Genomic DNA, 115,343 nt, shown 5'->3' on the forward strand with positions numbered 1-115,343 from the left:
TGCTTCTTCCTGCATGTGGAAGAGGTCCATTTCGCGACCAAGGCGACGATGATCACGCTTTTCGGCTTCTTCAAGCATGTGCAGGTAGGCATCAAGGTCCTCCTGCGTTTCCCAGCAGGTGCCATAGATACGCTGCAGCATCTCGTTATCCGAGTTGCCACGCCAATAGGCACCGGCAACCTTCATCAGTTTGAAGGCTTTGCCGATCTTGCCGGTCGACGGGGCGTGCGGGCCACGGCACAGGTCAATGAAATTGCCCTGGCGATAGCAGGTGATGGTTTCGGTTTCCGGAAGATCGCGGATGATCTCGGCCTTATAGTCTTCACCCTTGTCGAGGAAGAATTTGATCGCTTCGTTACGATCCCAGACTTCGCGTTCGATTTTCTCGTTCCGCTCGACGATCTTGTGCATCTGCTTTTCGATCTTGATCAGATCGTCCGGCGTAAAGGGCGTCTTGCGTGCAAAGTCGTAGTAGAAACCGTTTTCGATGGACGGGCCGATCGTGACCTGCGTGTCCGGATAGAGTTCCTGAACCGCTTCGGCCATGACATGGGCGCAGTCATGCCGGATCAGCGGCAGAACTTCCTTGTGCCCCTTGGTCACGATTTCGATGGCGGCATCAGTATCGATTTCGCGCGACAGGTCGCGCAATTCGCCGTTAACGATGATGGCAAAGGATTTCTTTGCCAGCGAGGGACTGATGCTTTTGGCAACATCGAAACCCGATACAGGGCCGTCAAATTCGCGTACGGCGCCGTCCGGAAGGGTGAGGGCAATCATGTCTGGCTCAACTCTGCTTTATCTGCGGGCATAAATGTCATGTGCGCATTTTTCAAACCCGCATGTTTACGCGGGCTTTAGGCACAAGAAAAGGAATTTCAGGATGAGGTCAAGTTCGCTCTTTGAAAAAAGCGACCGGGGAAACAACACAAAAAGCCGCGTTGCCCGAAAGACATGCGGTGATTGTGCATTCCATCAATTTATTGTCGGCCATGCCGTGCATTGATGCTATCCCGTTAATTGAAAAGCCAATATAGCATCAAAAGAGAGCAGGGCAAGCCGTAACCCGGTTAAGATTTCACAGCAGTTCCTTGTTCTTGTAGTTTGAAAAAACACCAGATTGAAACGGCGCCGCCACGCCAGAGCCTGATGAAGGTACGTCCCATATGTCCAGTCCCGAAGTGCGCCGAAATGTTCTGTTTTTAAGTTTATGTGTTGCCCTGTCGGCCAGCGCGATGTCACTGCTGTTTACGGTTGCAGCCGTAATCGGTTATTCGCTGGCGCCAGATAAATCACTTTCTACGTTACCGGTTGCATTCACCATGATTGCAATGATGGCGACGACCGCTCCGTCGGCATTGATTATGAGCAGGTTCGGTCGCCGTGTCGGGTTCTGGATCGGATCTGGTATCGGCATGGTAGGTGCCGTGGCAGGCATGGGGACGGTCTATTGGGGGAATTTCTGGTTGCTGTGTGTAGCTTGCGCCTGCATCGGGTCTGCCAATGCCATCGCCATGCAATATCGTTTCGCCGCAGCCGAGGCCGCCCCGCCAGAATTCCGTTCTCGTGCGATTTCACTAACCATGCTGGGCGGGCTTGCTGCTGCCTTCGTCGGACCAAACCTGGCAAGCTTTGCACGCAACTGGTTTGATACGGTGCCATTTCTCGGAACTTTCCTGGCACTGATCGGGATTCAATTTCTGCTGGTTCTGGCGATCAGCCAGTTGCGCCTTCCTGATATGCGCGGCACCAAGCATGATGAACCGCCGCGTCCGCTCAGAGTGGTGATAGGGCAACCTGCCGTGATCGTTGCAATGATTGCCGGGGCACTTGGCTATGCGGTCATGAGCTTTGTCATGACGGCAACACCACTTGCGATCCTTGATTGCAATTACGAGTTCGGCGATGCCGCCTTCATCATTCAGTGGCATGTGGTGGGTATGTATGCGCCAGGTTTCTTTACCGGCAACCTGATCCGCCGGTTTGGTGCCCTTGGCATCATTCAGGTGGGGGCGGTGCTGAATCTGATCTGTCTCGCATTCGGTTTGGCAGGGGAGGATTTGATCGACAATTTCTGGCCGTCTCTTGTGTTGCTTGGGGTTGGATGGAATTTTATGTTCGTTGGCGCGACCACCTTCCTGACCGAAAACTATCGTCCGGCGGAGCAGGCCCGCGTACAGGCGATCAATGAATTTGTGGTGTTTGGTACTGTTGCCATTGCATCATTGTCAGCTGGCTCGATATATGCTGGGGCGGGATGGTCAACCTTGCTGTATTCGGCGGCCTTGCCGGTTGGGTTGGTGATGTTGGTGCTTGCCGGATACGCGTTGCGCCGCCGTTGTCAACCAGCTTGAAAAATGCAAAAAGGCCACTTGATGCGGCCTTTTTCGTGTCAGTGATGCCCGGCAAGAATATCAAGTGCGTGGGACCGAAATTCCCGATTGTATAAAACCAGCGTAACCCATGCGGCGCCGATGATGAACGCGACCGGATGATAGAACCACGCAAGTGCTGACAGCGCGAAGAAATAGGCGCGAATGCCGCGATTGAAATTGTGCGCTGACATCATGCTCATGCGTGATGCCCGGGCGGCTGCCCGGGCCGCATCCGGTGCGCTTGGGTCCGGGGCGGCACCGATCAGGATCGAACAATAGTTCGACAGACGGAATGCCCATGTGAACTTGAAGAACGCATAGATAAAGATCAGAATCAGCAGCACGACCTTGCATTCCCAGACTGCTGCCGTTGTTTCGACGGCAAAGGGCAGGGCGGATACCGTTTGGATTGCTTTTTCGGTGTAGCCAAGAAGTGCGATCAAACCAATCAGGACCAGAATGGTGGTCGATGAAAAGAAACTGATGCCGGTGATCAGGTTACCCGCGATGGAGGTATCAACCATGCGCAGATTGCGTTGAAGCATCTGTTCCATCCAGCGATGCCGATTGCGCGCCATATGTGCCGAAATCGAATTACGCCGTCGCGAACTCGCATCGGCAAAGATGGTATAGCCCACCCACCAGAGTAATGCCCAACTAACAGCGGCAATGTCGAGTAACGTAAATTCGGGCATAATGTGATCCGTCTTTAAATTCGTTTCGACCGTAAAACACGGCGGCCTGTAACTTCATCCTACTGAGGATACATGTTTCTTCGCAATTGGGTTTAATGTTTCCTGTATTCATTCCGATCTGTGATCCATGCATGTCTGATCCCTATTGACCCGGTGCGGGTTGTGTTTTTCACCGATACAGAGTATGAGCGGCGCAAATTTTCACTGGAGAGCGACATGAGCGACCTCGAAAACGATCTTGGCGAAGACATCGACTTCGAAGAATTCGAAGCGCACACCGAACAGCTTCTGGCCGAAGGCCGTAACAAGGACGATCTGTTCGAATTTATCGGTTTCATGAACATCAATGAAGTCGGCACGCACATGATCGCGGCCGAGATGGTTCTGGACGAAGATGCCATCGACCAGATGAGCAAGACGCTTCGCAAGCTTGATGTTGATCTGGGCCCGCTTGGTGAATTGACCGGTGGTCTTAAAGGCGGCGAAGACGTCAAACGTGCGCTTGCGGCTCTGTTCCTTGAATTGGTAGAGCTGTGCGAACTTGATGAAGACGATGAAGATGCCGGGGATCTTTCCGAAGAAGCGCTGGTGCTTTTGAATTTCGTTAAACGCTTTAATCCGCAGATGCGTCGCCTGACGGTGGCACTGACCGATACCGATGATGACGATGTCGCGTGCGAGTACGAAGTCACCAACTGGTAAGTCTTGGGACTTGCCCTTATGACAAAATATCATGTAGGCAAAGGCAGGGTGTTTTCATCCTGCCTTTTTCTTTGCCGGAGCCACCATTGTGACCACAGCCATTCTTGATGACGCGTCTGCACGTTTTCAGTCTTATCTTGATCGTTACGCAAAGGGGCAGGAACCGGTGGCGGATGCACCGCGACTTCGCCAATGGATCATTGATCATCAGGTTGATTTCGCGTCGGTCTTGGATTGCGATCTGAAAAGCTGTGCTAAAATCGTTTATGACTTTTCAAGCAATGGCGATGTGGTGATTGGTGGTACCAGCGATCCGGCGCGCCAGACCGAAATCATGTGGCAGCAGATGGCGGATGCCAACGCGCCGGTAGGTGTCGGTCGTTATCGCGAAGACCGGATATGTTATCAATCCGATCAATTCAAAAATGATGGCGAGGCGCGCAGCCAGCATCTTGGCATTGATCTTTTCGCCCCGGCGGGTACGCCCGTTTATGTGCCACTTGATGGCGTCGTCCACAGCTTTGCCGATAACAATCTGCATCTTGATTATGGGCCGACCATCATCCTTGAACACAATCCGGAACCGGATGTGACTTTCTATACATTGTATGGTCACCTCAGCCGTGAATCGCTTGAAGGTCTTTATATCGGACAGCCCGTGGAAAAAGACCATCTGCTGTGTGCCTTTGGCGATTTCCCGATTAATGGCGACTGGATTCCGCATCTTCATTTTCAGATTATTTTCGATATGCTGGGTAAAAAGGGAGATTATTTTGGGGCGGCAAAGCCATCGGAATGGGAAATCTGGGAAAGCATCTGTCCAAATGCCAATCTGATCCTTCAAATGCCTGAAAATGTGACGGCAAAGCGGGGGGACCAGTAATGCAGCCACGGCTTAAGGCTGGCATCTGGGTTCGCGGGCAGATTGCGATCTGCCAATCAAAGCTGATTACGGCGATGGTGGTGCACATGGGCAATGAAGATGCCGGTGCGGTGCTGCTGAAGCTCAATCGTTTTGCGGCCGGATGCTATGTCTTTTCGCGGGTGACGACACTTGATGGCGATATGGGCTGGATGCAGGTGACCGGTGGTGCGGATGGTGGACGCGAGACCGAGTTCGCCTGCGACGAATACTGGCGCAAACAGGTGAAATTTGATCGCGATGTCTGGGTGCTGGAGATCGAGGATCACAAGGGCGAATACGAGCTTGATGCGCCACTGGTCGATTTTTGATGGATGAGATTTCCGAAGTGCTAAATCAAGAAGGGCCCGCAAGATGTTGCGAGCCCTTTGGTGTTTTGGCGAGCGCCAATCAGGCGGTGCGCTGCAGCAGGTGGTAACCGAAATCGGTTTCCACCACGTCGGACGTGGTGCCGACTTCCATGTTGAAAGCAGCGGCATCGAATTCCGGAACCATCATGCCACGTCCAAAGAAGCCAAGGTCGCCACCCTGCTGACCGGACGGACAGTCAGAGTTTGCTTTGGCGACTTCACCGAAGTCAGCACCATTGGCGATCTGGTCTTTGAGCGCGTTGATTTCGGTAAGCGCTTCTTCTTTGGTGCGGGTTGCACTGGAGCGTGCCGAACCAGCATACATCAGAAGAATGTGCGACGCGCGAACTTGTTCACTCATAACTCGTCCTTTCTTCCACAGGTGGGTTGCACCCTGCGGATTTTCTGCAAGATTAGAAATCTATGGGGAATGCAAAGGGTCCAAACCGATGCACAAGCGTATATACGCGTGTACATGGGCTTGGGCCCTAGACTTTCTCCATGCCTTGTGGCTTGTTACGATAAAATGATCAGAGATGAAAGAGAAGAGGCGTCTTAATGCTTGCTGTCGTTTCTCCGGCAAAGAAACTTGATTTCGAAACGGATGCACCTGAAATGGCCGTTTCAGAACCGCAATTTCTCGACGATACTGAAGAACTTATTGAAGTTGCGCGTAAAAAAAGCCGCAGCGATTTGATGAAGCTGATGGGGATCAGTGAAAATCTTGCTGATCTGAATTATCAGCGCTTTGCGCATTTTTCACGGCCTTTTGATCGCACAAACGCCAAGCCGGCAATTTACGCGTTCCGTGGTGATACCTATGTCGGTCTTGATGCCGACACGATGGATCAAAAAGATATCGACTGGGCCGAAAACCATTTCCGGATGCTTTCGGGCCTTTATGGTCTTTTGAAACCGCGTGATTTGATGCAGCCCTATCGTCTTGAAATGGGAACCCGACTTTCGAACCCACGTGGCAAGGATCTTTATGCATTCTGGGGTGATAAGATTGCCAGACAGATCAATACTATTACCGCGGATCACAAGAACCGCAGCCTGATCAATCTGGCATCGCATGAATACTTCAAGTCGGTGAAAGAAGATGTGCTTGACGGTCCGGTGATCACGCCGGTCTTCAAGGAAGTCAAAGCCGGTGTTGGCAAGGTCATTGGTTTCTCGGCCAAACGTGCACGTGGCATGATGGCGCGTTACATGATCGACAATCGTCTGGAAAAGCCCGAGGACCTTAAATCGTTCGATATGGACGGTTATCGCTATCAAAAAGATCAGTCGAATGATAACGAGTGGATATTTACACGCGAACATAACTGATAACAGAAGTGGTGCGATCGTATGACCGACGACCATCTTGAGCAGCTTGAAGATGACAACCATCTGCCGGAAGCTCATCCGTTTTCCGGATATCTGCGGACTTTCTTCCGTGGACCGGGGCGTTCACGCAGCCTGACGCGCGAAGAGGCATTTGAAGCCTTTTCAATGATCCTGCGTGACGAGGTGGAACCGATCCAACTGGGCGCGTTTCTTTTGATGCTGCGTTATCGTGCCGAAACGCCCGAAGAACTGGCAGGCATGATCGAAGCCGTTCGCAAGGCCGCGCGGCTTGAGCTGGACGATGAAAGCCTGATTCCGGAAAAATGTCATCCGATGCTGGATTGGCCATCCTATGCGGCAGGGCGTTCGCGCGGTTTGCCGTGGTTCGTGCTGTCGGCGATGTTGCTGTCGCGGAATGGTATTCCGGTTCTGATGCATGGCTATAATTCGCACCTGACCAACGGTGTGAGCACCGAGGTTGCGGTCAAGACGCTAAAATTGCCCTTGGCGATGTCGGCCGACGAAGCACGTTCCGATATTGCGTCGAAGGGCTTTGCCTATTTGCCGCTGCGCCACATCCATCCGAAATTGCAGGAGCTGATTGGTCTGCGGCCTTTATTGGGGTTGCGCAGTCCGGTCAATACCCTGCTGCGTCTGCTTAATCCGTTGCAGGCGCGTGCGGCGTTTCTTGGCGTATTCCATCCGGCGTTTCTTGATGTTCACCGGGAAACGGGAAAGCTTCTGGAATTACCGCGTATTGGCGTCATCAAGGGCGGCGGCGGTGAGGCGGAACGCACACCGTTCAAGCATGTCGATCTTCGTATGCTTGACAATGGCGAGCTTAGCGACGTTCGCTGGCCGGCACTTCTGGCGCGGACTGAAAAGGACGATGAAGACAACAGCCCGGTGACCTTGCAGCATTTTATGGCCGTATGGCGCGGCGAGGTCGAAGACAGTGCCGCGATTGCGCGCATCAAAGGCAGTGCGGCAATGGGGGCGTTCCTTGCAGGCAAGGCCGACTACATGGACGAAGCCGAAGCACTGGTTGATGGCTGGTGGGAAAAACGTGACCGCAAGATCGGTTAAAAATCGCAGTTATGAGTGACTGCGAAATCAAATCACGGGATGGTGAGACGAGCCATCCCCTTTTGTTATTTTCAGAATGAAGAGTTTGGTTCTTTCAGGAACGCAATTTCATCTGGCGTTGATGTCCGCCCCAGAATGTCATTACGGTGCGGATAGCGACCGAAACGATCAATGATCCGTTTGTGTTTGATTTCGTAGCCATGATTGTTTTCAAGGCCCGGCTGGTTAAACAAATCCAGTGCGATTTCGTGAATGGCTTCTGATTCCGAATGCATGTAGGGCATATACAGGAAGGATTTTTCGGCGGGCTTGGTCAGTTTGGTATCAAAGCCATGTGCAATGGCTTCCTGTGCCAGAGCGAGTGCCATAGGGTCGGAGGCAAAGGATTCCGGTTTGTCGCGATAGATGTTGCGAGAAAATTGATCCAGAATAATGATTTCAGCCAGTCGGCCATGTGCGGTTTTGCGCCAGCCATACAATTCCCCGGCTGCCGCGGCGGCATGAAAATCAGCAAATCGTTCTGCGATATAACGGTCAATTGCAGTGTCTTTTTCAAACCATTGTTTAGGCTCAAGTTCCTTGAACCAGAACACAAGAATGGATTCAGGTTTCATGGGGCGTTTCCCGTTCTTTTAAGATTGCTGAAGCATAGGCGAGCTCGCAAATGCCAGCAAGTCAGGCTTTGGATATAACGCCATCCTGAAGGCGAACGGAACGTGTTGCGACATGATCAAGAAATAGATGATCATGGGAAATGATCACCATCGCCTGTGGTAAAGAGCGCAAAATTGCGATCAGACGTTGCTCGACATCGGCATCAAGCCCGTTGGTTGGCTCGTCAAGCAGAAGGATTTCGGGCGACATCGCCAGAACTGTTGCAAGTGCAACCAGTCGCTTTTCACCACCGGAAAGCTGATAAGTGATCCGGGTTTCAAATCCGCCCAGTCCAAGATCAGCTAGCGTTTGCATAGCTATTTTTCGCGCATCATAGCGCGATTGACCAAGGTTAAGCGGGCCAAACATCACGTCTTCAAGAACGGTCGGGCAGAAAAGCTGATCATCGGAATCTTGAAACAGCAACCCAACCCGGCCGCGAACGGCGCGAAATTCTGATTCTGTTTCGCATCTTGACCCAAGAATGGCTATCTCGCCATTCTCTGCTGTGACTAAACCCATCAGACAATGCAACAGGCTGCTTTTTCCAGCGCCATTCGCCCCCATCAGGGCCAATCTTTCACCGGTCCGCAGGTACAGGTCCACACCATTCAAGACCTTGCGCCCGGTGGGGAAGGTGAAATGCAGGTTTTTGACTGTGATCAGATCAGCGGCGGACATGCGACCTCCAACCCGATCAGGGCAGCGGTGAAAAGGATGAGGGCACTGGCAAACAGATAATCCTGAGGACTGAACCGGGGCAGGGAGCCGAAATGCATATGACCGTGATAGGCACGACATTTCATCGCCCAAAGAATGCGTTCTGAACGATCATGGCTGCGCACCAACAGCATCCCAAGTAAATATCCAAAACTGCGCCAGCTATGACGATTGTTACGCGCGACAAAGGCGCGTGCCCGCATGGCAACATGCAGGCGCAGATATTCCCGCCGCAAAAGATCGATATAGCGAATGGTAAACATGAAAAGCGTCACCAGCTTTGCCGGAACGTATATCCCCTGCAAACCCCGCCCCAGAAGGATTGCATCCATTCCGCCCATCAGTGCAATCAGAACAAGTATCGCAGCATTTGCCTTAAGCGCGATCAGCACGGCCTGGAACAGTCCCTGATAGCTGGCGTCAAAACTCCAAAGGGTGAATATCACATCACCGGGCACGGTAAAGGGCAACATGATCAGCATCACAAGGATGAAGCCATCCATGGTCAAAACCATTTTAAGTGTTCTGGACCAGTTGGGTTTGGCAAAACCGGTAATGATCGCAGCGACCAGAACCAGCATTGCCAATGGTTGCCAGCTTGAAAAACTGACGGCTGTTACGATCAGTGCGAGAGCTGCCAGCAAACGACAGCGTGGATCAATCCGTGACAGAACTGAATTGGATCGTGACGGTACAAGGACATTTGTCGCCCCGATCATGGTTTTTCATTCTGCTGATCGGGCCGTGATTTTCCGGCCCTGAACCATGCAAAGGCCCCGAATATTCCGACGATGACACCAATCCCACCCAGAAGATCGGAGAATCGGACTTTGTCCTCATAGGCAACCAGTTGTTCGCGCAAGGGCCGAACATGACGGGATACAGCCGCATCAATCAGGTTGTCCAACTCGTCCCGCGAAAGGGTGACCGTTGTGTTGGAACTATCCGTGGCAATGATTGTCGATGGGGGATGTGTTTTTTCGTTTTGAGACGAGGATGCTGTGTCAATCTGGCTGACCTGAACATCGATACCTTCATTTCCTGAGGGCAATTGACTGGAAAGCTCATCACCATTGATTTCGAAGCTGGCGATATGGCCATCACCGGAATTGGCTTCGATGACATAATCCTGTTTGTGGCTGACGCGAAGTTTGAATTCACCCTGATCATCGGTCTTTCCGGCAAAAATAACGCGACCTGTATCATCGAGAAGCTGGATTTTCGCATCATGTGGCCGGGCACCGCCCCCGAAATAGGCATAGCCGTCGATGACGTCGCCGTTTCCCATCGCAAAAACATGCAGGCTGTGTGCCTGGGCATTGACGGATATGAACAGCGTGCCGATCAGAACAGAAAATACGCATAAAACGGGAAATCGCGGCATCGATCAGGCCGCATTTCGAAGCGAGCCGACGGGGGCCAACATGACCGGACGGACTTTTTTGACAAGATGCACGGCTGCTGCGGTCAGGATACCTTCAACCACCATGACCGGTATGTGGCTCATGACCACAAGCTTTGCGGTTGGAACAAATTCCTGCCCGCTGGCTGCAAGTGACAGGCCAACCATTATGCTTGAAAGGGCAATGGCACCGGACCCGGCGACAAAACCTGCCAGCAAGATCGATTTACCTTCGGCACGTGTCAGAAACGGTGAAACCAGCCACCACATCAAAACCGCAGGCAGGGCGATGTTGATTGTATTTACACCCAGAACGGTGATGCCGCCGAAACCAAAGAAAACCGCCTGCAATAACAGTCCGATGAATATTGCCGGGAAAACAGCCCAGCCCAGCATCAACCCTGCCAAGCCATTGACGATAAGATGTGCGCTGCTTGGCCCGACAGGAACATGGATCAGGGAAGCAACAAAGAAAACCGCACTCATCATCGCCACACGGGGCATCGCATCAATATCGATTTTACGAAGTCCGTAACCGATACCTGCAACCGCAAAAACGGCGCCGGCTACAACGACTTCACTCGATAGGGCTCCATCGACGATGTGCATGGTCAAATCCCTGTTAAGTGCATTTGCAATCCTGACGTCTACAGGACTGGCCTGCAAACGGATCAATTTACGTGTGCATTTTGTTCTGGTGGGGCAGGCAGGTCATAAATCCTACCTGAAAATCGTAGCGATTTCGCAGTCGCGAAGTCAAGCGGGTTTCATATTTTTTACAAATAAGTATGACAGGCTTGGCGTGTTGCTCGAAAGTCAGTCCATTGGGTCGGTTTTAACCCAGATAACACCGCCGCGTTCGACTGGGACCTGATCATCCGATCCTGGGGCCGTCATCGTGCCATCTTCGACCAAGGCGGCAAACGCCCACCAACCATCATGGGGCATGGCATAGTTGAAAACACCATTGCCATCGGCTTTGATGACCTGCGTTGAAAAACTTTCGTTTGGTAGTGTGATGCTGCCGTCATTGGCATATTCAACCTCGACCTCGGCAAACGGTACCGGTTCGCCGTTATGACGGACAATCCCGCTGAATACATTACCTGTCCAGATGCCATAGGGGCGGGTCAGGGGCTCTATCTCGACCGGGAAGCCAACCATCTGGTCCCATTCTTCACCGGCACCAAACGCATCAATGATCGTTTTGGTGTACTGGATGATGTATTTACCCTCGGACGGTTCGAAATAGGGAATCGGTTCGACATAAAGCGCGTATCCGCCGGGACGATCAATATGGACAGTGGCGTCGAAGGCTGCTTTGCCATCGACCGTCTTTGCCACCAGACTGTCGCCAAGATCGGTTTTATTGCCGTTGGTCTGAATGCCAAACCGAACCGGCCGTGCCATTTCCATTGCCGGGCCATTGGTCATTGGATGGGTAAAGGTCAGGTCGACCTCGATATCGCGACCGGTTTCCTGAGTGACCACGTTGGTTGACGGGATCATCTTCTGGAAGTGGGCCTGTGCAGCATGCTGGGCACCGATCAGCAACCCAAATGAAAAGCCCGCGGTCACGATAAACCGGAAAGGAATCGACATCTTTCTGTCCTGTGAAACTGGAATGATGCCGTACCCTATGGCGACCGATTTGCCGGGTCAATCCATTGAAACAAGATGTTTCATAAAATATTTTAAAACGTATGATTCTCTGGGATTTATCGAAACCGGCGATGAAAGCCGGTTTCGATATGGTCATATGGTCTTGTTAACTGGATGCCTTTATCAGGGGATTGTCATCAATGTCGGTTTCTGATGCCAGTCGCGCATGCTTCTGGCGTTGTTTCTGTCGCCAGGTGTCGAGGAACAGCAGGATTGGTGCAGCAATATAGATTGACGATGTCGTGGCAATCGCAACGCCGAACACCATCGGAACGGCAAAACTTTCAACGGCAGACCCGCCCCAGATCGCCATTGGCACCATCGCAAAAAGGGTTGTCAGAGATGTGAAAAGGCACCGGGCAAGCGACTGGTTGATCGACATGTCGATGATTTCGCGCATCGGCATTTTTCGATAAAGCCGCAGGTTTTCGCGCATCCGGTCATAAACCACAACCTTATCATTGACCGAATAGCCGATCAGGGTGAGCAGGGCGGCAATGGCCGTCAGATTGAAGTCGAGCCCCATAATCGCGAAAAAGCCGATGGTCTTGGTCACATCAAGGATCAATGTCACAATCGCGCCAACGGCAAATGGCCATTCAAACCGCCACCAGATATAGCACAGCATCGCGAGGCTTGCGAAGATGACAGCGCTGACACCAGATTGGGCCAATTCACCGCTGACTTTGGGACCAACGACTTCTGTGCGTTCAAAATCTGCTGCCGGATCAATTGATTGTACGGCTTTCTTAACTGTCTCGACGGCTGCTGTCTGTGCCTGTTCGCCGCCCGGCTGACGTTCAACCCGGATCAGGATATGGCCATCCTTGCCGATATCCTGAAGGCTGACATCGCCAAGCCCCAATGTCGAAAGTTCCTGTCGCAAGGCTCCAAGGTCAAGCGGGCTGTTACCGTTATTCCCACTGCTACTGGCAACTTCAACCTGAATGCCGCCCTTGAAATCAACCCCGTAATCAAGACCGGGTTTGAAGAACAATCCGATTGAAATAGCAGACAGCAAAAGCGACATTCCGATGCCGAGAAAACGTGCCCGCATGAAAGAAATGCTGGTTTTTTCGGGCATGAAACGCCAAAGCGGTTCAATGACGAGCTTTTTCATACGGGTGCGCCAGACGATTTCGGTCATGATAACTCGAACCACGGCAACCGCGGTAAACATCGAAATCACGATGCCAAGACCCATGGTGATGGCAAAGCCACGCACCGGGCCGGACCCGAACTCAAACAAAAGGGCGGTTGCGATAAGGGTTGTTATGTTGGAATCAACAATCGTGGCATAAGCACGCTTGAACCCGGAATCGAGCGCCATGAACGCCGAAAGGCCCCTTTTGGTTTCTTCCCTGATACGTTCGTTGATCAGAACGTTGGCATCAACTGCAAGCCCGATCCCCAAAATAATCCCGGCAATACCGGGCAGGGTCAGTGTTGCTCCCATCAAGCTCAGTGCGCCGAATGTCAGCATGACGTTAAGGCCAAGTGCCAGATTGGCGATCGTGCCCCATCGCCCATACAGGAAAAACATCAATCCGGTGACCAGTCCCAACCCGATCAGGCCGGTATAAAGGCCCATCTCGATGGCATCTGCACCAAGGTCGGGGCCGACGGTTCGTTCTTCGATCACGGTCATTGGTGCGGGCAGGGACCCGGCACGAAGAAGTGCAGAAAGTGTTACCGTTTCACCAACCGTAAAGCTGCCGCTGATCTGGCCCGAACCACCGGTTATCGCTTCCCGGATGACTGGTGCACTAAGGACTTCGTTGTCCAGAACAATGGCAAAGGGTTTTCCAACATTGGCGCGTGTGATATCGGCGAACTTTGCCGCACCGGCCGTATCAAACCGGAAATTGACAACTGGTTGATGGCTTTGCGGATCAAATCCGGCATGGGCATCTGTCAGATGGTCGCCCGAAAGGGCCGGAGTACGACGCAAGTGATAGCTTTGCCCGTCCTTGTCCTGCAAAGTTAGTACACTGCTGTCGCGTTTATCGGTCCTGCTGCGATCCGCGAGCATATAGAAGCCAAGCTTTGCGGTGCTACCCAGAAGTTTTCGAACCTGTGACGGGTCCTGAATGCCGGGCAACTGAACCAGAACACGATCACTGCCAATCCGCTGGATCGTTGGTTCCGATACGCCTATCTGGTCAATGCGGCTTCGAATGATCTCAAGGCTTTGCTGGGCGCTGGCGTCGACCCGGTTGCGAATGCCCTGTTCGCTAAGTGTGATATGGATGCTGTTATCGGATGGCGCGGTAATGACAAATTCTGCCGTTGATCCATGCCGTGGTGTTTCAACCTGCGCATTGGCAAGGTATTCTAGGGCATCAAGGGCACCGTCGTGGTCCTTGGTATCAGACAGGCTTACAATCACCTGATCATTACTGATCTGAATGCTGTTGGTGTCGATATTGGCCTTGCGAAGGGCGTTTGTGACATCATCGCGCGTTATTTCAAGGCGTTCGGCGATCATTGCCGCAGTATCGATTTCAAGCACAAGGTGCGATCCGCCGCGCAGATCAAGGCCAAGGGCAACCTGGCGTCTTGGTAAAAATGAGGGCCAGTCTGCAAGCTGAGCCGGGGTGAAAAGGTTTGGCAGGGCTGTCAGGAAACCTGTCAGAAGGACAAGGCTGTAGACAACCACGCGCCATCTTGATGTACGCATGAAAAATAAACTCCGCACAGCAGTCAGACCGGGCCAACCTGATACCCGGTTATGCTGTCATCTGATATTTCTGGAAACACGGCGCATATCGTGCCGCGATTATGAGTAGGAGAAATCAGACCCGAAAGGGCGGAGCGCGCGGGGAAAATGGAAGAATTTCAGCGCCATGAGTGGCGATTGCACTTGCCACAAAGATGCATTTTGCCCGTTGGGGAGCTGTATGCTGTGTGACCGACGGTACAACAACGGCATCATCGGGGAAGGTTGGCTTATGGTCTGGTAAATCGTCCGGGGTTTGGCGGGGACCGGCAATGGCACGATCCGGTGCCACCGGAAGGACTGCCTGCGACGGGCCGCTATCATGATTGACGGTATTAAACGGATAGGGGAAAGTCGGTCCGTCGGAAATTGGCGTGTCAGTAACGGATGTGCCGCCACCAAACAGGATAAGCGCGCAAGCAATCAGGCAAAATGCAGCATGGCGCAACAAACCCGGTAGGGATTGACTACGATCACGATGATCTATTGCCTTTGCGGCTTGGCTCGGTGGTTGGTTCATATTGGTCCGGCAGCGGTGAAACAGCGACAGATATGGCGTGACGTCTGATAAAACACAAGCCCGGCAATAAAATCTAATCGGGCATCGGGGTAACAAGGGGAACATGAAATGCTCAGGATGGTTTATGTCACGCCGGATGGCGGGCGTCATTGGGTCGATTCTACCTGGCGCGAAACCTCAACACTTCATAATGCGGTGGCCAATTGTGCACCTGGTGATTTGATCCGTTTGATGCCGGGAAACTATTTCCTGCCGGAACCGGTTGATATCCCGATAAGCGGCCTTGAAGATCAGCCGATCATCATTCGCGGTGAATATGGTGCCATTCTTGACGGTCGCCGTCCGCCCGATCCCGAAGTTTCGGCAATCGATCCCGGATGCGCCAAATACGCGGCGTTTCGCATCATCGGAAAGCGCCATATTCGTCTTGATAATATCCGTATCGAACGAGCATGGCCGAGTGCCGTCTATATCCGCGACAGCAATGACCTGATATTCAAAAACCTTCAAATCCGCGGCGGAACATATGCTTTTTATGCGACGGGCGAGCACACATCACGCATCATCATCGAAAATTGCGACTGGATTCAGGATGATGTGATCTGGCGGTACCTTGACTGGTCGATGATCCATGACGGCGAAATCACTCCGGGCAAGGAAGCACCATATCGATACCTGAACGGTGCATTTTTTGGGGCGGATGACATTGCGGGCGATATCGTAATCCGTGGAAACGATGTGCGCCACTGCTATAACGCCGTTCGAATGGATGTATCCGCGACCAATCTGCAAAAGCCGATCGGCAGCTTTAACCGCAATGTCCGCATCATTGATAACCGATTCAGTTTCGTGCGCGACAATCCGATTGAACCCGAAGCAACTGCCGTGGGCTGGTGGGTGGCATATAACCAGTTCTATAACTGTCATAAGCTTTTCTCGCAGGATAATCTGGCTGGCGGGTACTGGTATTATTTCGGCAATCGCGGCTGGTTTGATAGCCGCCCGGGGCCGGAGGGTGATGAAAACAACGGTGGTGCCGTTTTCAAATTCGGCAAGTCAAGCCATGCGCAGCCAAGTATGCCTTTTGAATGCTTCCACAACAGCTTCTTCCTGCGTCAGAAATACGTCAAAAAGGGCGCAACCAGGATGTGGCAAAATCGGCGTAATGCCATTGGGTATGCCAATCCGGCGACTTTGCCCATCAACCTGATGCCGCTTGATCAGACATTGTTTGGTCCTACTGACGAACTTGATCTTGGCAGGGATGAAGATCGCGGTGTGCAGTTTTCCGGTGATGTGTGCAATCACGCGACTTATCCCGCAATATTTGATGCTTGGCCCGGTGTGCTGAGCAATCCACGGCCGGCAGCAGGGCCGATATTCAAGGCGGGTATTTGTGGTGACCTGGAACTGGTGCCCGAATATGCCGAGGGTTTCCGTCATCCGCTTGAAGTCCCAATGCCCGATGGCACCTTCTGGAAATCCGATCCCCAAAGCTGGCCGGGGGCATTGACCGGCAAAAAGCTATTCAACGGTCCGGACTATGTGCCGGTTGATTTGGCATTTATTCGTACCAAGACGAACGAAAGTAACTCGAATGCAGGGGACTAGGGGATTGGCGACGTTGTCGTAATCTTGGGAATGGCCTGAAGCGAAGTGACGTAAGCGTAAATATATTGACTTGTAAGTCCCAATGTTGCGATGTTGCACCATTGCATTCATTCAATAAGAAAAACCATGAACGATAAGCTGTACAGCATTACCGAGCTTGCCGAAGAGTTCGACATCACGCCGCGCGCTATCCGATTTTATGAAACCAAATGCCTGCTATCACCCCAGCGGGCAGGTGCGACGCGTGTATATAACTATCGTGATCGCGCGCGCCTTATGCTGGTGCTGCGTGGCAAACGTCTTGGTTTTTCGCTTGAAGACATCAAGGAATATATTGATCTTTATGACGCTGAACGGTCGGGTGCAGATCAACTGGCGCATCTGATGCTGGTCGGGCGTCGTCGCATTTCCGAACTGGAACAACAGCTTGAAGACGTTCAGACAACCTTGGGCGAACTTCGCAAGATCGAAAGCGAGGCCGCCGACGCTTTGCGCGAAAAGGGGATTGATCCAGAAAAGGCATTGGCACACATCAAATCCAAACTGACGCCTGAAACCGCGTAATTTTTGGATGTCGTCTGATGGCAAAATAAAAACCCGGCCAATTCAATGTGACCGGGCTTTTTTCATGATTTATCAACCCGATATCAGGCGACGTCGCGTTGCAAGGGCAGGGTGACTTCAAACACTTCCTCATCGGCAAGATATTTGCGCGAGAAGCCCAGTTTTTCGCAAAGCGTCAGCATACGGCGGTTATCTGGTAGAACCTGCCCGATAAAGGTTTCTGTCCCTTTCTGGCGGCAGAATTCGATCATCTTTTCCATTAATATGCGGCCAAGCCCGCGCCCTTTGATGTCTGAGCGAACCATAATCGCATATTCGGCATGCTCGTTGTTCGGATCGATTACGACCTGAACAATGCCATGGATATCGCCTGCTTCTGGCCCCTCTGGCACGATGGCAAGGAATGCCATATCCCTATCGTAATCAAGTTGTGTCTGGCGGGCCATTTCCGAATGTGGCAATTCACGGACTGAGCCAAAGAACCGGAAATGAATGTCTTCCGGTGTCAGTTTCGACATGAATTCATAGTGCTTCGGCTCGTCTTCCGGCTTGATCGGACGCAGAAGGTATTTTGTCCCGTCTTCAAGGATCAGTTCCTGTTTCAGGTGGCGCGGATAGGGATGAATTGCCAGACGTTGATCATCGCTAACCACTTTTGGTGTCACCTTGATCCGTGCGTCCAGTGCTATCACCCCGGTCTGATCAATCAGAAGCGGGTTCATGTCGAGTTCAAGCACCTCGCCAAGATGCACAACCAACTGTGACAGCCGCACCAGCGTGACGTAAAGCTGTTCCAGGTTGACCGGCGGCACATCGCGATAACCGCGCAGCAGATTATAGATACGCGTTCCTTCCACAAGCTCGCGCGCCAGCTTCATATTCAGCGGTGGTAGCGCCATGGCCCGGTCGCGGACTACTTCAACTTCGACCCCGCCATGACCAAACAGGATCACCGGGCCAAAAATCGGATCGGTGGTCATGCCAACGATCAATTCACGTGCACCGGCACGTTTGATCATTTCCTGAACGGTAAAGCCTCGTACCCGCGCATTTGGGAATTTCTGTTTGACGGTCCGCAGCATCTTGTTGCCGGCAGCTCGGAGCTCTTCGTCACTGTCGATATTCAGAACCACACCGCCAACGTCGGACTTGTGGCTGATATCATCCGAGAGAATCTTGAGCGCGACCGGATAACCGATGGCATTCGCCGTTTCGATGGCGTCATCAACCGATTCTGCGGCTACGGTTTTGACCGTATTGATGCCATAGCATTCCAGAACGGCTTTTGCCTCTGGCTCGGTCAACATATCGCGCCCCGAATGAATGGCTGTGTGGATTATCTGGCGCGCCTTGTCGGTTTCCGGCGTGAAATCCTGCGGAACTGATGGCGGCGTTTCCATCAGGACTTCCTGCAATTTGCGGTAATTCACCATATGCTGGAAGGCGGCAACGGCATTTTCCGGGGTACGATATGTCGGGATCCCAGCGGCATAAAACAGATTGCGTGCCTTGGCGACGGTTGCCTCGCCAACCCAGTTGGTCAGGATGTTTTTGCGACTGTCCTTGATCGCATCAATCACGCCTTGGGCAACTTCCACCGGATCGGTGATAGCGGTTGGGGCATGCATGACCAGAAGGCTGTCGATATTGGGATCTTTCAGGACTGCATCAATCGACTTTGCATATCGTTCGCCCGGGGCATCGCCGATAATGTCGATCGGGTTTGCATGTGACCAGGTCGATGGCAAGACACCGTTAAGGGCCTCGATCGTGCTGTCTTCAAGCTTGGCAAGATGGCCTTGGCGTTCAATCAGGGCATCAACGGCCAAAACGCCAATACCGCCCCCATTGGTGATAATGCCAAGTTTGTCGCCCCGGAACGGGCGCATACGTGACAAGGTTTCTGCGGCGGAGAACATTTCCGAAACTGTATAAACGCGCAGAACGCCCGCACGTTTGATGGCGGCATCAAACACGTCATCGGCTCCGGCCAGCGCGCCGGTATGCGATGCGGCTGCGGCTGCACCCTCGGCAAAGCGGCCCGATTTGATGCAAAGGATCGGCTTGTTGCGCGATGCGGCGCGTGCTGCGGAAATGAAACCGCGGCGTTCCTGAATAGATTCGATATAAAGCATGATCGCACGCGTATTCGGATCCGACCCCAGATAATCGATCACGTCGCCGAAATCGACATCGTCGCATTCGCCTAACGATATAAAGTGCGAAAAACCGATGCCGCGTGCCGCCGCCCAGTCGAGAACAGCGGTGCAAAGCGCGCCCGACTGCGACACAAAAGCGATTTTGCCACTGCCGATGCTTTGATGACTGAAACTGGCATTGAGTCCGATACCCGGCACCATCAGGCCAAGACAGTTTGGGCCCAGCAGGCGCATTTTATGGCTTGCGGCAATTTCAAGCATCGCCTGTTTCACGCTGCGGTCATCGTCATATTGTTCGGCACCAAGACCCGCGGTCAGCACAATGGCTGCCATGCAGCCTTTGGCGGCAAGGCATTCCATGGTTGGCACAACGGCTTTGGGAGGAACGCAAATAACGGCAAGTTCGGGAACAACCGGCAGGTTCTCAACATCAGGGTAGGCCAGAACACCACCAATTGACTGGCTGTGCGGATTAACCGGCATGATCGGTCCGTCAAAACCGCCTGCCAGCAGATTGCGCATGATCACCTGTCCAACGGAATGGGACCGATTGGATGCGCCGATGACTGCGACCGATTTTGGTTTGAAAAGATGGTCCAGATTGATCGTGCTCATGACCGAATTCCCGCTTTTTCCATGGGGCACGCGATGACGCGGCCGGTGGCAATTGAATGGCCATCATATTTGTTCCGGCCACCTGTCAAAATCCGCTTTCGCAGATGCGAGATCATATTTCGTCAAAGAGTATATTGTTTTGCTGTGGATCAATAAAGCATTGTGGACATAACGGTTTCGCACAACCGTCATATGCCATCCAAACATCTGCTGATCGGCAAGTTTATTTAATCGGCTTTAATTAATGCAGATGCCCATTATGACTTTCGTCATCGAAACGCTCGGACTGTTCAATCCATTCCTCGACTTCGCCGGCACTTTGCATGGCCAGCGCTATTTCCAGATCATTTTGAACATGGGCGAGACTGTCAAACATCGGGCACCAGCCAAACGCCTGGATACGTTCATCGGTCGTAGAGGAAATTGTAAACAGATCACCATCTATCCGGTGCACAAGGCCATGAATGACATCATCTTCGCAGACAATCATCCAGCCCTCAGTCGCACCGGAAAGCGTGCCAAATTTCACTTGTTTCAATTCGATTTTGGCTGTTTTCATGGTCGATAGGTCCAGTTTTGGGGCGGATAAAGCAATATCAAAAGAAAAAGGGACCGAACAAATTGTTCGGTCCCAGACTGCTGACAAAGTCCTCGCCATTGGCGGGGACTTTTGATTCAATGGGGAATGCTTAAGAAACCCAGCCCACATCAAACCGAACTTGAGATGGTGACACTCGACAGTTTGGTCCCCAGCGATCATTTGCTTCGTAAGATCGATGCCGTGATCGATTTCAGTTTTATCCATGCGCGCGTGGCCGATTTGTACTGCGCGAACAATGGCCGTCCCGCCCTTGATCCGGTGATAATGTTTAAGGCGCTGTTCATTGGCTATCTGTTTGGCGTGCGCTCGGAGCGCCAGCTTGTGCGCGAGATTGAGGTCAATGTCGCCTATCGCTGGTTTTTGCAACTCAAGCTGACCGACAAGGTCTTTGATGCCTCGACCCTGTCGCAGAACCGGCGGCGTCGATATCATGATGCCAGTGTTGCGCAGGATATTTTTGACGAGATCGTCGAGCAGGCGATCAGGCACGGGCTGGTGGATGGTAAGGTTCTCTATACCGACAGCACGCATTTGAAGGCCGATGCCAACAAGAACAAATGGGACCGCGAAGTGGTTGCCAAATCGCGCGCGGCCTATTGGGATGATCTGGATCTGGCGATTGAGGAAGACCGGACGGCTCATGCGAAAAAGCCGCTCAAAGCCAAAGAACGCCAGCCGGTTGAGAAAGAAACCAAGATCAGCCGAACCGATCCCGACAGCGGATATATGGTGCGCGACGGCAAGCCCAAGGGCTTTTTCTATCTCGATCACCGCACGGTCGATGGCAAGCTTGGGATCATTACCGACAGTTACGCCACCCCAGCCAATCTGCATGACAGCATTCCCTATCTCGACCGTCTTGACCGACAAAGGCAGCGTTTTGACCTTGATGTTATCGCCGTCGGACTGGATGCGGGCTATGCGACCGCCGCGATTGCCAAAGGCCTTGAAGATCGTGACATCCTTGGCGTGACGGGCTATCGCCGCCCGAACCTTCGGGAAGGCTACATCCCCAAACGCAAATACGTTTATGACCCTGAACGTGATGCTTATCGCTGCCCCGAAGGTCAGCTTCTGTCTTATGCGACAACCGACCGAAATGGATACCGCCATTATCACAGCGACCCGGAAAAATGCCGCACCTGTCCTGTGCTGGCTTCCTGTACCGCCAATGCCCACCAGCGAAAAACTGTCACGCGCCATGTCTGGCAAGACGCCAGAGACCGGGCTGACGCCTATCGTCTGACAGAGTGGGGCAAGCGGGTTTACAAGCGCCGAAAAGAGACGGTCGAACGCTCTTTTGCAGATGCCAAACAGCTTCACGGTCATCGATATGCAAGGTTCCGGGGACTGATCAATGTCAAATGCCAATGTCTGCTGGCCGCCGCCGCCCAAAATATCAAGAAAATAGCCCTGGCTTTGGGCCCCAAGGGGCAAATCGCCGAGGGATAATCCCCTCGGCACACTCAAGCCAGCTTTCAAACACCTCTAAAAGAAAAACCCCGCCAAAATATGACGGGGTTTGTCAGCAGTCTGGGACCGAACAAATTGTTCGGTCCCTTTTTAATTGGCTCCGGCAGCAGGACTCGAACCTGCGACCCAATGATTAACAGTCATTTGCTCTACCAACTGAGCTATGCCGGATCAGGGTTGGCACTCCGTTTGAAGCGCGTGGCAGGGGTATAATAAAACAGCTTTGATCCCGCAAGACCTTTTTGAGAAAAAATGATCCGAAATCCATCTTTTTTCACGGTATCGTATCGCCCGTCGCCTTCCGGTTAATTGAACACCTGTTTCCTGTGCCTGTAAATGCTTAGGGGACCGGATGCCCCTGTGCCGCGATCAGAATTTCAAACCAGTCCTGCCGATCAAATTGAACGCTGCAGGATGTTGTTGCATCAATAATGCGGTGTGTCTTCATGGTGCCAAGGACCGGCACCGGCTGACAGGGCAGGCGCAACAACCATGCAATTGCAACTTCGGTGATGCTGGGCAGGTTATATTTGTCACGCATTCGTTCTAGAACGGGGCGCAAGCGGTCGGCTGTCACATCATTTTGCGCGTTGAACAGTCGTGCGCCACCAAGTGGTGACCAGATCATCGGATGGATCCGCTTTTGCTGCATCTGATCAAACGTGCCATCAAAGATCGGGGCAAGTTCCAGAACCGAACATTCCACCTGATTGGTTGCGAGCGGTGCATCAAGTCGGCTTTGTAACAGATTGAATTGTGACGGCGTAAAGTTTGAAACACCGAAATGACGAACCTTGCCGGATTGGCGGAGTGTGTTGAATGCATCCGCAACCTCGTCAGCGATCATCAGTGGATCGGGACGGTGGATCAAAAGCATGTCGATACTGTCGGTTGTCAGGTTACGAAGCGAATTTTCAACCGATGCCAGAATATGCGCCTTGCTGGTGTTGTAATGATTGATCCGGTTGTCGGGCTGCGCATCCTTGACCAGTGCGACATCGCACTTGGTCACGATTTCCATTCTCTTGCGCAGTTCTGGTGCTTTTGCCAGCGCCTCGCCAAAATAGGTTTCGCATCCGTAGCCTCCATAAATGTCGGCATGATCAAAAGTGGTAATCCCAGCATCAAGGCAGGCGTGGATCAATGCCAGAATATCACCGACATTTTTGATGTCCGTGCTGTCGCGCAATCGCCATGCGCCCCACGCCAATTGCGAGAAACTCAAATCCTTGGCCATGTGACGGCGCGAAGCAGGGGATGACATATATTGATCCTAATCGAAGTTCAGGGCGGATGATGCGCTATTGGTAGCAATTTGCAGGGCAGGGCACAAAAGCAAAAACCCCCGGAACAGAGTTCCAGGGGTTTGTGGCTCCGGCAGCAGGACTCGAACCTGCGACCCAATGATTAACAGTCATTTGCTCTACCAACTGAGCTATGCCGGATTAGTGGAGGCGCGAGCCGGAATCGAACCGGCGTGCAAGGATTTGCAGTCCTCTGCGTAACCACTCCGCCATCGCGCCTTCGCGTTGGCTGGCCGGTGTATAGCCCTATCGAATACAGGCCGTCAAGCACCCAATTTTAGATTTTTAAACAGAAAACAATCTGAAGATCGCCAACAAACAATTTGTGCGCGGATAAATCCATTCTGGATATGTTTTCAATATGTTTTCGCGAATAATTGCCGCTCTGCCGTTGATCCGTTGTTGTCAGTTGCCCATGTGCTGACTATAAACAGGGCAACATCTGTGACGTGGTTTTGGGGACAAAGACCGGTTGCAGGCTTTTTCTCGCGAGAATTTTCAGGTCAGATAAACATGGATTACCAAATCGCGCGCCATAACATGGTGGAAAATCAGGTTCGGACCAACAAGGTTACCGATCCCTTGGTCATCGCTGCGATGGAGGAGGTTCCACGCGAGCTGTTCCTGCCGGAAGGCAAGCGTGGCATTGCCTATGTCGATGAAGATATTCCTGTCGGAAATGGCCGATATGCGATGGAGCCGATGGTAATCGCACGCATGATGCAGTCTGCCGAGATTGCACGTAGCGACGTCGCGCTGGTGATTGGCGCAGGCTATGGCTATACGGGTGCAGTTCTTTCGCGCGTTGCCGAAACCGTAGTTGCGGTTGAAAGCGATAAGGAAATGGCATCCATCGCTGAAAAGACATTCCAGTCGCACAGCTATGACAATGTCATCGTGGTGGAAGGCGATCTTGCCGAGGGTTATGCCAAGCAGTCGCCGTATAATGTGATCGTCTTTGACGGTGCGGTTGCCGAAGTTCCTGCCAACATTCTTGATCAGCTTTCCGAGGGTGGTCGTTTGCTGGTTGTCGTTCGGGCACCTGGCAAGGTTGGTGTTGCGCGTCTTTACGAACGTGAAAACGCGGTCGTTGGGCATCGTGATCTGTTCGATGCCAACATTCCCTATCTTCCCGGGTTCGAACCGGCAGAAAGTTTCGTGTTCTGATATGATTTTGTTTTGCCCGGGGAAAACTCCGGGCAAAATTTTATGTAAACCGGTTCGGCAACCCGATCAGGAAAATAGAGCAGGTAAGCAGGTAAATGGTGCGCGATCTTCGATGCAGCGAACTGGCATCAAGTCTTGAAGGAAACAATCCCCTCGTACTTGTTGATGTGCGCGAAGATTGGGAATTGGAGATTTGCGCAATCGCGGGCGCGATCCATATACCTTTGGGCGAATTGGCGGACCGGGCAGGGGAACTTGCCCCCGAAAAACCGGTTGCACTTCTTTGCCATCATGGCGTTCGCAGTCGCCATGCCGCAATGCTGCTTGAGGATCGCGGATTTAAAGATGTTTTTAATGTTGCTGGCGGTATAGATGTCTGGGCGTTGGAAATCGACCCGGATATGACACGTTACGATTGATAATTTGATGGCGAAAAGGTCGGCATTTTTATTTTTTCTCAAACAAATGCCTCTTTTGTTGGAAAATATTCGTTCCGTCGTTACCATATGCGAAACTGCGCCGGGGTCGGGACTTGGTGTAGGATCTTACAAGGGTAGATAAATGTTAAAACGGTTCTTGCTGACCTGCAGTATTCTGGCCACTGGTGGCATCGTTGCCAATGGGGCCTCTGCAGAGAGCCTTGAAGAAGCTTTGATCAAGGCATATCAAAGCAACCCGACGCTGGAATCCGGTCGTGCGTCGCTTCGTGCCACGGATGAACAGGTTTCGCAGGCGCTGTCAAACTGGCGCCCGAACGTTTCGCTTTCGGGCGAAGCTGGTTTCCGGGACTTGGATACCGACCTAAATGGTACCGAAACGGACAATAGCCTGACGCCTTATACTGTCGGTGCAGAAGTTGTTCAGCCGCTCTATCGTGGTGGTCGTACCGTTGCTGAAACTGATCGGGCGGAAGCGCGTATCCGTGCGGCACGTGCGGCCCTGCGTTCTTCAGAACAGGATGTGCTGCTGCAGGTTGCAACGGCCTATTTCAACGTTTTGCGTGATACGGCAGTTGTCGAACTTAATCAGAATAACGTCCGCGTGCTTGAACGTCAGCTTGAAGCAACGCGTGACCGCTTCTCGGTTGGTGAAGTGACACGTACCGACGTCTCACAGGCCGAAGCCCGTCTTGCCGGTTCCAAGGCAGACCTGATCTCAGCCCAGGGTAACCTTGCCAATACCCGTGCCCAGTACGAGCGTCTGGTGGGTAACAAGCCTGATAATCTTGAAATTCCGAATCCGCTGTCGGGGCTTCCGACCAGTGTTACGGATGTTCTGGCGATTGCCCAGGAACAGCATCCTGATGTGGTTCAGGCCCAGTATACCGAAGATGCGGCAAAGTCTGACATCCGGCTGAGCGAAGGGTCGCTTTATCCGGAAGTCAATCTGAGTGCCGGTGTGCAGCGCGCTTACGAAGCCTCGCAGGAGGATCTGACCTCGGACAGTGCAGAAATACTCGCACAGGTCACCGTTCCGCTTTATCAGAAAGGTGCGGTTTATTCATCTGTTCGTGCGGCCAAGCAAACAGCCGGTCAGGCCCGGGTTCAGGTTGATGAGGCCCGTCGCGCCGTGATTGAAAATGCAACCAGTTCCTGGGAAACCCTCGTGACGGCACGTGCGAGCATCGAATCCCAGCAGGCGCAGGTATCATCTGCCGAGGTCGCTCTTGATGGAGTGCAGCGCGAAGCTTCTGTTGGTTCGCGTACCGTCCTTGACGTTCTAGATCAGGAACAGGAACTGCTTCAGGCACGTGTGAACCTTGTTGGTTCGCGCCGTGACGCAGCGGTTGCCGAATTCCAGGTCAAGGCGGCGATGGGAGCCTTGAATGCGCAGGTTCTCGGCCTTCCGGTCGAAATTTATGACACTGAATCCAACTATAACAAAGTCAAGGATCAGTGGTGGGGAACGGATTGACCTGATTGCTGACAGGGCCTTTGGGCCCTGTCAGACCTTGGGGAAGGGTCGGTTCGGTAATGAAATCTAGTGCGGAAGATAAAAAATGAGTGACGGGCAACAAGAACCTTCAATGGAGGACATCCTCCAGTCCATCCGCAAGATTCTTGCTGATGAAGGGGATGATGACAAGAAACAGGCCGCTCCTGAACCAGAACCGATGCCGGAACCAGAACCCGAACCGGAAATTGAAGAAGAGATCGACGAGCTCGAACTTGATGAAGAGCCCGAAGAACTTGAATTCGATGAAGAACCGGAAGAGCTTGAGCTTGACGAGCCCGAAGAAGAGCTCGAACTCGACGATATGCTCGATTTCGATGAAACCCCGGAAGAAGACGAATTCGAAGAACCTGAACCCGATCTGATGGATGACTTCGACGAACCGGAACCCGAACCGGCAATGCCGACGGTCTACGAGGACGACGAAGATGACGAGCCGCTGATTTCCCGTGTTACCGAAAACACGGCAACCGGAACCATCTCGGATTTGGCGCAAGCCGTTGCAAAGAAACGTGCCGTCGCCCTTGGCCTTAACGCTGGTCATATCACGCTTGAAGACCTTGTGCGCGATATGCTGCGTCCGTTGCTTAAGGAATGGCTTGACGAAAACCTTCCCTATATGATCGAACGCCTTGTGAAAAAGGAAATCGAGCGGATTGTGAACCGCGCCGAAGACCTGTAGGCGAGCCGAAATATGATTTACAGCGGCGCGCCAACGGTGCGCCGCTTTTTCTTTGTACAGTGATAAAACCCGCAGCGGATCAAAAGACCATGTTGGAGAAGACATATAGCCCGGCCGACGTTGAAGGCAGACTTTACGATAAATGGGAAAAATCGGGGGCGTTTGCCGCCGATCCGGCATCAGGTGCAAATCCCTATGTCATCATGATGCCGCCGCCCAACGTAACCGGCAGCCTCCATATGGGGCATGCACTGACCTTTACGCTTCAGGATATTCTGGTGCGCTATAACCGGATGTCGGGCAAGGATACGCTGTGGCAGCCCGGTACCGACCATGCCGGTATCGCGACACAGATGGTCGTTGAACGCCAGCTTGGCGAACAAAACGTGACGCGTCATGACCTTGGCCGCGAAAAGTTCATCGAAAAAGTCTGGGAATGGAAAGAAAAATCCGGCGGCACTATCACCAATCAGCTTCGCCGTCTGGGCGCATCACCAGATTGGCCACGTGAACGCTTTACCATGGACGATGGTCTGTCGGCTGCTGTTCGCAAGGTATTCGTTACCCTGCACAAACAGGGACTTATTTACCGTGACAAGCGTCTGGTCAACTGGGACCCGAAACTTCTGACCGCGATTTCCGATCTTGAAGTCGTTCAGAAAGAAGTCAAAGGCCATTACTGGCACTTCAAATACCCGATCGAGGGCAAGGAAGGCGAGTTCATCACCGTTGCGACCACGCGTCCGGAAACCATGTTGGGCGATACCGGTGTTGCGGTTCATCCTGATGATGAACGTTACAAGGATCTGATTGGTCAGTATTGCATTCTGCCAATCGTGGGACGCCGAATCAAAATCGTTGCTGATGAATATGCCGATCCTGAAAAGGGATCGGGTGCCGTTAAAATCACCCCAGCGCATGATTTCAACGACTTTGAAGTCGGCAAACGCAATGATCTCGAAAAAATCAACATCATGGATGATCATGCGCGCATCAATGATGACGCGCCGGAAGAATATCGTGGTCTGGATCGGTTCAAGGCACGCGAACTGATCGTTGGCAAAATGGAAGAACTCGGTCTGCTTGAAAAGATCGAAGACACCGTTCACATGGTGCCTTACGGCGACCGTTCAAACGTCGTGATCGAGCCGTACCTGACCGATCAGTGGTTTGTGAATGCCGAAGTTCTGGCCAAACCGGCGACCGAGGCAGTTGAAGACGGTCGTATCAAATTTGTGCCCAAGAACTGGGAAAACACCTATTTTGAATGGATGCGCAATATCCAGCCATGGTGCATATCGCGTCAGCTTTGGTGGGGACATCGCATTCCGGCATGGTTTGGTCCGGACGGTGAAATCTTTGTCGAGGAAACCGAAGAAAAAGCCTTGGCGGCGGCCAAGGCGCATTTCGGCAAGGATGTTGAACTTACCCAGGAAACCGACGTTCTTGATACGTGGTTCTCATCGGCATTATGGCCATTCTCGACCCTTGGCTGGCCGGATAAAACCCCGGAACTGAACAAATACTATCCGGGTGATGTGCTGGTTACCGGTTTTGACATCATCTTCTTCTGGGTTGCCCGCATGATCATGATGGGCATGCATTTCATGGACGGTAAAGTTCCGTTCAAGGATGTCTATATCCATGCGCTGGTCCGTGATGAACATGGTCAGAAGATGTCGAAATCCAAGGGCAACGTGATTGATCCGCTGGAACTGATTGACGAATATGGCTGTGACGCGCTGCGTCTGACCCTGACGGCACTGGCTGCTCAGGGCCGCGATATCAAGCTTGCAGCGTCCCGCGTTGAAGGGTATCGGAACTTCGCGACCAAGCTTTGGAATGCGGCACGTTTCGCTGAAATGAACGAATGCAAACCGGTCGACGGGTTCAATCCTGCCAATGTCAGTTCGACACTGGCACGCTGGATTGTCGGTAAGACCGCCGAGGCGGCAAAAACCGTTTCATCGGGCATCGAAAGCTATCGTTTCAATGATGCCGCGAACGGTGCTTATCAGTTTGTCTGGGGCACTTTCTGCGACTGGTATCTGGAACTGGCAAAACCGGTCCTTATGGGCCAGGACGAAGACGCCAAAGCCGAAATCCGGGCTGTGACTGCATGGGTTCTGGATCAGATTCTTCTGATCCTGCACCCGATCATGCCCTATATCACCGAAGAACTTTGGGAAAAGTCGGCTGATAATCGTGCGACGCTTCTGATGTCGCAGGCTTATCCGAAATTCGACGATGCACTGATTGACCGTGCCGCCGAAGATGAAATCGATCTTGCCATCCGCCTGATCGGTAATATTCGTGGTGTTCGTTCCGAAATGAACGTACCGCCTGCGGCTGAGGTTCCGATCTATCTGGTCGATGCATCCGATGCAATGAAGGCAGCCGTGTCCGCGCAGGAAGCCCAGGTTAAACGTCTGGCACGTGTGGCTGTGGTTGAATTCAAAGGGCAGGGCGATGTTGAAGCCATCGCCAAAGGGGCCATTCAGACCGTCGTTGACGGTGTAACCGTCTTCGTTTCGGTTGCCGATTTCATCAATGTCGTGGCCGAAAAGTCGCGCCTTGAGAAGGAAATCGACGGCAAAACCAAATATATCAAGGGTCAGGAAGGCAAATTGTCGAACGAAAGTTTCGTCAGCCGTGCGCCTGAACATATTGTCGCGACCGAAAAAGCCAAGCTTGAAGAAGCGCGCGATACCCTTGCCAAACTTCAGGAAGCTCACGCCCGCATCGCGGCGATGTAATTCCGGTTGTTGTGATCACGTCAAAGGGCCAGTCCATCGGATTGGCCCTTTTGCGTTTCATTCACTCTGATCTTTGACGAATTTTGAAATTCATCCTCGCCAGAGTTATAGAATCGCATAAATTGGCGACCAACCGTTATCTCGCGATCTGACGCAACTTTATCCCGATGATGGGCCGAACCGTAAAATGCTGATTGAAGAATGCCCTTATATCGAACCGCTTGATGCCTACGGTGCCTTTGCCGGGTTCGCAGACAGTCATTTTCTTGATTCCGGTGACCGGGACCGCTTTGCTTATGTTGTTGCATCGCCGTTGCATAAACTGACTGCCAAGAACGGGCAGGTGAAGCTTGACGGTTTTCCCGTTCCCGGTGATCCGTTCGGGGTTCTTGCCGATCTGATGGCACGCTATCGCGTGGAAGCCGGTCCGGATTTACCCCCGTTTCAGGGCGGGGCTGTCGGTTATTTCGGTTATGAGCTTGCCCAACAGCTCGAAACGCTCCCCCAAGCTCCGCAGGACTGGCTCAACATGCCCGACATAGCGGTTGGCATCTATGACCTTGTCATCGCATTCGATCAGCTTGATCGCCGCATGTGGCTTATTTCGACGGGGATTCCCGAAACATCGCCGACTGCACGGAAAAAACGTGCGGCTGATCGCATCGGGATTATTCGTAAGTACCTTCGGCTTGCACGGCCAATGCTTGAAACGCCCGAAATTCCTCATACGCCAGATATCATGCCGTGGCAGTCGAATTTTGATCGTGTCGGCTACGAAGGTGCCGTGCAGACCGTCGTTGATTACATCCATGCCGGGGATATTTTTCAGGCTAACCTGTCGCAAAGTTTCCGGGCCGAATATGCTTATGATGTCATTCCCAAACGGTTTGACCTTTATCGCCGCCTCAGCCTTGCCAGTCCGGCACCATTCGGGGCTTTCCTGAATTTTGGCGATGTGGCAGTCCTGTCCAATTCGCCCGAGCGGTTTCTGAAGGTCGCGGATGGGCAGGTGGAAACCAGACCGATCAAGGGCACACGCAGGCGCGGGGCCATGCCTGTCGAGGATGTCGAACTCGCACAGGAATTGATGTTATCTGCGAAAGATCGCGCAGAAAATATTATGATTGTTGATCTTCTGCGTAACGATTTATCGAAAGTATGCAAGCCGCATAGCGTAAAGACGCCGCAGATTTGTACGCTTGAGAGTTATGCAAATGTCCATCATTTGGTTTCGACTGTGACCGGGGAATTGCAGGATGGCAAGTCTGCTGTCGATTTGCTAGCAGCCTGTTTCCCGGGCGGTTCGATTACAGGCGCACCAAAAATCCGCGCAATGGAAATCATTACCGAACTTGAAGGATCGACGCGTGGTGCGTATTGCGGAGCAATCGGCTTTATCGGCTTTAATGGCAGCATGGATACCAATATTGCGATCCGAAGCATTTGTGTAAATGGCGGTCGCATGGCGTTCAATGTAGGTGGTGGAATCGTCGCCGATAGCATTCCCGCTGCTGAATATGATGAGACGCTGGTCAAGGCCGCCAAGATATTCGAAGCATTGGGGATCCGGCCCTATGCGGTGTAAGATGGTTGACCTTATGCATTATCATCAACGCACTCATGGACGGATCGGGTTGAAATGATCCTGCTGATCGACAATTACGATTCCTTTGTTTTCAATCTGGCGCGCTATTTCGTGGAGCTTGGACAGAAGGTTGATGTCGTGCGCAATGATCGGATCGATGTTGATGAAGTACGTCGGTTGAATCCCGATGCCATCGTCTTTTCCCCCGGACCATGCGGCCCGGATGAAGCGGGAAACAGTATCGACCTGATTACCAAATTATCCGGCGATTACCCGATGCTGGGGGTCTGCCTGGGGCATCAGTCGATTGCACGGGCATTTGGTGGCGTCGTAAAGCGCGCAAACCGGCCGGTACATGGCATGACATCGGCAATTGATCACAATGGTTCGGCACTGTTTAACGGTATCAAATCTCCGCTGACGGTAACGCGCTATCACTCGCTGGTTGTTGATCTTCCGCTGGATGGCACTTTGGTTCAGACCGCGACGGGACCGGACGGCGAAATCATGGCTTTTGCCCATCGGGATCTGCCGATCTTTGGTGTCCAATTCCATCCCGAAGCCGTCTTGACCGAGCAGGGACATGATTTGTTGTGTAACTTTCTGGCCATTGCCGGTGCGACCGTTCCGCGAAAGGCTGCGTCGTGATGAAAGTCTGGCTTAATGGCAATATTATTGATCAGACGGATGCGCATATTGCCGTCACGGATCGGGGATTGCTGTTGGGAGATGGTTTTTTTGAAACCATGCGGGCCCATAAAGGCAGGGTTGCCTGGCTTGATCGGCATCTTGATCGTCTGACCAGCCATGCCGAATTAATCGGGCTTGATCCGATATTATTGCCAAATGCCCAAACAGTTGCCGAAGCTATCGCATCGCTTTGTATGGAACTCGGTGGGAATGAAGCGGTTATCCGCCTGACCGTTACGCGTGGTAGCGGCCCGCGCGGGTTGTTACCACCCCAGGATTGCCATCCCACGGTTCTGATAACGGCGGCTCCCTTTGCCAAAGCGGCAAAGGATGAGGGATTGATCCTTGCGACGTCAAAACGGGTTCGGCGCAATCCGTGGTCGATTGCAGGCAAGGTCAAAAGCCTTAACTATCTCGACAATATAGCGGCGCGACAGGAAGTCGCCGCTTGTGGCGCGGAAGAGGCACTCGTTCTTTCTGTTGATGGTTCTGTCGCGGAAACAACAATCGCCAACCTGTTCGGGATTCGTGACAACACGTTTTATACTGCACCTGCCAATTGCGGAATTCTTGCCGGGTTGGCACGGAAATTCGTCATTGATTGGTGTCGAGATCAGGCGGTTGCCGTCCACGAGGAGTCTATCGATCTGAAAGACCTGCTGTCAATGGATTTGGTTTTTGTCTGTAACGCATTGCAGGGAATAAGGTTTGTTCGCTCGATTGATGGCGTTGCTTTTGACTTTGATCAGGCGAAACACGATCACGCTATGCAATTGGTGAGTGATTTTGAAAAATCACTATGCCTTGGTATAGATGTTTAACTAAAATTAACTTCAATCGGGCATTTTCGTTTCCCACGCCTTTTGACGGGAATGCACATGACCGCGTCTTCAACAAAATCGGAACTGACCTTAGCAAGGTTCGTTGAAAACCTGCGCAAACACGGGGCCAATGGCAAGCGGTCGATTGTTGCAATTTTGAATATCCCCGTATCCTTGCGCCTTGAACCGCAGGATTATCAGGATATTTCGCGTGATGCATTTCATCATCTGCCTGAAAAGACCCAAGAATATCGTCTTGAAAACGGTATGGTCGCTTTTATTCGTCCATCCAAATCGTTTGGTGAAACCGATACGTTTTTGACCAGTGTGACCGAAACGCTCAAGGACGTTATCCATCGACAGGGTTTGGGCGACATCCCGCAAAAGCTTTGGAACGAATTTTCCTGGCCAGAAGACCGCAAGGCAATGTTTGGTTTGTTGGGGCTTCCTGAAGAAAACCATTTTCCAAACGAAAGCCTGCAACGCTTTGATATGGCCGAAATGCTGCGTTCTGCCATCACTGATGAAGCGGTTTTCGATTCCTGTCGCCGTCAGGCTATTCTGGAATTTCACGACAGCCGTCGCGAAATCCTTGGCCATGAACTTTATTGTTCGCTGGATTATCTGCGTCAGCACCATCTTGCCAGTTTCCTTCTGGAAGGCCCGGGCGAGGTTGAAATCCTGTCGCGCGTGCTTGATGAGAAGGTGATGGATGTCACCAAAAGTCTGGCCCCTCAAATGCTGCCGGATACCTTGCATCTGAATATGATGGTGCAAACGGTATTCAGTGATCGCTTTGCCGAGTTTCTGGGCTCGGAAGACAGTCGTTTTGCTGAAAATCTGGCGATTGAAATCTCGCTTGAAAATGCGATTTCAGATTGGTGGGAATTCGAAGATGCCTGCAATCTGCTGCATTCTGCTGGCGTGCGTGTGGGGCTTGATCGTATCACCTTGCCATCGCTTGAATTCCTGTCGCCTCAAAAGATCAATGTCGATTTCGTCAAGGTGATCTGGGATCAGAACATTATCGGCTCCAAACGGGCTGACGCGACAGACAGGCTTCGCGAATTTGCTTCTGTTTTTGCCGACCGCAACCTGATTCTGACCCGGTGTGACAGTCGCACGGCACTGCGCATGGGCCGAAGCCTTGGTGTGGATGCGTTTCAGGGAAGCTACATCGACGCGCTTTTGGGTAAATACCTGCATACGGAATGTAAATCGCGTAATACCACTTCGGATCGTAAATGTGCTGTATGTCAGTGGGCACCGCGCGAATTACGCAAAAATGGTTGCGAATTTCATTTCAGGGCTGGAAAAATTCTGGCCGAGATTTGACCTTGTCGCCCTACTACCCGGCAACACAGTGTTTCCACTGACACCCTGTATAGGGGGTTTGACAACAATCTTTCCATTTTCTAAAGTGAAGACGTCTGATCAAGGTGGTCAGGCATGTCGTTGAAACACGGCGCTTATTCTCAGGGCAGGGTGAAATTCCTGACCGGCGGTAATCCTGATTTCAGGGAAGCCCGCGAGCGCCTGCCAAAGCAATTTGGCAGGGTCAGCAGATCCGGTGAGATTCCGGAGCCGACGGTAACAGTCCGGATGGGAGAGGATAAAGCGTGGCGGATAACGGGGGAACCTGTTGTCGTCAGCCTATGACTGGCGTGCGGCTTTGCCGTGCGTGCAGACCTTTCTTTTGATGCCTTGATTCGTAAGCTCCTTAAACGGAGAACCGTTATGAATCAGAGTGTTCATCAGGAACCGGAACTTTCGATCTTTGGCGATCCGATTGCACGTATGGAACGTGCACTTTCGGATTTGCGCAATGGCAAGGGGGTTCTGGTTGTCGATGATGAAGATCGCGAAAATGAAGGCGATCTTATTTTTTCCGCAGAAAATCTGACCAATGAACAGATGGCGATGCTGATCCGAGATTGTAGCGGCATTGTCTGCCTGTGTCTGACCGATGAAATGGCAACTGCACTTGATTTACCGCCGATGGTTGCCAACAACACGTCGAGCATGGGAACCGGTTTTACCGTTTCCATCGAAGCAAAGGTTGGCGTGACCACCGGTGTTTCCGCTGCTGATCGCGTGACCACGGTCAAAACCGCAATTGCCGATGGAGCAAAGCCGGATGACCTTGCCCGTCCGGGGCACGTCTTCCCGCTACGTGCGCGTGCAGGGGGTGTTCTGGAACGTCGCGGTCATACCGAAGGAACGGTTGATCTGATGCGTCTGGTGGGCTTTAAACCGGCAGGTGTTCTTTGCGAAGTCACCAATCCGGACGGCACAATGGCGCGTTTACCGGAACTGATTGCCTACGCACAGCAGCACGACATTGTTGTGATCAGCATCGAAGATATCGTTGCCTATCGCGGCGTTTTACAGCTTGCCGCGGAATAGATATGTCAGACAGGGGCCGTCTGGGGGTGAGAGTTTAATCTGACTTTGCGCTTCTTGGGCCCTTGGCGAGCGAGTAGCACGACAAATTTGCGCACTTGGCAAGGCTTGCTTCATGCTTTGCCCAAGCTGAAAGGCAGCAGAGTTTTTCTGCTGCCTTTTGCGTTCGATGACTTTGTCTTGCCGGGCCGCGAACGATCCTTGATCAGTCGTCGATCATGCACCAGACCGGGGTGTGATCCGATGCCTTTTCCTTGGCGCGCGGGTCGCGATCAATATCCGATGCGCTGAGCCGGTCGGCTGCGGCCGGAGTCAACAGCAGGTGATCGATGCGAAGCCCGTTATCCTTGTTCCACGCCCCCGCACGGTAATCCCACCAGCTATATTGGTGGCCCTGCGGATTGAAGGTCCGGAATGCGTCGGTGTAGCCCATATTCATCATGGTTCGCAGTTTTTTGCGTTCCACGGTCGAACATAGAACGGTTTCGTGCAGCTTGATCGGGTCGTAAACATCCGAGTCATCCGGCGCGATGTTGTAGTCACCGCCCATAACGGCGGCGTCGCCGCTTTCACGGATTTTCTCGAAACGCTTGATCAGGCGGTCTAGGAAGTTCAGCTTATATTCGAATTTCTCCGATCCGACCTCGCTTCCCATCGGGACGTAGATCGATGCCACACGAATCGGACGATTTCCCGATATAGTGGCTTCGATATAGCGTGCCTGTTCGTCGTTGTTATTGCCCGGCAGGCCGCGTTCGACATCTTCAATCGGGAATTTTGACAGGATCGCCACCCCATTATAGGTCTTCTGGCCGTGCAGGGCGATGTTATAGCCAAGATCCTCGATTTCCATAGCCGGGAAGCCGTCATCGACAGTTTTGGTTTCCTGAAGCAGGACAACATCGGGCTTTGCGTCGCCAAGCCATTCAAGGATATTGGGCAGGCGAGCCTTTATCGAGTTGACGTTCCAGGTGGCGATTTTCATGCGGGCCTCGATGTTCAGGATGAATTTTGCGGCTTTCTGCACAGACATAACAGCATTATGTCCAAACAAAAACGGGGTCCGTGAAACACGAACCCCGCTTTATAAATCGTTTTTCCGATGCGGATCAAACCGAGAAACTGGATCCGCAACCGCACGATGATGTTGCGTTTGGATTATTCACACGAAACGCTGCACCAACCAGTTCGCGGACAAAATCGATTTCCGCACCACCGAGAAGATCGAGCGATACGTCATCAATCACCATTTTCGCGCCGTGATTTTCGAAAATGTGGTCTTCATCGGTCTTGTCGGAATCAAGCGAAAATTCATACTGAAAACCGCTACACCCGCCACCGGAAACCTGAAGACGCAACATCAGGCCCGACTTGCCATCGCTGGCAATCAGTTCCTGAATACGTTTTGCGGCACTTTCGGTCATCTGGACCTGCCGGGCAGTTTCCGTCATTCGACACTCCTTGATTGTGCTATCCCGAAATATTCCAGTTACTGGATATTCACGGGCAACCCAACGGGTATATTGACGATCATGGTGGCAACTTTAACACAGCCTGATCGCGTTCCTTAAGGGTCTATTTAGCGTGCATGGCAGAAATGTCAAAACCTGAGAGCAGGGCAACCAAGCGGTTGCTTGCGTTTTGATACGAAATGTCCCAAAACAGCCACATCAAAATGGTTGTGATGGACCATGAACGAAATTTGCAAAGACCAAAAGTGATGAATGTTTTCAGCCTGTTGAAAAGCGACATCGAGAACCAGATTCTCGCCCTTGAAAAAGACGGCGTTCTGCCCGCTGGCAGCGATACCGCACGTATCACGGTCGAACCGCCGCGCGATGCCGCGCATGGCGATGCCGCGACCAATGCCGCGATGCTGCTTTCCAAGGCTGCGGGGATGAAGCCACGTGATCTGGCAGAAAAACTTGCCGAAAAACTCGGCATGCTAGATCATATCGAACAGGTCGAGATCGCCGGGCCCGGTTTCATCAATCTGCGAATGGCCGATGATTTCTGGTTGTCGCAGATCACCGAAGTGCTTGAAAACGGCAAGACCTATGGCAACAGCAATCTGGGTGCAAACACCAAGATGAATGTCGAATATGTCTCGGCCAATCCGACCGGCCCGATGCATGTCGGCCATTGCCGCGGGGCGGTTGTCGGTGATGTTCTGGCAAATCTGCTGGCCAAGGCCGGTTACGACGTGACCAAGGAATATTACATCAACGATGCCGGTGCGCAGGTCGATGTTCTGGCGCGATCCCTGCATCTGCGTTACCGCGAAGCACTTGGTGAAACCATCGATGAAATTCCGGCTGGTCTTTATCCGGGCGATTATCTGGTGGCACCGGGCAAAAAGCTTGCGGCGCGTGACGGCAACAAATGGGTCGAAGCCCCCGAGGAAAATTGGCTGGAAGAGTTCCGAGGTTTTGCCATTGTCGAGATGATGGCATTGATCAAGGAAGACCTGAGTCTTCTGGGCGTTGATCACGACGTCTTTACGTCTGAAGCCGGACTTGTTGCCGCAGGCAAGGTGCAGGCCGCGTTCGAGCATCTGGAGAAAAAGGGCGACATTTATGTCGGCGTTCTGGAACCGCCAAAAGGCAAAACGCCCGATGATTGGGAACCGCGCCCGCAGACGCTGTTCCGGGCGACTGAATTTGGTGATGATGTTGACCGCCCTCTGAAAAAGTCGGATGGCAGTTGGACCTATTTTGCGTCCGATATTGCCTATCACTTTGACAAATACGAACGTGGTTTCAACCACATGATCGATATTTTCGGTGCTGATCATGGCGGGTACGTCAAACGTATGAAAGCCGCGACCAAGGCGATTACGGGCGGCGAGGGCGACCTTGATGTCAAGCTTTGCCAATTGGTCAGCCTATTTGACAATGGTGAGCCGGTTAAAATGTCCAAACGTGCCGGAACGTTCGTGACCCTGCGTGATGTGGTTGAACGCGTTGGTAAGGATGTCGTGCGGTTCATCATGTTGACGCGCAAGAACGACGCGACGCTTGATTTTGATTTTGCCAAAGTAACCGAACAGTCCAAAGACAACCCGGTATTTTACGTTCAATACGCCCATGCCCGCGTTAATTCGGTATTTCGTCAGGCGCGCGAAGCGTTCCCTAATCAGGATTTCTCGGATGCTGCACTGGTCGGGGCCGATCTATCGGCTTTGGTGTCGGAAGATGAAAAGATGCTGGTGCGTCGGATGGCTGAATGGCCGCGTATTGTTGAACAGGCCGCCGTTGCACATGAGCCACATCGTATCGCATTCTTCCTGAGCGAAATTGCTGCCGAATTCCACGCCTTGTGGAACAAGGGGCGTGACAATACCGCATTGCGTTTCATCGTTGCCGATGATCTGGCGGTGACGCAGGCGCGCCTTGCCATGATCCGTGCTGCCGCATTGGTTATTGCGTCCGGTCTTGATGTCCTGGGCGTTGCCCCGGTCGAGGAGATGTAATCACGATGAACGAAGAACAGGGTTTCGGCCTTAGAGCGGAGCAGCGTTATCAAGGGGCTGGCAAAAAAGCCCCAGGCGGCGGCTTGGCGAAAGGGGCGGGAACCATCGTTCTTGGTCTTGTGATTATTGGTGGTGGTCTGGGCGGGGCCGGTTACTGGTTATATAATCAGGGGCAGCCAGCACAGGAAGAAGGCAAATTGCCAATCCTTTTGCCAGATCCACTGCCGATCAAGTTGCGACCGGATGATCCCGGCGGAATGGAAGTTCCCCACCGGGATACAACGATTTATGAACAGCTTGATAGTAACCAGCCCGAGGATCAGGTGGTTCTTCAGGAACTGCCTGATATGCCAAAGGTGCCCGATGTCATACCATCCCCCGATAATACGGGAGAACCAGCGGTGATCGAACAGACACCGGAGGCCGAGATTGTCGCAAATGCAGCGCAGATCGGTTCGGGCAAAGATGTAAATGCGTCTGCGATAACTCCAGCTGAAACAGCAATTGTCGCACCAAGCGATGCAGAAAAAGCAATCGCTGTTGCCAAGGCCAAGGAACAGGCCATAGCACCGGCTGCCACCAGCGCCAGCGGCATATCGGAGAAAGACTTCCGCATTCAGTTGGCGTCAGTTCGCGATACGTCGGGGGCCGAAGCGGAATGGAAAAGATTGTCTTATAAAAACAAGGACTTGCTTGGCAGTCTTCAGATGTATCTGAAACGTGCAGACCTTGGTGACAAGGGTGTGTTCTATCGTTTGCAAGCCGGTCCTTTGCCGGACGCTGCTGCGGCTGAAACGCTTTGTCGCAACTTGAAACAACGCAATGTGGGGTGTCTGATTGTCCGGCCTTGAGGTAAGAAAACCGCGTGCCTGTATTCTTGGTGTTGAAGGTACAGAACTAAGCAATTGGGAGAAGGGCTTCTTTCGTGAAGCTGATCCCTATGGCTTTATCCTGTTTGCCCGTAATGTCACGGATCTGAAGCAGGTCAAGGCGTTGAACAATCAACTGCGCGAAGTTGTCGGCAATATCAATGTGCCGATTTTTGTCGATCAGGAAGGTGGGCGCGTCATGCGCCTCAAGCCGCCGCACTGGCGCAAAATCCCTGCGGCTGGTGTGTTTGGTCAATTGTTTGAAACAGCACCTGAAAATGCCCGCGAAGCCGCATATATTAGTGCGCGCCTGATGGCGGCGGATTTGCGTGATGCCGGGTTTAACATCACCTGTGCGCCGGTGCTTGATATCCGCTTCCCTGGTATGAGCGACGTGGTTGGCGACCGTTCCTATGGTTCGACGGTGGAGCAGATTGTGCCGTTGGCAAGTGCGGTTGCCGCCGGGTTGCTGGACGGCGGGATCGCACCGGTCATCAAACATATTCCGGGTCACGGGCGTGCATCGGTCGACAGTCACAAGGATTTGCCGATCGTGACCGCGTCGCGCGAAGAACTGAGTCGCCTTGATTTCGAACCGTTCCGTCAGATGAAGGATGTGGTTGCAGCGATGTCGGCCCATTTGCTGTTTACCGCGATTGATGATCAACGCCCGGGAACCGTATCGGCCAAAGTCATTTCCGAAATTGTCCGCGGTGATATCGGGTTTGAAAACCTTCTGATCAGTGATGATCTATCAATGGAAGCGCTTGGTGGATCGATTGCTAGCCGGACTCACGAATGCCTTGCCGCCGGGTGCGACATTGCCCTTCATTGCAATGGCAAGCGCACGGAAATGGAGGAAGTCGTATCCATGGCCCCGAAACTTGCCGGTGAGGCGCTGACACGTTCGCAATTGCTGAGCAATCAGATCGCAGGTTTTAATATTACACAGCCACCCTCGGCGCAGATTGCCGATTGGCAGGCCCGACTGGCTGAATTGCTATCACCGGTCTGGTCGGCTGGCGAGCAGGCGTAAGGGAAGCTGAATAGGTGAACGACATTATCGAGATTATCATTTCCGCGTCTACGTGGGTGTTGCCGGTATTGCTGGCGGTGACTTTGCACGAAGCCGCGCACGGCTTTGCAGCCAAGCTGTTCGGGGATGATACAGCGCAACGCGCCGGGCGGCTTAGCCTGAACCCGATCCGCCATATTGATCCGGTGGGGACTATTCTGATTCCCGGTTTGCTGTTGCTGACTGGTGCGCCGTTCCTGTTTGGTTATGCCAAGCCGGTCCCGGTCGCGTTCCATCGTTTGCATCCGCAACGTCTTGGTGTAATCGGGGTGGCGGTTGCCGGGCCCGCAACCAACGTCGCATTGGCAATTGCATCAATTCTATTACTGGTCGGGTTGCCGTCATTTTCGCCGGCGGTCAATGACTGGCTGGCAACGACGTTACAGCAGTCGATCTGGCTGAACTGCATTCTGGCGGTGTTTAACATGCTGCCAATCCCGCCATTGGATGGAGGGCGGGTTCTGACAGCGATATCGCCAATGCCAATTGCGCGGGTCTTGGCGCGCATGGAAAAAACCGGCATGATCCTTCTGATTGCGCTGATCTTCCTGTTGCCCTACGTCACGGGGCTTCTTGGCGTTAATCTACCGATATTCCAATGGCTGGTGATTGAGCCTGCATCTGCACTTGTTGATTTTCTGGCCGGTATTTTCGCCTGATATGAGGCGGACGGTCCGGGGGGATTATGGCCAAACAGTTCGAACTCGATATTCCGGACGAGGTATTTGACAAGGCACCCGTTGATGATGGGCCAAGTCTTGCTGAACGCCTTATGCTGGATCTGGACGGGTTTGAAGGGCCGCTTGACCTTTTGCTGGAGCTGGCACGCGACCAGAAAGTCGACATAATCAGGATTTCGATCCTGGAGCTTGCCGAGCAGTATCTGACTTTCATTAATACCGCGCGTGAATTGCGACTGGAACTGGCGGCCGATTATCTGGTGATGGCGGCGTGGCTGGCTTATCTGAAATCTCGGTTGTTGCTGCCAAAGCAGGAGTCCGATGAGGAAGAGCTCAGTGCAGAGGAAATGGCAGAGCTTCTGGCCTTCCAGCTGAAGCGGCTGGAAGCGATGAAAGCGGCCGGTGAGAAACTGCTGGAGCGGCCCAACCTCGGGCGTGATTTCTTTGGCCGGGGTGATCCGGAGGAAGTCCGGGTCACGACGGCGTCGGTTTATGATGCGTCGCTTTATGACCTGTTGAAAGCCTATGCACAGATCATGCTGACATCTGAATCCAAGACATTAGAGATTGAGGCATTCGATCTTTATGCGATGGACGATGCAATCCGGAGGTTGCGCGATCTATTCGGGCGTCGGGTTGTACCGACATGGACAAAGCTTCTGGAATTCATGCCACATGGTCTTGGCACGCCTTTGAAGGCACGGTCGGCACTGGCTGCGCACTTTGTTGCCAGCCTTGAAATGTGCCGCGATGGCGAATTGGAAATCTCGCAAGAGCAGGTGTTTGGCCCGATCATGCTGAGGTCACCGCAAAAAAGACGCGATCCTGAATTGAACATCACATCCGGGGATTACAGCGATATGGACAAGCTAAGAGCCAAATCCGGGGCAGGGATGGATAATAATGGTGACTGAGACAGTAACCGACCCGCAGTTTGAAATCGATGGTATCGAACACGGTCCTCAAATCGACTTTCAGCATCTTCGAATTGTTGAAGCTGTGCTGTTTGCCTCTGCGGAACCGGTCAGTGAACGGGTTCTTGCCGCGCGTTTGCCCGAAGGTTCAGATGTTTCCCTTTTGCTTAAAGAACTGCAGGCAAACTATTCAGAGCGTGGGATAAATCTGAATCGTGTCGGTGAAAAATGGGCGTTTCGCACTGCGGCTGATTTGGCAGGTGATCTTCATATCGAGGTCGAAAAAGCAAAGAAAATGACGCGTGCAACGCTCGAAACGCTGGCGATCATTGCCTATCACGAGCCGGTTACACGTTCCGAAATTGAAGAAATGCGTGGTGTGGCCCTGTCCAAGGGGACGCTTGATATTCTGCTGGAAGCGAAATGGATCCGTCCGAAGGGGCGCAAACGTGTGCCGGGCCGTCCGGTTCTTTGGGCGACGACGGATGATTTTCTGGATCATTTCGGACTTGAACATCGTGACGATCTGCCGGGACTTGCCGATTTGAAAGCCGCTGGATTGCTTGATAGCCGTCCTGGCATGGGCCGATACGGTGCCAGTTCCGACGAGGAAGCATTGCCCGATCTGGTTGATGATGGCGAAGTTACCGATGCTGTTGTCGAAGAAGCTCTTACGACCCGCAATCTGGCCGATCTTGATGAAACCATCTACAACGATAATCCCAATCTGGAAGAAGAATACGACGCGGAGAACCGTTAAATCGGGCCCATTCACATCTTTTATCGTGCTTCTTTGATCCAGCTTCTTGCATGCGCTGTTGGGTAGGATTAAATCTGGGAAAGATTTTGCAACTTAATTGCAGGGTTTCCCGGCAAAAGAATAAAGAGAGATCTGATGCCCGACGGCTTGAGAATGTCCAATGTCAGTCATGATTTCGGCAGTACCAAGGTTCTCAAAGACATAAGCTTTGACGTTGCGCCCGGCGAACTGGTTTGTCTTTTGGGGCCCTCGGGATGTGGCAAGACTACTGCATTGCGTATTGCCGCAGGGCTTGAAAAGCTTCAGCAAGGCAGCGTTTCCATTAATGATCAGCTTGTAGCCCGGCCCGGGGAATATCTTGAACCCGAAAAACGCGGTGTCGGTATGGTGTTTCAGGATTACGCCCTGTTTCCGCATCTGAGCGTTGCCAAGAATATCGGGTTCGGTCTGCGTTCATCAAATGAGATTGAACGCAAGGAAGCTGTCGAACGTGCGCTTCGGCAGGTCGGTATGGCAGATTATTACAATGCCTATCCCCACGAATTATCCGGCGGGCAGCAACAGCGGATTGCACTTGCCCGAGCTCTGGCGCCAACACCGCGCGTGATGCTGCTGGACGAGCCGTTTTCGGGGCTTGATGTCGCACGCCGGGCCGAACTTCGTGATACAACGCTGCATGTTTTGAAAAATGCCGGGATCGCAACCATCATGGTGACGCATGATCCGGAAGAAGCGATGTATATGGCGGATCGGATTATCATCATGAATGAAGGGCAGGTGATGCAGGATGGCACCCCCGAAGACCTTTATTTCAATCCGCAAAATCGTTTTGTTGCATCTTTCTTTGGCGAGGTTAACCGTTTCCCCGGAACAGTGCAGGGCGGGATTGTGACGACGCCGCTTGGTGATGTGGCGCAGGGTGATCTTGATGACGGAACACCGGTTGAAGTTCTGGTGCGCCCGGAAGGATTGCAGATTGCCGATGCCATGAATGGACATGATATTCTGGCGCGGGTCGATGCTGTGCGGTCACTTGGTGAAATCAGTCTGATGCATTTATCGCTTCATGCGGGCGGGCATGTCCATGCGCGCGTGCCACGCAGACTTTCGTCAGTAAATCAGGGGTCGGTCGCTATTACGCTTGATCCTGACATGACCTTTGTGTTTCCTATGAATTAGGCCGATTTCAACGCGAAACAGGTCCGATGAGACTAAGAAACAAACATACAGGTTCGTAGCGGTGCACGGTATATTCACAATCGTTGCATTGCACAGTGGGGGGCTTTCTGCCATTATCCGGGCATTCTCGCCGGCTGGCAGATTGGATCTTTGGAGATAGAAGTTATGGGTATTGGCGTTTGGCAAATCGTTCTGATTCTGGCGATTGTCCTGATAATCTTTGGTGCCGGCAAACTGCCGAAAGTCATGGGTGACATGGGTAAAGGGATCAAGAGCTTCAAAGCAGGTATAAACGAAAAAGACGAAGACAGTGCTGCTTCGGCCAAAACCATCGAAAACAACACGTCTGCTTCGGTTTCTGCTGAAAGCAAAGACAAGGATTCCGTGAAATCCTGATCGTCTGTCGGATTTCCTTCAGATAGGCGTGTTCCATGTTTGATATCGGCTGGACCGAAATGGCACTTGTGGCCGTCGTCGCGTTGTTCGTCGTCGGCCCCAAGGACTTGCCCCATGTGCTTTACAAGCTTGCCGGGTACTGGAAAAAAGTGCGCGGTATGGCGCGTGAATTTCAGGGCGGTATCGATAATCTGATTCGTGAAGCCGAACTTGATGATCTGCGCAAGCAGGTCACCGATGCACGTTCGAGCACATCAGACTTCATCGAAAACAAGATTGCCGAGCCGAAAACCAAGCCAAAACAGGCAAAACCGGCAAAACCGGCAGATAAAACTGCCGAAAGCGAAACCGACAACAAATCGGAAACCAAAACCACAGCACCGAAGACCGATGCCGCGGCATCTGCAAAACCTGCTGCTGCGGATAAGAAGACTGATCATCCGGAGAGCCAGGCGTGAACATGCAGTCGGATGACAAGCAGATGCCGATCATGGAGCATCTGATCGAGCTTCGGAACCGTCTGACATGGGCGGTTCTGGCACTCTTTGTCACTTTCGGTATTTGTTATTATTTCGTCGAAGATATTTACGGGTTCCTCGTAAAGCCCCTTGCTGACGTTATGGGGCCGGACCGGCGCATGATCTATACCGCATTGACCGAGGTGTTCTTCACCTATGTGAAGGTCTCGTTCTTTGCGGCCTGTTTTGTTTCCGCACCGGTCTTTCTTGGCCAGCTATGGGCCTTTGTCGCGCCGGGACTATACAAGAATGAACGTTCGGCATTCATGCCGTTCCTGTTTGCGACGCCGATCCTGTTTCTTGCGGGCGGGGCACTGGTTTACTACCTGATCATGCCGCTGGCGTGGAAATTCTTCCTCAGTTTCGAAAGTGCAGGCGGGGCATCGGGACTTGCCATTCAGCTTGAAGCCAAGGTCGGCGAATATCTTGCGCTGGTGATGAAGCTTATTTTTGCGTTTGGCCTGAGTTTCCAACTACCGGTATTGCTGACACTGATGGCGCGCGCTGGCATCGTAACCGCATCTTCGCTTGCCAAGCGGCGCAAATATGCGGTTGTGATCGCCTTTGTGTTTGCCGCAGTGCTGACGCCGCCGGATCTGATTTCGCAGGTTGGCCTGGCGATCCCCATCATCATTCTTTATGAAATTTCGATCCTGATGGCGCGGATGTCGGAACGTAAACGTGCCCAGCGTGAAGCGGAAGAAGATGCCGAGCTTGAAGGTGACGATGAGGATACCGATCACAATAAAGACGACGTCGATACCCAGGGGGCGGCTGCGGCAGCTGCTGATTACGGGGACGATGATGGCAAAGCAGATGACAAGACCGATTTCAAAGCGCTTGCCGGTTCTGCGCCAAAATCTGATGCGCCTTCGTCATTCCGATCTTTGGGATCCGCGAAAGGCGACGATGACGAGGATGATTTCAATAGCGCGCGCTGATTGAATTGTCCGGTTCTCGAATGACCGATCTGACGGGGTGGACCAAGCGTCCACCCCATCGTATAAAAGCCCGAATAATTGCCCGCATAGCTGAATAACAAGGTGCCGTTTCATGCACGACATTAAATGGATTCGTGACAATCCCGAGGCCTTTGACGCGGCGATGACCGCGCGCAAGGTCGAAATGACCGCCCAGCGTCTGATCGATATCGATGCAGACCGTCGTCGCCTGATGACTGAACATCAGGAAATGCTGGCGCGCCGCAAATCCATTTCCGGTGAAATTGGCAAATTGCGCCAGAGTGGCGGCGATGCTGACGAACTGATGGCCGAGATGGGTAAACTCAAAGACCGGATCAAGGATGCCGAAGACGGGCAGGCCGGTTTAAACGAGCAGCTTGATCTTTTGCTGTCGTCGCTTCCGAACGTTATCGATGCGGAAGTTCCGGCAGGCGAAAGCGAAGAAGACAATGTTGAAGTTCGCAAATGGGGAACTCCCGGCGAATTTGACTTCAAGCCGCTTGAACATTTCGAGATCGGCGACAAGCTTGGCATGATGGATTTCGAAACCGCGGCTAAACTTTCGGGTTCGCGTTTTGTTGTTCTGCGTGGTGGCCTGGCAAAGCTTGAACGGGCATTGGGCCAGTTCATGCTGGACCTGCATGTAAACGAGCATTGTTATGAAGAAACCATCACGCCGATGCTGGTACGCGATGATGCGATGTTTGGCACTGGTCAGTTGCCGAAGTTTGCCGAAGATTCGTTCAGAACCACCAATGACATGTGGCTGATCCCGACGTCGGAAGTGACGCTTACCAATCAGGTCGCGGGCGAGATTATCGACGAAGCCGCATTGCCGCTGCGCTATACCGCATTGACCCAGTGTTTCCGTTCGGAAGCCGGTTCGGCCGGGCGTGATACGCGCGGCATGATCCGCCAGCATCAGTTTTCAAAGGTTGAAATGGTGTCGGTTGTGGCCGCCGAAAAATCGAACGAGGAACTTGATCGAAAAACCCGCTGCGCAGAGACCGTTCTTGAACGTCTCGGTCTTCCCTACCGGACGGTGGTTCTGTGTTCAGGCGATATCGGTTTTGCCGCGCGCAAAACATTTGATATTGAAGTCTGGCTTCCGGGGCAGGGTAAATATCGTGAAATTTCATCCTGTTCTAACACCGGTGATTTCCAGGCACGGCGCATGAATGCGCGGTATCGTGCCGCTGGCGACAAGAAAACCAGTTTTGTTCATACCCTGAATGGGTCGGGGCTTGCTGTTGGGCGTTGCCTGATTGCGGTGATGGAAAACTATCAGCAGGCAGATGGTTCAATTCGTGTGCCGGATGCATTGAAGCCCTATATGGGCGGTGTCGAGGTGATTTCACCGCGCGGATAGGGGGCGATATGGTCGATCTGAAAAATGCCCGCATCCTGATCAGCAACGATGACGGGATTGATGCGCCGGGGATTCGGCTTTTGGAAAAGCTTGCCTGTTCCCTTTCCGATGATGTCTGGGTTGTCGCACCGACGACAGAGCAAAGCGGGGCCGGGCATTCGCTTACCCTGCGCCATCCGTTGCGGATACGCAAACGTGACGAGCGACATTTTTCTGTCGACGGAACGCCAACCGATTGTGTTCTGCTGGCTCTTCAGCAAATCATGCGTGACAGTCCGCCCGATATTGTTCTTTCGGGGATCAACCGGGGTGGCAACCTTGGCGAGGATGTGACCTATTCCGGTACGGTTGCGGCCGCGATGGAAGCAACGTTGCTGAATGTGCCTGCAATTGCCTTTTCCCAGTTTTTTTCCGGCAATCTGATCGACTGGTCGGTTGCGGAAAAGCACCTTTTACCGGTTGCGGAAACCCTTATTCACACGACTTGGCCACGTGGCGTTCTGATTAACGTCAATTTCCCGGAAGCCGAACGTGACGGCGGTGCCCGGATCGAAGTTTCCCGGCAGGGGCAGCGCAAGATTGGCGATCATATTGCCGAACGCCTTGATCCGCGCGGAGAGCCTTATTATTGGATCGGTGCGATCAAGTCGGAATTGCCCAAGGATGAAAATGCGGACTTGCGGGTCATTGAGAGGGGCGATATTTCGGTAACTCCGATCAGTCTCGATTTCACGCATTACGAGACGCACGCAAAACTGACGAAGGCATTTCCGTGAACGAGCCTGTCATTGCCCGAGAAGCTGAAATCGAACATCTGCTTGCGATCCTGCGCAATGACGGGATCCATGACGAGGACGTTTTACGTGCGCTGACCAGCATCCCGCGCGAAATTTTCGTCGCCGAGCCGTTTGTTAGCCGGGCATGGGAAAATGTCGCCCTTCCGATCAGCAAGGGCCAGACGATTTCACAGCCCTATATCGTCGCCCTGATGACGCAGGCGCTTGAGCTGAATGACCGGATGAAGGTGCTTGAGGTCGGTACCGGGTCGGGCTATCAGGCCGCTATCCTCGCCAAGCTGGCACGCCGGGTTTACACGCTTGAACGGCACAAGCCGCTTCTGCGTGAGGCGGAAGACAAATTCCGCGAATTGGGGTTGCATACGATTTCGACCCTGCATGGTGATGGCGGGCTTGGCTGGAAGGCGCAGGCACCGTTTGATCGTATTATCGTGACTGCGGCAGCACAAGATGTACCGCCGGTGCTGGTCGATCAGTTGGCGATTGGCGGGATCATGGTCGTGCCGGTGGGCGAGGTATCCCACACGCAACTGCTTTTGCGGGTTTTGCGGACCCCCACCGGGATTGATGTAACCGAACTGATGCCGGTACGTTTCGTTCCGATGTTGCCGGGTACCGAAGAATTCTGAGCCGATTGCTGCATCTGATTACGGATTGTTAACGGCTGATCGCAGACAATGTTTTCTATGATGGAAAATAGTGTCAAACAGGCAGTTCGAAGAATACGGACGCTGGCGCTTGTCTGTGGGACAACCGCAGCGCTTGGCGGCTGTTTGCTTAATTCCGTCCCTGTGCCAGTAGTTTACGGCGAAGGTGCGACTTACAGCCCCTATAGCATGCCAAATCTCAAAAATGGTGAGCGGGTTATTACGGTCGAACCGGGTGATACTGTTTCGGGGCTTGCCAACCGGTATCGCAGCGATTTTGGCCGTTTTACCGAGCGAAACAAATTGGCGAAGCCTTATGTGATCTATCCGGGACAGCGGCTTGTGCTGCCGCCTTGGGATCCGTCTTATGACAGTAACAGCCAGACTGCAATTGCAAGCCGGTCATCATCGACGACACCAAGTTCAACAAGCTCCGCGCCGCGTAAGACCGTCACCATCGGCGGCAAGCGCGAAGTTGTCAGTGTGCCGCTTGGTACATCTGAAACGGCGGCCGTACCCGAACGCTCGTCAACGGTTCAAACCGCGCGTATTAGTCCGAATAACGGCGGCAGCATCCCGACGCCTGGCCTGAAGCCACAGGATTTCGCCGCGCGCGCCGAACAGCGTTACGCATCTGCCAATAGCTGGAATAACGATACCCGCCAGATGCCCGAAGCAACACCGGTTGCGGGGCAAGGCAGTGCAGTTCGTAAGAATGTCGTTATTGCCGAACCCGACAATCGCAAGGGCTTTGTCTGGCCGGTTCGCGGTGACATTGTTCTTAAATACGGTGCCAGCACGGGCGGTCTTTACAATGACGGAATCAACATCAAGGCTGCGCGTGGTACGCCGATCCTTGCTGCGGATAATGGCGTTGTGACCTATGTCGGGAATGAGTTGCGCGGCTTTGGCAATCTGATCCTGATCAAGCATGCTGATGATTATGTGACAGCCTATGCCCATACGGAAAATCCGATGGTGGCACGCGGCGACGTTGTCGAGCGCGGTCAGAAGATTTCAAGTGTCGGCAGCACGGGTGCCGTTAACCAGCCGCAACTTCATTTTGAAATTCGTCGTGGACGAAAATCCACGGACCCGATGAAATACCTGCCACAGATGATGGTATCGCGATAAACAAAACGCCCGGACCTTGATGTTCCGGGCGTTTTGTTTATACGCTGCTGTCCTGGGCAGTCAGCCAAGCTTTTTCCCCATTTCGCCGGCTAATTCCTGAATGAATTGCCATGCAACGCGGCCTGAACGACTGCCACGTGTGACCGTCCATTCCTTGGCTCGGGCACGTAGGTCTTCAATCGGAACATCAAGCCCGAATTCCTTGGCGTACCCTTCGATGATTTCGAAATAGACATCCTGTGAAATGTTGTGGAAGCCAAGCCACAGGCCGAAGCGGTCGGATAGGGATACCTTTTCCTCGACGGCCTCGGACGGATTGATCGCGGTTGATCGTTCGTTTTCGATCATATCGCGCGCCATCAAATGACGACGGTTCGATGTCGCATAGAAAATCACATTGTTGGGGCGGCCTTCGATGCCGCCTTCAAGCACAGCCTTAAGCGACTTGTAGGATTCATCCTGCAAATCGAATGAGAGGTCATCACAGAACAGAACCGTCTTGCGACCGCTTTCTTCGAGAATATGCAGAAGATGGGGCAGGGTCGGGATGTCTTCGCGATGGATTTCGACCAATGCTAATGCGCCAGCCTTTTCCGTGTTGATTTTGGCGTGCATCGCCTTGACGATCGAACTTTTGCCGGTGCCACGTGCGCCCCAAAGCAACGCATTGTTGGCCGGAAGTCCATTGGCGAACCGTTTGGTATTGTTATAAAGAATCGTCTTTTGCTGTTCGATTCCCTGCAAAAGATCGATATCAATCCGGTTCACATTGCGCACCGGTTGCAGATAACCGCTTTCGGCCTGCCAGACAAAGGCATCAGCCGCGGCAAGGTCATTGGTTTTATGCGCAGGTGGGGCCATGCGTTCCAGCGCTTCGGCAATGCGTTCAAGGGTGGGCAGCAATTGATTGAAATCGTTGGTCATTAAAGCCTCTTGGATGTTTCTTTTTATCGTGGTGGCGACAGATATGCTCAAAACGCTATCACAAGGCGATCTGGCAATAACAGTGCCATATGATTTAGCGCGCTTTTGGTGACGTGAACAGAACCACAGAATACGGGATTTAACCGATAAAAATCCTGTTCTTTCTTGCGTTGACGGGACACACCGTTATATTCCGGCAGTTGATTTGTTTTGTTGTATGGGATTAGGAGTTCCTAATGTTGATTTCGCCGGCTTTCGCGCAGGGCGCAGGTGGCGCAGGTGGTGCAGATATGCTTACCAGCTTCCTGCCGCTGATCCTGATTTTTGTTGTTTTTTATTTCCTGCTTATCCGTCCGCAGCAGAAAAAACAGAAAGAGCATAAAGCGATGCTCGCTGCTGTTCGTCGTGGTGACAAAATCGTTACCGCCGGTGGTCTGATCGGTACCGTTGCCAAGGTTATTGGTGACGATGAACTTTCGGTCGAGATTGCTGAAGGGGTCAAAGTCAAGGTTGCACGCGGCATGGTTTCGACAGTTCTGTCGAAAACCGAGCCAGCCAAAGGCGACGACAAAGACGAAGACGAAAAAGAAGCTGAAGAGACCAAAAAAGACTGATCTCTTTGATGACTTGCAAGGCGGGGCAAAATGCTCCGCCTTCTTGTTTACAGCCGGTGGCCTGCGGGGTGTAACTCTCCCGATGTTCGATAGAACCAGACCAAGGTTTTCCAGACAAATCTGGTTAAAGGACACATGCTTTATTTTACGAAATGGAAAGCAGCACTGGTTTTGCTGGTGTGCGCTTTGGGCGTTATATACGCTGCACCGAATTTCCTGCCCAAGGGCACGTTGGCGACTGAAGCCAGCTATCTTCCGGGTAAACAGATCAGCCTTGGTCTTGATCTGCGCGGCGGATCGCACATGCTGCTTGAGGTAGACATTAACAGCGTGATCCGCGAGCGTTATGAAGCGCTTGGCGATACGATCCGTTCGACACTGCGCGAGGAACGCATTCGTTACCGTCCGCGCGATGCCGGATTGGACGGTGCGGAAGTCACCATCGTCAATGCCGACGAGGTCGAAAAAGCCCGCGATCTGATCCGTGATGTCGAACCTAATACCGTCATGAGTGGTGACGGCAACAACATTATCGTTTCCTACACCGAACAGGCCCGCAAAGAGCTTGTTGATCGCGCGATCAGCCAGTCACTTGAAGTGGTGCGCCGTCGTGTTGACGAACTGGGAACGACCGAACCGTCGATCCAGCGCCAAGGTGAAGACCGTATTGTTGTTCAGGTACCTGGACTTGATGACCCGTCGCGTTTGCGCGCGATTCTTGGCCGTACCGCGAAAATGAACTTCCACCTCGTGAACGAGGAAAAAACGGCTTCCCAGGCGCGTGCCACCGGCATGCCGCCGGGAACCATTATCCTGCCATCGGCTGATGCCGGTGACCGTGCGGCCGGTATCAACGAATATCTGATTGACCGTCGTGTGGTTGTTTCGGGTGATAACCTTATCGATTCCCAACCCACCTTTAACGATGGTCGCCCCGTTGTTTCATTCCGCTTTGACGCGGCAGGTGGTGCGCGGTTTGGCGACATGACGTCGAAAAATGCCGGTCGTCGTCTGGCTATCGTTCTGGATGGCGAAGTGATTTCAGCCCCGCGGATCAATGAACCGATCCTTGGTGGTAACGGTATCATTACCGGCCAGTTCAGTGTTCAGGAGGCCAACGATCTTTCGTTGCTGTTGCGTGCCGGTGCATTACCCGCACCAATGCAGATCCTTGAAGAACGTTCAGTCGGCCCCGGGCTAGGACAGGATTCTGTCGAGGCCGGTGAAATTGCAGCCGTTCTTGGTCTTGTCTTCGTTATTGCCTTTATGGTGATCAGTTATGGGCGGTTCGGGATTTATGCCGATATCGCACTTCTGATGAACCTTATCCTCGTGCTGGCAGTGATGTCGGTATTGCAGGCAACGCTGACACTGCCGGGTATCGCCGGTATCGTTTTGACGGTCGGTATGGCGGTTGACGCCAACGTACTGATTTTCGAACGTATCCGTGAAGAACGTAATAATGGCCGTACGATCATCAACGCAATTGATGCCGGTTATCGCAGTGCGATGTCGACCATCCTTGACGCCAACCTGACCACGCTGATTGCGGCTCTTGTGCTATTCAGCTTTGGTTCCGGGCCGATCAAGGGCTTTGCCGTCACGCTTGCCATCGGCATTATCACGTCGATGTTCTCGGCAATCTGGGTGACCCGACTGTTGATTTCGGTGTGGGTTAAACGCCGTCGTCCGACGGAACTGGTACTTTGAGGAAGGGAGCAGGAAAATTATGAAACCATTGCATCTTGTTCCGGATGACGTGAACGTCCCGTTCCTCAAATTCCGGAAAATCTTTTATATTGTCTCGCTGGTCATGGTGCTGGCATCTGTTGGCTTATTTGTAACCAAGGGGCTGAATTTCGGGATCGATTTCCGGGGTGGTATTCTCCTTGAAATCAAAACCGACGGTCCGGCCGATATTGGTGCGCTGCGTGATAATCTTGGTTCTCTTGGACTGGGGGATGTATCAATTCAGGAATTCGGCGAACCCGATGATGTCCTGATCCAGTTGCAGCGCCAGGACGGTGATGAAAAAGCCCAGATGGCAGCGCTTGCTACTGTGACCGAGGCACTTGGTGACAATGTTACCATTCGCCGTAGCGAACTGGTCGGTCCGAAGGTCGGTGACGAGCTGAAGGAAGCTGGAGTCTATTCGGTTGCCATCTCGCTTTTGCTGATCATGGTCTATATCTGGTTCCGGTTCGAATGGCAGTTTGCCGTGGCATCGGTTGTGGCACTTCTGCATGATGTTCTGATTACCATCGGTTTCTTTGTGATCACCGGTGTTCAGTTCGATCTGGCGACGCTGGCAGCGGTTCTGACCGTTGCCGGTTATTCGATCAACGATACGGTGGTTGTATTTGACCGTATTCGCGAATATCTGCGCAAATTCCGCAAGATGGAAATACCCGATCTTCTTGATCTGTCGATCAATTCTACCCTGTCACGTACGACCATGACATCATTTACCACATTACTGGCGCTGATTGCGTTGTTCGTATTTGGTGGTGAAGCGATCCGTGGTTTCACGATGGCGCTGATTTTCGGCATTGTCATAGGGACTTATTCGTCAATCTGTGTGGCGTCTCCGTTGCTGATGGTTCTGCGGCTTAACCGCAAGATTCCCGAAGGCGAAGAGACCCAGAAGGCCGGTGCCTGATTCCTCAGCCGCAAGACATGGATTTACAGAAAGGCCGGGTTTGTGCGAAAACAACCCGGCCTTTTCCTTTAGAGCGCAGTGGCGTATGACCTTTGCGAGCTGATTTAAACCATTTTCAAAACTGGTTCTTGCCTGTGGCGCTTAATATGGACGCAAGAGATGGTCATCGGGCAAACTTGCTCGGTAGTCTGTGGATGATGGCGGCAATGGCAGCATTCGCTGTTGAAGACGCATTTGTGAAGGCCGTTTCGGCGACGCATCCAGTGGGACAGGTTTTGATCCTGTTTGGTGTCGGAGGGGCGGTTTTATTTGCCGCGATTGCCAAAGCCCAGAATAAACGACTGCTTGACCCGGCGGTTCTGTCGCGTCCTATGTGTGTAAGGATCGTGTTCGAGGTTATCGGGCGACTGTTTTATGTGCTTGCGCTTGCTTTAACACCTTTGTCTTCGACCACGGCCATTTTACAGGCAACGCCGCTTATTGTGGTTCTTGGCGCGGCGCTCATTTTTGGTGAAAAAGTGGGATGGCGCAGATGGTTGGCAATTTTTGTTGGTCTGATCGGTGTTTTGATCATTCTTCGTCCGAGCGCCGATGGCTTTTCAGCCCTGTCGTTGCTGGCGGTGATCGGAACAATCGGTTTTGCCGGTCGTGATCTAGCCAGCCGGGCAGCCCCGATATCGTTGGGGACGTCTATTCTGGGATTCTATGGTTTTATTGCCATTATTATTGCCGGTATCGTGTTTTCGGTTTGGGAAGGCAAAGCATTTACGCTACCCGACGGCCATAGCCTTTTCTATTTTTCCGGTGCGGTCCTGATGGGGATTTCTGCTTATGCCGCCCTGATGAAAGCGATGCGCAGCGGTGATGTTTCGTCGGTTACACCGTTCAGGTATACTCGGTTGTTGTTCGGTATTGCCTTGGGCGTGTTCCTGTTTGGTGAGGAACTCGACATGCCCATGTTGATCGGGTGTAGTATCGTTGTTGTTTCCGGGTTGTTTATTTTGTGGCGCGGGAAAAAAGCAAAGGCACCTGCAGCTGCGCTTTGAGGCCGACAACGCCGGAAGAACTTTTCAAGGTTGCGTCAAGAGGGAATGATATGTCTTTGGAAGTAAGTCCGCTGATCGCAGAAGGCCGAAAGATCGTTACCAGCTATGGGGATGGCCTGTTTCGTTTTGGCGAAGAAGTTGTCACTGGTTCGGTTTTACTGTTTCCCAAGAATGTCTATTCTTGGCCGTATGAGAATATTGATCAGGTTGATGTCGATGCCTTTGGTCGGGTGATTGAAGCATCCGACGAGATCGATATCCTGCTGCTGGGAATGGGAAGTGGCATGAAACCATTGCCTGCTGAATGGCGCATTGCACTTCGCAAACATGGCATTGTCGTCGAGCCGATGGATACCGGTGCTGCGTGTCGCACCTATAATGTTCTGGTATCAGAAGCCCGTCGGGTTGCCGCAGCCCTGATTTCGGTTTGACCCGTGTTATAAGTCGCGCAGTTTCAGATATTCATGCAACTGCGCACGGACCTTCATCACACTTGCGATAACCGCTGCCGGTCCGGGCGGATAATCCGGCGGAAAGGCATCCCCGCATAAAAACAGGTTCCGCCAAGGTGGCGTAATCCGGTGGCGAAGTGCTGCAACCCCCGGACTGAGTTCCGGAAAAGGGGCTTCACAGTCAACATAACTGAAAGCCGGATGCTCATCGCCGGTTTCAATTTTTGTCCTTTCCGACAGATCAAGATTCAAATGCTGATCGCAAAGCTCTGTGACGCGCTGCCAGATCGTTGCGGCCAACTGAACCGCTGTGCCGTCGCTTGGCAGAATCAGACTGCTGTTCATGCTGACCTGTATGTGACGACGGTTGCAATAAATCGCACGTACCAGATCATCATCGGCTAGGACACAGCATGGTTCGGCAAAGCTTTTGCTGGCCTGAAACACAAAAGTTCGTCGATGCGCCGGGGCTGGCGGAATGCCGATATCAGGTACCGCATCGCAAAGTGGCCTTGGATGAAGTGCAAGCACCACGGCATCTTGCGGGCGCACCTCGATCTGATCATCGCCGAAAAACAGGTCGGTGGCGAAATCCGTCGTACTGTCGATATCACCAAGTTCCATACCGCTTATGATGTCGCCGCCAGCTGCGATAAAATGATCGCGCATAGTGGGCAGCGCGATATCGTTTAGGATGATAGGGTCAATCGCCGCGAAGGCGTGGCTTGCATTATGGCGGCGTATTTCACGCAATGTCGGCATTAAAACGCGCCCCAACAAAGCGGCCGAGCAATTGTGGGCTGGCATTGAAAACAGTACCTCGGCCAGTGTCGCAAGTGCACCCTGATGATAGGTTGCTGTCGGTGTTTCCATATCTTCACCCAAATCAGCAGCGACCCGCATTCGTTGACTGACACGCCGGTCTTCACTGGCGTAACGGGAGAACCATAAATTCCATGCCGTAAACAGCCGTGCGAAAATTGTCGGGCGACGTGCAATCAAAGCCGCGGCAATACCGTGATCAAGATCAATGATGGCGGGGCTTCGTCCGGGGTGTTTAAGGCCGATAACCGCATGTGCCGGTCGGATCAGTTTTCGCGGAATTTCCGGCCATTGCGAGAAAAAATGCCGAACCAGATCCTCGGGATCATAGAAAATTTCGGGTTCGGCAACCTTGTGGTTTTTGGGGGAAGTTTTCATGCCGCGTGTCCAGCGGCTGGCGAAAGGTTCGCCGGAATCGTACAACGTTACGGATACACCATCCTGCGCCATTTGAGTTGCAAGTGCTGAGCCAGCAAGTCCGGCGCCAATGACATGAAGTCTTGGTGCAGCAAAGGATGCCATATGCCTGTCCTGTTTTAGTTGTTATACAGGGGCCGCAAGAAACAATCCGTAGCGGTAACCGTTAAGTCATTGTTTGATTTAAAACCTTAACAGCAGATTACATGTGAAGTCATGGACGAAATTACATCCGAAATTGATAGCCTGAACAGTGAAGTCATCGATCAGATGACCAATTGGGTCGAGATGCTGGGCGGCGGAGAAATCGGCAAATATGTCGTCGCAGGGGCGGTGCTGCTGTTTGTGTTCGTCCTGAAACGTGTTCTGGCACTTGGTGTCATTGGTAGCCTGCGCAAGCTGGCGCATCAGCACAAACATAGTACAGCCGCCCATGTTCTGGACGCCTTCGAGGCGCCGATTCAGCTTCTGGTGATTCTGGGGGGCGTGTATTTTGCGATCGAGATTCTTGATCTTCCGGAAAACTTTGACGCCGTTCTGTTTGAGCTGATCGGCATTTTTGCGACCTTCTCGGTCTTCTGGGCGCTATTCAGGTCGATTGAACCACTGGCAATGTCATTTAACAATCTGGCATGGCGTTTTGGGGGCGGTCTTGGTGATGATTTGCGACAGTTCTTTATTCGGGCGGTCAAGACGCTGATTGTTGTGATCGGCGTTGTCGTTCTGTTGGAAAACTGGGGCCTTGATGTTTCTGCATTTCTGGGCGGTCTTGGTCTTGCCGGTATGGCCGTGGCATTGGCCGCAAAGGATTCAGTCGCCAATGTTTTCGGCGGCCTGACCATTCTGGCAGATAACCTTTACAAGCGGGGCGACTGGATCGAAACACCGCAGTTTGAAGGAACGGTCGAGGTCGTCGGCCTTCGCGCGACCAAGGTTCGAACGTTTGCCAAGGCCTTGGTGACGATGCCCAATGCGCAAATCGTCGATTCCCCGGTAATCAACTGGTCCCGCATGACCCATCGCCGCATCAAGATGGTGATTGGGGTCGAATATCGCACCACAGCCGATCAGATTGAAAAGATCGTCAATGATATCCGATCCTTCCTGAAAAACGATAATGATGTCGCGCAAACCGATGTGGCGCAGATGGTGCATTTGTCTGATTTCGGTGCAAGTTCGATCAACATCGATCTGTATTACTTTACGACCACTACCGATTGGGTGACATGGCGCGATATCCGCAACCGGCATATCATTGCATTCAAACGTATTGTCGAGGATAACGATGCGGCGTTTGCCTTCCCGTCGCAGTCGCTTTATGTCGAAACCCTGCCGGAAAAAATGACCAATAACACCAATGATGATCGCGCTGAAACATCGCGCAAGATCGGATAACGTGCGATGACTGACACGCCAAAACTTTCCTATTGTGCCGATTACGTGCGTCGAAATGACAAGGACCGGTTTTTATGTTCGCTTTTCGCAAGTCCGGAGAAACGTGAAAGCCTTTTCACGCTTTATGCCTTTAATCAGGAAGTATCGAAAACGCGCGAAATGGTTAGCGACACCATGCTGGGCCATATCCGGTTGCAATGGTGGCGTGACACCCTTGCCGAGATTGAGCAGGGTAAAATCCGCAAGCATGAAGTTGTTGAACCTCTCTCGGTCGTGATCCAGTCCGGGCGGCTTGATGCGCGTAATCTGGAAACCCTGATAGCTGCGCGTGAATTTGACCTTGCCGATAAGGCGCCGGCAAATCAGGCTGAACTCGATCACTATATCGATCAGACGTCCGGGCATCTGGCGGTGATGGCGACCGAACTGCTTGGTGTGGATGAGGCGGATGCCAGACACGCCGCCCGACTGGCCGGGAATGCATATGGTTTGGTGGGAATTCTGCGCGCGATGGTTTTCCATGGTCGGGCAAAACGGCTTTACCTGCCTCATGATCGGATGGAACATTATGGGGTCGGGCAGGGCGACATTTTTGAATTCCGCAAAACAGACACAGTCAAAGCACTGACGCGCGAGATTGCCGAACTGGCGCAAAACCGGATCAGGGAAGCCAGAAAGTATCGTAAATATCTGCCGTCAAATGCATTGGCCGCGGCATTGCCGGTGGTGCTGGCTGATGGTTATTTACGCAAGCTTGAAAAGGCCGATTTTGATCCATTCAGTGCCGAGTTTGGTCTTGCACGCCCGGCCAGTTTCCGACTGACGGTAAAGGCATTTTTTAATCGATACTGAGCGCTAAGCTGGATATTGGCGAAATCTCATCTAAATAGATGTAATGGATACAATATTTTCGTAAAGTCTTGTGGTAGCGTTATTTGACGCTGGGGGCCTGATGGCAAACGGGGCGGACGAAATGAACATAACGAGGTCCAACATGATGAATTTGCATGCGCCGATCAAAGCTTTGGGGCTGTTTGGCATGCTTTTGATCATGTGGCTTGTTGTGCCAGCGCCTTGTCATGCGGGAAATATCGGCCCGTTTGTTGGCGAGTATCACGGGACATCGATCTATAACGCCGAGGAAGAACTTAAAGCGCGCGATCTTGACGTGAAAATCACGGAAACCGGGCGTGGCTTTACCATTGATTGGTCAACGGTAATTCACAAGGCTGATGGTCGCGAAAAAAACGTATCGCTGAGTATCGAGTTCTATACCACGGATCGGCCCGACATTTATGGAAGTGCGATGCGCACAGGCCTGTTTGGCAAACGTGTTCCCAATGACCCGTTGCAGGGTGAACCTTTTGTCTGGGCGCGTATCGTCGGAAAAACCCTGACCGTTCATGCGCTTTACATCACGGATGACGGTGGTTACGAAATGCAGGTCTATGAACGCAGCCTGGATGCAGATGGCAATATGGATCTCGTGTTCAAACGGTTCCGAAATGGCGAACCTATCCGCGATGTCACCGGAAAGCTCAAACGCCAGAGCAAATATTGAAATTTAAAAGGCCACATCGGATGATGCGGCCTTTGTTTCATGCAGCGTTGATGTCTGAAAGCCATCCGTCAAACAAGGGAATAGCGCGGTCGCTATAAAGCTTCTTGCGGTCGCGGCCTTTTACCCGTTTGGTCAGTTCAAGTTCCGGGAAAAGCCCGAAATTGACATTCATCGGCTGGAAGGTGCTTTCGTCAGCACCGCCTGTGATGTGGTTTAAAAGGGCTCCCATGGCGGTTGCAAGCGGCGGTGTCGGGATTGTTTTGCCTTGCTTTTCAGCCGCAGCAAAACGCCCAACCATCAGGCCTACAGCGGCACTTTCCACATATCCCTCACAGCCGGTGATCTGTCCGGCAAATCGGATATCGGTCCGGGCTTTCAGACGAAGCGTAGCATCCAGAAGACGTGGGGAATTCAGGAAGGTGTTGCGATGAATACCGCCTAGACGGGCGAATTCGGCATTTTCAAGCCCCGGGATCATGCGGAAGACGTCAGCCTGCGCACCGTATTTCAGTTTCGTCTGGAAACCGACCATGTTGTACAGCGTGCCCAAAGCATTGTCCTGGCGCAGTTGCACGATGGCGCGTGGCTTACGGGTCGGATCATGCGGATTGGTCAGACCAACCGGCTTCATCGGGCCGTGACGAAGGGTTTCGCGGCCACGTTCAGCCATGACTTCAATCGGCAGGCAACCATCGAAATAGGGAGTATCTTTTTCCCATTCCTTGAATTCGGTTTTATCACCTTCGATCAGGGCGTCGATGAAGGCGTTGTATTGCTCTTCATTCATCGGACAATTGATATAGTCCTTACCATCGCCCTTGTCGTAACGCGACTGGAACCATGCCTTGTCAAAGTCGATGCTTTCCTTATAGATGATCGGGGCAATCGCATCGAAGAAGGCAAGGCTCTCCTCGCCGGTGGCCTTGCGAATGTCTTCGGCCAGTGCGCTTGAGGTCAGCGGGCCGGTTGCGATGATTGTGCTTTCCCATTCGACCGGTGGCAGGCCATCAATTTCGCCACGCTCCATGGTGACCAGAGGATGATTCATCAGCGCTTCGGTTACCGCCTGCGAGAAACCTTCGCGATCAACCGCAAGAGCGGCACCGGCGGGAACCTTGTGTGCGTCCGCACAGCGAATGATCAGCGACCCGGCACGGCGCATTTCATCATGGATCAGGCCGACCGCGTTATATTCCTTGTCGTCAGACCGAAACGAGTTGGAACAGACCAGTTCGGCACATTTGTCCGTGTGATGTGCGTCGGTCGGTCGGGTAGGGCGCATTTCGTGCAGGATAACCGGAATGCCGGCCTCTGCCAGTTGCCATGCGGCTTCGCTACCGGCAAGACCGGCGCCGATAATATGAACAGGTTTGACCGTGCTCACGGTTGCGAACTCCTCAGCAAAAACAGAATTAAACTTTCTGGCACACACATAGCGGTGCAGGAGGCCTGATTTCAAGTGAATTGCGCCATTTCGCTGCTGCATATCACTTATGTGACCGTAAATTATTCACAAACCACCTGTTGCTGCGTCGCTGATACCAGACACATCCATCACAAGGACGGCATCATGAGCTATCCGCATCGACCCTATGGTTACGATCCGGCCCATTGCCCTGTGATGGGGCTTGTTCCAATCCGGCGATCCAGACAGAGCACGACGATTGATTGTTTGCCTGATGGAAATGGCGGTGATGGTGCGACAGACGGAGATGATAACATATCTGCGCGCAAAACTGCCGCCTCTACCATCGGACGGATTGCCTTTCCATTTGGTGATATCGGCGCCAACAAGTTTGGCAGCAGTGATGTTGAAAACATGATTGATTATGTTGTCGCCACCCGTCAGGGATGGCGCGCATCGCTTGTCATGCGGTCGTTTTTGCGCTGGTGGCGCAAGGATGAAGGGCTCGATGCCGATGCCCAAATGCGCAAAACGTCGGATGCAATCGTCATGTTGCTGGCGCTCAATCAAGGGCGGGACGGATTTGTGCATGGTTATCTGTCTGATCTGGCGGGCGGGCGTGAACAGCTTGATAACACACAGCGGGCTTTTTTCCGTTCGCTTCGGGTGGCAGCAATTGCGCTGGCGCTTTCGCCGATATTGCTGGTCGTGTCGGTGATACTGTTTTTGCACGTCGACCAGATCGTCAGCGCCGGGCACGGCAAACTGTTCGGGTTCAGTTATGATTTGTTGTTCTTTGTCGGCAGTTTCGGTGCGATCGGGGCACTGGTAAGCATGATGATGCGGTTGGGTAAGGATGTCGACTGGGCGGAAATGGAGCCGGCGTCGGTTTTTTTCAATTTTCTGTTTCGACCCTGCCTTGGTTTTTGCTTCGCCCTGATAGTATTACTGGCACTGCGCGCCGGTATTTTGCCGATCCCGCTGGATCAGTTACACAATATTTCCGACATGGATCAGATCGGAACGATTTCTGGTGCCGGGCAACAGATTTCCATCGTGCTGGTGCTGGCATTCCTGTCAGGCTTTAGCGAGCGGCTAAGCTCTGCTCTTGTCAAACGGGTCGAAGATCGGGTCGAAGCGGGCTAGGTGCCCGCTTCGCTTTAAGACATTACTTCAGGCCGAGATGGCGTTTAAGGTATTTACCGGTATAGCTTTCCTCGTTGGCCATGATGGCCTCTGGTGTGCCGCAACCAACCAGCTTGCCGCCGCCATCACCACCCTCGGGACCGATATCAATGATCCAGTCGGCAGTTTTTATGACATCAAGGTTATGTTCGATCACAACCACCGTGTTGCCCTGATCGACAATGGTGTGCAACACTTCCAGGAGCTTGCGGATATCATGGAAATGAAGCCCGGTGGTTGGTTCATCAAGGATGTAAAGCGTGCGGCCAGTGGCCCGCTTTGACAGTTCCTTGGCAAGCTTCACGCGCTGCGCTTCACCACCCGAAAGGGTCGTTGCCTGCTGCCCCAGATGGATGTAGCTCAACCCGACCTGTTTTAAGGTTTCCATCTTGTCGCGAATGGATGGAACGGCCTTGAAGAAATCGGCACCTTCTTCGACTGTCATATCAAGAATGTCAGATATCGATTTGCCTTTAAATGATATTTCCAGCGTTTCGCGGTTGTATCGCTTACCCTTGCACTGATCACAGGTAACGTAAACATCAGGCAGGAAATGCATTTCGATCTTGATCACGCCATCGCCCTGACAAGCTTCACAACGGCCACCCTTGACGTTGAACGAGAAACGGCCGGGCTTGTAACCGCGTGTTTTGGCCTCGGGCAGTTGCGAGAACCAGTCACGGATCGGGGTGAAGGCCCCGGTATAGGTGACCGGGTTCGAACGCGGGGTGCGGCCAATCGGGCTTTGGTCGATATCGATGATTTTGTCGATATGTTCGATGCCGGTGATGGTGTCATGGGCACCGGGGTGATTGCGCGCATTATGCATCCGTTTGGCTAGCGCCTTATACAACGTCTCAATAACAAGGCTGGACTTGCCGCCACCCGAAACACCGGTAACACAGATGAATTTGCCAAGCGGGAATTTGGCATCGACATTTTGTAGGTTGTTGGCACGTGCGCCCTTGATTGCGATCGATTTGCCATTACCCTTGCGTCGTTCCTTGGGAACGGCGATCTGTTCAACCCCGACAAGATACTTTCCGGTCAGGCTGTTCGGGTTCTGCTGTATCTGTTCGGGTGTGCCTTCGGCAACAATACGACCGCCATGGATACCAGCACCAGGGCCCATATCAACGACATAATCGGCGGCACGAATGGCGTCTTCGTCATGTTCAACAACAAGCACGGTGTTGCCCAGATCTCGAAGACGTTTCAGGGTCTCAAGCAAGCGATCATTGTCACGCTGATGCAGGCCAATGGAAGGTTCATCCAGAACATACAAGACCCCGGTCAGGCCGGATCCGATTTGCGACGCCAGCCGGATACGCTGGCTTTCGCCACCTGAAAGTGTGCCAGATGTACGCGACATCGACAGATAATCCAGCCCGACATCCCGCAGGAAACGCAGGCGATCATTGATTTCGCGCAGGATGCGTCGCGCGATTTCGGTTTCTTTTTCGTTCAGTTTGCCTTCAAGCGCCTGGAACCAGTCGGCGGCCTTGCCAATCGAAAGATCGGTGATCTCCGAAATCGTGGATTTGTCGATCTTCACGGCCAGTGCCTCGGGTTTCAGGCGATGGCCTTCGCAGGTCGGGCAGCTTGAAACCGTCTGATACTTCGAAAGTTCGTCGCGTGCCCACTGGCTGTCGGTTTCGCGCCAGCGGCGCGACATGTTGGGAATGACGCCTTCGAACGGTCGGGCAACCTTGTAGCTGCGCGAACCGTCATCGTAGGTCACCGTGACGTCTTCATCACCTGAACCATACAGAATGATGTCCTGTGCTGTTTTCGGAAGCTTTTCCCATGCGACATTGGTCTTGAAACCGAAATGCTTGGCGACCGCCCGCAGGGTTTGAAGATAATATTTCGACGTGGTGCTGGCCCACGGCGCAACAGCGCCATCGTCAAGGCTTTTGCCTTCATCGGGGACGACCAGTTCCGGATCGAATTCCATCTGGGTTCCAAGGCCATCACAGGCCGGGCAGGCACCAAACGGATTGTTGAACGAGAACAGGCGCGGTTCTATTTCCTCAATCGTGAAACCGGAAACCGGGCAGGCGAACTTTGCCGAGAACACGGTTGTTTCCCCGGTTTTGGCATCTTCGGTCAGAACGATACCGTCTGTCAGTTCAAGGGCGGTTTCAAAACTGTCTGCAAGGCGGGTTGCTATCCCTTCCTTGACGATCAGACGGTCAACCACGACCGAGATATCGTGCTTTAGCTTTTTGTTCAGTTCAGGCGCTTCGTCGATGTCATACATTTCGCCATCAATCTTGACGCGCTGGAACCCGCGTGTGCGAAGGTCACGCAGTTCCTTTTTGTATTCACCCTTACGCCCCCGAACGAACGGTGCCAGCAGATAAAGCCGCGTGCCTTTGGGCATTTCCATAACGCGGTCAACCATCTGCGATACGGTCTGGCTGACAATCGGAAGGCCGGTTGCCGGGGAATACGGGATGCCAACGCGCGCCCAGAGAAGACGCATATAGTCATAAATTTCGGTAACCGTTCCCACAGTCGAGCGCGGGTTGCGCGATGTTGTTTTCTGTTCGATGGAAATGGCAGGAGACAGGCCATCGATATATTCCACATCGGGTTTTTGCATCAATTCAAGGAATTGACGTGCGTACGCTGACAGGCTTTCGACATAACGACGCTGTCCTTCGGCATAAATCGTATCGAACGCCAGCGAACTTTTGCCTGACCCTGACAGACCAGTGATGACCACCAGAGCATCGCGGGGCAGTTCAACATCGATATTTTGCAGGTTATGTTCTTTCGCACCGCGAACCGAAATTTTCGTCAGCATGTCGGGCCTTTTGTTCCTGTAATGTTCGGAAAAGGTATAGAGGAGCCAAACCTGATACGCAAGCGCACCCCAGACAGTTCCTGTCAGTATCTGTCAGGAGTAGTCTGTTTTTTTCGCAGCGCAAGACAATGCACGAAAAAACCCGCCGGAAAAACCGGCGGGTTGAACATGCTTTTGCAATCCTAAAGGATCACCCTTTGGTAACCGACCGGCCGGTTGCGCCAAGATCCTTGAAAGCTTCTTCGAGGCGGGATACCATCGAAAGTTCTGCTTCACGGACCCATACGCGCGGATCGTATTGTTTTTTGTAGGGCTGATCGGTATCCGGATCGACCTGATACTTGAACGCACGTGCGTTGGCTTCGACATATTCGCCAACCGGGCGCGAATAGGCGAACTGGGTATCGGTATCGATATTCATCTTGAAGACGCCATAACCGACAGCTTCTTCGATTTTTTCTTTTTCCGAACCCGAACCGCCATGGAACACGAAGTCTAGCGGACGGTCGCCAAGGTTATGCTTTTCCGAAACATATTTCTGGGATTCCAGAAGGATTTCCGGACGAAGCTTGACGTTACCCGGTTTATAAACGCCATGAACGTTGCCGAATGCCGCCGCGACCGAGAAATGGCCAAGCGGAGCAAGGCGACGGTATGCTTCTTCGACTTCTTCTGGGCGGGTATAAAGACGTGGATCAATTTCCTCGACACTAGTATCAAGGTCATGGCCAATACCGTCTTCTTCGCCGCCGGTCACGCCCAGTTCGATTTCCAGGCTCATTTCGATTTTCGACATGCGTTTGAGGAACTCTTCGCAGGTCGACAGGTTGTCTTCGAGCGGTTCCTCGGACAGGTCCAGCATGTGGGAGCTGTAAAGCGCCTTGCCGGTCTCGGCATAGGCCTTTTCGCTCCATTTCAGCATTTCATCGACCCACGGAACGAATTTCCGGTTTGCGTGGTCGGTATGCATGACGACAGCAACACCATAATATTCAGCCATCAGCTGGGCATGGCGTGCAGCCGAAACAGCGCCCACGACACGGGCTGCTGCAGCGTCCTTGATGCCCTTGCCGGCAAAGAACTGTGCACCGCCATTCGAAAGCTGAATGATGATGTCAGAACCGGCATTTGCAGCGGCTTCAAGGGCGGCATTCATCGTGCTGGACGATGTGATATTGACGGCGGGAAGGGCGTAACCGTCCTGTTTGCAGGCAGCGACAAGGTCACGATAGGCAGAACCGGTAACAACACCGGGTTTAACGGAAGGCATGTGGGTACTCCTCCTGGGGGTCAGAGTATTATTGTTTCCCCCGTGCGTACCGACTGATCCGCAGCGAGGGCAATCCGTAAGGAGCCCAATGCATCTTCCATATGCTGCGTAAGGTCAAGGTTTTCCGTTATAGACTTTAGGAAAAATTGCTGTTCACGCAGACACAGGCCGTCATGATCGGGCTCGTCGTCTGTGCGGATGATTTCGTCAGATTGTGTAAATTTTCCGGCTGCATCTGTGGCAGCATGATGAAGCTTTAAGGCATTCGTCTTTGTGTGGGTATCGATATCGGCAGAACCCGCACCTTTTTCTTCAACATCGGTGATGGAAACACAGCCTTTCGGTCCGATCACATCTTTGACGAAAAAGGCGGTTTCGCTGATCATTGGTCCCCAACCGGCCTCGTACCAGCCAACTGATCCGTCATCAAAGCGCACCTGCAACTGACCATAGTTATACATTTCCGGTGCAACTTCATCCGACAGGCGTACGCCGATGGCGCTGACCGATACCGGTTTTGCGCCGGTCATCAGACACATCATGTCAAGATAATGCACACCACAATCGACAATCGGTGAAACACTGTTGAGCAACCGTTTATGGGTTTCCCAGAAAGCACCGCTGCTTTGTTGGTTCAGGTTCATGCGCATGACGAGCGGCTTGCCGAGTGTCTTTGCAACTTCAACGAACTTTGCCCAAGACGGATGATGGCGCAGGATATAGCCGATCACCAGTTTGCGACCGTGCTTTTTGGCTGCATTGACCACACGTTCGGCATCCTCGGCATTAGCTGCCAATGGCTTTTCAATAAAGACATGCGCCCCGGCTTCGAATGCGGCGATGGCAAAATCAGCATGGGTTTCGGTATATGTGTTGATCGAAACTGCATCAGGTTTTGTTGCCGCCAGCGCAGTATGAAAATCGGTAAATTGCGGGTAGGCGGCAAAACCATCCGGAAGGTTTTCTGCCGGGATTTCGGAACGGGTACACAGTCCGACGATTTCGTACCCTTCAAGCGCGTGATAGGCTTTGGCATGCGATAATCCCATATTGCCAAGACCGACGACAAGAATACGAACCGGCTTCATGTTGTGCCTCCTGATAAGTTTTTAATGCTTTGTTGTATTGAGATTATTCTACGCCTTTGATCCAGCTGCGAGTGACGTTGTAATCGTCATCAAACAGGATCATGTCGGCCTGATAGCCCGGTGCGATGCGACCCATGACATCGTCAAGTTTCAGGAACGCGGCCGGATACAGGGATGCCATGCGAAGGGCTTCTCCAAGATCGATGCCCACCATTTCGACGCAATTCTTAACCGCGGCGATCATGTCGAGGTCCGATCCGGCCAATGTACCATCAGCCAGCGCGCAGCGACCATCGGTGGCAATGATTTCCTCGCCACCCAGAACAAAGCGTTTTTCGTCAGCCCCGACTGTTGGCATGGCATCGGTCACCAGCATGATCTTGCCTTTGGCCTTGGCGTGAATGGCAACCTTCAGAACGGCCGGATGTACGTGATAGCCATCAGCGATCAATCCGCACCAGGTGCTGTCATCGGCCATCGCCGCACCGGCAACACCGGGTTCACGGTGGGTCATTGGGCTCATGGCATTAAATAAATGCGTGAAGCCGCGCATGCCTTCGGCAATGGCAGCCTGTACGTGGTTATAAGTGCCCGCAGTATGACCGGCACAAACCAGAACGCCACGATCAGCCAGCTTTTTAATTGTGCCTTTGGCGGCCTTTTCCGGGGCCATGGTCACCAGGATACGGCCATTGGGAAGGAGGGTCAGAAGATCAATCGCGTCATCTTCCATCGGGCGGATGATGTTCGCGTCATGCACGCCTTTGCGTTCGGCATTCAGATACGGGCCTTCCAGATGGATGCCGACAATGCCCGGCACATCCTGACTGATCGCATCGGTGACGGCCGTTATCGTGGCTTCCATTTTATCACGGTGATCGGTGATTAGGGTCGGCAGCATGGCCGTGGTGCCATATTTACGGTGGGCAGCCATGATCGCGCGAATACCGTCGACATCCGGTTCGTCATTCAGCAACACACCGCCGCCACCATTGACCTGAACATCGACAAGGCCGGGCGCAAGTATCTGATTTCCCGCATCAATCACCGAGATATTTTCAGGTATATGGCGGTTTTCGACAATCGCATTGACCCTCCCGCCGCGAACAATGACGGCTTTTTCGGACTGGAAATCGGTGCCGTCAAAAACGCGCGCATTGGTGATTGCAAAATCGGTCATCAGTGCGTCTCCGTTACTTTGGACAGGTGTGGTGGCGCATCTGGATTGCAACCACGTTCCAGCGCAACATATTCTGCGAGCGTATAGAATGTCTGGATCATTGCGATGGGGGCCATAAGCGGGTGGATATCCTCGACCACCGGAAGATGGCCCTTGATATCAGTGTGACCGGTTTCGGCGGCGAACAGATTATTGGTTTTCGCCCGCATTTCTTCGAGGAAACCCTCGACACTTTCGCGCGATGCATCCTGTTGGGAAAATACCAGCAACGGGAAGTCCTTGGTTACCAGTGCCATCGGGCCATGCTTTACCTCGGCCGCGCTGAAAGCTTCGGCGTGTAGGCTGCTGGTTTCCTTGAATTTAAGCGCGGCTTCCTGTGCAATGGCAAAGGCAGGACCACGGCCTATCACATAAAGACCGTTTGATTTTGCAATCGCATCGGCAGCATCAAGCCAATCCTTGCCAAGTGCCTTTTCCAGTGACACGGGCAGGGTGGAAAGTGCCTTGTTAAAGGCCGGATCCCGGGTCCATCCCCCAACGATCTGTGCGATGGCAGACAATGTTGCGATATAGGATTTGGTCGCGGCAACACTGATTTCAGGGCCTGCCATCAGCGGAATGACATGGTCAACCGTATTGGCCAACGGGGAATCAACGACATTGACCAATGCTACGGTGCGGGCACCGGCATCACGGGCGGCCTCGGTATTCTTGACCAGATCCGGGCTTTTGCCCGACTGGGAGACGGCAATAAACAAGGCGTCCTTGCTGGCGATAGACCGGTTATATATCGAGACGATCGATGGGGCAGCAGATACGACCGGAATGCCAAGCTGGCTTTCAATCAGATATTTTGCGTAAAGCGTTGCATGATCAGAGCTGCCGCGCCCGCACGTCACAACGAATTTTGGCGGGTTGGCACGCAGGTCCGCGACCAGAGCATCAATTGCAGTCTTGTTGTGATCAAGCTGCTTGGCAACGATGGCCGGGGCTTCGGCCAGTTCGCGACCCATCTGGGTTTTGGGTGTCCAGCGCGTGCTCATATCGAGTGTTTCCTCAAACTTTTGGGGCGACGTGCGACGCGATCATTTTCAGCGCGCATCAACTTGCATTTCGGCGATGAAGTCGTAACTGTCGCCACGATAATAGGAACGGGTGAATTCGACCGGTGTACCGTTGGCAAGGAAAGAACGCCGTTCGATATAAAGGGCGGCACAGCCATCAGGTACGCCAAGGATTTTTGCCGTTTCGCCATCAAACAGTTCAGCCCGAAGACGTTGAAGAGCGCGTTCAGGCTTTTTGCCGTATTTTGCCAGCGCATCATAAAGCGACTTTTCGACTTCATCCGGGCTTGGCAGGAAGGCGCGTGGCACGACTGCGTATTCGAGAGCCATCGGTTTGTCATTGGCTGTACGTAAACGCCGCAACCTTGTTACTTCTGTACCCGGCGAAAGATTAAGCGCCATGGCTTCTTCGGGCGAGGCATGACCGAGGGTTTTTTCAATCCAGACTGCACCGGGCTTCATACCACGCGTGATCATATCCTCGGTAAAGGATGTCAGGCGCGAAAGGGCCTGTTCAACGCGCGGGGCGACAAATGTGCCTGCGCCGTGACGCTGTACAAGGACGCCTTCTTCTACAAGGGCACGCATGGCATTTCGTACGGTAACGCGTGAAATACCAAGTTCATTAGCTAGATCGCGTTCGCTTGGCAGGGCGTCATCGACTTTCAGGATACCATCATCGATAACGGCCTTGATTGCCGTTTGCAGGCGGCGATACAGCGGGCCATGACCGATATTTTCGATGTCCCGGGCACGCAGGCTTGCGATGACGTCTGCTGTACTGATCATGCATGCACCTTTTGATATTTCCTAGCCATCAGGATTGCCCCATGCAGGGCATCGTTTTGTGCCGGAACCAGATCGGACCGGATATCGTCAGGCATGCGTTTGGCCATCTGCTCGGCAAGGCCGCCCATCAAACTCAGCCGTTTCGCGCCGAATTCCTGAAGCTTGTGCAGAATATTGCGATTTGCGGTTACAGCAACATCAATGATGGCGGCAGCAGTCGAGTCACCATGGCTGTCGGCATCGAATACCATTGGGCAGAATGCGCCATAATCAGCTGGTCGGGCTTTCTCGGCAAAAGCGACGATTTCTTCTGGATTGTCGTTATAATGTTTCATGACGGCGCGAGTCAGTTCGGATGACACCGCCAAACCTTCGTGGGCAAGCAGGGCGGTTTCAATCGCCGTCCGGCCAATACGGGCGCCGCTTCCGATATCAGAAATCTCGAAGCCCCAACCAGCAAGTGCCAATTCACGACCCTCGACAATCGCCTGTCCGCAGGTACCGGTTCCAACAATCAATATGGCCCCGTCAGCACCATCATGTGCGCCAAGGCATGCAGTGTAGGCATCGGTCGCAAAACAGGCACTGGCGAACGGATGTTTATAGGATTCGGCAAGTTTGCGTTCGCGCTCCAACGGCAAACCGGCCAGTCCAAGTCCTGCGTGCAAATCCGAAATGCGGCTTTCGGAAAGGCCTGCTTCCTTGAGTGCCATGGTCGCAGCGGCAATGATTTCACCAAAGACGTGGTTTATGCCAAGGCGGGTATTTGCCCCGCCGCGCATGGCTTCACCGAGGGTTTCACCCGCGCTATTGACAATGCGCGCCCGGCAGCGCGTACCGCCACCATCAATGCCAAGGTAGAGCTTTTCTTTTTGTGCGTTTTGCATTCCGACCATCCCTAACTGAAGGGATCATAGCAGAGTGGTATCTTGAAAAGCAATACCAATATAAATCCACTAATGCTGTTCTCGGTCCCATTTTGGCATCATGTAGATAAGGATGGCGCTGCCGGTGATAAATTGAAATCACCTATTATCTATTTGAAAAAAAGTGAAATATGAGGTGAATCTGAGTAAATTTCGGGGTGCGTTCAGGAAGTGCCTTGCCTTGCTGGTATCATAATGGTATTTAATTGATGGAGGGAGATTGGAAAATGGCATCACGCACTGAAGAATTTGATATGCGCTTTGCCGGGTTGGATCGGTGGTCCGACGCCGATTTCCTTATGGCTTTGTGGGAAGGCCAGATGCGCGCGGTCGCATCGCTGGGGCCGGTCCTGTCGGATATGGCAATAGCCGCAAACGGGATAGCACGTCGCCTGGAGGGCGGCGGGCGTCTCGTTTATGTTGGTGCTGGAACTTCCGGCACGGTGGCCTGGCAGGATGCCAAGGAACTTGGCGGAACTTTTGGCTGGCCCGAAGACATGACCATTGTCATGTTGGCAGGCGGTTTACAAAGCGAGCCGGGTGTATTCAATTCCGCTGAAGACGATACCAAAGCAGCCGAAAATGAAATTACCCGACATCGCATAGGTGAAGGTGACGCGGTCATTGCCGTCGCGGCTAGTGGCTCTACGCCTTATACATTGCGCGCCGTTAAACTGGCCCGCGAGCGCGGTGCTTACACCGTTGGTCTTTGCAATAACCCTGATGGCAAACTTTTGACGACGGCAGAGTGCGGTATTTTTCTTGATAGCGCGCCCGAAGTTATCGCTGGCTCAACCCGGATGGGGGCAGGGACCGCGCAGAAGGCTGCCATAAATATCCTTTCATCGCTTGTCATGAGCAAGCTAGGGCGACTTTTTGATAATCTGATGGTCGGCATGCGTGCCGAAAACATCAAGTTGCATGATCGCGCCATCCGCATTACGGGGCATATTGCTGGTTGCGATGCGCGGAATGCCGAAAGCGCCCTTGAAAAAGCACAGTTTGATATCCGCATCGCGGTCCTGATTGCCAAAGGGCACGAGACCGGGAAAGCCAAAGAAATTCTTGCGATGTTTAACGGAAATCTCCGGGCAGCGCTTGAGTATAAGGACTGACATCTGCAGGGATAGCAGTCCGCCGACATTGATCAGAGGAGGCATAAATGTCGAATAAAGTGTTTGCAAAAGGCCTGGCAGCGGCCCTGGCGGCAAGTGTCGCCCTGGTTCCGTTGATGGCATCTGCCGGCGAACTCGTGATCGAGAGCTGGCGTAACGACGATATCGATATCTGGAATGATCAGATTATTCCGGCCTTTAACAAGGAATATCCTGAAATCAAGGTGACTTTCTCGCCGACCCCGCCGACAGATTATAACGCGCTGATCAATGCGAAATTCGCAGGTGGTACTGCTGGCGATCTGATTACCTGCCGTCCGTTCGATGCGTCGCTTGAACTTTACAAGCAGGGAAATCTTGCACCGCTTGATGATATCAAGGGGATGGACAATTTCTCGGACGTTGCGAAATCCGCATGGCAGACCGATGATGGTTCCGCCACCTTCTGTCTGCCAATGGCATCGGTTATTCATGGCTTTATCTATAACAAGGAAGCCTTCGAGGCGGCCGGTGTAGAAGTGCCGAAAACCCGCGAAGAGTTCTATGCCGCCCTTGATAAAATCAAGGAAGAAGGCAGCTATATCCCGATGGCAATGGGGACTGCTGATCAGTGGGAAGCCGCCACAATGGGCTTCCAGAACATTGGTCCGAATTACTGGAAAGGCGAAGAGGGCCGTAAAGCCCTGATCGATGGTAGCCAGAAATTCACCGACAAGCCGTATATTGATACCTTTACTGAACTGGCGAGCTGGTCGAACTATCTGCCGGACGGTTATGAAGCCATTTCCTATCCGGATGCGCAGAACCTGTTCTCGCTTGGTCGCGCGGCAGTTTATCCGGCCGGTTCGTGGGATATTTCCCTGTTTAACAGCCAGGCCGATTTTGAATTCGGTGCCTTCCCACCGCCACCGGCTGCGGGTTCGGATACCTGCTATATCAGTGATCATACCGATATCGCGCTGGGTCTGAATGCCAAATCGCCGAATGCCGCCGAAGCAAAGATCTTTCTCGAATGGATGACCGGTTCGGAATTTGCGTCGCTTTATTCGAACGCGCTGCCGGGCTTCTTCTCGTTGTCGAACCACAAGGTTGAAATCAGCGATCCGGTTGCCAACGAGTTCGTCAGCTGGCGTCAGAAATGCGAGTCAACCATTCGTAACTCGTATCAGATTCTGTCACGCGGCACGCCGAACCTTGAAAACGAACTGTGGAACATTTCCGCACAGGTTATCAACGGCACCGTTACCCCGGAAGAGGCAGGCAAAGCTACCGAAGCCGGACTTGCGAAGTGGTATGCGCCGCATCAGTAAGGCCTGAATACAGATGGCAGGTGACTTCTTGCGCCTGCCATCCTTGTATCCGCAAAAATATGTTGCAGTTCCGCAGATCACGCTGATTGACAGATCCGGCGGACAGGACTGCAATCAGGCGCTTAGATGAACGCTTTCGACCGGGGGGCGCGTTCCCCGTACGCTTAATCTCAGAAAGACAGGATAAGGTATGGCGCATTCCGGGCCCATGACCGATTGGCGCAAGGCAAAATTGCCTGTGTTTGCCTTTCTGGCACCTGCGACGATCATCTACACATTGTTTATGATCTATCCGCTGATCGATTCCATACGTCTCAGTTTTTATTCCACGCCAAGCGGCGGGGAGATGGCCTTTGTCGGTTTCGATAACTATCGAACCATTCTGGGAGATCCGGACTGGTCGGCGACCTTCTGGAACAGTTTCTGGAACAACATGAAATTCTTTGCGGTTCACATGCTGGTGCAGAACCCGATCGGGATCGCGCTTGCGGGTATTTTAAGCCTTCCGCAACTGAGGTTCCGCAACACCTATCGCACGATGATGATCATGCCAACCATGCTGTCGGTGGTGATTGTCGGTTTCATCTGGCAACTGATCCTGAGCCCTGTCTGGGGTGTGGGCGTCGATATCCTTGATATTTTCGGCCTGAAATCACTGTTTGGTCCGTGGCTTGGCAAGGAAGGTTCGGCCCTGATCACGCTTTCCTTTATCTCGGTCTGGCAGTGGGTCGGCATCCCGCTGATGCTGATTTATGCGGCCCTTCTGGCTATCCCCGATGATCTGGTCGATGCGGCGATTGTCGATGGCGCGACCCATTTCGAGGTGTTTCTGCATATCAAGCTGCCGCTGGTTCTGCCGACGGTTGCGATGGTGTCGATCCTGACATTTGTGGGTAACTTCAATGCGTTCGACCTGATTTATGCCGTAAAGGGTGCGTTGGCCGGTCCGAATTTCTCGACCGATATCATGGGCACACTGTTCTATCGCACATTCTTTGGCTACCAGTTGCAGCTTGGCGATCCGAGCCTGGGGGCGACGGTCGCGTCACTGATGTTCCTGATCATTCTTGCTGGTGTTCTGTTCTATCTGTTCGCCGTGCAGCGCCGTCTGGCGCGCTACCAGTTGTAAGGAGGCGGCCAGATGATGATGAATAAAAATATTCGCAGGGAAGACATGTCGCGTGCCGTGATCGTGCATGCGATCCTGCTGACCTACACGTTGGTGGCGCTGTATCCGATCTTTCTCGTGATCATCAACGCATTCAAATCCCGCAAAGGTATTTTTAAAGACCCGATGGGGTTGCCGAATGCGGAAACCTTTAGTCTTGACGGTTTTACCAAAGTCCTGGCCAAGTCGAATTTCGAGCTGTTTTTCTTTAACAGCTTTACCGTAACCGTCGTGACCATCGTTATTGTTCTGCTGCTTGCATCGATGGCCGCCTGGGCGCTTTCGGAATACAAGTTTCCGGTCAATACGTGGCTTGCGCTGTATCTCGCTGTTGGCATCATGGTTCCGATCCGTCTGGGATCGGTTTCAATCCTGAACCTGATTGTGGAGTTGGGATTGATCAATACGTTGACCGCACTTGTGTTGGTCTATGTGGCGCAGGGGTTGCCTTTGGCGATCTTTATCCTGACCGAATTCATGCACCAGATACCCAAGGATTTGAAAGAAGCCGCCCGTTGCGACGGGGTCGGTGAATTCAAGATTTTCTTTGCAGTTATCCTGCCGCTGATCCGACCGGCCGTGGCAACGGTCGCCGTGTTTACCATGATCCCGATCTGGAATGATCTTTGGTTCCCGCTGATCCTTGCCCCGGGGGATGGCAAGCAGACCATTACGCTTGGTATCCAGCAATTCATTGGACAGTACGTTACCGACTGGAACGCGGTTCTGGCATCGTTGAGCCTCGCGATCATTCCGATCCTGATTCTTTATCTGATTTTCTCCCGACAACTCATTCGCGGCCTGACATCTGGCGCGGTGAAATGAGTATTGGTGTGACAGGAGCTTACCTAAATGGCTGATTTGAAACTGGACCAGATCCGCAAAAGCTATGGCGCTGTTGACGTGCTGCATGGCATTGATCTGGATGTGAAGGACGGAGAGTTCGTCGTATTTGTTGGGCCGTCCGGCTGCGGCAAATCGACGTTACTGCGTATCATTGCCGGTCTGGAAGATATCACCGGTGGTGATCTGATGATCGACGGGGATATCGTCAATACCAAAAGCCCGCGCGACCGGGGGATTGCGATGGTATTCCAGTCCTATGCGCTTTATCCGCATATGACGGTCTATAAAAATATGGCGTTCGGCTTGAAGCTTGCCAATCACGACAAAAGCGCGATTGACCAGCGGGTACGAGAAGCCGCCCGCATTCTGCAACTGGACAAGCTGCTGGATCGTCGTCCTTCTGAATTGTCGGGCGGGCAACGTCAGCGTGTTGCAATTGGTCGCGCCATTGTGCGTCAGCCGAAAGTTTTCCTGTTTGATGAACCACTGTCGAACCTGGATGCGGCGTTGCGCGTTCAAACCCGTATCGAGATCGCCAAGCTGCATCAGGAACTAAAATCAACGATTGTCTACGTCACACATGATCAGGTCGAAGCGATGACGCTTGCCGACAAGATCGTTGTGATGAATGCCGGCAATGTCGAGCAGGTCGGATCACCGATGCAGCTTTATCATCATCCGCAAACACGCTTTGTTGCCGGTTTTATCGGATCGCCTGCAATGAATTTCACAACGGTTCATATTGATGCCGTCGAACAGGGCAAGGTAACCGTTACCGTGCCGGGAGGCGCCAAGGCTGTTCTGCCGTTTGATGTGCCCGCAGGTGATGTCGGCAAGGATGTCGAACTGGGAGTACGTCCCGAGCATCTGTCAACGGGTGAGCAGGGGGATTTGTCGATTTCCGGCGAGGTCGATGTTGTCGAGAAACTTGGCGACTCTACCTATTTGTATCTCAAGCTCGCGAATGGCGACCGCTTCACGGTTCGCGCCCCTGGCCACAGCCGTATTAAAATCGGCGAGACTGTTAGTGCAGCAGCCGAAGCCGGGGCATCCCATCTGTTTGACGTCGACGGCAAGGCTTATGCCAAGCTGGAATGCCCGCCGGAATATAGTGCCGACGAATAGAGTTTAGCTTCCAGATATTTAGTTATGAAGGGGTAGCCGGTTTGGCTGCCCCTTTTTTATTTGCAAGCAGATGTGTTTGGGTCCCGAAATTCCGAAAAATTGTTGCATAAGTTTAACTTGCAGAAAGTCCGGTTTCACGGCGAGAATTGAAACGAATTGTTCAAAAGAACGCAAAATGATCGATTTTGCTTTCGTTTCAACAGAGTTTCTTGCGATACTGGTGCTGTCCCGGAACGTTACCAATGCCCTAGAATGCATTGACGCCGGACAGGGGAAGTGCCGTCACGTCAACAGAGAGGTAAAATAATGTCGAAAAAGCATGGCGGACTGCGCGGTTCTTTGCTGGGGCTTACTGCTCTTGCCGGAATGGCGATGCTTGGTGCAAACGCACAGGCTGAAGAGCTTCGTTTGCTGACCTGGGGTGGATATGCCCCGGATGACGTCGTCGAGATGTTTGAGAAAGAGACCGGAATCGACGTTGAAGTCACGCTTTCGAACAACGAAGACATGATTTCCAAACTGCGTGCTACCGGTGGTGGCGGTTTCGACCTTGCCCAGCCGTCCCAGGACCGCATTTCTGGTGCACAGCTCGAATATGGCATTTACAAGCCGATTGATCTTTCCAAGATTGATGCTGCGAAGTTCATTCCGTCGATGCTGGAAGCAACCAAGAAAAATACCACGCTTGATGGCGAGGTTTATGGTGTCCCACATGTCTGGGGGACCAGTGGCCTGATCGTTGACACGACCAAAGCTGGTGACGTCAAAGATTATACCGATCTTTGCAATGCCGATATTTCGGGCAAGGTTTCCTATCGCCTGAAACGTCCAACCCTGATCGGATTTGCTTTTGCAATGGGTATGGACCCGTTTGCGGCATATGGCGATGAAGCCAAGTATCAGGAAATTCTTGATGCGGTTGAGAAAAAGCTGGTTGAGTGCAAGCCAAACGTCAAAACCTATTGGGAAGGCGGCGATGCACTGCTTAACCTTGTGCGGTCGGGCGAAGTTGTTGCCGCAATGGCATGGGATACCGGTGGCTGGAAACTCAATAACGACAACGCCGACATTACTTTTGTTGCCCCTGCATCAGGTGCATTGGGCTGGATCGATACCTTCGTCTTGCCGCGCAAATCCGAGAACGAAGATGCTGCTTACAAGTGGATCAATTTCGTCATGCAGCCGGAGATTGCTGCCAAAATTACCGCAAGTGCCGGTAACTTTACCGCATCCAAAGGTGCGGACGAGTTTGCGGATGACAAGCTGAAGGCTCAGTTCCAGGGAAGCTTCCCAGCCGAAGCCCTTGACAACATTAAATGGTATCCGACGGTTCCGGCTGGTCTGGAAACCCTTGAAGGCAAGACCCTTGACCGTGTGAAAGCAGCACAGTCGTAAGCCAAGCTGTTCTGATCCTGTTTGGATCGGATGATAATGTCCCCGGCATATGTTGCCGGGGACATTGCATTTTTTCATTTCTGCGATAGCCGGGTTCAAGCTGGCATCGGTAATTCATTTCATGCAGGCTCCTATGGCAGATCAATTCGACCTTGAATGTCGTGACGTGGTCAAAAAGTTTGACGCTTTTACCGCGGTAGATTCGATTTCACTTACGATTCCCAAAGGGTCCTTCTTTTCTATTCTGGGGCCAAGTGGTTGCGGTAAAACCACGCTGTTGCGCATGCTGGCCGGGTTTCAGGCACCGACATCGGGCGACATCCTTATCAAGGGATCATCGGTGCTGGGTGTCCCGCCAAACCGTCGACCGGTGAATATGGTATTTCAGCATCTGGCGCTGTTTCCGATGATGAATGTTTCGGAGAACGTGGCATACGGACTGAAACGCCGTGGTGCTGATCGGTCTACAATCGAGAAAAAGGTCATTGATACACTGGCACGTGTCGGGTTGCCGGATTCCGGCCCCAAACAGATCAGTCAGCTTTCTGGAGGGCAGAAACAGCGTATCGCAATTGCACGATGCCTTGTGCTGGAACCAGCGGTGCTGCTGCTTGATGAGCCGCTCGGCGCTCTTGATCTCAAGTTGCGTGAGCATATGAAGGTGGAGCTCAAGCAATTGCAGCACGAGATCGGCACGACCTTTGTTTACATCACGCACGACCAATCCGAAGCCTTGGTAATGTCCGATCAGGTGGCCGTCATGAATGCAGGCCGGTTTGAGCAGGTTGGGGCTCCGCAGGATCTTTATTACAACCCGCATACGGCTTTCGTTGCCGGATTTGTTGGAGAAAGCAATCGCTGGAAGGGGACGGTTGGCATGACGCATGACGATCATATCGTTATCAATCTACCGACCGGTGGGGCCGTTCTGGCATCTCGCAAGACTCATCCAACACTGGCTGAAGGGCAACCTGTTGATGTTTTTGTCCGTCCGGAAGCCATCGCGATTGACGGGCAGGGCAAGACTGACAATGCGATTGCCGCAAAAGTTGACAATGTTCTGTTTAATGGTGCCGCCAGCAGTGTTCAGGTCCGCGATAAGGCAACGGGCCATGAAATGACGGTTGCGTTACCGCAAACGGGTGTTTTTGCCAATCTGAAATCCGGTGATCTGGTCAATTTGACCTGGGGGGCTGAACAGACCCGATGCTTTGTCGCAGCACAAAATCAAGAGGCGACAGCATGACAAATCCTGCATCCTCGGGCACTGGCGGGGCTGTTCGCTTTGGCGCGCTATTGCTGGCCATGCCCTTGTTGCTTTGGCTGTTTTTGCTGGTGATCCTGCCGCATGTCGACTTGTTGCTTGTGTCGCTGCGTGAACGGATTTCATATGGCAAGTACGAATTCAGCCTGATCAATTACACCGAGTTTTTTGTCGAGCCGCTTTATTGGAACACCTATGTTCGAACGGCGGTGATGTCGATCATGGCGACCGTACTTACGCTTTTGATCGGTTTTCCTGTTTCCTATTACATCGCCAAAGTCATGCGGGGCAAAGGCAAGAATGTTTTGTTCCTGCTATGTCTGATCCCGTTCTGGGTATCAGAGCTGGTGCGGACGTTTGGCTGGATGATTTTGCTGCGCGAAAGCGGTGTGATCAGCAATTTCCTGCAATGGGCCGTGATCACCGATGGGCCGGTTGAGATGCTTTATAATGATGCCACCATCATGGTGGGGCTTGTATACACGTCGATGTTGTTCATGGTCGTGCCTCTTGTGTCAGTACTTGACAGCCTTGACGACAGTTTGATTGAGGCAGGCTATGACCTTGGCGGAAATGCATTCACGGTGACACGCGATATCGTCATTCCGCATGCCATGCCCGGAATCGCGTCAGGCTGCATCGTTGTTTTCATGCTGACACTTGGTAACTATCTGACCCCGAATCTTTTGGGCGGCAAGGATAGCCTTTGGTTTACCGAGCAAATCTATACACAGTTCATCACGCGGTTTAACTGGGAATCCGGATCGGCATTCGGGTTTCTGTTGCTGGTTCTGTCATCGATGATTGTTTGGATCGGTCTGAAGCTGAGCCGCCAGACACTCTCAGAAACCGTGAGCTGAGGGAGGAAACCGCCATGATTCCGAGCATTCCGCAGCCGCGCTTTTACAAAGGCATTTACGCAGGGTATATCGCTCTATTTTTCATCTACCTTAGTGCGCCGTTGATTGTTGTTGGTGTGTTTGCCTTCAATGATAGCCTGTTCCCGTCCATGCCATGGGAGGGAGGCACACTCAAATGGTTCTTTGGCAGCGACGGTCCGTATATCGGAATATTCAATGACGGCAAGTTACTGGAAAGCGTTGGGGTTTCAGCCTTTGTCGCATTTTGGGTGACCTTGCTGTCGGTTACTGTCGGAACCTGCAATGCGTTCCTGTTTGAACGTGCGCAGTTTCCGGGCAAAAATCTGCTTTATGTGGTGGCGTTGTCGCCCTTGGTTATTCCCGGGGTCATATTGGGCATATCGATTCTGGTCTTTTCCAATGCCATTGCAAACGGAATTGAAGAAGCGATTGGATGGGATATTGATTTCCTGCGACCGGGGCTGTTTCTGGTGATTATCGGGCAATTTACCTTTATCACTACGATAACGACGCTGGTGATTTCTGCGCGTCTTCGCAAATTTGACATCAGCCTGGAAGAAGCCGCACTTAATCTTGGTGCAACACGACAGGCAGCTCTTTGGACGGTTACCATCCCATTCCTGAAACCGGCATTGATCGGGGCGGGGATCGTTGCATTCCTGATGTCGTTTGAAAATTTCAACACAACACTGATGCTAGTCGGATCTGATGCGCCGTTGACCATTGCCATGTTTGACCGCCTCAAACAGGGATCAACACCGGTTCTGAACGCGCTGTCCCTGCTGCTTATGGTGGTTTCTGGCGGCTTGGCATTGCTTTCCGTTTTTGTTCAGCGTGACAGGAATTCCACCTGAGATTACAGCGTCAAGATGCAGCGATCCATGTTCGCAAATGAACATTGAACGGGTATCCTTTGGGTACCCGTTTTGCATATGCAAATGGAGTTGTTGCAATGCATTGTTGCAAGTGCATGACTTTGTAATATTTGTGAAAGTGCCGAAAAATCTGGGAAAATGTTAAATGTGCGCATGTGAAAGACATTTATGCCATTCATCAGGATTGAAAGCCTTTGCAAGCTGTTCGATTTATGAGATGTTCATATGAACATTTGAAGGGGTCGAATGCACACTGAAAATCAAAAACTGACAGTTTTTAAGGTCATTTCGCGCATCAAAAGTAAATTTCCGAAAACTGTCACTTGAGGAAACGTCCCCCTCGAATGAAAACGAATGCGTTGTGTCGACCGATCAACAGGCGGTTGGCGCGAACGAGTTTTTATTTGGGAGATAGAAGATCATGTTTCGCAAAACCCTGATGGCAGCAGCAGCTGTGTTCGCACTGGGCGGCACAGCGAATGCTGCGACCGAGATCACCTGGTGGCATGCCATGGACGGCGCACTGGGCGATGTCGTCAATCAGATCACTGCCGACTTCAACGCCAGCCAGGACGAATACCAACTGGTTGCTGTGAACAAAGGCGGTTACGAAGACACGATGACGGCCGGTATTGCTGCTTTCCGCGCGAAAAACCAGCCGAACATCATCCAGATCTTCGATGCCGGTGCTGCAACCATCATTAACGCCAAAGGCGCTGTTAAACCGGTTCAGGACCTTATGCAGTCAAATGGTGTCAAGTTTGACATCAATGATTACATCCCGGGGGTTCGCTACTTCTATGCCGATTCCGACGGCAAGATGATTGGCATGCCGTTCAACAGCTCGACCCCGCTGCTTTATTTCAACAAAGATGCGCTGGCCAAAGCCGGTGTTGAGGTGCCGAAAACCTGGCAGGAATTCGAAGAAATCGCACCGAAGCTGAAAGAAGCCGGTTTCGAAGGCCTTGCCGAGTCACACAGCCCGTGGATCTTCTTTGAAAACTTCATGTCGCGTCACAACCTTCAGATGGCAACGGCCAACAATGGTTATGACAGCACGGATGTTGAACTTCTATACAACAATGACGCGCTCAAAGATCACTGGAAGCACGTCAAAGAATGGAAAGATGCCGGTTATTTCGGTTACTATGGCCGCGCATGGGGCGCCAACCAGGACGCCTTCCTGCAGCAGAAAGCCGCAATGTGGCTCGGTTCTTCCGGCTCGTTCGGTGGTCTTAAAAAATCTGCACAGTTTGAATTTGGCACTTCGACCCTTCCATATTGGGAAGGCGTTGGTGACGCGCCGAAATCGACCTTCATCGGTGGTGCCTCGCTGTTCGCATTCTCTGGCCACAGTGCAGAAGAAGATGCCGGCGTTGCCAAATTCTTCGAGTTCCTGACCAAACCGGAAACCCAGTTCTACTGGCACAAAGAAACCGGTTATGTTCCGATCACCACCGCGGCCTACGAACTTGCCAAGAAAGAAGGCTACTATAACGAAAGCCCGGACGCCGAAGTCGGCATTCAGCAGCTTTCCGAAGAAGGTGGAGAGTGGACCAAAGGTTATCGCCTTGGTTTCTACGTTCAGATCCGTGAAGTCATCTATCGCGAAGTCGACAAGATGATGAATGGTGAAGCAACCATCGATCAAGCTTTTGCTACGATCGAGGAAGAAGGCAATGCGCTTCTGAAACGCTTCCACGATACCTATTCGAACTAAGCATTATCTCGCTGACAGGGCGGCTTTTACCGGCCGCCCTGTTTTTCGATTCCTGGACCGGTCTTGGGGTTGCGTCAGCAATGAAACGCGTACAATTCGGGCACAGCCCGGTGCCATACTTTTTTGTGGCACCACAAATTCTGATTATTGCGATATTTTTCCTGTGGCCTGCCGCACAGGCAGTTTACCAGTCTTTCCTGCTTGAGGACGCCTTTGGCATGTCCTCGCAGTTTGTTTGGTTCCGAAATTTTGAGGATGTGCTTTCGAGCAGCAGCTGGCTGAAGTCAGCCATTTTCACAGCTGTCTTTTCCTTCCTTGTGGCATTCATTTCCATCGCGATTTCGCTGTTTCTTGCCGTTCGGGCCGATGAAGTGATCCGCGGAGCCAAATCATATAAAACGCTTTTGATGTGGGGATATGCCGTTGCGCCGCCTGTGGCTGGCTTGCTGGGCAATATGTTGTTCAACCCTTTGATGGGCGATCTATACAAGCTGTTTAACAGCTTCGGGTTTGAGTTCAATCACATCCAGAACGCCAATGATGCGGCATTTGTCGTGACTCTGATTGCCGTGTGGAAACAGGTCAGTGTGAATTTCATTTTCTTCCTGTCAGGTTTGCAGGGAATTCCGAAATCGGTAACTGAAGCCGCCACTCTGGATTGCAAAAGTGCAGAACGTCGTTTCTGGACGATTACCTTCCCTCTGCTGGCGCCAACCACATTCTTCCTGATGGTGATCAACCTTACCTATGCGTTCTTTGAAACGTTCGGGATCATCGATGTTTCGACCAAGGGATCACCGGGTGGTGCGACAGCAACCCTTGTTTACAAGGTTTATGTCGACGGATTCCTTGGAGCGGATATGGGCGGTAGTTCGGCGCAATCCGTGCTGCTGATGATCATGGTCAGCGTGCTGACTGTGTTCCAGTTCCGATTTATCGAACGCAAAGTGCATTATTAGGGGGACGCGTCATGTATCAGTCAAAATGGCGTTCTATTACCAATCATGTGATCCTTATTCTTGGATCGCTCTTTATGATCCTGCCGGTATGGATTGCGTTCGTTTCATCGACCCATACGCGTGAATTTCTGTTTCAGAACGGCTTGCAGTTCTGGTTTGGCGGACATTTCCTTGAAAATTACGGCGCGATCCTGTTTGACACGGCGGCAACAAAAGGCCGTGTTACGGCGCTTGAAATGCTGTTTAATAGCATGGTTCTTGGACTTGGCTTTGCGATTGGCAAAGTCATCATTTCAATGATGGCGGCATATGCGATCGTCTATTTCCGCTTCCGGCTTGCGGTGCCGATATTCTGGGTCATTTTCTCGACCCTTTTGCTGCCTCTTGAAGTGCGAATTGTGCCATCCTACGAGGTGGTATCAAGCCTTGGGCTACTCAATACCTATACCGGCTTGATCCTACCGCTGATTGCGTCGGCAACGGGTACGTTTTTCTTCCGTCAGTTTTTCCGATCTGTTCCGGATGAGCTTTTGGAAGCCGCGCGTCTGGATGGGGCAGGGCCGCTTCGTTTCTTCATCGATATCCTGGTGCCGCTTTCGGTCACCATGATTGCCGCGATCTTTATCATCATGTTTGTGGTTGGCTGGAACCAGTATCTGTGGCCGTTGCTGATGACTACTGATGATCAGCTTTACACCATCGTGATCGGGATCAAGCAGGTTTATAATTCGCTTTATGAAGGCGGCCAGATTCCGCAGTTCCCCAAGGCATTTGCACTGACAATCATGGCAACCATCCCGCCGGTACTGGTGGTGGTGATTTTCCAGCGAATGTTCGTAAAAGGTCTGGTCGAAACCGAAAAATAGGCTCGATCAACCATTTGATATCAGTGATTTAAAGATACACAGATCCGCATACAGGATACGAAAATGGCAACTGTTACCCTTAATCGGGCTGAAAAAACCTATGACAACGGCTTCAAGGCTTTGCATGGTATCGATCTTCATATTGGTGACGGGGAATTCACCGTTCTGGTCGGCCCGTCGGGCTGTGGCAAATCAACACTTCTGCGAATGATCGCGGGCCTTGAAAGCATTACAGGTGGCGAGATCAAAATCGATGACCGGGTTGTCAACAATGTTGCGCCGGCTGATCGTGACATCGCGATGGTGTTTCAGAACTATGCGCTTTATCCGCATATGACCAACTATGCCAACATGGCATATGGTCTTAAAAATCGCGGATACAGCAAGGTGGAAATCGACACCCGCGTTCGAGATGCCGCCAAGATTCTGCAGCTTGACGATTATCTGGAACGCAAACCGCAGCAGCTCTCGGGCGGGCAACGCCAGCGTGTGGCAATGGGGCGTGCAATTGTGCGCGAACCAAAGGTTTTTCTGTTTGATGAGCCGCTGTCGAACCTTGATGCAAAGCTTCGTGTCGATATGAGACTTGAGATCAAGAACCTTCAACAACGTCTTGGAATTACGTCAGTTTATGTGACGCATGATCAGGTCGAAGCCATGACACTGGCAGATCGCCTGATTGTCATGAATGCCGGCGTTGCCGAACAAATTGGTACGCCGATTGAAATATATGAAAAACCGGCCAGCCTCTTTGTCGCAAGCTTCATCGGATCGCCGTCAATGAACTTCCTGAACGGGACGGTTTCGGATGACAAAAGCCACGTCGTTATCGGCGATGGCAGCAAGATCGATCTTGATCATCAGATCGAGGCCGGTCGAGAACTGGTGGTCGGGGTCCGTCCAGAACACTTTACCCTGACTGTCGATGGCAGTGGTGCATTGAAGGCCAGGGTTCGAATGATTGAATCGCTTGGTGCGGAAACGCTGGTCTATCTTGAATTCGGTGAAAAGAATGAAAGTGTGACGTTGCGCATGCAGGGCACGCATCAGTTTGCCAAAGGACAGGAACTGGCACTTTCGACCACAACCGATCAGGTGCATCTGTTTGACAGGGACAGTGGCAAGCGTCTCTGATCTTGATTTGATCTCTGGTTCGTCGCAAGCCGGTCTGCAGCGGCCCCGGTGCGTCTATCGTGCCGGGGCTGTTTTTTAGACGGAGGGAATGCGTAACCGGGTTAATTTTGTCCTTGTTTCGATACAGCCAAGCAGGTAGTTCCTTGGCCATACAACGCAGGAGCATCATGTGAACGCCGAACAGAAACAGGTTCTTTATCAGGAAGCTGAAAAAGAACTGATCAGCATCACCGAGGGTGAAACCAACGTCACCGCGCTGATGGCGACAATCAGCTGTATTCTTGCACAAAAGTTCGACTATTATTTCTGGACTGGCTTTTATATCGTTGATCCAGCGAAAGAAAATGAACTGGTCGTCGGGCCTTATCAGGGGACTTTGGGGTGCCTGCGCATTCCGTTTGGTCGCGGTGTTTGCGGCACAGCTGCTGCGACGCTCAAAACCCAGGTTGTTGAAGATGTTCACGCTTTTCCGGGGCATATCGCCTGTGACAGCCGGTCGAACTCCGAGATTGTCGTGCCGGTGCTGAATGCGCAAGGACAGTTGATTGCGGTGCTCGACGTCGATAGTGTCGAGGCTGGTTCGTTCGACGATACTGATCGCATCGCACTTGAAACTTTAATGCAGCGCATTTTTGCGCAATGATAACTCACCAGTTTCGTTCATACGAAACGGCGGACAACACAAACTTTGGAAGATAACCCATGGCTGGCAGTGTCAATAAAGTCATTCTCGTCGGGAACCTCGGCCGCGATCCTGAAATTCGTTTCACCCAGGCTGGCAAAAAGATTGCCAATTTCAGCATTGCGACCTCGGAACAGTGGCGAGACCGCCAGTCGGGCGAGCGTCGCGAGCGCACCGAATGGCATCGCATCGTCGTTTTCAACGAAGGTTTGGCCGATGTGGTTGAACGCTTTGTGAAAAAAGGCAGCAAGCTTTATATCGAAGGCCAGCTTCGCACCCGCAAATGGCAGGGGCAGGACGGCAAGGACAATTACACCACTGAAATCGTGCTTGAAGGATTCAACTCGAACCTGACCATGCTCGACAACCGCGGCGAAGGCGGCGGCATGGGTGGCGGCGGCGCAAGCTCTGGCGGCAGCTATGGATCGGACAATGGTGGCGGTTATGGCGGCGGATCGGATGCCGGTTGGGGCAATGGTAGCTCGTCGGGCGGCGGTTCTGCGCCTGCCGGAGCACCGGACCTTGATGACGAAATTCCGTTCTAAGACGCGGTTGGTTGCAAGACTTGTTGATGCCCTCGGGAACTTGCTTTTCCGGGGGCATTTTTGTTCATGCCAGAAGAGTGCATCTGAATAAGCCACCCAGCCGATCTTCCGGTTCCCAGCCTCGCATCTGTGAAAAGTAGCATTCCCATGACATCGAATGGCAAGTTGACCCTTGATTTCATAAAGCAGCAGGCAGAAGAAGAACAGCTAATGCCGACGAACTTCAAGCAGGTGAAGCTGACAAAGAAGTTTCTGTTGCCGCACATCCGGAAATTGCAAGACGACTTGCTACGTCTGAGATTGCAGTTTGATCGTGAGTTTGATCAGGCCCGGCACCCGAAAAAAGGCGAATATCCCCAAGGATACTGCTATGAAATCACCAAAGGCGTCAAAGAGCTTTTGGAGCATGAGTTGCAGGCGCCACAGACCGTGGGGATTGGCGCGTTACGAGATTTTTGTCTGAATGGTGGAATAGCCAAACGTGTTTGGGGCAATCTTCGACACGAATATTTTCAGAATGCTTTCCAGTTCGGCGATCTTTACGTCGATGTTTCCAATGATACAGTGACGATCACCAAGCCAAAGGTGGAAATCCTTCCGCTGGCCAAGGCCCGATTCTATTCGATCTCGGACTATGACACCTATGCCGGGCTCGCTGAGAAATACTGGAAGGGTAATATCTATCCAAACCGGCTTTTGCCTGAATTGGCCGTTATGTTCCCGATCTTCTTTGTTTCGGCGGACGGGAAGCCCGAAGCGCATGCGAATTACCAGACGATCCTGTATCGCAATATGCAACTCGATTTCGCGTTAGCGGAGAGGTTCCTGACCAAGGGCAGGTTTCAAGATCGGGTATTGCCTGAAAACCATGCCAAACGTCTGATATCCGAGTTCGGCGGTCTTGAAATGCCGGTATCAAATGATGACCTTAAAAGACACTTCGCCGCCGCCCGGCAAAGCGAATTACGGCTGGATGCTGTTCGTTGTCAATTGCTGCTTGATCAGGCGCGAGCAATTTGAAATTGTTGTAACTTCAAACATATAATGTGTTCGTTTGAACATTTGCGCGGTATTCAAATCCGGGAATATAAATTTGGTCGGACCGATCTTTGGTAACCCGGACATGGGTAGAAACTACATCGTGCAGGACTGTGTCTATGCCGTCATCCTCAACGATGCCGGTGAGGTTGCGGTTGCGCGCACTCCCAAAGGCGTTGTTCTCATCGGGGGCGGGGTCGAGCGTGGCGAAAGTGAGCGTGATGCCTTGCATCGCGAAGCATATGAAGAATCCGGTTACAGGATAGATATTCGCAATCGTCTTGGAATTGCTTCACAATATGTCAGCAATTTTACCAAAGGCCGGTTTCGGCTCAAGCGCGGTGTGTTCTTCCTGTGCGAGTTCACCGAACGACTTGGGCCGCCGGTTGAACCGGATCATGAACTGATCTGGCTTGCCTATGATGATGCGCATCAAAAATTGATCCGGCCATTTCATCGTTGGGCGCTTGAAGTAGGGTTTGCGGGAGAGCAGGCATCGCCTTAACCGCAACACTTTTTATATTTCTTGCCCGAACCACAAGGGCAGGGATCATTGCGGCCAATGTTGACGGAGTTAAGAACAGTTTTTAGGTTTCGTTGTTCGGGAAATTTACCATCTATATAAAGCCAGTTCCCGTTGCGGCGTTCAAATCGGGATATTTCGTGCAAGACATGATCGGTACCCCTATCGCGAAACCGGGCAACGAATTCGACAATACCATTCTGATCAAGAATGCCGCCTTTATCCGTCGCAATTATTTCCAGTCCAGTCCATTCGCATCTGTCCGACCTGATCTGATCCTGATCAAATCCTGATGCCTTTTCCGGAGCCAGTGTTGCCAGAAGGTAATCCGCGTCTCGGCAAACAAATGCGCTGTAACGAGCACGCATCAATTGTTCGGCAGTTGAGGCTTTTCGCTTTCCAGCCAGGATTGCCCCGCAGCAATTGTCGAAACTTTCGCCTTTTCCACAAGGGCAGGGGCCTATGGCTGCAGGTTTATGCATCGCACATCGCAACTGTCCATTGGTCACATAAATCATTTTCGCTCAAACGCATTGTTAATGTCGTGTCATACCAGCCCCAACAGGAGCGGGTATCGACCAGTCCCATTACCACATTTTATGGGGTGCCTTAAAACGCTGCAAAAAACAATCAGTATGCCTTCTTTTTGCCGTATATCGATTTTAGCGTGAAGATATTGGTATTGATAATTCCCGACTGCGTTTATCGGGTAAATTATGTAAAATACTGATATTGAAAGTTAAATATAGCTGAAATCCAGTCAGGTTTATCTTGACGAATTTAGTCGGATTTAGGTATATTAACTTTTGCGGGTGGGGGCCCAATGGCACCGCCGGATGATGTTCCGGCCTAATGGCGGACATGTAAATTGTCGATTTGCTTCGAGGAAGGAAGAGACACGATGAATATACGTTATCTTTGCGTCTGCTGTCCTCTCCCATAGGGCCTATGGGATGAAATTGCGACCGGACGAAACCATTTCCCCAAATGAATGCCGGTCGTCCACGTGATTTAAGTCACAACTGACAGTGTTTGCGCGTCATCTAAAGTCTGTTTGAATTCGTAGGAAGAATTGTCAGGCGTGGTGCGTAAACCTCTCTGGAGGACATGATATGAGCACGATTAAATTACCTGCAGTACCGCAGGACGACGGTTTCTCCGGTTACCTGAGACAGGTCTGGAAGTTTCCGATGCTCAGCGTAGACGAAGAATATATGCTTGCACGCCGCTATCACGAGCATGATGACACGGATGCAGCTCACAAGCTGGTCACAAGTCACTTGCGTCTTGTCGCAAAAATTGCGTTCGGCTATCGGGGCTATGGCCTTCCAATGGCTGATCTGGTGGCCGAGGGCAATACCGGCTTGATGCGGGCTGTTCAAAAATTCGATCCGGAACGTGGTTTCCGTCTGTCGACCTATGCAATGTGGTGGATCAAGGCGGCAGTGACCGAATATATCCTTCACAGCTGGTCGATGGTGAAACTTGGCACCATGGCAGCGCAGAAAAAGCTGTTTTTCAGCCTGCGTAAAGCCAAAAAGCAGCTTAACATCTATGACAATGGCGAACTGTCACCCGAACAGGCAGATGCCGTTGCCGAGAAGCTTGGCGTGACCGGTAAAGAAGCGCTTGAAATGAACCGTCGCCTTGCAGCGCGTGATTTCTCGCTTAACACACCAATGCCGAAAGACGAAGGCATGGAGTATCTTGATACTCTGTCGTCGGATGCACCAAGCCCGGAAAGCATCGTTGCAGATGCCGAGGAGCGTGTTTTACATAACGACATGCTGAAAAGCGCGATGGGTGAGTTGCCAGAGCGTGAGCGTGAGATTATCGAAGCCCGTTTCCTGAGTGATGATCCGATTACGCTTGAAAAACTTGGCGAACGCTTTGGCGTAAGTCGCGAACGTGTTCGTCAGCTTGAGGCGCGCGCATTCAAAAAAATTCAGGAATCTGTTCTGACGCAGCATGCTGCAGCGTGATCAGATTTCCACTAATCGATCAAAAGGCGGCATCTTCTGATGTCGCCTTTTTGTTTTCGTGGGGGGTGAATTTACCGACGTAAAGCGCGCGAGCGGGTAATGATGTCTTTGGTTTTGTCCCAAAGCCTGTAGTCATCAAGCTGCACGAAAGGCACCCAGCGGGCATCGGCAGCATCGCCGCCAGTCTTTAAATCGGTTTCTTGTGCTTCGGCGACGAAGTCGATCAGGGTATAGTGATATTGAACCTGCCCATTGCCATCTGGCGTGATCAGGTCGACTGTATCAATCAGAACCGGGGTTGATACGATGATACCGGCTTCCTCCAGGACTTCCCGCCGAACCGCATCACGCAATGTTTCACCAAGCTCCTGTGCGCCGCCGGGAATGCTCCAACTGCCTTTACTTGGCGCCTTGCCCCGTTTGATCAGTAAAACATTTTCGTCATTCCAAATAACAGCACCAACTCCGATGATCGGTCTGGCAAGGTAATCTCGCTTATCGTCTATATCAGACATCATCCTCATCTTCTATGTCTTCATCCGGATCAGGAACGTCATGGGCGACTTTTCCTGTCATTTCCCGCGCCCTTATGGCAGGTCGGCCAAGAAACTGATCTTCGGATTCCGGACGCAAAGACATCACGAAATCGACTGCTGGTGCGTCACCCAGGGCAAATTGCCGTGCAGTTTCATAATCGGGCGCTGTTACCTTCGCTGTGCGGATACCGACAGAGCCATTATCATCGTATATGTATTCAACAATCCAGACCTGCAAAACAACTCCTTTTCAATGGCGGTTGATGCCGCCTGTTTTGTTTGGTTGCGCCACAAACTTGAATGCTGCTATCACTCTATAAATGGGAGTTTCCCAGCTTAATAGTCGCAGCATTGCCATACTGTTAATGACAAATGGTGAATGCAAATATGTATTACAGGTCAAAAGATGTAATGCGACGTCTCTTCACAGGTGATCAATGACCGCCAATCACGATAACCAACATGATTCGGATAGCGAAAATGCCGGACATGCCCTTCCCAGCCCGGGCTTTTTTGCCCGTGTGCGTGCTTATTTTCTGACAGGTGTTCTCGTCAGTGCGCCACTTGTTATTACATTTGGTCTGGCATGGTGGTTTATAGAATTCGTCGACAGTAAGGTCATGCCGCTGATTCCGGGGCATTACAACCCGGTCTATTACCTACCCGAAGGTTATCAGGAATACGGTATCCCGGGATTTGGTTTGTTGGTGATCCTGATTTTCATTACGGTTGTCGGCTGGTTCACCACCAACTTTGCCGGACGCGCGCTGATCAAGCTTTATGAACGTATTCTGGCGCGTATTCCTGCGGTTCGCAGCATTTATGGTGCGGTCAAACAGATACTTGAAACGGTGCTGGCCAATCAGTCAAATGCATTCCGTCAGGCTGTTTTGCTGGAATATCCGCGCCGCGGCATGTGGGCTATTGGCTTTATTACCGGCGAGACAAAGGGTGAAGTGCAGAACCTGACGGAAGATACGGTTATCAATATCTTTTTGCCAACCACACCAAACCCAACATCGGGATTCCTTTTGTTCGTGCCACGCCGGGATATCGTGATCCTTGATATGACGGTCGAAGAGGCGATCAAAATGGTTATGTCAGGCGGGATTGTTACACCAACTGATCGTCGCAGTGCTGAACTTCAGGCCAAGCCGCGTGTTTCCGCAAAGACATACGAAGACGTAGATGTTTTGCGTGAAAAAGAAAACATACCGGTTCTGGTTTCCAAACATCCCGAACCGGGGAACGAGAATACCGATGACAAAAGCCGCGAGGATGCGTAAAGCGGTTTAATTGAAACCAAAAAACAAGGGCGCCGCAATTTGCAAGCGCCCTTGTTTTTTAGCCGGACCGGAAATAGCGAACGGCTTCGTCGCGCTCGAAAAGATACAGCAACAACCGCAATGCTTCGCCGCGCGGTTTTTGCAGATCGGGATCAAGTTCGACAATCAGTCGGGCATCATCACGTGCAATTGCAAGCAAATCCCCATGCATCTCAAGACTGGCTAGGCGATAGGCTTGCAAGCCGCTTTGCCGGGTGCCCAATACTTCGCCAGCGCCTCTCAAACGAAGGTCTTCTTCGGCAATGATAAAACCGTCTTCGGTTTCGCGCATGATTTTCAGACGAGCTTTTGAAATTTCGCCTAATGGTGCACCGTAAAGCAGCAGACAGGTTGATGCCGCGTCTCCACGTCCGATTCGTCCGCGTAGCTGATGCAGCTGTGCCAACCCAAAGCGTTCAGCATGTTCTATGACCATGATTGTCGCTTCCGGGACGTTGACACCAACCTCAATCACGGTGGTTGCGACAAGAATTGACAGATCACCGTGGGCGAAGCGTTTCATCACGGCGTCCTTGTCCTTGGCTTTCATTTTGCCGTGGACAAGCCCGACACGACTTTCGCCAAAAAGTTCGACCAGAATGCGATAACGTTCTTCTGCTGCCTGCAGGTCAAGGATTTCGGAATCCTCGACCAACGGGCATACCCAGTAAATCTTGGTTCCGGTGCGCATGGCACGCCCGATGCCTGATATCACGTCATCCGCTTTGTCAGCGGGCAGGACACGTGTATCAACGGGCTTTCTTCCTGGTGGTTTTTCATCCAATCGCGATACTTCCATATCCCCAAAGGCCGTTAGGGTCAGGGTTCTGGGGATCGGTGTTGCCGTCATGACCAGTACGTCGACAGCCTGTCCTTTGCCAGCCAGCATCAAACGTTGATGGACGCCAAATCGATGTTGTTCATCGACAACGGCGAAAGCCAGATCGCGGAATTTCACGTCTTCCTGAAACAGTGCATGCGTACCAACGGCAATCTGAAAAGTGCCATCTGCAAAACCTTCGAGCGCAGCTTTACGACTTTTGCCTTTATCACGACCCGTCAGGATTGCGCAGGTAACACCGATCTTTTCAAGAAGCGGGGTGATCGTTTCAAAATGCTGACGGGCAAGAATTTCAGTCGGCGCCATCAAAGCAGCCTGACTGCCTGTTTCGATTGCATTCAGCATGGCCATCAGGGCGACAACCGTTTTTCCAGAGCCAACATCCCCCTGAAGCAGGCGTAGCATGCGTCCGTTGCCACCCATGTCTTCGTAAATGTCTTTCAGTGCGCGTTGCTGCGCATCTGTCATGGCAAAGGGAAGTTCTGCTTCAAGTGCCTTGCGCAAACGGCCATCACCGTTTGTTGCTCGTCCGCCCAGCTTCCGCATCTTTGCTCGAATAAGCGCAAGGGCAAGCTGGTTTGCCAGCAGTTCGTCATAGGCAAGTCGTTTGCGGGCAGGGTGGTCAGGTGACAGGTCGCCATCATTTTCAGGGTTATGAACCTGATGCAGGGCGGACTTCAGATCAGGCCATTTGTGCCGTGCCTGTAGGGCGGGGTCATGCCATTCCGGGAGCTCCGGTACCATCGCAAGAGCCGCACGAGTTGATTTGGTAAGAGTTTTACCCGTGACACCAGCTGACATCGGGTACACAGGCTCCACGGTTTGAATTTCATCACGCTCGGCCTCGGTACCAATTCGGTCAGGATGGGTGATCTGGTATTCACCGCGATAATGATCAATTTTGCCCGAGATGATACGCTTTTCACCAACCGGCAGAACTTCGTTCAGATATTTGGCCCTGGCATTGAAAAATGCCAAAACCAGAGGGCCACTTTGAGTTTTGCAAATGACCCGATACGGGCGGCGCCGATTTGGCGGTGCATCATGGCGTTCGATCCAGACATCCAGCGTAACAATCGATCCATCAATTGTTTCTGTTAGAGGCGGAGAAAAACGTCGATCAATCAGCCCCGATGGCAGATGCCACAGCAAATCGACCACATGTTCGCCGCCGATCAACCGCGCAAGCAAAGGCTTCAGGCGCGGACCAATGCCGGGCAGGCTGTCGATTTCAGCAAAAAGCGGGAACAATATTTCCGGGCGCATGACGGTTTCGTTGTGTTTTCGGATAAGAACGTTAATAGAACAAATCGGTTTAGGTGCTGGGTATACAACAAAATTATCGTGCGACAACCGACAAGTCACGAGCCAATGCAAATTGGATGGATGACAGCATGGACCAATTGGCGAATTTACCGTACAAACCATGCCACAAAAGACAAACTGTGCCTTTGGTTTTATGCCGATGCACAGTGATCAGAAAAGACAGGAGATGAACGTGAGTATCGACAGCAAAGAACTTGAAGTCCGACGCAAGAAATTGCTGTTTCGCGGCGGCCATCGCGGTACCAAGGAAAACGATATCCTGATCGGTCGTTTCATGGAGGCGCACCTTGCCACCCTGTCAGAAGAACAGCTCGAACGTTTTGAAATCCTGATGAATGATGTTCCCGATGCCGATTTCTTTAAGTGGGCAACGGGCAAAGAGCAGGCACCGGAGGAATATGATACCGACGTGCTGCACATGATTCAGGAACTTAGCAACGCCAGATAAGAAATTGAATAAATTAAAAGAAATCATTTCAACAAAAGGTCGCAAGCGGCTGTGTGGTGTTCCCGAGGGTGCCGACGCTTTATTGTTGCGCGAATTGCTGGATGCATCGGCAAACGACGCCACAATCCTGCATATCGTGCGCGATGACAAACGCATGGCCCAGCTTGCCGAGGCACTTGCTTTCTTTGCGGGCGAGGTCGAAGTCTTGACCCTTCCGGCATGGGATTGCTTGCCTTACGACCGGGTTTCACCGATTGCCGAAGTTACGGCACGCAGGGTTGAAACATTGACGACACTGGCTGAGGATATCAAACCGGCCAGCGGGCAGGGACGTATCGTTCTGGCAACAGCAGCGGCGGTCATGCAACGCGTCCCGCGGGTAGATGTTATGCGCGATGGCAAACTGACCTTTAAATCAGGACAGGAGCATTCCCGCGCCGATCTGACCGGCTATTTTGATCGGATGGGCTATAATCGTGCCGAACAGGTTATGGAGCCCGGTGATTACGCGGTTCGTGGTGATATTGTTGATATCTTTGCGCCGGGCATGAAAGAGCCTGTGCGACTTGACTTCTTTGGTGACGAGATCGAAAGCATTCGCCGGTTTGACGTTGAAACCCAGCGCACTGTCGGACGGATCAACGAAATCGCCCTTCTGCCCGTTGGCGAAGTGTTTCTGGATCACGAAAGCATTTCCCGGTTCCGCAGCGGATATCGCGAACTTTTTGGCGTCGTATCGCAAACTGATCCACTTTATGAATCGATCAGTAACGGCTTGAAATATGGTGGCATGGAGCATTGGCTGCCGTTGTTCCACGACGGTATGGACACTGTATTTGCCTATCTTCCGGGTGTAATGGTCAGCCTTGATCATCAATATGGCGAGGTCATCGAAAACCGCCTTGAGATGATTGACGATTATTATCAGGCACGCCTGAATATAAAGGGCGGCGGGCTTTCGGGGGACAATGTTTATAAACCTGTGCCGCCCGAGCGGCTTTACCTTGATCAGGCCGAATTTGACCGGATGCTGAATGATCGCACGGTTCTAGAACTTTCACCTTACTACGAAGAAGAAAGTGCTGAGCGTGCCGTTTTTGACATGGGGGCGCGTCCCGGGCGCGACTTTGGTGATGTTCGGGCACGGGCCGATACCAATCTTTATGATGAATTGCGTGATTTCATCGTCGCCCAACGTGGAAAGAATCAACAGGTTGTTATCGCAGCTTATTCCGATGGATCACGTGACCGTATGGTTTCGGTTCTGCGCGAACATGGAGTTGCAAAGGTTGTTACGGCAGAATGCTGGGAAGATGTTACTGACGATCTGACGCCAGAACAGCTTGCTGTTGTTATTCTCGATCTTGAACACGGGTTCCGCCGTGACGGTCTTTGGATACTTTCGGAACAGGATATTCTGGGCGATCGTATGAGCCGTCCAGGCGGACGACGTCGCAAGGCTGAAAACTTCCTGCGTGAAGCATCCGAGATTTCAGAGGGGGACCTTGTCGTCCATCTTGACCACGGGATCGGTCGTTATCTTGGTCTTCGGACCGTTACGGCGGGTGGTGCGCCTCACGATTGTCTGGAACTGGAATATGATGGCGGTGACAAGCTTTTTGTTCCGGTTGAGAATATCGAAGTTCTATCGCGCTATGGCTCGGACGAGGGGCTGTCGATCCTTGATAAACTTGGCGGCGTTGCCTGGCAGGCCCGCAAGGCCAAATTGCGCGAGCGCATTCGCGATATGGCAGGCAAGCTGATAAAGGTTGCCGCCGAACGCCATCTGCGCAAAGGGGCGGCCTTGACCGCCCCCGAGGGAAGTTATGACGAATTCTGTGCAAGCTTCCCGTTTGCTGAAACCGAAGATCAGGCACGTGCCATTCGCGATACGCTTGACGATCTGGCCGCAGGAAAGCCGATGGATCGTCTTGTATGCGGGGACGTTGGCTTTGGCAAAACAGAGGTCGCATTGCGCGCAGCCTTTGCCGCCGTAATGTCGGGCAAACAGGTTGCGATTGTTGCACCGACCACATTGCTATGCCGTCAGCATTACCTGACCTTCAAGCAGCGCTTTGACGGGCTTCCGGTGCGGGTAGAGCAACTATCACGTCTGGTAACGGGCAAGAACGCTAAACTGGTCAAGGACAACCTTGAAAGCGGGCATGTCGACATTGTGTGTGGCACGCACGCCCTGTTGGGTAACGGTGTAAAGTTCAAAGATCTTGGACTTCTGATCATCGATGAAGAGCAGCATTTCGGCGTCAAGCATAAGGAACGCCTGAAAGAGCTTAAAACCGATGTCCATGTACTGACATTAACAGCGACGCCGATCCCACGCACATTGCAGCTCGCCCTGACCGGAGTGAAAGAACTTTCGATTATTGCGACACCGCCGGTCGACCGTCTTGCGGTTCGGACCTATATCACGCCATATGATCCGGTTGTCGTGCGCGAAGCGATATTGCGTGAACGTCATCGTGGCGGGCAAATCTTCTATGTCTGCCCAAGGGTCAATGAACTTGGACGGGTTGCCAAGGAACTTGAAACACTTGTGCCTGAAATCAAGTTTGACGTTGCACATGGCCAGATGGGGCCTCGTGACCTTGAACAGGTGATGACCGATTTCACTGATCGCAAATTTGATCTGTTGCTTGCGACCAATATTATCGAGTCCGGCATCGATGTTCCGAACGCCAATACCATGATCATACATCGCGCCGACATGTTTGGTTTGGCGCAGCTTTATCAGTTGCGCGGGCGTATCGGTCGATCAAAACAGCGTGCCTATGCCTATCTGACATTGCCAAATGGCAAGAAGCTTACAGCAACCGCGTTAAAGCGACTTGAAGTCATGCAGACGCTTGACAGTCTTGGTGCCGGTTTCAATCTTGCCAGCCATGACCTTGATATTCGCGGAGCAGGGAACCTGCTTGGCGAGGAACAATCCGGCCATATCAAGGAAGTCGGTATCGAACTTTATCAGCAGATGATCGAAGAAGCCGTGGCCGAGGCCAAGGGCGAAATCGAGGCAGATGATGCGGCATCCTTCGTTCCGCAGATCAATGTCGGAATGCCGGTGCTGATACCGGATCGTTATGTGCCCGATCTTGGCGTGCGGCTCGGCCTTTATCGTCGTATTTCAGAACTGCGTTCCCGCGAGGAAGTTGACCAATTTGCCGCCGAGATGATTGACCGCTTTGGCAAGCTGCCAAAAGAGGTCGAAAACCTTTTGGACGTGGTCACGATCAAACAATGGTGCCGCACATCCAATGTTGAAAAACTCGATGCCGGCCCCAAAGGGGCGCTTGTCACGCTTCGGAATAATGAATTCCCGAACCCGGCCGGTCTGGTTGGTTTTATCCAGCAACAGGTTGGCGTGGCGCGTTTGCGCCCGGATCACAAGATCGTTTATGCTGCAGGGTGGGATGGTCCGACAGATCGATTGGAAGGTTTAAAGCGCCTGATGCGTCGCTTGGCCGATATTGCTGCAAAAGCATAACGAAAAAGGCAGGTACCCGTTCAGGACCTGCCTTTTTATTCCCATACGGGATACATGTCAGATGGGTGTTTCTTCCTGACGCGCCAGACGGATCATGCGTTGCAGGATTTCGGGTTCCTGCGCGCCCGAAAGAGCATGGCGGCCATTAAACAAGAAACATGGGACCCCGGTTACGCCCATTTGATGGGCAACCCGGTTTTCCTGCGATACGAATTCGCGATCCATGTCACCCCTAAGGTAATCGAGGATTTCGTTTCTATCTTCGCCATGGGTGACGGCAATCTCAACCAGAACGTCAAGATCACCAATGTCGCGTCCATCAAGGAAGTAAGCCGTAAACAGGTCTTCAACCAGATCATTCCCGACAGCAGGGCGTTCGGCGCAGACTTTATAGATCAGGCGATGGGAATCTGTTGAATCCGGTGTCAGGCGAATGGCATCGAAATTGAAATCGATCCCGACAGCCGCACCCGCAGCCTCAATCGCCTTGTAAACCCGGGCTGCACTTTCAGTGCCGCCAAATTTGGCCGACAGATATAATTTCCGGTCTATCCCGCCCGTTGGCATATCGGGGTTCAAAAGGAATGGACGCCAGGTAATTGGCATATGGTCAAGTTTTTCCCGGACAAGTGCCTTTTCCAAACGTTTCTTGCCGATGTAACACCATGGACACACGGTATCGATGATCGCCTCGATACGGATCGGCGCCATCGGTGCTTCGCTATGACCGGGTTGCCAGTTCATGTTTTATCCATTCAGGAACGAAGTACCCGCGGCAAGCGGCGCGATGCCAAGGTGATCCGCAACGGTTTGGCCAATATCGGCAAAACTGTCACGCATGCCAATCGGCCCGGGTTGAATGGCTGGACCGAATGCCAGAATCGGTACGAATTCGCGTGTGTGGTCATTGCCGCGCCAAGTTGGATCGCAGCCATGATCCGCGGTGATGATGACAAGGTCGCCCGGCTTTAAAATCTCGCGCAGTTCGGGAATGCGGGCATCGAACTCTTCAAGGGCATTGGCATAACCCGGCACATCGCGACGATGACCAAACTCCATATCAAAATCGACAAGATTGGTGAAAACGATGCTGTTATCAGGCGCCTGATCAATTTCAGTCATCATGGCATCAAAAAGGGCCATATTACCCGATGCCTTTACCTTCTTTGAAATGCCGTGCTGCGCATAGATATCGGCAATTTTACCCACCGAGATGACCGTGCCGCCAGCCTCGCTAAACTTATCCAGTAGGGTCGGTCTATGAGGCGGGATCGCTATATCGCGACGATTTGCCGTTCGCTTGAAATCAGCCGGACTGCTGCCGACAAACGGGCGGGCGATCACACGGCCAATATTATATGGTTCAACCAGTTTAAAGGCGATCTCGCAAACCTTGTACAACCGATCCAGACCAAAATGCTCTTCGTGGGCGGCAATCTGAAACACGCTATCGGCCGAAGTATAGCAAATCGGCATGCCGGTTTTGATGTGTTCTTCCCCGAGTTCGGCAATGATTGTTGTACCAGATGCGTGACAATTGCCAAGAATACCGGGCAACTTTGCCTGCTTGATCAGCGTATCGGTCAATTCTCTGGGGAAGGTCGGCACTTCAAGCGGGAAATAGCCCCAATCAAAATCAACGGGCACACCCGCAATTTCCCAATGGCCGCTTGGCGTATCCTTACCGCGTGACAGTTCCTGGGCATGGCCATAGGCGCCAATCATCGCGCCACCATGTTCAAGTCCCGGTGGGACACGACCGGTTGCATCCCTGGCGGCTTCGCCAAGACCTAACGCGGTCATGTTGGGAATATTCAGTTCTCCCTTGCGAATATCATTGTCTGCCAGACCATTAGCACAGTTTTCTGCAATGTGACCCAAGGTGTCTGAGCCCTGATCACCAAATTTGGCTGCATCTGGGGCTGCGCCGATACCGAAACTATCTGCAACAATGATGATGGCGCGGGCCATTCCGTCTTCCTTCAGCTGTGTCTGCCATTTGGATTGATTGGCAGATAGTCATAATTCTCAGTAGTTGCTAGTCGTCTTTGGCGCAACAGACTGATCAATACCACAAGTTTCCAACAAGGCTGTCAAAACCCCGCTGGCACCGAAACGGAACGTGCTTGGCTCTGCCCAGCCTTCACCCATTATTTCATCCGCAATTGCAAGAAACAATGCTGCGTCATCAGCCGTTTTGACGCCGCCAGATGCCTTGAAACCACAAGCAAGACCATCTTCCTCCCGGGCATCGCGAATGGCCGAAATCATTGCTACCGCCGCCTCGGGCGTCGCGCCAACTGGCACTTTCCCGGTCGAGGTTTTGACGAAATTCGCACCATGTTTGATTGCAAGGCGGGCGGCATCATAGACCTTGGAAAGATCGTCAAATTCGCCGCTTTCAAGAATGACCTTCATCGTGGTCATCGGACCGCAAGCCGTGCGGGTTGCTTCAATAACATCAACGACAGTCTGGATATCCCCGGCTATAAAAGCCTTGTAAGGCAAAACCAGATCAACCTCGTCCGCACCCTTGGCAACGGCGTCTGCTGTTTCGTCGCCGACGCGCTGCGCATTGCTGCCACCGTCCGGGAAATTGACAACAGTAGCAGTTTTAACACCGCTTTGACCCAGCGCCCGCCATGCGGTTTCGATAAATGGGGCATACACACAAACAGCGGCGGTATTCCCGGCCGGGCTTTGTGCGCGCTCACACAGTGCTTCGATCTTTTCGACCGTGTCATCGTCATTCAGGCTGGTCAGATCAAGAACGGAAAAGGCCAGTCGCGCGGTTTCCGCATCGCTTCTTGCTGCTGCTTTGGCAGATGTAATGACTTCTGAAACGGAATTCGGGTCGAACATGTCGATATCCTTAAAACGCGCGGGACGCGAAGTGTTGAATTCGGCAAGGATTATACCGAACTCTTGCTATCGCGTCCCGTAAAGAAGGTCAACGTGCGGTCAAAAGAAGCCCTTCGCGACCAGGCAATGCTTCGGACCCTGCGACAGAGCAAAGCAAACCGCCGGGGACCACAAGACGCCCACCGACACGTGCGTACATGAAACCGTCTGTACGACTGGAAAACGGTGTTTTGTCACCTGTTTCGCAATCAAGAACATAGCCCAGTTCCTGACCTGCTTTTACATGGACACCGGCATCGACGGAAAACACGATCATCCCACCATGGGTTGCCGTTACGCGATCAACACCTGCAAGCGGTGTGGCCGTGCATTTTGCCTGGGGCAGGGGGCCGGGATCACCTGCGATAACGCCACGACGTTGCAGGAATGCAAACAGGTTCTTCGCATCCTGACTGGCAAGGTGATCATAAACGTCCTGTTCACCGCGCAATTCGATTGTGGTTGAAAGTGTTGCCATCGGGATCGGAAACTTGTCGCCATAAACGCGGCGCAATTCGACCCAGGGGCGGCTGAAAGCTTCGTCGAACGGGTTGGCGCCGCTTTCTTCGGCAATCAGGCAGGCTTCTGCACCGATTTGAGCCGACAGATCTGCTGCATCCGGCCAGCTGGAATCGCTGGTATAAAGATGCATGGCGGCTTCCCAGTCGCAATGCAGGTCAAGAACATAGTCCGCATCAATTGCCAGTTCCGCCAGTGTCAGACGTAAATCCTCAAGATCGGTCAATGGCCCTGCATTGCTGCGGTGTTCCTTGATCAAGCGACGAAGTTCGACACGCGCACATTCAACATTGGCATCCGGATCCTGACCAAGCTTACCATCAACAGCCGCAATCAGTTCCTTACACAGGTCGGGATAGTGACGGTTGAAGTTCTGTCCGGTGCGCATTTCAAAACGCCCGAGCGGTTTCATATCAACATACTGGGTGAAACCGATCGGATTGGCGAACGGTACAACCACTATTTCACCGTTGATCTGGCCGCTTTCTTCGGCAGCTTTCAGGAGCATTTCCAAATGGTGCAGGGCGATTACACCAGGGAGCTCGTCTGCATGAAGGGCTGCCTGCAGATAAGCTTTTGGTCCTTGCCCGACTTTGCCATAGCGACGGACGGTAAGCGCGCGGGCAGTACCCATTTGAGGGCGAATCAATTCAATGCGTTCTTGTTGCATGATATTCCTGTGGGAGTTGGTGGTGGCACTATCAACAGCACTTGCAAACTACTGGGTTGCATGGCTGGCTGGGACGCGTGGCCCCGAGCGATGCTTATCTTCGCTCGGGGGCAGGCACAAAAGGCTGGATCAAATATGTCCGCCAGCTTTGGCCGGAACGGATTTGTTTTCTTTCCGGTTTTCGTTTCGGCGAAGATGCTTCTCGATCCCCTTGAAGCCAAAGGTGAGAACGTAAACAATGATCAGGTAGATCACGCCGGCCGAAATAAAGGCTTCATATGGCAATGCAGTGCGAGCAACAATTTTGCGCGCGGCTCCGGTTAGTTCCATCATTGTCACCGTTGACGCCAGTGACGTTGCCTTAAGCGTGAAAATTACATCGTTGGTGTAGGCGGGCCAGATAATCTGCCACATACGCGGGAAGATGATCCGGCGATAAATGGTGGCGGGGGCCATTCCGCACGCGCGCGCCGCCTCAATCTCGCCATTCGGAACGTTCTGGATGCCGCCACGCATGATTTCGGCCATATAAGCCGCCGTGTTAAGAACAAATGTCAACAGACAGTACCAGTAAGGATCACGCAGATACGTCCAGGACCAGTGATCCTGAATACCATCAATGCTGGCGATCAGCTGCCCGCAGCCATAATACATCATGAACAGCTGCGCAATTAGCGGCGTGCCGCGAAACACATAAATAAAGGCAAACGGAAGAGCCTGAACCCAGATCAGCTTTGACACCCGCGCAATCGCAAGCGGAATGGCAAGCAAGGTGCCAAAAACAACCGAAACGACAAGCAATTGCAGGGTCAGAAGGAAGCCCTGCCAAAGCCATGCATCGTACTTGGTAAGGACGTATATCAGATCTTCAAACATCGATCACGCCCTCGCAATGCCGCGGGAAGCCCGCTTTTCAAGTCGATTGAAGACAAATAGCGATACGGTGGTAAAGGCCAGAAACATTGCCATGGCAACCAGATAAAACGTAAAGGGCGCTTTTTCTGTACCCGCACCGACCGCGGCCTTGCGCAGAATTTCCTCGACGCCCACGACGGATATCAATGCCGTATCTTTGATCAGAACCTGAAACAGATTGTTAAGGCCGGGCAGGGCAAAACGCCAGAGCTGCGGCAATTTGATGCGAATGAATATCTGCTTAGGAGTCATGCCGCATGCGGTTGCCGCTTCTATCTGGCCAAGTGGAATGGACTGCATAGCAGCCCGGAATACCTCGGATGCAAAGGCCCCCTGAACAAGCGCAAGGGCAGCAACCCCCGACCAAAATGCAGGAATGTCCACGCGAACCGCCTCACCGCCGATCAGTTCGGCGAGGTTCTGAATGGCAATAGTACCGCCAAAATAGATCAATAAAATAACCAGAAGTTCGGGAATACCGCGAATAATAACGGTATAACTTTCCCCGATGATCCGAAGGGCCTTGTAACGCGACAGCTTTGCCGATGCGCCCAGCAAACCCAGAATAATCATGAATGGTAGCACGGTCAGGCAAAGCTGGACCGTCACAAGTCCACCTTCAAGCATCTGCCAACCGCGGCCGTATAAATCAAACATGCTATCTCCTGCAAACCTTCATGCCGCGCCAATATGGGGGCAATAAGGAAGGGCGGCACATTAAGTGCCGCCCTAAACTGCCTTCCGATCAATTCGGGTGCAGGTTGATTTCTTCGAAATATTTTTTGTTGATTTCCTGATACGAACCGTTGGCAAGCATTTCTGCCAGTGCCTTGTTCAGGATCTCTTTCAGCTCCTGGTCTTCTTTACGGATACCGATACCAGTACCTTCGCCAAAGAATTCTTTAGGCGCAAAGGTATCGGAAATAAACGCATAGCCTTTGCCCGCATCCGATTTGACCCATTCAACCAGCACGCCGGAATCAGCAAGCGTCGCATCAATACGACCTGCTGTCAGATCGAGCAGCGCGTTGTCCTGCGTGTCGTACATGCGAATTTCCGCATTCGGGAAATTGTCTTCAAGGAAGGCCGAATGGGTGGTCGAACGCTGAACGCCAATGACCAGACCATCCAGCGCATCTTCAACTACAGCATCGTCTTTCCATGCCGTGACAGACATTCCTTCCTTGCCAACAAACACAGCCGGTGTGGTGCTGTAATAGTTGGTGAAATCGATCGAACGTTTGCGCTCTTCGGTGATCGACATCTGGGCGATGATTGCATCATATTTTTTCGCCAGCAGCCCCGGAATGATCCCGTCCCAATCCTGAGCTACGATCTCGCATTCGATGCCAGCGGTTTCGCAAAGTTTTACAGCGAAATCGACATCAAATCCCTGCAGGTTGCCATCTTTGTCGACATAGTTGAACGGAGGGTATGCACCTTCGGTTGCGATGACGACTTTTTCCCAGGCTGCACTTGCTGCCGATGCACTCAGTGCGACACCCACGGCTGCAGCGGTTGCAACCTTGATCCAGTTTTTCATTCATAGTCTCCCTTGTTGTTGAGAACAGGCCGTGTCGACACTGTCCTTTTCGGAAGGTTCTTTAAGGGAACCGTCCTTTCCAGATCAGAAATCTCGCTGAAGGAATTGCTTCATGCGCTCTGATTTTGGATTTTCGAAAACTTCTTTCGGGGCACCAAACTCTTCGACCTGTCCCTGATGAAGATACATAACGTGGCTTGATACGCCTTTGGCAAATCCCATCTCGTGGGTTACAACGAGCATGGTTCGGCCTTCTTCGGCAAGGCCCGTCATAACGTGCAGAACCTCGCCAACTAATTCGGGGTCAAGAGCCGATGTCGGTTCGTCAAACAGCAGAACTTCAGGCTCTATCGCCAAAGCACGGGCAATGGCAGCGCGTTGTTGCTGTCCGCCGGAAATATGGCCGGGATAATAGTCGCGGCGTTCATACATCCCTACTTTGTGAAGCAGTGCATCAGCACGTTCTATTGCTTCTTTTTTGGGAATGCCAAGAACATGCACCGGTGCTTCGATCACGTTTTCAAGAATGGTCAGATGGCTCCAAAGATTGAAGCTTTGAAAGACCATCGCCAATTTGGTGCGAATGCGTTGAAGCTGTTTCTTATCGGCGGGCTCCTGACTTCCGTCTTTCAGGCCGCGCATTTTGATCAGTTCGCCGTGAACATGCACGGCACCGGAATTCGGTGTTTCAAGAAGGTTGATACAACGCAAAAAGGTACTTTTGCCAGAACCGGACGAACCGATGATCGAAATCACGTCACCGGTATTCGCGGTCAGATCAATACCTTTGAGGACTTCATGCTCCCCAAAGCTTTTGAACATCCCTTCGACCTTTAGGGCGGGTATGTTTGTGCTCATATCGAGATAAAAAGTCCCCTGTTAAAAGCTCTTGTTGTGTCGGACCAGTCCGATTCGCATCAAATCGATGCTTCACCCCTTTGGACAATCCCAATCACATTTTCCCCTGAATAATTGCCTGTCTGGGCACCGTAATTCTACTGATTTTTTGCAGTTATATGAAGAAAACGGTCGTCACGGCATTATATTTGGTCGGGCTTTGGAAAGCTTGGCAAATATACTGCTGTGCCAAGTGGTTTTACGCAATAAAAATTCCCGCCATTGCCAAGGGCACCGAATCACCCATGGATCTGCTGTAAATTTTTGCACCTAAATCTTGGCGATTTGATTTTCGACCATTTTTACGGCAGCCAAATGGCAAATTAAAAGCATGCACCATGATTAACACACGATGCGGGGACCAATTATGACAAAGGGTCAATTGTCGCGAACCGTTTTAAGGAAGCCAATCACTTCCTGACGAAGCTTTCCAGCCAAAGCCTGCATTTCATTTGACGACTGCAAAAGGGCACGGGCTTCGTCACTGACCATGGTAGAAGCATCGGAAACTGCCGATACGTTACGCGAAACATCCTGCGTTCCCGATGCGGCTCGTTGCACGCTATCTGCAATTTCCTGCGTCGCAGCTCCCTGTTGCTCAACAGCCGCGGCGATCGCATTGCAGAACTCGTTAATCCGTTCGATTGTTGTGGTGATATCGCCGATCTCTGTTACCGAGCGGGTAGACGAGGACTGTATGCCATGGACCTGCGTCTGAATGTCGCCGGTCGCCTTGTCTGTCTGATTGGCAAGAGATTTGACCTCGCCGGCGACAACGGCAAAACCTTTGCCAGCATCTCCGGCGCGAGCAGCTTCGATGGTGGCGTTCAGGGCCAAAAGGTTTGTCTGCCCTGCAATATCTTGAATTAAGCCGACAACCTTTCCAATCCGTTCTGCTGCATCGGCAAGCTCCGTAATCGTCTGGCTGGTATTATTCACACCGTCAACTGCCATGCTCGCAACCTGGATCGATTGCGTAACTTGCGCTGCGATTTCCCTGATGGCGGCAGATAATTCCTCGGTGGCGGATGCGACGGTCTGAACGCTTTCAGTCGTCTCGGCTGCGGCTTTGGAAACGGCAGCTGCCCGCGCATTGGATTCTTCGGCACTTGCTGTCAGCTGTTTGGCTACATGCTGGGTCTGCTCGGACGCATGTGCGACAGTTTCAACGATCGAAAGGACATTTTTCTCGAAATTGTCTGCCATTTGGTTGAGTGCGCGTCTGCGTTCCTCCGCCAGCCGTTTTGTGGCGGCCTCGTTCTCTTTGGCAAGGCGTTCCATTTCGATAGCATTGTCCTTGAATACAACAACAGCAGCAGCCATTGAACCGATTTCATCCTTGAGTTCGGTACCCGGTACTTCTACGCTGCGATCACCATTTGCAAGGCGTGTCATGGCATCTGTCATGCTTAGAACGGGTCTCGATACCCATTGGCGCACCAAAATCCCCAGAAGTCCCATTATGGCAAGGACCGCGATAATGGCTGTGATAACGGATGTCTGCCGGAAGTTTGTCAGTGACAGGTAAGCAAGGTCACGGTCGATGGCAAAGCCAAGGTACCAGCTTACGGCAGGCAGACCTTCAACCTTGAAGAAAGTGAAAATTTGATCACCACTTCCATTCAGGACGTCATCCATGCCTTCCTGAACAGTCGGGGTACTCTCCGGAAAGGCTTCTGCAATTGGTTTGAGGGTTAAATTGGTATCAGGATGGATCAGGATAGTTCCTTGGTCGTTAACCAGAAATCCGTACCCGATCCCGCCCAGATCAACGCTCCGCACCAGTTCCCCCAAGGTGGTGATGTCAATATCTCCCCCTACGACGCCAACGATTTTCCCATCAGAAGAAACCGGTGTAGTCGCTGTCACAATCAGCTTTCCAGTTGAGGCATCCGTATAAGGTTCGGTAAGCGTACTGCCACCTGCGGTAACTGCGTCCGAATACCATGGTCGTTTACGTGGATCGTAATCGGCAGGCAGTTCGTCCGGTGGAAACATCAGCATTTCTCCAGATGCACTGCCAAAATACGAGAACATGAATGTATTGGCGAGGGCAGGGCCGCTGACCAGATCCTTCACACTGTCACTGTCATTCTTCCGGGCAATATTTTGCCCAAGGCTCTCTACCAGCAACTTTCGGCCCTCAATCCAATTTGCGATCCCGGTTGTTGCCAGAGAACCCGTTTCAATCAGCTTGGATTGAAGTGAATCCTGAATTGCAGATCTTTGTTGAAGGTCGAAATACAGAATGAATGCCACAAATGTGGTCACAACAATCAGTGCCGCTGCCAAAAGAATACGGCTGCCAATATTCAGTGACATCAGGTTTTCTCCGCTGATACGCTCCACCCTGTTTTATCAGGTTGGCATCATGTACCCCGGTTACAAGAGAACTTAAGCACCCCAAATATTAGTAAAAGGCGTTTGATTTTATCTGGCTTAATCGTGTGATTGAACTGAACCGACTCATGCGTGCGAATAAACGCGATGACAAACACTTGTCTTAGCGCTGTTCAAAATTCGGCTAATAATAAGGGAGGTGGCGGAGAGACAGGGATTCGAACCCTGGGTACCCGTAAAGGCACGCCGGTTTTCAAGACCGGTGCATTCAACCACTCTGCCATCTCTCCGCATTGTGGTGGCGGTTATCGCCCTGCGCGCTCTCAATAAATTGCCGGGATGCACCTGTCAATATGCCAGTGTCGGCTTTGTTAAATTTCTTAGGGGGGTAATTTACGTTCAGGCATACTCGAGACATTTAACAAGTCTTAACGTGTAAGACGGTATCAGCATTATGAAGCGCACAAAATGAGTGCAGATACAAAGATGACTGGATCCCCTATCAAATTGATTGGGAATTTTAAATTGAACCGGCACGAGGCGAGCAAAATGAATTATCGGACCATCGGGACTGTAGCGTCAATTATTAGCATGCTCGTGACGGCTTCACCTGTTCTTGCTCAAGCCAATACCGATGAATTACCGGCCTTTACGACCGAGGGTTTTGATGCGTGGCTGGCTGATTTCAAAAAGGATGCCGCGTCAAAGGGCATTTCCCAATCTACATTGGATGTTGCCTTTGCAAACACACAGCCGATCCCGAAAGTTATCGAGTATGATCGCAGTCAGCCGGAATTCAAACTGACCTTCGAACAGTATTTACAGCGTGTGGTCCCGCAGTCTCGAATAGACGAGGGACGCCGCAAATATGCCGAGAACCGTACCGTCATTGATGCTGCTGCCAAGAAATATGGTGTTCCGGGGCATTACCTGACGGCGTTCTGGGGAATTGAAACCGGGTTTGGACGTCATACTGGTGGATATTCGGTTGTTGACTCGCTCGCGACCCTGGCCTTTGAAGGGCGGCGCGCAGAATATTTCCGCACTGAACTGATCAATGCGCTTAAAATCATTGATGCAGGACATATCGCGGCTGAAAAGATGGAAGGATCCTGGGCCGGTGCCATGGGGCAGGCGCAATTTATGCCCTCTACCTTCCTTAATTATGCGCGCGATGGAAATGGCGATGGAAAGATTGATCTTTGGGGCGCCAAGGAAGACGTGTTTGCCTCTGCTGCGAATTATCTGTCGACCGTTGGCTGGAAAACGGATGAACGCTGGGGCCGCAAGGTCAGCATTCCCGAAAATCTTGATAAATCAATGACAGGGCGCGAAATTCGCAAACCGATCAGCGAATGGCAGAAGATTGGTGTGCGGATGCCCGACGGTTCCAGCCTGCCATCAGCCGATATGGAAGCCGCAATTGTCATTGTAAATGACGGTGTCGGACCTGCTTATATGGTTTATAACAATTTCCACACCATTATGCATTGGAACCGGTCTACCTATTTTGCCATTGCAGTTGGTACACTTGCTGATGCGATTGCGGGTCGCTAATTATTCTGGATTTATCAAATACAGGTTCAATATCTGGACGGGGACAACTGAATGCCGAGAAACGCGCGCAAGGCGCTTGTACAGGGCTGGAACAAAGGCCGTTGGGCTGCTGGTGCACTTGCCATGACCGTTTTATTGGCCGGTTGTGCTGAAACGCAACTTGCTGTCCATGGCGTCAAACGTATTGGAGGCTCCCAGCAGCAGTCACCAGTGCAAGTTGGCTCTTACAAAATTGGCAATCCTTACGAGATAGCAGGGCAATGGTATTACCCGGCGGCCGATTACGAGTACAAGGAAACCGGTATTGCGTCCTGGTATGGCCCGAAATTCCATGGCAAGAAGACCGCGAATGGCGAAATCTTTGACCAGTACGAGGTATCTGCAGCCCACCGTACACTTCCAATGCCAAGTGTGGTGCGTGTGACCAATCTTGAAAACGGACGCTCGCTTAAGGTGCGCATCAACGATCGCGGACCGTTTGCGCATAGCCGTATCATTGATATGTCACGCCGCGCCGCCCAGCTTCTTGGGTTCGAGCAAAAAGGAACGGCCAAGGTTCTGGTTGAAGTGATCGAAGATGAAAGCCGGCAGATGGCTGCAATTGCGCAGGGTAAGGCTGCGCCTGCTGTGACAGTCGCAGAACAGCAGACTGTTTCCGCAGCCCCCCGCGATACGGTGGAGACGGTTCAGCTTGATAATGACGGGCCGATTACGGACAGCGGGGAACCAACGAAGTCGACCATCAGGTTAACGCCACCAGCCGAGAAGAGAGCAACCACACAATCTGTTGAGCAAACCGCACTTGACGGTACGGTTGATGAGGGTGCAGTCGTCAGGGTTGAGCCTGTTTCGCCGTCTTCAATCTATGTGCAGGCGGGTGCGTTTTCTGTTTATGACAATGCCCTTAACCTTCGTAACCGCCTGTATGACATGGCACCAAGCAAAATAGAGCCGGTTGACGTAAAGGGAACCACCTTTTACCGCGTTCGCCTTGGACCGTTAAATACCGTTCCGGAAGCTGACATTTTGCTCGAGCGGGTCATTGCCACGGGGCAAAATGGTGCAAAAGTTGTCGTCGAATGCGCCGATGGCGCTTTGCAAAGCAGCGTTTCAGGTTGCTAGGAATTTGTCGAAAAGTCGAAGCGGTTGCACAATTTTGCCGGATTTGCGACATAGAGACCGATCTTCGTCCGCCGCAGCAACGGCGGTACGATTTTTGAATTTAAAAAATAAGGTTAGGACGTTATGAGTTTGATGCCGCCAATTCCGTTCAAGACAAAACTGAACCGGGTAGTGGCCGGGGCCGCAATATTCGGCTCGGCCATGGCGATATCCCTGACCAGTGTGCAGGCACTCGAAACAACTGCACGCGAAGCCTATCTGATGGATTACGACACCGGTACGGTCTTGCTTGACAAGAATGGTGACGCCCTTACCGAACCGGCATCAATGACCAAAATGATGACAGTTCATATGCTGTTTGATCGCATCAAAAGTGGCAGCGTATCGCTTGATGACACGTTTCATGTTAGCGAAAAAGCATGGCGCAAGGGCGGATCGAAAATGTTCGTCGAGGTAAACTCCGATGTTTCGGTCAACGATTTGCTGCATGGCATTATTGTTCAGTCGGGAAATGACGCCGCCATTGTCGTCGCCGAAGGACTGGCTGGAACCGAAGAAGCCTTTGCTGAGGAAATGACCGCCGAAGCCCGCAAAATCGGTATGACAAAATCCGTGTTTAAAAACGCAACCGGCTGGCCAGATGAAAGCCATCTGGTCACGGTGCACGATCTCGCTATTCTTGCACGCGACACCATCCGGAATTTTCCCGAGCTTTATAAGCTCTATGCCGTCAAGGAATTCACGTACAACGGCATTCGCCAGCCAAACAGGAATCCGCTTTTGGGCACCAGTGCCGGCGTGGATGGCATGAAAACCGGTCACACTGAAACGGCTGGCTATGGCTTGACCGCGACAGCAGAACGTGATGGTCGACGCCTTATTCTTGTGGTGAATGGTCTGGGTTCCGTACGTGAACGCCGGACAGAGTCCCAAAAATTGCTCGATTGGGGCTTCCGTGAATTTGACAATTACGACCTGTTTGATTCCGGTGAAGTTGTCAGCTCAGCCAACGTCTGGCTTGGTTCTGAAGCAAAAGTCGATCTGGTCACCGATCAGGACATTCTTTTGACTCTGCCGCGCACCAATCGTGACGACATGAAAGTTTCGGTCGTTTACGAAGGCCCAATTCCGGCTCCGATTGCTGCAGGACAGCAGGTTGCAACGCTTAAGGTCGAACTTCCGGGCGGAGAGCCGCATGAATTCCCGCTTTACGCGGCAACCGAAGTTGATCGCCTTGGCTTTATTGGTCGCATCGGTGCGGCAATCAAATACCTGCTTTGGGGAGCAAACGGGTGAGTGTGGTGCCCGGTTTATTCATCAGCTTTGAAGGTGGTGAAGGCAGTGGCAAAACAACCCAGATACGTCGGCTTGAGAGCTGGTTCAGTCAGCGCGGACGCGCCGTTGTCGTAACCCGAGAACCCGGTGGTTCACCGGGAGCTGAGGAAATCAGAAATCTTTTGCTCACCGGGGACCCGGGACGTTGGGATGCCGTGACGGAGGCATTGCTGATGTTTGCATCGCGTCGCGACCATGTTGAACGCACCATTCGCCCTGCACTTGGCGAAGGCAAGGTTGTGTTGTGTGATCGCTTTGCCGATTCCTCGGTCGCCTATCAGGGATATGGTCATGGTCTTGGCGCAGAATATATCCGCAATCTTTGGCACGTCGCGATTGGCGATTTCAAACCTGATCTGACACTGATTTTTGATCTACCGGTTGATGTCGGTCTGAAACGGGCGGGGGCTAGATTTGCCAATGTTAGTGCGGCAGAAGACCGCTTTGAGCGTATGGGATCAGATTTCCATCAACGGCTTAGACAGGGCTTTATCGATATTGCCCGTGAAAATCCGGAACGCTGTAAAATTATCAACGCCGACAGTGACATCGATACCGTTTCCGAACGCATGATTTCGGCGGTTTCTTCCAGATTATCTGCGCAGGGGATCGGATAATGGCTGTTGATGATCAGGAAGAAAACGGTACTTTCCCAACGCCCCGCCGCAATGGCCATTTCGTAGGTCATGACGACGCTGAAAAGACCATTCTGGACGCTTGGAACAGTAAACGCATGCATCATGCATGGTTGTTATGCGGCCCCCGCGGGGTCGGCAAGGCAACTCTCGCCTATCGTATGGCGCGTTTCGTTCTTTCTGGTGGCAATGAACAGGGCGGCGGGTTGTTTGGAGATGCTCCCGAAGGACTACATGTTGATCCTGAAAACCCTGTTTTCCGTCGCATTGCAGGGGGTGGGCATGGCGATCTCAAGGTTATTGAACGCCAGTATGACGAAAAGAAAAAGCGTCTGCAGGGGGAAATTACCGTTGATAGCGTTCGTACGGTTGGCAATTTCATGTCAAAAACCGCTGCCGAAGGCGGCTGGCGGATTGTCATTGTCGATGCTGCCGATGAATTGAACCGGAACGCGGCCAATGCGATTCTCAAGGTTCTTGAAGAACCGCCAGCGAACGCAATGATGATCCTGGTTGCGCATCAACCCGGCAAGCTTTTGCCGACGATCCGATCGCGCTGTCGCCGTCTTAATCTTGGTGTTCTTGAAGACCATCAGGTGATCGATCTTCTGGGGCGCTATTGCCCGGACCTTGATCTTGATGACCGGGATGCGTTGTCTGGTCTGGCAGAAGGCAGTATTGGCCGGGCATTGCAACTGCACGATGTTGGCGGGCTTGAGTTTTATACCGAAATGGTCCGTTTGCTCGCGGCATTGCCGGATGCGGACGTGCTGGCACAGCATAAATTTTCAGAACGGTTTTCCCCGGCGGATCGTGATGCCGCCTTTGCCACGGTGACGAACCTCCTGCATTGGTGGCTCGGTCGTCTGATATGCTTTGCGGCAACAGGGCAGGCGCCGCGCGAAGTGATTGCGGGGGAATTGCCCGCGATGCAGCGCATGGCCGCTGCGCAACCGCTTGATCAATGGATTGAGGTGTGGGAAAAGATCAGCGAACTGATGAGTGCCACGCGTGGTTTGCATCTTGATCGCAAACAGGCTCTGCTCAATGCGTTCTTCATGCTTGAAGAAACCATGCGAAACTGAAAAAAGCACCAATCAACCGGAATTATGACCATAACGGCCCATTTCGGGCCGTTTTGTTTCACGACTTGCGCGAAGGATTTGCGATCATGACCGGGCACAAACAGCCCTATTACATCACAACACCGATCTATTACGTTAATGACAAGCCGCATATAGGACATGCCTATACCACGCTTGCCTGCGACGTTCTGGCCCGCTTCAAGCGCCTGGACGGTTATGACGTGATGTTCCTGACCGGAACCGATGAACATGGCCAGAAGGTCGACAAATCGGCTGCGGCCAAGGGGATCGATCCGCAAACCTTTACCGATCAGGTCTCGCAGAATTTCCGCGATCTTGCCGTTCATATGAATTATTCAAATGACGATTTCATTCGCACGACCGAAGAACGCCACAAAAAAGCCTGTCAGGCACTCTGGAATACATTGCTTGAAAAGGGCGAAATTTATCTTGGCTCTTATGACGGTTGGTATTCCGTTCGCGATGAGGCGTTCTATGGCGAAAAGGAGCTGAT

Annotated in this window: 108 protein-coding genes, 4 tRNA genes and 1 riboswitch (2 of these 113 cut by a window edge); of the genes, 69 read left to right on the forward strand and 43 right to left on the reverse strand. The window is 52.3% G+C overall.

Annotated elements, in window-relative coordinates:
* Positions 1 to 780, reverse strand: the 5' end (the start) of a protein-coding gene (thrS, locus tag P8T57_RS18705) for a threonine--tRNA ligase (protein WP_063094030.1). It extends 1,158 nt beyond the left edge of the window; 780 of the gene's 1,938 nt are visible here — the first part of the coding sequence; it begins with the start codon at positions 778 to 780; its stop codon lies beyond the left edge, outside the window.
* Between the two features lie 386 nt (positions 781 to 1,166).
* On the opposite strand from thrS, the gene P8T57_RS18710 reads away from it, so the two are divergent.
* Positions 1,167 to 2,354 (forward strand): MFS transporter, encoded by a 1,188-nt coding sequence (locus P8T57_RS18710; protein ID WP_341363990.1) that lies wholly within the window; start codon positions 1,167 to 1,169, stop codon positions 2,352 to 2,354.
* Positions 2,355 to 2,392: 38 nt separating this feature from the next.
* Here the strand turns inward: P8T57_RS18710 and P8T57_RS18715 are convergent, their stop codons facing one another.
* Positions 2,393 to 3,070: a DUF599 domain-containing protein gene (locus tag P8T57_RS18715; RefSeq protein ID WP_063094034.1), complete on the reverse strand. Its 678-nt coding sequence runs from the start codon at positions 3,068 to 3,070 to the stop codon at positions 2,393 to 2,395.
* A 216-nt stretch (positions 3,071 to 3,286) separates the two neighbouring features.
* Between P8T57_RS18715 and P8T57_RS18720 the strand changes: the two genes are divergently transcribed.
* From P8T57_RS18720 to P8T57_RS18730, 3 genes are all read left to right on the forward strand, one after another.
* Entirely contained in the window at positions 3,287 to 3,772 is a 486-nt protein-coding gene (locus P8T57_RS18720) for a hypothetical protein (protein WP_341363991.1), read from the forward strand.
* A gap of 88 nt (positions 3,773 to 3,860) precedes the next feature.
* Complete coding sequence (locus P8T57_RS18725) at positions 3,861 to 4,655, forward strand: peptidoglycan DD-metalloendopeptidase family protein (protein WP_341363992.1); 795 nt, start codon at positions 3,861 to 3,863, stop codon at positions 4,653 to 4,655.
* Entirely contained in the window at positions 4,655 to 5,005 is a 351-nt protein-coding gene (locus tag P8T57_RS18730; RefSeq protein ID WP_341363993.1) for a DUF1491 family protein, read from the forward strand. Before P8T57_RS18725 ends, P8T57_RS18730 begins: the two co-directional genes overlap by 1 nt.
* A 79-nt stretch (positions 5,006 to 5,084) precedes the next feature.
* On the opposite strand, the gene P8T57_RS18735 is transcribed toward P8T57_RS18730, so the two are convergent.
* The gene (locus tag P8T57_RS18735; RefSeq protein ID WP_255356858.1) at positions 5,085 to 5,426 is read right to left on the reverse strand and encodes a peptidylprolyl isomerase; all 342 of its coding nucleotides are present in this window, start codon (positions 5,424 to 5,426) and stop codon (positions 5,085 to 5,087) included.
* Between the two features lie 176 nt (positions 5,427 to 5,602).
* Here P8T57_RS18735 and yaaA point away from each other — a divergent pair, with 176 nt between their 5' ends.
* Together yaaA and P8T57_RS18745 are read left to right on the forward strand one after the other, a co-directional pair.
* Positions 5,603 to 6,376, forward strand: a complete 774-nt coding sequence (gene yaaA / locus P8T57_RS18740; protein WP_071240079.1) for a peroxide stress protein YaaA — start codon at positions 5,603 to 5,605, stop codon at positions 6,374 to 6,376.
* 21 nt (positions 6,377 to 6,397) lie between these two features.
* Entirely contained in the window at positions 6,398 to 7,462 is a 1,065-nt protein-coding gene (locus P8T57_RS18745; RefSeq protein WP_007092166.1) for a glycosyl transferase family protein, read from the forward strand.
* 71 nt (positions 7,463 to 7,533) lie between these two features.
* On the opposite strand, the gene P8T57_RS18750 is transcribed toward P8T57_RS18745, so the two are convergent.
* From P8T57_RS18750 to P8T57_RS18785, 8 genes are all read right to left on the reverse strand, one after another.
* Positions 7,534 to 8,076, reverse strand: a complete 543-nt coding sequence (locus P8T57_RS18750) for a DUF924 family protein (protein ID WP_007092167.1) — start codon at positions 8,074 to 8,076, stop codon at positions 7,534 to 7,536.
* A gap of 61 nt (positions 8,077 to 8,137) precedes the next feature.
* A complete protein-coding gene (locus tag P8T57_RS18755; RefSeq protein WP_007092168.1) occupies positions 8,138 to 8,797 on the reverse strand; it encodes an ABC transporter ATP-binding protein in 660 nt (219 codons plus the stop codon).
* The gene (cbiQ, locus tag P8T57_RS18760) at positions 8,779 to 9,555 is read right to left on the reverse strand and encodes a cobalt ECF transporter T component CbiQ (RefSeq protein ID WP_007092169.1); all 777 of its coding nucleotides are present in this window, start codon (positions 9,553 to 9,555) and stop codon (positions 8,779 to 8,781) included. Before cbiQ ends, P8T57_RS18755 begins: the two co-directional genes overlap by 19 nt.
* A complete protein-coding gene (locus tag P8T57_RS18765; RefSeq protein WP_007092170.1) occupies positions 9,552 to 10,220 on the reverse strand; it encodes a hypothetical protein in 669 nt (222 codons plus the stop codon). The genes cbiQ and P8T57_RS18765 overlap by 4 nt, the downstream gene beginning before the upstream one ends.
* A 3-nt stretch (positions 10,221 to 10,223) precedes the next feature.
* Complete coding sequence (gene cbiM / locus P8T57_RS18770; RefSeq protein ID WP_007092171.1) at positions 10,224 to 10,847, reverse strand: cobalt transporter CbiM; 624 nt, start codon at positions 10,845 to 10,847, stop codon at positions 10,224 to 10,226.
* Between the two features lie 207 nt (positions 10,848 to 11,054).
* Entirely contained in the window at positions 11,055 to 11,840 is a 786-nt protein-coding gene (locus P8T57_RS18775) for a DUF4198 domain-containing protein (RefSeq protein WP_007092172.1), read from the reverse strand.
* Between the two features lie 166 nt (positions 11,841 to 12,006).
* Complete coding sequence (gene secD / locus P8T57_RS18780) at positions 12,007 to 14,580, reverse strand: protein translocase subunit SecD (RefSeq protein WP_341363994.1); 2,574 nt, start codon at positions 14,578 to 14,580, stop codon at positions 12,007 to 12,009.
* A gap of 115 nt (positions 14,581 to 14,695) precedes the next feature.
* On the reverse strand, positions 14,696 to 15,139 hold the full coding sequence (locus P8T57_RS18785) for a hypothetical protein (protein WP_341363995.1): 444 nt from the start codon (positions 15,137 to 15,139) through the stop codon (positions 14,696 to 14,698).
* Positions 15,140 to 15,247: 108 nt separating this feature from the next.
* On the opposite strand from P8T57_RS18785, the gene P8T57_RS18790 reads away from it, so the two are divergent.
* Both P8T57_RS18790 and P8T57_RS18795 read left to right on the forward strand, forming a co-directional pair.
* Entirely contained in the window at positions 15,248 to 16,750 is a 1,503-nt protein-coding gene (locus tag P8T57_RS18790; protein WP_341363996.1) for a hypothetical protein, read from the forward strand.
* A gap of 126 nt (positions 16,751 to 16,876) precedes the next feature.
* A complete protein-coding gene (locus P8T57_RS18795) occupies positions 16,877 to 17,314 on the forward strand; it encodes a MerR family DNA-binding transcriptional regulator (RefSeq protein ID WP_007092176.1) in 438 nt (145 codons plus the stop codon).
* Between the two features lie 83 nt (positions 17,315 to 17,397).
* Here the strand turns inward: P8T57_RS18795 and P8T57_RS18800 are convergent, their stop codons facing one another.
* Together P8T57_RS18800 and P8T57_RS18805 are read right to left on the reverse strand one after the other, a co-directional pair.
* On the reverse strand, positions 17,398 to 20,088 hold the full coding sequence (locus P8T57_RS18800; RefSeq protein WP_114095796.1) for a bifunctional acetate--CoA ligase family protein/GNAT family N-acetyltransferase: 2,691 nt from the start codon (positions 20,086 to 20,088) through the stop codon (positions 17,398 to 17,400).
* 241 nt (positions 20,089 to 20,329) lie between these two features.
* A complete protein-coding gene (locus P8T57_RS18805; protein ID WP_341363997.1) occupies positions 20,330 to 20,647 on the reverse strand; it encodes a hypothetical protein in 318 nt (105 codons plus the stop codon).
* A 126-nt stretch (positions 20,648 to 20,773) separates the two neighbouring features.
* On the opposite strand from P8T57_RS18805, the gene P8T57_RS18810 reads away from it, so the two are divergent.
* On the forward strand, positions 20,774 to 22,141 hold the full coding sequence (locus P8T57_RS18810) for an IS1182 family transposase (RefSeq protein ID WP_341363998.1): 1,368 nt from the start codon (positions 20,774 to 20,776) through the stop codon (positions 22,139 to 22,141).
* A gap of 116 nt (positions 22,142 to 22,257) precedes the next feature.
* On the opposite strand, the gene P8T57_RS18815 is transcribed toward P8T57_RS18810, so the two are convergent.
* The 4 genes from P8T57_RS18815 to P8T57_RS18830 form a co-directional block, all read right to left on the reverse strand.
* A tRNA-Asn gene (locus P8T57_RS18815) sits at positions 22,258 to 22,333 on the reverse strand.
* Positions 22,334 to 22,502: 169 nt separating this feature from the next.
* Positions 22,503 to 23,426, reverse strand: a complete 924-nt coding sequence (locus tag P8T57_RS18820) for an aldo/keto reductase (RefSeq protein WP_341363999.1) — start codon at positions 23,424 to 23,426, stop codon at positions 22,503 to 22,505.
* A 105-nt stretch (positions 23,427 to 23,531) separates the two neighbouring features.
* Positions 23,532 to 23,607: transfer RNA gene (locus tag P8T57_RS18825), tRNA-Asn, on the reverse strand.
* A gap of 4 nt (positions 23,608 to 23,611) precedes the next feature.
* Positions 23,612 to 23,685 (reverse strand) — tRNA-Cys (locus tag P8T57_RS18830).
* Positions 23,686 to 23,979: 294 nt separating this feature from the next.
* Here P8T57_RS18830 and P8T57_RS18835 point away from each other — a divergent pair.
* The 10 genes from P8T57_RS18835 to ribB all read left to right on the forward strand — a co-directional run bounded on the left by P8T57_RS18835 (position 23,980) and on the right by ribB (position 35,526).
* Positions 23,980 to 24,633: a protein-L-isoaspartate O-methyltransferase gene (locus P8T57_RS18835; RefSeq protein ID WP_341364000.1), complete on the forward strand. Its 654-nt coding sequence runs from the start codon at positions 23,980 to 23,982 to the stop codon at positions 24,631 to 24,633.
* Between the two features lie 95 nt (positions 24,634 to 24,728).
* Positions 24,729 to 25,052, forward strand: coding sequence for a rhodanese-like domain-containing protein (locus P8T57_RS18840; protein ID WP_007089652.1), 324 nt, complete (start codon positions 24,729 to 24,731; stop codon positions 25,050 to 25,052).
* 142 nt (positions 25,053 to 25,194) lie between these two features.
* On the forward strand, positions 25,195 to 26,547 hold the full coding sequence (locus tag P8T57_RS18845; RefSeq protein WP_341364001.1) for a TolC family outer membrane protein: 1,353 nt from the start codon (positions 25,195 to 25,197) through the stop codon (positions 26,545 to 26,547).
* 112 nt (positions 26,548 to 26,659) lie between these two features.
* The gene (locus P8T57_RS18850; RefSeq protein WP_085643070.1) at positions 26,660 to 27,268 is read left to right on the forward strand and encodes a DUF2497 domain-containing protein; all 609 of its coding nucleotides are present in this window, start codon (positions 26,660 to 26,662) and stop codon (positions 27,266 to 27,268) included.
* An 89-nt stretch (positions 27,269 to 27,357) separates the two neighbouring features.
* Positions 27,358 to 30,024, forward strand: a complete 2,667-nt coding sequence (locus tag P8T57_RS18855) for a valine--tRNA ligase (RefSeq protein ID WP_037992503.1) — start codon at positions 27,358 to 27,360, stop codon at positions 30,022 to 30,024.
* Positions 30,025 to 30,211: 187 nt separating this feature from the next.
* Positions 30,212 to 31,609, forward strand: a complete 1,398-nt coding sequence (gene pabB, locus P8T57_RS18860; protein WP_341364002.1) for an aminodeoxychorismate synthase component I — start codon at positions 30,212 to 30,214, stop codon at positions 31,607 to 31,609.
* A gap of 54 nt (positions 31,610 to 31,663) precedes the next feature.
* A complete protein-coding gene (locus P8T57_RS18865) occupies positions 31,664 to 32,257 on the forward strand; it encodes an aminodeoxychorismate/anthranilate synthase component II (RefSeq protein WP_341364003.1) in 594 nt (197 codons plus the stop codon).
* Positions 32,257 to 33,120 (forward strand): aminotransferase class IV, encoded by an 864-nt coding sequence (locus P8T57_RS18870; protein ID WP_341364004.1) that lies wholly within the window; start codon positions 32,257 to 32,259, stop codon positions 33,118 to 33,120. Before P8T57_RS18865 ends, P8T57_RS18870 begins: the two co-directional genes overlap by 1 nt.
* 57 nt (positions 33,121 to 33,177) lie before the next feature.
* A complete protein-coding gene (locus P8T57_RS18875; RefSeq protein WP_341364005.1) occupies positions 33,178 to 34,455 on the forward strand; it encodes an EAL domain-containing protein in 1,278 nt (425 codons plus the stop codon).
* Between the two features lie 132 nt (positions 34,456 to 34,587).
* Positions 34,588 to 34,738: riboswitch (FMN riboswitch) on the forward strand.
* 119 nt (positions 34,739 to 34,857) lie between these two features.
* The gene (gene ribB / locus P8T57_RS18880; RefSeq protein ID WP_341364006.1) at positions 34,858 to 35,526 is read left to right on the forward strand and encodes a 3,4-dihydroxy-2-butanone-4-phosphate synthase; all 669 of its coding nucleotides are present in this window, start codon (positions 34,858 to 34,860) and stop codon (positions 35,524 to 35,526) included.
* Between the two features lie 202 nt (positions 35,527 to 35,728).
* Here the strand turns inward: ribB and xth are convergent, their stop codons facing one another.
* Together xth and erpA are read right to left on the reverse strand one after the other, a co-directional pair.
* Positions 35,729 to 36,556, reverse strand: coding sequence for an exodeoxyribonuclease III (gene xth, locus P8T57_RS18885; protein ID WP_341364007.1), 828 nt, complete (start codon positions 36,554 to 36,556; stop codon positions 35,729 to 35,731).
* A gap of 76 nt (positions 36,557 to 36,632) precedes the next feature.
* Positions 36,633 to 36,974 (reverse strand): iron-sulfur cluster insertion protein ErpA, encoded by a 342-nt coding sequence (erpA, locus tag P8T57_RS18890; protein WP_007089641.1) that lies wholly within the window; start codon positions 36,972 to 36,974, stop codon positions 36,633 to 36,635.
* A gap of 269 nt (positions 36,975 to 37,243) precedes the next feature.
* On the opposite strand from erpA, the gene argS reads away from it, so the two are divergent.
* The 14 genes from argS (at position 37,244) to P8T57_RS18960 (ending at position 50,295) form a co-directional block, all read left to right on the forward strand.
* Positions 37,244 to 38,995, forward strand: coding sequence for an arginine--tRNA ligase (gene argS / locus P8T57_RS18895; RefSeq protein ID WP_341364008.1), 1,752 nt, complete (start codon positions 37,244 to 37,246; stop codon positions 38,993 to 38,995).
* A gap of 5 nt (positions 38,996 to 39,000) precedes the next feature.
* Positions 39,001 to 39,846, forward strand: a complete 846-nt coding sequence (locus P8T57_RS18900; RefSeq protein WP_341364009.1) for an SPOR domain-containing protein — start codon at positions 39,001 to 39,003, stop codon at positions 39,844 to 39,846.
* Positions 39,833 to 40,900 (forward strand): beta-N-acetylhexosaminidase, encoded by a 1,068-nt coding sequence (gene nagZ / locus P8T57_RS18905; RefSeq protein WP_341364010.1) that lies wholly within the window; start codon positions 39,833 to 39,835, stop codon positions 40,898 to 40,900. Before P8T57_RS18900 ends, nagZ begins: the two co-directional genes overlap by 14 nt.
* 14 nt (positions 40,901 to 40,914) lie before the next feature.
* Positions 40,915 to 41,598: a site-2 protease family protein gene (locus P8T57_RS18910; protein WP_085643089.1), complete on the forward strand. Its 684-nt coding sequence runs from the start codon at positions 40,915 to 40,917 to the stop codon at positions 41,596 to 41,598.
* Between the two features lie 26 nt (positions 41,599 to 41,624).
* Positions 41,625 to 42,533, forward strand: coding sequence for a ScpA family protein (locus P8T57_RS18915; protein ID WP_114093462.1), 909 nt, complete (start codon positions 41,625 to 41,627; stop codon positions 42,531 to 42,533).
* The gene (gene scpB / locus P8T57_RS18920; RefSeq protein ID WP_341364011.1) at positions 42,523 to 43,293 is read left to right on the forward strand and encodes an SMC-Scp complex subunit ScpB; all 771 of its coding nucleotides are present in this window, start codon (positions 42,523 to 42,525) and stop codon (positions 43,291 to 43,293) included. Before P8T57_RS18915 ends, scpB begins: the two co-directional genes overlap by 11 nt.
* 135 nt (positions 43,294 to 43,428) lie before the next feature.
* On the forward strand, positions 43,429 to 44,472 hold the full coding sequence (locus tag P8T57_RS18925; RefSeq protein ID WP_341364012.1) for an ABC transporter ATP-binding protein: 1,044 nt from the start codon (positions 43,429 to 43,431) through the stop codon (positions 44,470 to 44,472).
* 165 nt (positions 44,473 to 44,637) lie between these two features.
* Positions 44,638 to 44,868 (forward strand): twin-arginine translocase TatA/TatE family subunit, encoded by a 231-nt coding sequence (tatA, locus tag P8T57_RS18930; RefSeq protein WP_007089633.1) that lies wholly within the window; start codon positions 44,638 to 44,640, stop codon positions 44,866 to 44,868.
* A gap of 35 nt (positions 44,869 to 44,903) precedes the next feature.
* The gene (gene tatB, locus P8T57_RS18935) at positions 44,904 to 45,326 is read left to right on the forward strand and encodes a Sec-independent protein translocase protein TatB (protein WP_341364013.1); all 423 of its coding nucleotides are present in this window, start codon (positions 44,904 to 44,906) and stop codon (positions 45,324 to 45,326) included.
* Between the two features lie 2 nt (positions 45,327 to 45,328).
* Positions 45,329 to 46,327: a twin-arginine translocase subunit TatC gene (gene tatC / locus P8T57_RS18940; protein ID WP_341365386.1), complete on the forward strand. Its 999-nt coding sequence runs from the start codon at positions 45,329 to 45,331 to the stop codon at positions 46,325 to 46,327.
* A 112-nt stretch (positions 46,328 to 46,439) separates the two neighbouring features.
* Entirely contained in the window at positions 46,440 to 47,717 is a 1,278-nt protein-coding gene (gene serS, locus P8T57_RS18945; RefSeq protein WP_071240054.1) for a serine--tRNA ligase, read from the forward strand.
* 8 nt (positions 47,718 to 47,725) lie between these two features.
* Entirely contained in the window at positions 47,726 to 48,493 is a 768-nt protein-coding gene (gene surE, locus P8T57_RS18950; RefSeq protein WP_007089629.1) for a 5'/3'-nucleotidase SurE, read from the forward strand.
* Complete coding sequence (locus P8T57_RS18955; protein WP_341364014.1) at positions 48,490 to 49,143, forward strand: protein-L-isoaspartate(D-aspartate) O-methyltransferase; 654 nt, start codon at positions 48,490 to 48,492, stop codon at positions 49,141 to 49,143. The genes surE and P8T57_RS18955 overlap by 4 nt, the downstream gene beginning before the upstream one ends.
* Before the next feature lie 57 nt (positions 49,144 to 49,200).
* On the forward strand, positions 49,201 to 50,295 hold the full coding sequence (locus P8T57_RS18960; RefSeq protein ID WP_223305092.1) for a peptidoglycan DD-metalloendopeptidase family protein: 1,095 nt from the start codon (positions 49,201 to 49,203) through the stop codon (positions 50,293 to 50,295).
* A 60-nt stretch (positions 50,296 to 50,355) separates the two neighbouring features.
* Here the strand turns inward: P8T57_RS18960 and P8T57_RS18965 are convergent, their stop codons facing one another.
* Positions 50,356 to 51,219 (reverse strand): ATP-binding protein, encoded by an 864-nt coding sequence (locus tag P8T57_RS18965; RefSeq protein WP_341364015.1) that lies wholly within the window; start codon positions 51,217 to 51,219, stop codon positions 50,356 to 50,358.
* Positions 51,220 to 51,455: 236 nt separating this feature from the next.
* Between P8T57_RS18965 and yajC the strand changes: the two genes are divergently transcribed.
* From yajC to P8T57_RS18990, 5 genes are all read left to right on the forward strand, one after another.
* A complete protein-coding gene (gene yajC / locus P8T57_RS18970; RefSeq protein ID WP_007089625.1) occupies positions 51,456 to 51,833 on the forward strand; it encodes a preprotein translocase subunit YajC in 378 nt (125 codons plus the stop codon).
* Between the two features lie 135 nt (positions 51,834 to 51,968).
* Positions 51,969 to 53,543: a protein translocase subunit SecD gene (gene secD / locus P8T57_RS18975; RefSeq protein ID WP_007089624.1), complete on the forward strand. Its 1,575-nt coding sequence runs from the start codon at positions 51,969 to 51,971 to the stop codon at positions 53,541 to 53,543.
* A 19-nt stretch (positions 53,544 to 53,562) separates the two neighbouring features.
* Entirely contained in the window at positions 53,563 to 54,492 is a 930-nt protein-coding gene (gene secF / locus P8T57_RS18980; RefSeq protein ID WP_007089623.1) for a protein translocase subunit SecF, read from the forward strand.
* A 146-nt stretch (positions 54,493 to 54,638) separates the two neighbouring features.
* Positions 54,639 to 55,538, forward strand: a complete 900-nt coding sequence (locus P8T57_RS18985; RefSeq protein ID WP_063094103.1) for a DMT family transporter — start codon at positions 54,639 to 54,641, stop codon at positions 55,536 to 55,538.
* A 50-nt stretch (positions 55,539 to 55,588) separates the two neighbouring features.
* Positions 55,589 to 55,969: an Mth938-like domain-containing protein gene (locus P8T57_RS18990; protein WP_007089621.1), complete on the forward strand. Its 381-nt coding sequence runs from the start codon at positions 55,589 to 55,591 to the stop codon at positions 55,967 to 55,969.
* 6 nt (positions 55,970 to 55,975) lie between these two features.
* Here the strand turns inward: P8T57_RS18990 and P8T57_RS18995 are convergent, their stop codons facing one another.
* Positions 55,976 to 57,334 (reverse strand): NAD(P)-binding protein, encoded by a 1,359-nt coding sequence (locus P8T57_RS18995; RefSeq protein ID WP_063094105.1) that lies wholly within the window; start codon positions 57,332 to 57,334, stop codon positions 55,976 to 55,978.
* Positions 57,335 to 57,445: 111 nt separating this feature from the next.
* Between P8T57_RS18995 and P8T57_RS19000 the strand changes: the two genes are divergently transcribed.
* The 3 genes from P8T57_RS19000 (at position 57,446) to P8T57_RS19010 (ending at position 60,185) form a co-directional block, all read left to right on the forward strand.
* A complete protein-coding gene (locus P8T57_RS19000; RefSeq protein WP_341364016.1) occupies positions 57,446 to 58,624 on the forward strand; it encodes a mechanosensitive ion channel family protein in 1,179 nt (392 codons plus the stop codon).
* Positions 58,625 to 58,630: 6 nt separating this feature from the next.
* On the forward strand, positions 58,631 to 59,476 hold the full coding sequence (locus tag P8T57_RS19005) for a phytoene/squalene synthase family protein (protein WP_341364017.1): 846 nt from the start codon (positions 58,631 to 58,633) through the stop codon (positions 59,474 to 59,476).
* A 142-nt stretch (positions 59,477 to 59,618) separates the two neighbouring features.
* The gene (locus tag P8T57_RS19010; protein ID WP_083379358.1) at positions 59,619 to 60,185 is read left to right on the forward strand and encodes a hypothetical protein; all 567 of its coding nucleotides are present in this window, start codon (positions 59,619 to 59,621) and stop codon (positions 60,183 to 60,185) included.
* A 37-nt stretch (positions 60,186 to 60,222) separates the two neighbouring features.
* On the opposite strand, the gene trmFO is transcribed toward P8T57_RS19010, so the two are convergent.
* Positions 60,223 to 61,569 carry a methylenetetrahydrofolate--tRNA-(uracil(54)-C(5))-methyltransferase (FADH(2)-oxidizing) TrmFO gene (gene trmFO, locus P8T57_RS19015; RefSeq protein ID WP_341364018.1) on the reverse strand — a complete coding sequence of 449 codons (1,347 nt, stop codon included), beginning with the start codon at positions 61,567 to 61,569 and terminating at the stop codon, positions 60,223 to 60,225.
* 186 nt (positions 61,570 to 61,755) lie between these two features.
* On the opposite strand from trmFO, the gene P8T57_RS19020 reads away from it, so the two are divergent.
* Positions 61,756 to 62,736, forward strand: a complete 981-nt coding sequence (locus P8T57_RS19020; protein WP_341364019.1) for a hypothetical protein — start codon at positions 61,756 to 61,758, stop codon at positions 62,734 to 62,736.
* Positions 62,737 to 62,758: 22 nt separating this feature from the next.
* On the opposite strand, the gene uvrA is transcribed toward P8T57_RS19020, so the two are convergent.
* The 7 genes from uvrA to P8T57_RS19055 form a co-directional block, all read right to left on the reverse strand.
* Entirely contained in the window at positions 62,759 to 65,587 is a 2,829-nt protein-coding gene (gene uvrA, locus P8T57_RS19025; protein WP_341364020.1) for an excinuclease ABC subunit UvrA, read from the reverse strand.
* A gap of 190 nt (positions 65,588 to 65,777) precedes the next feature.
* Positions 65,778 to 66,857: a class II fructose-bisphosphate aldolase gene (fbaA, locus tag P8T57_RS19030; RefSeq protein ID WP_341364021.1), complete on the reverse strand. Its 1,080-nt coding sequence runs from the start codon at positions 66,855 to 66,857 to the stop codon at positions 65,778 to 65,780.
* Between the two features lie 20 nt (positions 66,858 to 66,877).
* Positions 66,878 to 67,945 (reverse strand): Gfo/Idh/MocA family oxidoreductase, encoded by a 1,068-nt coding sequence (locus P8T57_RS19035; RefSeq protein ID WP_341364022.1) that lies wholly within the window; start codon positions 67,943 to 67,945, stop codon positions 66,878 to 66,880.
* 43 nt (positions 67,946 to 67,988) lie between these two features.
* Positions 67,989 to 69,125 carry an N-acetylglucosamine-6-phosphate deacetylase gene (gene nagA, locus P8T57_RS19040; RefSeq protein WP_341364023.1) on the reverse strand — a complete coding sequence of 379 codons (1,137 nt, stop codon included), beginning with the start codon at positions 69,123 to 69,125 and terminating at the stop codon, positions 67,989 to 67,991.
* Positions 69,125 to 70,168: an SIS domain-containing protein gene (locus tag P8T57_RS19045; RefSeq protein WP_341364024.1), complete on the reverse strand. Its 1,044-nt coding sequence runs from the start codon at positions 70,166 to 70,168 to the stop codon at positions 69,125 to 69,127. Before P8T57_RS19045 ends, nagA begins: the two co-directional genes overlap by 1 nt.
* A 48-nt stretch (positions 70,169 to 70,216) precedes the next feature.
* A complete protein-coding gene (locus P8T57_RS19050) occupies positions 70,217 to 70,978 on the reverse strand; it encodes a GntR family transcriptional regulator (RefSeq protein ID WP_007089609.1) in 762 nt (253 codons plus the stop codon).
* Entirely contained in the window at positions 70,975 to 71,865 is an 891-nt protein-coding gene (locus P8T57_RS19055) for a BadF/BadG/BcrA/BcrD ATPase family protein (protein ID WP_341364025.1), read from the reverse strand. Before P8T57_RS19055 ends, P8T57_RS19050 begins: the two co-directional genes overlap by 4 nt.
* A 266-nt stretch (positions 71,866 to 72,131) precedes the next feature.
* Between P8T57_RS19055 and P8T57_RS19060 the strand changes: the two genes are divergently transcribed.
* The 17 genes from P8T57_RS19060 (at position 72,132) to P8T57_RS19140 (ending at position 89,332) form a co-directional block, all read left to right on the forward strand.
* Positions 72,132 to 73,019 (forward strand): N-acetylmuramic acid 6-phosphate etherase, encoded by an 888-nt coding sequence (locus P8T57_RS19060; RefSeq protein WP_341364026.1) that lies wholly within the window; start codon positions 72,132 to 72,134, stop codon positions 73,017 to 73,019.
* A 47-nt stretch (positions 73,020 to 73,066) separates the two neighbouring features.
* Positions 73,067 to 74,329: an ABC transporter substrate-binding protein gene (locus tag P8T57_RS19065; protein WP_037992556.1), complete on the forward strand. Its 1,263-nt coding sequence runs from the start codon at positions 73,067 to 73,069 to the stop codon at positions 74,327 to 74,329.
* A 190-nt stretch (positions 74,330 to 74,519) separates the two neighbouring features.
* A complete protein-coding gene (locus tag P8T57_RS19070) occupies positions 74,520 to 75,458 on the forward strand; it encodes a sugar ABC transporter permease (RefSeq protein ID WP_037992557.1) in 939 nt (312 codons plus the stop codon).
* Between the two features lie 12 nt (positions 75,459 to 75,470).
* A complete protein-coding gene (locus P8T57_RS19075; RefSeq protein WP_341364027.1) occupies positions 75,471 to 76,322 on the forward strand; it encodes a carbohydrate ABC transporter permease in 852 nt (283 codons plus the stop codon).
* 27 nt (positions 76,323 to 76,349) lie between these two features.
* Positions 76,350 to 77,468 (forward strand): sn-glycerol-3-phosphate ABC transporter ATP-binding protein UgpC, encoded by a 1,119-nt coding sequence (ugpC, locus tag P8T57_RS19080; RefSeq protein WP_341364028.1) that lies wholly within the window; start codon positions 76,350 to 76,352, stop codon positions 77,466 to 77,468.
* Positions 77,469 to 77,774: 306 nt separating this feature from the next.
* Complete coding sequence (locus P8T57_RS19085) at positions 77,775 to 78,863, forward strand: extracellular solute-binding protein (RefSeq protein WP_341364029.1); 1,089 nt, start codon at positions 77,775 to 77,777, stop codon at positions 78,861 to 78,863.
* A gap of 133 nt (positions 78,864 to 78,996) precedes the next feature.
* A complete protein-coding gene (locus P8T57_RS19090; protein WP_341364030.1) occupies positions 78,997 to 80,109 on the forward strand; it encodes an ABC transporter ATP-binding protein in 1,113 nt (370 codons plus the stop codon).
* Entirely contained in the window at positions 80,106 to 80,987 is an 882-nt protein-coding gene (locus P8T57_RS19095) for an ABC transporter permease (protein ID WP_341364031.1), read from the forward strand. Before P8T57_RS19090 ends, P8T57_RS19095 begins: the two co-directional genes overlap by 4 nt.
* A 14-nt stretch (positions 80,988 to 81,001) precedes the next feature.
* Positions 81,002 to 81,862, forward strand: coding sequence for an ABC transporter permease (locus P8T57_RS19100; protein WP_341364032.1), 861 nt, complete (start codon positions 81,002 to 81,004; stop codon positions 81,860 to 81,862).
* A gap of 442 nt (positions 81,863 to 82,304) precedes the next feature.
* Positions 82,305 to 83,603, forward strand: coding sequence for a sn-glycerol-3-phosphate ABC transporter substrate-binding protein UgpB (gene ugpB / locus P8T57_RS19105; RefSeq protein WP_007089598.1), 1,299 nt, complete (start codon positions 82,305 to 82,307; stop codon positions 83,601 to 83,603).
* Between the two features lie 80 nt (positions 83,604 to 83,683).
* Positions 83,684 to 84,562: an ABC transporter permease subunit gene (locus P8T57_RS19110; protein ID WP_007089597.1), complete on the forward strand. Its 879-nt coding sequence runs from the start codon at positions 83,684 to 83,686 to the stop codon at positions 84,560 to 84,562.
* Between the two features lie 11 nt (positions 84,563 to 84,573).
* The gene (ugpE, locus tag P8T57_RS19115) at positions 84,574 to 85,428 is read left to right on the forward strand and encodes a sn-glycerol-3-phosphate ABC transporter permease UgpE (RefSeq protein WP_007089596.1); all 855 of its coding nucleotides are present in this window, start codon (positions 84,574 to 84,576) and stop codon (positions 85,426 to 85,428) included.
* Positions 85,429 to 85,491: 63 nt separating this feature from the next.
* Complete coding sequence (locus tag P8T57_RS19120) at positions 85,492 to 86,562, forward strand: sn-glycerol-3-phosphate import ATP-binding protein UgpC (protein WP_007089595.1); 1,071 nt, start codon at positions 85,492 to 85,494, stop codon at positions 86,560 to 86,562.
* Between the two features lie 169 nt (positions 86,563 to 86,731).
* Positions 86,732 to 87,205 (forward strand): GAF domain-containing protein, encoded by a 474-nt coding sequence (locus tag P8T57_RS19125; RefSeq protein WP_007089594.1) that lies wholly within the window; start codon positions 86,732 to 86,734, stop codon positions 87,203 to 87,205.
* 59 nt (positions 87,206 to 87,264) lie between these two features.
* Entirely contained in the window at positions 87,265 to 87,789 is a 525-nt protein-coding gene (gene ssb / locus P8T57_RS19130; protein WP_007089593.1) for a single-stranded DNA-binding protein, read from the forward strand.
* Positions 87,790 to 87,936: 147 nt separating this feature from the next.
* Entirely contained in the window at positions 87,937 to 88,809 is an 873-nt protein-coding gene (locus P8T57_RS19135) for a hypothetical protein (RefSeq protein ID WP_051682431.1), read from the forward strand.
* 103 nt (positions 88,810 to 88,912) lie between these two features.
* Positions 88,913 to 89,332, forward strand: coding sequence for an NUDIX domain-containing protein (locus P8T57_RS19140; RefSeq protein WP_233421867.1), 420 nt, complete (start codon positions 88,913 to 88,915; stop codon positions 89,330 to 89,332).
* Here the strand turns inward: P8T57_RS19140 and P8T57_RS19145 are convergent.
* Entirely contained in the window at positions 89,329 to 89,868 is a 540-nt protein-coding gene (locus P8T57_RS19145; protein WP_233421868.1) for a YchJ family protein, read from the reverse strand. The genes P8T57_RS19140 and P8T57_RS19145 overlap by 4 nt on opposite strands.
* A 594-nt stretch (positions 89,869 to 90,462) precedes the next feature.
* Between P8T57_RS19145 and rpoH the strand changes: the two genes are divergently transcribed.
* The gene (gene rpoH / locus P8T57_RS19150; RefSeq protein WP_037992565.1) at positions 90,463 to 91,332 is read left to right on the forward strand and encodes an RNA polymerase sigma factor RpoH; all 870 of its coding nucleotides are present in this window, start codon (positions 90,463 to 90,465) and stop codon (positions 91,330 to 91,332) included.
* A 71-nt stretch (positions 91,333 to 91,403) separates the two neighbouring features.
* Here the strand turns inward: rpoH and P8T57_RS19155 are convergent, their stop codons facing one another.
* Both P8T57_RS19155 and P8T57_RS19160 read right to left on the reverse strand, forming a co-directional pair.
* Positions 91,404 to 91,850: an NUDIX hydrolase gene (locus tag P8T57_RS19155; RefSeq protein ID WP_007089588.1), complete on the reverse strand. Its 447-nt coding sequence runs from the start codon at positions 91,848 to 91,850 to the stop codon at positions 91,404 to 91,406.
* Entirely contained in the window at positions 91,840 to 92,106 is a 267-nt protein-coding gene (locus P8T57_RS19160; RefSeq protein ID WP_007089587.1) for a hypothetical protein, read from the reverse strand. Before P8T57_RS19160 ends, P8T57_RS19155 begins: the two co-directional genes overlap by 11 nt.
* Before the next feature lie 199 nt (positions 92,107 to 92,305).
* On the opposite strand from P8T57_RS19160, the gene P8T57_RS19165 reads away from it, so the two are divergent.
* Positions 92,306 to 93,154: a DUF502 domain-containing protein gene (locus P8T57_RS19165; protein ID WP_007089586.1), complete on the forward strand. Its 849-nt coding sequence runs from the start codon at positions 92,306 to 92,308 to the stop codon at positions 93,152 to 93,154.
* 58 nt (positions 93,155 to 93,212) lie between these two features.
* Here P8T57_RS19165 and recG read toward each other — a convergent pair whose 3' ends face one another.
* Complete coding sequence (gene recG, locus P8T57_RS19170) at positions 93,213 to 95,300, reverse strand: ATP-dependent DNA helicase RecG (protein ID WP_114093433.1); 2,088 nt, start codon at positions 95,298 to 95,300, stop codon at positions 93,213 to 93,215.
* Between the two features lie 232 nt (positions 95,301 to 95,532).
* Here recG and P8T57_RS19175 point away from each other — a divergent pair, with 232 nt between their 5' ends.
* Positions 95,533 to 95,808, forward strand: a complete 276-nt coding sequence (locus P8T57_RS19175) for a succinate dehydrogenase assembly factor 2 (protein WP_007089584.1) — start codon at positions 95,533 to 95,535, stop codon at positions 95,806 to 95,808.
* Positions 95,809 to 95,812: 4 nt separating this feature from the next.
* The gene (gene mfd / locus P8T57_RS19180) at positions 95,813 to 99,310 is read left to right on the forward strand and encodes a transcription-repair coupling factor (RefSeq protein WP_341364033.1); all 3,498 of its coding nucleotides are present in this window, start codon (positions 95,813 to 95,815) and stop codon (positions 99,308 to 99,310) included.
* Positions 99,311 to 99,367: 57 nt separating this feature from the next.
* On the opposite strand, the gene P8T57_RS19185 is transcribed toward mfd, so the two are convergent.
* From P8T57_RS19185 to P8T57_RS19230, 10 genes are all read right to left on the reverse strand, one after another.
* Positions 99,368 to 100,054, reverse strand: a complete 687-nt coding sequence (locus P8T57_RS19185; RefSeq protein WP_341364034.1) for a DsbA family oxidoreductase — start codon at positions 100,052 to 100,054, stop codon at positions 99,368 to 99,370.
* Between the two features lie 3 nt (positions 100,055 to 100,057).
* On the reverse strand, positions 100,058 to 101,281 hold the full coding sequence (locus P8T57_RS19190) for a phosphopentomutase (protein WP_341364035.1): 1,224 nt from the start codon (positions 101,279 to 101,281) through the stop codon (positions 100,058 to 100,060).
* 57 nt (positions 101,282 to 101,338) lie between these two features.
* Complete coding sequence (gene deoC / locus P8T57_RS19195) at positions 101,339 to 102,172, reverse strand: deoxyribose-phosphate aldolase (RefSeq protein WP_341364036.1); 834 nt, start codon at positions 102,170 to 102,172, stop codon at positions 101,339 to 101,341.
* Positions 102,173 to 102,260: 88 nt separating this feature from the next.
* Positions 102,261 to 103,400 carry a succinylglutamate desuccinylase/aspartoacylase family protein gene (locus tag P8T57_RS19200; protein ID WP_341364037.1) on the reverse strand — a complete coding sequence of 380 codons (1,140 nt, stop codon included), beginning with the start codon at positions 103,398 to 103,400 and terminating at the stop codon, positions 102,261 to 102,263.
* A 129-nt stretch (positions 103,401 to 103,529) separates the two neighbouring features.
* A complete protein-coding gene (locus P8T57_RS19205; protein ID WP_037992574.1) occupies positions 103,530 to 104,276 on the reverse strand; it encodes an ABC transporter permease subunit in 747 nt (248 codons plus the stop codon).
* Positions 104,277 to 104,279: 3 nt separating this feature from the next.
* Positions 104,280 to 104,972 (reverse strand): ABC transporter permease, encoded by a 693-nt coding sequence (locus P8T57_RS19210; RefSeq protein WP_341364038.1) that lies wholly within the window; start codon positions 104,970 to 104,972, stop codon positions 104,280 to 104,282.
* Between the two features lie 88 nt (positions 104,973 to 105,060).
* Positions 105,061 to 105,858 carry a lysine/arginine/ornithine ABC transporter substrate-binding protein gene (locus P8T57_RS19215; protein ID WP_063094154.1) on the reverse strand — a complete coding sequence of 266 codons (798 nt, stop codon included), beginning with the start codon at positions 105,856 to 105,858 and terminating at the stop codon, positions 105,061 to 105,063.
* 84 nt (positions 105,859 to 105,942) lie between these two features.
* Positions 105,943 to 106,716 carry an ATP-binding cassette domain-containing protein gene (locus P8T57_RS19220; protein ID WP_341364039.1) on the reverse strand — a complete coding sequence of 258 codons (774 nt, stop codon included), beginning with the start codon at positions 106,714 to 106,716 and terminating at the stop codon, positions 105,943 to 105,945.
* Between the two features lie 417 nt (positions 106,717 to 107,133).
* Complete coding sequence (locus tag P8T57_RS19225) at positions 107,134 to 109,104, reverse strand: methyl-accepting chemotaxis protein (protein WP_341364040.1); 1,971 nt, start codon at positions 109,102 to 109,104, stop codon at positions 107,134 to 107,136.
* A 191-nt stretch (positions 109,105 to 109,295) separates the two neighbouring features.
* Positions 109,296 to 109,385: transfer RNA gene (locus P8T57_RS19230), tRNA-Ser, on the reverse strand.
* A gap of 259 nt (positions 109,386 to 109,644) precedes the next feature.
* Between P8T57_RS19230 and P8T57_RS19235 the strand changes: the two genes are divergently transcribed.
* The 6 genes from P8T57_RS19235 to metG all read left to right on the forward strand — a co-directional run.
* Positions 109,645 to 110,652, forward strand: coding sequence for a lytic murein transglycosylase (locus P8T57_RS19235; RefSeq protein ID WP_258548350.1), 1,008 nt, complete (start codon positions 109,645 to 109,647; stop codon positions 110,650 to 110,652).
* A gap of 51 nt (positions 110,653 to 110,703) precedes the next feature.
* Complete coding sequence (locus P8T57_RS19240; protein ID WP_071240019.1) at positions 110,704 to 111,774, forward strand: septal ring lytic transglycosylase RlpA family protein; 1,071 nt, start codon at positions 110,704 to 110,706, stop codon at positions 111,772 to 111,774.
* Between the two features lie 123 nt (positions 111,775 to 111,897).
* Positions 111,898 to 113,070 (forward strand): D-alanyl-D-alanine carboxypeptidase family protein, encoded by a 1,173-nt coding sequence (locus tag P8T57_RS19245; RefSeq protein WP_341364041.1) that lies wholly within the window; start codon positions 111,898 to 111,900, stop codon positions 113,068 to 113,070.
* A complete protein-coding gene (tmk, locus tag P8T57_RS19250; protein WP_341364042.1) occupies positions 113,067 to 113,726 on the forward strand; it encodes a dTMP kinase in 660 nt (219 codons plus the stop codon). The genes P8T57_RS19245 and tmk overlap by 4 nt, the downstream gene beginning before the upstream one ends.
* Complete coding sequence (locus P8T57_RS19255; protein ID WP_341364043.1) at positions 113,726 to 114,829, forward strand: DNA polymerase III subunit delta'; 1,104 nt, start codon at positions 113,726 to 113,728, stop codon at positions 114,827 to 114,829. The genes tmk and P8T57_RS19255 overlap by 1 nt, the downstream gene beginning before the upstream one ends.
* Positions 114,830 to 114,915: 86 nt before the next feature.
* Positions 114,916 to 115,343: the beginning of a methionine--tRNA ligase gene (metG, locus tag P8T57_RS19260; protein WP_341364044.1), read on the forward strand. It continues 1,138 nt past the right edge of the window; 428 of the gene's 1,566 nt are visible here — the first part of the coding sequence; it begins with the start codon at positions 114,916 to 114,918; its stop codon lies beyond the right edge, outside the window.

Origin of the sequence: Thalassospira sp. SN3W, assembly GCF_038070535.1 — a bacterium.
GTDB lineage: Bacteria > Pseudomonadota > Alphaproteobacteria > Rhodospirillales > Thalassospiraceae > Thalassospira > Thalassospira xiamenensis.

Bases quoted from the DNA above. Each gene is read 5' to 3' on its own strand.
- P8T57_RS18710 (WP_341363990.1), top strand. From the start codon at position 1,167: ATGTCCAGTCCCGAAGTGCGCCGAAATGTTCTGTTTTTAAGTTTATGT.
- P8T57_RS18715 (WP_063094034.1), bottom strand. From the start codon at position 3,070: ATGCCCGAATTTACGTTACTCGACATTGCCGCTGTTAGTTGGGCATTA.
- P8T57_RS18720 (WP_341363991.1), top strand. From the start codon at position 3,287: ATGAGCGACCTCGAAAACGATCTTGGCGAAGACATCGACTTCGAAGAA.
- P8T57_RS18730 (WP_341363993.1), top strand. From the start codon at position 4,655: ATGCAGCCACGGCTTAAGGCTGGCATCTGGGTTCGCGGGCAGATTGCG.
- yaaA (WP_071240079.1), top strand. From the start codon at position 5,603: ATGCTTGCTGTCGTTTCTCCGGCAAAGAAACTTGATTTCGAAACGGAT.
- P8T57_RS18745 (WP_007092166.1), top strand. From the start codon at position 6,398: ATGACCGACGACCATCTTGAGCAGCTTGAAGATGACAACCATCTGCCG.
- P8T57_RS18750 (WP_007092167.1), bottom strand. From the start codon at position 8,076: ATGAAACCTGAATCCATTCTTGTGTTCTGGTTCAAGGAACTTGAGCCT.
- P8T57_RS18755 (WP_007092168.1), bottom strand. From the start codon at position 8,797: ATGTCCGCCGCTGATCTGATCACAGTCAAAAACCTGCATTTCACCTTC.
- cbiQ (WP_007092169.1), bottom strand. From the start codon at position 9,555: ATGATCGGGGCGACAAATGTCCTTGTACCGTCACGATCCAATTCAGTT.
- P8T57_RS18765 (WP_007092170.1), bottom strand. From the start codon at position 10,220: ATGCCGCGATTTCCCGTTTTATGCGTATTTTCTGTTCTGATCGGCACG.
- cbiM (WP_007092171.1), bottom strand. From the start codon at position 10,847: ATGCACATCGTCGATGGAGCCCTATCGAGTGAAGTCGTTGTAGCCGGC.
- P8T57_RS18775 (WP_007092172.1), bottom strand. From the start codon at position 11,840: ATGTCGATTCCTTTCCGGTTTATCGTGACCGCGGGCTTTTCATTTGGG.
- secD (WP_341363994.1), bottom strand. From the start codon at position 14,580: ATGCGTACATCAAGATGGCGCGTGGTTGTCTACAGCCTTGTCCTTCTG.
- P8T57_RS18785 (WP_341363995.1), bottom strand. From the start codon at position 15,139: ATGAACCAACCACCGAGCCAAGCCGCAAAGGCAATAGATCATCGTGAT.
- P8T57_RS18790 (WP_341363996.1), top strand. From the start codon at position 15,248: ATGCTCAGGATGGTTTATGTCACGCCGGATGGCGGGCGTCATTGGGTC.
- P8T57_RS18795 (WP_007092176.1), top strand. From the start codon at position 16,877: ATGAACGATAAGCTGTACAGCATTACCGAGCTTGCCGAAGAGTTCGAC.
- P8T57_RS18800 (WP_114095796.1), bottom strand. From the start codon at position 20,088: ATGAGCACGATCAATCTGGACCATCTTTTCAAACCAAAATCGGTCGCA.
- P8T57_RS18805 (WP_341363997.1), bottom strand. From the start codon at position 20,647: ATGAAAACAGCCAAAATCGAATTGAAACAAGTGAAATTTGGCACGCTT.
- P8T57_RS18810 (WP_341363998.1), top strand. From the start codon at position 20,774: ATGCTTAAGAAACCCAGCCCACATCAAACCGAACTTGAGATGGTGACA.
- P8T57_RS18820 (WP_341363999.1), bottom strand. From the start codon at position 23,426: ATGTCATCCCCTGCTTCGCGCCGTCACATGGCCAAGGATTTGAGTTTC.
- P8T57_RS18835 (WP_341364000.1), top strand. From the start codon at position 23,980: ATGGATTACCAAATCGCGCGCCATAACATGGTGGAAAATCAGGTTCGG.
- P8T57_RS18840 (WP_007089652.1), top strand. From the start codon at position 24,729: ATGGTGCGCGATCTTCGATGCAGCGAACTGGCATCAAGTCTTGAAGGA.
- P8T57_RS18845 (WP_341364001.1), top strand. From the start codon at position 25,195: ATGTTAAAACGGTTCTTGCTGACCTGCAGTATTCTGGCCACTGGTGGC.
- P8T57_RS18850 (WP_085643070.1), top strand. From the start codon at position 26,660: ATGGAGGACATCCTCCAGTCCATCCGCAAGATTCTTGCTGATGAAGGG.
- P8T57_RS18855 (WP_037992503.1), top strand. From the start codon at position 27,358: ATGTTGGAGAAGACATATAGCCCGGCCGACGTTGAAGGCAGACTTTAC.
- pabB (WP_341364002.1), top strand. From the start codon at position 30,212: ATGCTGATTGAAGAATGCCCTTATATCGAACCGCTTGATGCCTACGGT.
- P8T57_RS18865 (WP_341364003.1), top strand. From the start codon at position 31,664: ATGATCCTGCTGATCGACAATTACGATTCCTTTGTTTTCAATCTGGCG.
- P8T57_RS18870 (WP_341364004.1), top strand. From the start codon at position 32,257: ATGAAAGTCTGGCTTAATGGCAATATTATTGATCAGACGGATGCGCAT.
- P8T57_RS18875 (WP_341364005.1), top strand. From the start codon at position 33,178: ATGACCGCGTCTTCAACAAAATCGGAACTGACCTTAGCAAGGTTCGTT.
- ribB (WP_341364006.1), top strand. From the start codon at position 34,858: ATGAATCAGAGTGTTCATCAGGAACCGGAACTTTCGATCTTTGGCGAT.
- xth (WP_341364007.1), bottom strand. From the start codon at position 36,556: ATGTCTGTGCAGAAAGCCGCAAAATTCATCCTGAACATCGAGGCCCGC.
- erpA (WP_007089641.1), bottom strand. From the start codon at position 36,974: ATGACGGAAACTGCCCGGCAGGTCCAGATGACCGAAAGTGCCGCAAAA.
- argS (WP_341364008.1), top strand. From the start codon at position 37,244: ATGAATGTTTTCAGCCTGTTGAAAAGCGACATCGAGAACCAGATTCTC.
- P8T57_RS18900 (WP_341364009.1), top strand. From the start codon at position 39,001: ATGAACGAAGAACAGGGTTTCGGCCTTAGAGCGGAGCAGCGTTATCAA.
- P8T57_RS18915 (WP_114093462.1), top strand. From the start codon at position 41,625: ATGGCCAAACAGTTCGAACTCGATATTCCGGACGAGGTATTTGACAAG.
- scpB (WP_341364011.1), top strand. From the start codon at position 42,523: ATGGTGACTGAGACAGTAACCGACCCGCAGTTTGAAATCGATGGTATC.
- P8T57_RS18925 (WP_341364012.1), top strand. From the start codon at position 43,429: ATGCCCGACGGCTTGAGAATGTCCAATGTCAGTCATGATTTCGGCAGT.
- tatA (WP_007089633.1), top strand. From the start codon at position 44,638: ATGGGTATTGGCGTTTGGCAAATCGTTCTGATTCTGGCGATTGTCCTG.
- tatB (WP_341364013.1), top strand. From the start codon at position 44,904: ATGTTTGATATCGGCTGGACCGAAATGGCACTTGTGGCCGTCGTCGCG.
- tatC (WP_341365386.1), top strand. From the start codon at position 45,329: ATGCAGTCGGATGACAAGCAGATGCCGATCATGGAGCATCTGATCGAG.
- serS (WP_071240054.1), top strand. From the start codon at position 46,440: ATGCACGACATTAAATGGATTCGTGACAATCCCGAGGCCTTTGACGCG.
- surE (WP_007089629.1), top strand. From the start codon at position 47,726: ATGGTCGATCTGAAAAATGCCCGCATCCTGATCAGCAACGATGACGGG.
- P8T57_RS18960 (WP_223305092.1), top strand. From the start codon at position 49,201: ATGATGGAAAATAGTGTCAAACAGGCAGTTCGAAGAATACGGACGCTG.
- P8T57_RS18965 (WP_341364015.1), bottom strand. From the start codon at position 51,219: ATGACCAACGATTTCAATCAATTGCTGCCCACCCTTGAACGCATTGCC.
- yajC (WP_007089625.1), top strand. From the start codon at position 51,456: ATGTTGATTTCGCCGGCTTTCGCGCAGGGCGCAGGTGGCGCAGGTGGT.
- secD (WP_007089624.1), top strand. From the start codon at position 51,969: ATGCTTTATTTTACGAAATGGAAAGCAGCACTGGTTTTGCTGGTGTGC.
- secF (WP_007089623.1), top strand. From the start codon at position 53,563: ATGAAACCATTGCATCTTGTTCCGGATGACGTGAACGTCCCGTTCCTC.
- P8T57_RS18985 (WP_063094103.1), top strand. From the start codon at position 54,639: ATGGACGCAAGAGATGGTCATCGGGCAAACTTGCTCGGTAGTCTGTGG.
- P8T57_RS18990 (WP_007089621.1), top strand. From the start codon at position 55,589: ATGTCTTTGGAAGTAAGTCCGCTGATCGCAGAAGGCCGAAAGATCGTT.
- P8T57_RS18995 (WP_063094105.1), bottom strand. From the start codon at position 57,334: ATGGCATCCTTTGCTGCACCAAGACTTCATGTCATTGGCGCCGGACTT.
- P8T57_RS19000 (WP_341364016.1), top strand. From the start codon at position 57,446: ATGGACGAAATTACATCCGAAATTGATAGCCTGAACAGTGAAGTCATC.
- P8T57_RS19005 (WP_341364017.1), top strand. From the start codon at position 58,631: ATGACTGACACGCCAAAACTTTCCTATTGTGCCGATTACGTGCGTCGA.
- P8T57_RS19010 (WP_083379358.1), top strand. From the start codon at position 59,619: ATGATGAATTTGCATGCGCCGATCAAAGCTTTGGGGCTGTTTGGCATG.
- P8T57_RS19020 (WP_341364019.1), top strand. From the start codon at position 61,756: ATGAGCTATCCGCATCGACCCTATGGTTACGATCCGGCCCATTGCCCT.
- uvrA (WP_341364020.1), bottom strand. From the start codon at position 65,587: ATGCTGACGAAAATTTCGGTTCGCGGTGCGAAAGAACATAACCTGCAA.
- fbaA (WP_341364021.1), bottom strand. From the start codon at position 66,857: ATGCCTTCCGTTAAACCCGGTGTTGTTACCGGTTCTGCCTATCGTGAC.
- P8T57_RS19035 (WP_341364022.1), bottom strand. From the start codon at position 67,945: ATGAAGCCGGTTCGTATTCTTGTCGTCGGTCTTGGCAATATGGGATTA.
- nagA (WP_341364023.1), bottom strand. From the start codon at position 69,125: ATGACCGATTTTGCAATCACCAATGCGCGCGTTTTTGACGGCACCGAT.
- P8T57_RS19045 (WP_341364024.1), bottom strand. From the start codon at position 70,168: ATGAGCACGCGCTGGACACCCAAAACCCAGATGGGTCGCGAACTGGCC.
- P8T57_RS19050 (WP_007089609.1), bottom strand. From the start codon at position 70,978: ATGATCAGTACAGCAGACGTCATCGCAAGCCTGCGTGCCCGGGACATC.
- P8T57_RS19055 (WP_341364025.1), bottom strand. From the start codon at position 71,865: ATGCAAAACGCACAAAAAGAAAAGCTCTACCTTGGCATTGATGGTGGC.
- P8T57_RS19060 (WP_341364026.1), top strand. From the start codon at position 72,132: ATGGCATCACGCACTGAAGAATTTGATATGCGCTTTGCCGGGTTGGAT.
- P8T57_RS19065 (WP_037992556.1), top strand. From the start codon at position 73,067: ATGTCGAATAAAGTGTTTGCAAAAGGCCTGGCAGCGGCCCTGGCGGCA.
- P8T57_RS19070 (WP_037992557.1), top strand. From the start codon at position 74,520: ATGGCGCATTCCGGGCCCATGACCGATTGGCGCAAGGCAAAATTGCCT.
- P8T57_RS19075 (WP_341364027.1), top strand. From the start codon at position 75,471: ATGATGATGAATAAAAATATTCGCAGGGAAGACATGTCGCGTGCCGTG.
- ugpC (WP_341364028.1), top strand. From the start codon at position 76,350: ATGGCTGATTTGAAACTGGACCAGATCCGCAAAAGCTATGGCGCTGTT.
- P8T57_RS19085 (WP_341364029.1), top strand. From the start codon at position 77,775: ATGTCGAAAAAGCATGGCGGACTGCGCGGTTCTTTGCTGGGGCTTACT.
- P8T57_RS19090 (WP_341364030.1), top strand. From the start codon at position 78,997: ATGGCAGATCAATTCGACCTTGAATGTCGTGACGTGGTCAAAAAGTTT.
- P8T57_RS19095 (WP_341364031.1), top strand. From the start codon at position 80,106: ATGACAAATCCTGCATCCTCGGGCACTGGCGGGGCTGTTCGCTTTGGC.
- P8T57_RS19100 (WP_341364032.1), top strand. From the start codon at position 81,002: ATGATTCCGAGCATTCCGCAGCCGCGCTTTTACAAAGGCATTTACGCA.
- ugpB (WP_007089598.1), top strand. From the start codon at position 82,305: ATGTTTCGCAAAACCCTGATGGCAGCAGCAGCTGTGTTCGCACTGGGC.
- P8T57_RS19110 (WP_007089597.1), top strand. From the start codon at position 83,684: ATGAAACGCGTACAATTCGGGCACAGCCCGGTGCCATACTTTTTTGTG.
- ugpE (WP_007089596.1), top strand. From the start codon at position 84,574: ATGTATCAGTCAAAATGGCGTTCTATTACCAATCATGTGATCCTTATT.
- P8T57_RS19120 (WP_007089595.1), top strand. From the start codon at position 85,492: ATGGCAACTGTTACCCTTAATCGGGCTGAAAAAACCTATGACAACGGC.
- ssb (WP_007089593.1), top strand. From the start codon at position 87,265: ATGGCTGGCAGTGTCAATAAAGTCATTCTCGTCGGGAACCTCGGCCGC.
- P8T57_RS19135 (WP_051682431.1), top strand. From the start codon at position 87,937: ATGACATCGAATGGCAAGTTGACCCTTGATTTCATAAAGCAGCAGGCA.
- P8T57_RS19140 (WP_233421867.1), top strand. From the start codon at position 88,913: ATGGGTAGAAACTACATCGTGCAGGACTGTGTCTATGCCGTCATCCTC.
- P8T57_RS19145 (WP_233421868.1), bottom strand. From the start codon at position 89,868: ATGATTTATGTGACCAATGGACAGTTGCGATGTGCGATGCATAAACCT.
- rpoH (WP_037992565.1), top strand. From the start codon at position 90,463: ATGAGCACGATTAAATTACCTGCAGTACCGCAGGACGACGGTTTCTCC.
- P8T57_RS19155 (WP_007089588.1), bottom strand. From the start codon at position 91,850: ATGATGTCTGATATAGACGATAAGCGAGATTACCTTGCCAGACCGATC.
- P8T57_RS19165 (WP_007089586.1), top strand. From the start codon at position 92,306: ATGACCGCCAATCACGATAACCAACATGATTCGGATAGCGAAAATGCC.
- recG (WP_114093433.1), bottom strand. From the start codon at position 95,300: ATGCGCCCGGAAATATTGTTCCCGCTTTTTGCTGAAATCGACAGCCTG.
- P8T57_RS19185 (WP_341364034.1), bottom strand. From the start codon at position 100,054: ATGAACTGGCAACCCGGTCATAGCGAAGCACCGATGGCGCCGATCCGT.
- P8T57_RS19190 (WP_341364035.1), bottom strand. From the start codon at position 101,281: ATGGCCCGCGCCATCATCATTGTTGCAGATAGTTTCGGTATCGGCGCA.
- deoC (WP_341364036.1), bottom strand. From the start codon at position 102,172: ATGTTCGACCCGAATTCCGTTTCAGAAGTCATTACATCTGCCAAAGCA.
- P8T57_RS19200 (WP_341364037.1), bottom strand. From the start codon at position 103,400: ATGCAACAAGAACGCATTGAATTGATTCGCCCTCAAATGGGTACTGCC.
- P8T57_RS19205 (WP_037992574.1), bottom strand. From the start codon at position 104,276: ATGTTTGAAGATCTGATATACGTCCTTACCAAGTACGATGCATGGCTT.
- P8T57_RS19210 (WP_341364038.1), bottom strand. From the start codon at position 104,972: ATGTTTGATTTATACGGCCGCGGTTGGCAGATGCTTGAAGGTGGACTT.
- P8T57_RS19215 (WP_063094154.1), bottom strand. From the start codon at position 105,858: ATGAAAAACTGGATCAAGGTTGCAACCGCTGCAGCCGTGGGTGTCGCA.
- P8T57_RS19220 (WP_341364039.1), bottom strand. From the start codon at position 106,716: ATGAGCACAAACATACCCGCCCTAAAGGTCGAAGGGATGTTCAAAAGC.
- P8T57_RS19235 (WP_258548350.1), top strand. From the start codon at position 109,645: ATGAATTATCGGACCATCGGGACTGTAGCGTCAATTATTAGCATGCTC.
- P8T57_RS19240 (WP_071240019.1), top strand. From the start codon at position 110,704: ATGCCGAGAAACGCGCGCAAGGCGCTTGTACAGGGCTGGAACAAAGGC.
- P8T57_RS19245 (WP_341364041.1), top strand. From the start codon at position 111,898: ATGAGTTTGATGCCGCCAATTCCGTTCAAGACAAAACTGAACCGGGTA.
- P8T57_RS19255 (WP_341364043.1), top strand. From the start codon at position 113,726: ATGGCTGTTGATGATCAGGAAGAAAACGGTACTTTCCCAACGCCCCGC.